Below are 115,343 nucleotides of genomic sequence, written 5' to 3'. Positions count from 1 at the left end.
TTACGCGTGATGATACCTTCTAACGTGAAATGTAAGCGCTCACAAACCTTACGGCTGCTTTGGTTACCGGTTGCGGCTGATATCTCTACCTTTTCCATATCTAACTCATTGAAAGCAATATCAACCAGCTTTTGGACAACGCGCGTAACAATCCCCTTTCCTTGGTATGTCTCAGATAACCAATAACCTATCGTCACCTTTTGCTTATCATGGTCAATGGTATTGAAACTACAGTTACCGACGACCTTGTCTTGATACACGATCGCACAAGTCATGCTTTTCCCTTCCGCATAATCGTGTAGCGAGCGTTGGATGAAGATCCTAAAGTCTTGCTCGGTTTTACAATGTGGCGGCCACACGAGCCATTGGCTTAGGTACTCATTCTGACTTTGTGAGATTTCCGCGTAGTGAGAAGCGAAGCTCTCTTCAACCAATGCGATGGAGAGTTCGTTGTCGATAACCGTTTTAAACATGTCTTTCCTTTTCTTATGGCTGCTTATTTAAGCGAATCTTAGTCGGCAGGCTATAATGTCGCATGATTTTTAATATGCAACCATTTGTAGCACGGATTTTTCGTGATACGTTAGTTCTATCACGAAACTCATTAAACCTTACAATAGTTGTGTATATAATCATTAGCTATGCATTAGTATTAGCGCCCTAAATATATAAAAACTATAAAAATGCTAGGCTTAAATAATGAATCAACATTGCCAGGACGTGACCGTGGACCTAAGAAAGGCTCTATTCGGTATTGCTAAGGCGCTTGATAACGTCGGTTTCGAAAGTAAAAATCATGGACAGAGAGTGGGCTACATCGCGTATCGATGTGCTCTGAGTGTGGGGTGGGAAGAAGAGCAAGCGCAACTCGCGTTTTCGTTAGGCTTGATTCACGACTGTGGTGTCTCGCAAATTGATGAACAGCTCAGCTTAACGTCTGGGTTTGTACCCGACTCAAGCTATCACCATTGTCAAAAGGGCTACCAAATATTAAAAGAGTGCCCAGTTCTTTCTATATTCGCTAAGCCGGTTCTTTATCATCATACTCCGTGGTCTGAGCTAAAGGCTATTCATATCAGTGAGTTAGAAAAAGAGCTAGCTGCCATCGTGATGCTTGCCGATAGGGTCGATTATCTATACGGCATAACCTCTTCTGATCGTTATGGAAACCTAACACCCGATGGCAAAGCGAGCATCATTGAACGTTTGACTGAACAAGCGGATGAGATGTTCGAAACTAACCTTGTGCAACACATGTGTGAGTTGGTCGATCTGGATGATTTTTGGTTTTCTATGGAGATCCCTTACATCGAAAACATGAGGGATAATTTTGAGCCTGTACCATTCTTCTCTCAGCAGATGTCGTTGGATGAGACGGTGGCCTTTGCCGAATTTATTGCCAACGTTGTTGATACCAAAAGTTCGTTTACCTTTAAGCACTCTTTGAAGGTTGGGCAGCTTTCAGAATACCTCGCCAAACAGCTGGGTTATTCCTACACCACTCAGCGTAAACTCTATCTGGCTGGGTTGGTTCATGATATCGGTAAACTGCAAACTCCTAATGACATTCTGCATAAGCCGGATTTACTTACTGAAGAAGAGTATTGCTGTATTAAACGCCATGCAACGGACACTCGATTCGCACTGCAGGAGTTGTTCAGTTCACCTCAGGTTTGTCAGTGGGCATCTAATCATCATGAGAGATTGGATGGTTCGGGTTACCCAATGGGCAAAACGGCGGAAGAGCTGGATCAACCCAGTCGAATTGTTGCTGTGGTGGATGTGTTTCAGGCGCTAACTCAGTCTCGCCCTTATCGTGCAGGTATGACGTTAGAAGAAACACTCGCTATTTTGACGGACCACGTTGATAACTTTAAGTTGGATCGAGAAGTGTTTGAGTGCCTTAATAAACACGCGCAATATTGCTTTGAATTATCGACAGATAAACGAATGTACGCGTTTTAGTGCAAGTGAGTCCTTTTGAGGTGTGATGCCTTCACTCATATTCGATGAGATATGACCAAGCACCAGAAACAGAAAAGCGATAGCCGAGGCTATCGCTTTTTTAATGGGGGCTTATCAGGATCTTTATATCGAGATTAGTATCGTTTTAAGATCTCGATAATCGCTTGCTCAGTTTCCGCTGCGATGATGGCATCAATGTCATCATCATTTTGGAACAACTCTGATAGCGCCATAATCGTATGGATGTGGCTATCTGAGTCCATCGCCGCCAGAGTAATCGAAAGGTAAACGTCACCGTTGTCTTCTGACTCTAAATCAACACCCTTCTTGAATACCGTTACTTGCAGTGATGCTTCGTTAACACCATCTTCAGGGCGAGCATGAGGCATCGCAATCTTTGGTGCTAGAACATAGTACGCGCCAATGTCCTTATGCTTTTGCTTGATAGCTTCAACATAGCTTGCTTCGATTTTGTTGTTCGCTAGCAGTGTTGAACAAGTCACATCAATCGCCGCATCAACCGTTAGGTTTTCGTCAGAGTTGATGATAACGCCTTGGTTACCAATTAAATCAAATAAGCTCATGAAACAATCCACCCTAGGATAAGACCAACAACACCGAAGTCGAAGTCAGCAAACGTTGTCGCTTCAAGACCAAGGCCACCCAGTACTGGAAGCAGTAGCATTGGTAGGAAAGAGATACACAGACCTTGCGTGAACGAACCAAGAATTGCACCGCGTAGACCGCCTGTCGCATTACCGTAAACGCCTGCTGCACCACCTACGAAGAAGTGTGGAACGACGCCAGCTACAATGATTGTCCAGCCAAGCGCGCCTTGAACTGCCATTGCTAGTAGGCCAGCAGCGAAAGAACAAAGGAAACCGATAAGTACCGCGTTTGGTGCTACAGGGAATACCATAGGGCAGTCTAGAGCAGGTTTTGCACCCGGTACGAGTTTGTCAGAGATACCTTTGAATGCAGGAACGATTTCAGCAATCAGCATCTTCACACCTTGCAGTACGATGTAAACACCACCGGCAAACACAAGAGACTGCATGAAGGTGAATACTACCCAGTTCTGACCGTTTGATACTGTTTCAACAAAGTCACCGCCAGCAACTATTGAAGCAAACATAAAGAAGATAGCCATTGTTGTTGCTACAGCAACGGGTGTATCACGCAGGAACATTAAGCTCTTAGGTACGTTGATGTCTTCTGTTGATTTGGAAGTGTCACCAAACTTGCTACCAATGTAACCCGATACTAAGTATGAGAACGTTGAGAAGTGACCCATCGCCAGTTGATCTGTACCCATCACTTTCTCTGTGTATTTTTGAGCAAGTGCAGGCATGATAACCATCAGTGAACCCACAATGATCGAGCCGATTGCAACTAGAGCAGTGCCTTCGATGTTAGCTGTAGACAGGATTACCGCTACCAGCATAGACATGAACATTGTGTGGTGACCCGTTAAGAAAATATATTTTAAAGGAGTAATACGAGCCAATAAAATATTCACAACGAATGCGAAGAACATAATTAGAGCCATTTCATAACCGAATGCTTCTTGTGCTAGTGCAACAATTGCTTCGTTATTTGGAATAACACCACTTACGCCGAATGCTTCAGTAAATACAACTGAGAAGTTATTTAGTGCGCCAACAAGAGCGCCAGCACCAAAACCTAAAATTAGGAAACCCATTACGGTTTTAATTGTGCCTTTTAGAATGGTAGAAACATCTGCTTTTTGTGCAACCAGGCCAATAAAAGCAATTAAACCTACCATGATCGCCGGCTCTTTTAATAAGCCGAGCATGAACTCGAAAAAGTTTTGCATAATTTTGACCTTACATGAAAGTTTTTAGTTGTTCTTCAATAGATGCTTTGTCAAAAATATTTTTAAGGCTGATGATGTTCTCTTTACCAGCGTCTTTTAGTTGGTTTGCAACGTCTGTTGCTGCAACCCAAATATCCGCATTGCTTGATGCTGCAGATGATAGATCTTCGTGATCAACTTCTGCTTCGAAACCGATTTTTTTAGCGACTTCTTTTACTGCCATTTCCATCATTAGAGAAGTACCAAGGCCGTTACCGCAAACTACAAGAATCTTTTTCATAATATTTGTCTCAATTGGATTTTAGGGGTTGAGAAACTTCGTTCTCTTATTGTGTGAGAGCATAGTAATGGAAATATTCAGATTTCAATAAGATCTCCATCACAAAGCTAAAATGATATTGTGATGGAGATCTCGTTAATTTGTAGTAAAGATCCAGAGTGAGACTTTGATCAAATTTAACTTTTCACTCGAATATGCAACGTATTTTATTGAGAAAGGCGGGCTTAATTAATTTTTATATCAGAATATAAATCTATAGAGGCTTTATTGTAGAAAACAGAGAATTAATCGTATCGACCGTAGTCAGTAAGCATTTTCTTAAGCATGCTATTAACGTCTTTGGTCTTTTTATTTCTTTTAGTCAGTTGGCTAAGAGAGGTTGGTTTTGGCGAGGCAACATTTTCACTGTCGACTTCTTCAGTTTTATCTTTCATTTTCTGTACGGCAGGCAATAACATTCTAATTTCTTCGTTATTGGCATTGGTCAGTACCACAATATTTTCAGATTCAACTTGGGTTATGGTTAATATCCCGTGTTTAACCGATTCAACCTTTTCACCAATCATAATTGATTCAGGCGCAACAGAACGATCGGTGAGTTGACCTGTACGTAATTTCGCCGCACTAATAGCGCGGATATTTCCGGTATTTTCAAACGCGACAATAACAGTATAGGTATTATAATATTCAACTACTGTCACATAGCCGTGTCTATTTGTTTTGAATCTAGCTCCATTGTTCATGTCGTGCGGAGCTTCCATTTTCTTCACGTGTTTCCTCTCTTAGTCTCGATGGCTGTTATATCTAATCAGCTCTATTGGTATTTTATAGATAATTATTTGGTGAGATCACATAAAGTATATACGCATCTAAACTTAAGATGAATCTTGAAGTCTCGGGAAATGAGGCAGAGCACAGAAAAGCAGTAAGAATCACACAGAATTAACCGAGTGATTACGCTCACACACTTAAAGACTTAACATTACAAATTCAACTCCCTACAGATTGTTTACAGTTTTGAAGCACGAAAACGACGATAAACAATACGTTTTGGCTAATCCTTGACCGCGCGATCGTTTGCGTCAAAAAATGTGATGAAAGTCTCATTTAACTGTTTATACTTCTCTTCCGGTTTTAAGCCGGTGCTTAGCCAATACAAGCCGTCACATGGATATGTGAATGACCCCACGGACCGGACCAGCTACGTTCCACTGCTTGTATAAGGTGATTTTTTACATGAACAACTCGTTGTTACATTCGCTAACCCTGTTAGCTCCTTCATCGCGTAGCGTTTTGCTTGCGGTTCTTTGTCCTGTTCCTTTGATGTCATTTGCTTGGCTCATGTTCACTCTTTAAGGATTACTAGGACACATTATGAATATTCTATTTGGTTTTGTCGGTGTTCTTGCACTGATTGCTTGCGCGTACCTGTTATCTGAAAGTCGTTCTTCAATTAACTGGAAAACGGTCTCTCGTGCACTATTACTTCAAATCGGTTTTGCAGCCTTAGTCTTGTATTTCCCATGGGGACAATTGGCGCTAACTAGCCTAAGTAATGGTGTTTCTAGCCTGCTTGGTTTTGCAGACGTTGGTATCGCATTCCTTTTCGGTGACCTTGCTACTGAAGGCTTCATTTTCGCGGTTCGCGTGCTTCCAATCATTATCTTCTTCAGTGCTTTGATTTCTGCGCTTTATTACTTAGGCGTCATGCAAAAAGTGATTCAAATCTTGGGCGGAGCGGTGCAAAAACTGCTAGGTACAAGTAAAGCTGAATCTCTGGTTGCTACAGGTAATATCTTCCTTTCTCAGGGTGAGTCTCCTCTTCTTATTCGTCCCTTTTTAAAGTCTATGACTCGTTCGGAACTGTTTGCTGTAATGGCAGGTGGTATGGCGTCGGTAGCGGGTAGTGTACTTGGTGGTTATGCTGGCCTTGGTGTTGAGCTTAAATACCTTATCGCTGCAAGCTTTATGGCGGCTCCGGGCAGCCTGTTAATGGCGAAGATCATCGTTCCTGAGCGCAGCACACCAAGTGATTACGACCACATTGAGCTCGATAAAGCTGACCAAAGCAACGTGATTGATGCATTGGCAAGCGGTGCGATGAACGGTATGAAGGTTGCGGTAGCGGTTGGTACTATGTTGGTTGCCTTCGTGAGTGTGATTGCGATGGTCAACACTGGCCTAGAAAGCCTAGGTGAAACGTTTGGTTTTGCGGGCATTACGTTGCAAGCTATCTTCGGTTACCTGTTCTCGCCACTTGCATGGCTGATCGGTATCCCGAGTGATGAAGTATTGATGGCAGGCTCTTACATAGGTCAGAAGATCGTTATGAACGAGTTTGTTGCTTTCATCGACTTCGTTGAGAACAAAGCGCTACTTTCTGAACACAGCCAAGTAATAGTGACTTTTGCTCTATGTGGCTTTGCTAACATTGGTTCTATCGCGATTCAGTTAGGTTCAATCGGTGTTATGGCACCAGAGCGCCGTGCTGAAGTTGCAAACTTAGGTTTGAAAGCGGTAGCTGCTGGTACGCTAGCAAACCTAATGAGTGCATGTTTAGCGGGTATTTTTATCCTGCTTTAAGCTAGATTCAGTTAAAGCGGACACTTTGCTTACGGAGTTAACGTAAGGAGGGTGTCCGCTTTTTTGTGCCTGTTAATCAGGCGAAATCAGGTTTTGGCCGTCTACTGTGATTTGTCTATAGTGAGTAAAAGCTCACTCGGAAGAGTAATAGAGCCAGTTCCTTTTATCCGATATACTTGAATATCATCAGGTTGCGATTAATAACATTCGGCTTCGATTGAGAATATTCGGTTTCGACTAAGCATATCCGCTTTCGACTAAGAACAATGGCAACCAAGCTAAATTAATCAAGGGTCTCTCCATGAACATTCGCGTTCTCATCGGTCTTATTGTTACCTTCATTGGCTTGTTTGCGATGGTTTACCTAATTGCTGGCGGCGCTCAGTTTCCTATCTACCAGTGGCCAAAAGAGGCTTATCTCGGTTTGGTGTTCAGCGTCGTGTGGGGGGCTGGTGTCGCAGCGTCTGTAGCGTATTTATTCTCGGCATTGGTGTTTGTCACTGTCGCCGTAGTTTGCTATGCGATCGGTTATAAAATCGGCGGGCTCTTTTCTTCAAGTTCTAAAGTTTAATCTTATCAAGGTGTGCTGATGTTCATTGAAGTAGGGCTGATTTGAATGCACTGGCTCGATCGTTGGAAGGTGTATCGCTATCATCGAAAACAGACTAATCGCTCGAATGGCGACAAGGCTAAAGCTTTAGGTTGGACTAGCGAAGAGAGCCAATTGCGTCGCTTTGAAGTGATCGCTCGTGCGGCGGGCTTCGAAAAGAAGAGTGTTTTAGATTTGGGTTGTGGCTATGGCGAGCTGTTTGAACTGCTCGACAGCATCTATCGTATTCGCTCTTACACTGGCGTTGACCAACACGCAGGCTTTCTAAAGAAGGCGAGGCAAAACTACACAGAAGATCGTTGTCGGTTTTCGTCGGGTGATATGAGCAAAATGAACCTTGAGGCGCACGACATTGTCATCGCGAGTGGTTCACTGAACTATGTCTCTCGTGATTCTGATTATCTGACAAACATGATTACTCGCATGTATGAATTGGCGAATCAGACGGTGATTTTTAATCTTCTCAACTCAAGCCAGTATCCTTCACGTAATACCTTGATGAGTTATCACCCTCAGGGCGTGTATCGCTTTTGTAAGACGCTTTGTGAGGATGTTTCTTTAATAGAAGGTTACGCAGAAGGGGATTTTACGATAGTGATGAACAAAGCCTGCCCCTAAACTCAAACCCAAGCCAGAGCGAAATGATGGTGTAGTTAGAACTAAAAAAGCCGCAGGCCTCGAAAGGTGTGCGGCTTTTTGGGTTCTTAGACCAACCTAAGTATCTAAGACCAGCCTAGGTATGTTGCTAGTTCTTCTGCGGCTGGTTTTTAATGAGTCCGTAAGGGATGTTAGTAAACACCTTAGGGTTGCCTTCATAAGTCGGCGCTTCATTCACTTGCTGCCAATCGAGTAGCATGATTGCTAGCACGTTGCGGTGTTCACCGTACTCAAGGTCAAAATCACCGGTGATCGAAGGGATCATGCCTTGTTTCTCATCGATTGAAGCTTGAATCGCGAGTCGAGTTTTCTCTACAACTGGGTCATCTTCTAAACCTGCTAATAAGAAGGTTAATCCAACCTCCGCAATCACATCTTCTTTCGCACGCAGCAGAATCGTATCGATGTTTTCTCTGAAGTAATCGTAGATCCATTGATGATCTTGTTCGCTTACTTGATGTTGGTAATATTCTGAATCACCAAAGATTACATGCGTCATACCATAGATCTTATTGCCGTATTGCTGGCTTGAAAGCTTTCTGTCTTTATCGTTTGGGTATGCTTTTTTGAAGGTATCTACGAACTCATCAACGACATCCTGCTCACCCAGTTGGCGCAACCAGTAAACCTGATTCGCTAACTGAGCAGCCCACGCTTTCACCATGTCTTCATTGGTCACGTATCGAGAGAAGTCATAGCGACGAATGATTTCGCGCAGCTTGGCATCGTTCTTGTGTTCTAAACCGTATTCATTAGCACGAGCCATAGAGCCTAGAAGGTCAACACCAAGATAAAGGTACTCAGGCATGTGCTTGGTGATGTTATAGCGTCGAACACTGCGCTCATCGTTATCACCAATATAAGATGCAACTCGCTTCTCTGAGTAGAGTACGATTTGTTCCATGGTTTGAACGTCATTCGACAGGGTGCTGAGCTTGCTTGCTACTCGAGCCATGTCGCTCCACACCGCCGCTGAATACTTGTCGTCTAATGTTTGACGATACATGCGCAGCCCGTAGTGACCTTCTTTGAATGCAGGCAGAGTGTAAAGCTGGCTTTCATAGGTGGTGCGAATGAGGTCAGCAGATTGCTTGAAAGATTGTTCTTGAGAATTGAGCGAATCTGCTTGGGATTGAACGTTCACTGCGGTTGGCGCTTGAACGTTTTCTTGTGCATGAACGGCAACGGCAACCGAGGCTGATAGCAATGTACACAGTGTGATAGTTTTTAACTTCATGTCGTGAGGTACCAAGCTGATTATTAGTCTATGTAAAATAACATTGATGAATCCTTTAATGTAAGCGTTGAGTCAATACAATGTAAGCTTTATAAGGTTCACTAACCCTTTTTGATTAAACCATTCGTTTAGTAAAGAAGTTTGAAGTGATGGATCACTCAATATTTGATAGATAGTCGACGTTAGTATGGATTTTTAATGACTTAGCGGCATACTGGGGCAATAAGCCAGAAATGAGCCGTTATAAGGCAGTATATAGAACAATAGTGTTAGAGGTTCGTAAATGCCAAGTGGTTCTAGCAAGCAGTGGTCTGCCAGAGTAGTATCTTTTCTTTTTTTTCTTGCGATGGTAAGCGCAATTGAGTTCTTTCATGCCAAGCAATTAACTTTTCTTAAAAACGAATCGTATTCAGAGGCAAAAAAGCAACTATCCATTATTCGTTCTCGGATTGAAGCCGCGATCGTGTCAGATATGTATATCCTCAATAATTTCTCGACCTTAGTGACCATCAACCCCGATGGTGAGGTGAAAAATTGGGATAAGATTGCTGAGAATATCATTCAAGATGGCTTCCATATTCGACTTATCGGACTCGCCAAAGACGACATTCTAAACTTTGTTTACCCGCTGGAAGGTAATGAGCAGGTTCTCGGTATTAATTATCGTGATCACCCAAATCAATGGGAGTCGGTTGAGATAGCTCGTAATCTTGGCAACACCTTTATTGCTGGTCCCTTTGAGTTGTTTCAAGGTGGGCAAGCCCTCATTACGCGTACTCCGATCTTCCGAGATCCGCCTTTTAATCAAGATTATTGGGGTGTCTCCAGTGCTGTTATCGGTTTAGATGAGCTGTTTGAAGATGTTGGTATCGGCAAGATCGAGAACAAGTATGAACTCGCTATTCGTGGTGCAAACAGTTCAGGTAAAGATGGCGCAGTCTTTTATGGTACTCAGGATGTGTTCGATAATGCGTTTGCCACTGAACAGGTGAGCTTCCCATACGGTGGTTGGTTCCTTGCTCTCTCCGGTAACGAACATGTATTGATGGATGAGCCTTGGTATCGCATCCAAGCGGTTAGGCTGGTGGGCTACTCCATTATATTAGTGTTGGCGTTTGCCTTCTTTACTATTTATCGCCTGTACCGGATTGCAGATAGCCGCTCTATGCATGATGAGTTAACGATGTTACCGAATCGTCGATACTTCATGTATAGCCTCAAGCAGGCTTTTAAAACCACTCAAAAGCAGAGAGCGAGAACCTTTGCTGTTGTAAATATCGATCTCGATGGGTTTAAAGCAATCAACGACACTTATGGTCACGCGGCAGGCGATCAGGTATTGATCGAGTGTGCTAACCGCATAAGAAGTGAGCTGCGTGTTTCAGATATCGTCGCAAGGATAGGCGGTGATGAGTTCTTGGTCTTGTTGCCACGCATCATCGATGATCAACATGTATCGTCGATCGTGACTAAACTACGAAAGGCGATATGCTCGGCGCCAGTTGTGTACGAGGCGCACTCTATTTATCTCAGAATCAGTGTGGGTTGGGTTATTCACAATAACAACTACAATGATGTCGATGCGCTCTTGAAAGCTGCTGATGAAAAAATGTACGAACAAAAGCGACAAGTTATCTAGGTTGAATTTGAGCTGCGATTAGAATTTAGTTGCTGAATGTGGGGAAAAGCCTCAGAATACCGCGCTTTGCTCCGTATCAATGTATTTGATGAGCGAAAGCTGAAGCAACGCATTTTTTAACGTGTTGCTCATACTAAATGTTATTCAACTGAGAAAATAATCTATGAGTTTTACCTCCCTTGGCCTTTCTGAACCGATCCTTAAAGCTATTGAAGCACAAGGTTACGATAAGCCATCACCAATACAAGAGAAAGCCGTACCAGCTGTCCTAACGGGCAAAGATGTTATGGCCGCTGCTCAAACAGGTACAGGTAAAACTGCAGGCTTCACGCTACCTATTCTTGAAATGTTATCGAAAGGCACTCGCGTACGTCAGAACCAAGTTCGTGCGCTCGTGTTAACGCCAACTCGTGAGCTTGCAGCGCAAGTGAATGGCAGCGTAGTGAAGTACGGTATTAACTTACCGCTGACTTCTACGGTCGTGTTTGGTGGTGTGAAGATTAACCCTCAGATGCAAAAATTGCGTAAAGGCAGTGACGTGTTGGTGGCAACACCTGGTCGTCTACTTGACCTATACAACCAAAATGCAGTGCGTTTTGACCAACTAGAAATCCTAGTGTTAGATGAAGCGGACCGCATGCTAGATATGGGTTTCATCCGCGATATCCGTAAGATCTTAGCTTTCTTGCCTAAGAAGCGTCAGAACCTACTGTTCTCAGCGACGTTCTCTGATGATATCCGCAGCTTAGCGAAAGGCTTGGTGAACAATCCTGTTGAGATTTCAGTAAGCCCTGCAAACTCAACGGCAAAAACGGTTGAGCAAAGCATCTACCCTGTAGACAAAAAGAAAAAGAGCGCAATGCTAGCGAAGCTAATCAAAGATAACGATTGGCGACAAGTGTTGGTGTTCAGCAAGACGAAACACGGTGCTAATAAGCTTGCTCGCTTCCTTGAAGAGCAAGACATCACTGCTGCACCTATTCATGGTAACAAGAGCCAAGGTGCACGTACTAAAGCCTTAGAAAACTTCAAAACAGGTAAGGTACGAGTACTTGTTGCAACTGATATCGCTGCTCGTGGTATCGATATCCCGCAACTGCCTCAAGTAGTTAACTTCGATCTTCCACATGTATCAGAAGACTATGTACACCGTATCGGTCGTACTGGCCGTGCTGGTGAAGTAGGTAAAGCGATTTCATTGGTTTGTGCGGATGAAGTGGGTGAGCTGTTCGGTATTGAACGCCTGATTCAACAAGTGCTAGAGCGTCGTGAACTGGAAGGTTTCTCTCCAGTAAACAAGTTACCTGAGTCTCGCTTGGATTCACGTCCAATCAAGCCTAAGAAACCGAAGAAAGCAAAACAACCACGGGAACATGCCGATGGTCAACGCTCTGGTGATAACGCTCGCGGGCACAAGCCAGCAGGTAAGAACAAGCGTCATGTAGCTGGTAATGGTTCGGCGCCAAAGCGTAAGCCAACATCAGGAAAGAAACCGGCTGAAAACAACTCAGCTGCGACAGCTGAAGATAAATCAGTAAGAAACAACGGTAGCAACTTTAAGCGCGGTAGTGCGGGTAATAAACCTGCTGCAAATAACGCGGGTTCTCAGAATACTCTGAGCAAACCAAGCGCTGCGGGTAAATCTAACGGTACTGGTAAGCCAAACAACGCGGGTAAACCTGCAGGCAAGCCTAAGAAGTCTGGTTACGGCGGTAGTTACGGCCCAAGCAAGTCGTCAAATAAGCCGACAGGCAACAAACCTTCACCGTCGAGAAGCCGCTCTAAGCCAGCTCCTCAGAAGTAATCTTTTCTGAGATATTGAAAGAGCAACGAACAGGAGTCGCTTTATAAAAAGGCGTCTCGTGGGTTAAGTTCTTTCTGTCATAGAAATCGAATAAGCGCGAATATTGAATCTCAATGTTCGCGTTTTTTTATGGGCGCTGTTTGGGGTGTTGATGTTGATGTTGATGTTGAGTAACCCTAGGGAGAGGTTTATTGCTGTTTAAAGTGATTGAATCTAAGGGAAATATGGCATTTTTGGGAAGGGTAATGAATCTTTAATGATTCATTAATAACAACATAATCACTAGCGTTTTTGTTGAATTTTGCAATTTGCAATTCCAGTTTGCAAAACAAACAAGGATATACGACCAATACGTGTCCAGATGCGTAGTAAATACGTGTTTTTAAAGTTGGCACGTATGCTGCATTAGTAATGGTGACCCTTCTTAAGCCGAGGGTCACCTAGCCAACTGACGTTGTTAGTGAACCTTTTTTGTTCACACAAAATATATGACCAATCACCCTTATTGTGATTGGTTTTTTTTTGCCTGAATTTTAGGTTCTATTTTTTGTTATTACTTTTTTACTCACCACACTTAGAGTAACAGCTTGGTTGGCGTGGGCATTCTCCACCTCTGGAGCAGATAAGCCTCGCTTCTGTCTCAATCCCACGTTCAATCCAATTTATATTTAGAATCTTGGCTATTGTCGTGAGATCTTTCTTGATGTTACGCGGAATTGCCACAGAGCCACCATTGTTAACGCATGACGCTTTAAGCTGCTCTGCTATGTCTCTTGAATTACCGCCTTGAGCATCAATCGCAGGGTTGAGATCTATACCAGCACACAACACACGATTGTTACCCGCAGGATCCGTCATATTGATGGATTCACAGCAGTAGATCCTTGGCTCATCACCCACATTCAAAATGGAGATTTGAGCCGAGCTTCCCGCTCGAGGTTCTGATAATCGACGGAACACAGCCCAATGTTGACATGGGTCAGCGACCGTTCTCATATTTCCCCAAGGCAGCGGAATCCCGTTCCCGCGATATACCGCCTTGAGTTTCCCCGGTCCATAAGCATCAAAGTAGTGCCAGTGAGGGTAGGGCGATACTACAGTCATTCGACGCATCGCAACAGAGGGGGAAACCCCTGCTCTTTTGTGAACGTCGATTTCGTAACCAGTACGGTCGAGTAGCTGTCTAAACGGGACTTTCGGGCACAGCAGTGCGCCAGCAAAGAAGCTGGATTCAAAGTCTCGCCATGCTTGAAGAATGTCTTGGGAGTTGAGCTGTGAAGAGCCTGAAATCTGGTTGTCATCCCATGTGTTGTTGTTACCGACCGACAACACACTCTTTAGGCCTTCTTTGCTGTGCAGAATGCAATGGCCGATATAAACCGAAAGGTCGTATTTCAGGCGAGTCGGATACTCTTTGAGAATCTCGTTTAAGAAGATAGTACCCGGAGGCTCAAAGAAGGAGGTCACTAGCTGCTTGGCGTTAATTCCGAGCTCATCGACTACGTCTTGCGGCGTGCGCGTCACCCAGCGGATGTTGATTCCTAGGCTTCTAGCGATGTCTATGAGGTCTTCGACGCTGAGGTTAAGACGTTTTAAGCCTACCTCTTCCGCAGCGCGCTCAAGGTCAGGGAAGTGGTTCTGATTGCTCTCTTGGTGTGCTCGAATCAAGAGGTGCGCAAACTGGCGGCCTGAAATGCCCGTTTGTGACAGCATCTCAGGAATCGCAATTTGCAGGATGTCGTTTGAGAATAGGAAGCTCGGCTCGAGCGCCATGCCACTTATCCCACCACGATTCCCCTTATCAGGAGCAATGGCTTGTTGTTCAGATTCGTCGTCGAGGAACCACGTTGGATTCTTCTGAAAGACCTGTGCAATCACTTCCAGCATATCGATGCTTGGAACCCGCTTTCCCCGTTCAATCATTGAAAGGTAAGAAACGGAAGGTGCATATTCTGGGTTGATCCTAATACAACGCGCAGACAGATCTTCCATCGTTAAATGGTTACGTTTTCTTAGGTTACGTATTTTCGTCCCTAGGAAATGTGACTGACGAACTAAACTTTTTGACAAGGCCATATTTGTAAAATTCACATTGTAAAATTTTTGTTGTGAAATTGTATGTAAAAAAGCGCTAATCTACAAACTAAGCAATTCACAAAATGACAAATAAATTAAACGTTAGTTTGGAATAATTGCTCTAGGACACATTTTTGCTGTAGAAATCGGTGGTTATCACCGGACTGGTCAAGAGGGAAAGACTATGAATATGCTTACATTCGATAAAACAGAAATCCAAAAACAATCAAAGCCATTTATCGCTGAAGCTGTCTTTGCCGTGGAGACAATCAGTGCCAATCAGCAAACTGAAAAGCAAGTGAAAGCAAAGCACCTGCTTGATCGACTATTCCCACTAGAGAATGGCTCGCATCAAGACGTAACCAGCTACGTAGTCGATTACCGTCATATTATGGCTTACTTTAAAGATGGTCAGCACAGCGGTTTGAAGCACCCTAAGCAGTTTGTAGCTTATATGGGTGAGAAGAACGACCCAGACTCTATATTGTTCCGAGATGGCAGTGGCAGTCACCTAGAGGTGATGTTTGGTTGCCATAAAGGGACAGGTTGTATTGAGCTAGTAGAAATTGATGATATTCAGTTGGAATCATGCACCACGTTTGGCCAATCACCAATGGAAGCAACAACCACAATGCGTGAAGAGACCATTGCAGCGATGCGCCACTGGATCAGTTTGATTCAAGGTGACGCAAAGGGTAAACCAAAGGCATGCAGTGAAGATAAAGAGTTCCGATCAAAGAGTGGTGAAGACTACTGTCTGAATTACTGCTTCCAGATCTAACGGTGAACCCTAGGTAGCTAAATCAATTTACACAGCTAAAGAAAAAGCCCCGAAGATAATGTCTTTGGGGCTTTCTAGTTTAAATACGAGCCGACTAATATGTCGATAAGAGCATTGTTGGTGTGTGTGTGTCTTACAAAGGCATGACTCGGTTACGGCCAAGTGATTTCGCTTCGTAAAGTAGCTTATCAGCACGCTCGATCAGCGATTGAGCTGATTCGCCGGGTTCAAGTTCAGCGACACCAAACGATGCAGTGATACTGCCGACTTGTTCACCACTGCGGCGATCTTTAATCGACAGCTTTTCTAAAGAGCGACGATTGGTATCAGCGAGTTGACGAGCAATACGCAAAGATTTGTTTGGCACAATCAGTGCGAACTCTTCACCACCAAATCGATAAGCAGAAATACCTTCACGGCAACTTAACTTCAGCTTACGAGCGATCCCTTTAAGAACCATATCACCAAACAAGTGGCCATAGGTGTCGTTGAAATTTTTAAAGTGGTCGATATCGAGAAGAATCAGACACAAAGATTGTTGTGCTTCACACAAGGTTTCAATGTCACGGTCGAAAGAGCGACGGTTATAGAGTGTGGTTGTACTATCGAAGAGCGCATCTTTCTGCACTTCTACCAATTGAGTTTTGAGCTTGGTGATCTCTGAGGTTGCAGAGTTCAACTGAGAGTTTAAAAACTGAGTAGAGTGACGAATATGACGAGATTCAGACACCAGCTGTCGAACCAAGGACATGACTTCATCAATAGATAAACTTTCATTATCAACTCGAGCCAAGTCCTCGAAGCTTTTATCGATCATGTCAGAAAAAGCGGAGGTGTCGGTCAGGGTGTCATTCATTGAATTGGAAACTTCAGAAACTAACAGTTCCAAATTAGCGCGAAGGTCATTGATATTGGTTTCGGATTTGCTGGCAACATAATTGTTGTATAGCTGCTCACCCACGGCAGGAGGACAAATACCGTAGTGTTCTAAAACACCATCCATGTCTTGAGTCAGCTGGGGAATAGCGTTATCAACATAGGTGTACCAAAGTGCGTAATTTGCAGGTGTCGTTGACACCCTGTTCTTCATCATAAGAGGCACCGCTTTTTTTAGATTTGCGGTGGATTTCTGAAATTCGTCTTTGTTCATTATTTTTACTGCAGATACCAAAACAACTAAGCCACTTGCGAACAAGGTTAGCGGATTTCGAACGTCTTTGCTTTAAAAATTATATGATTAGTGGATGAGGATTGGATAAATAACTCATTTTTATTATGAATATCGATTGCGTATTCATAAGTGTAATCTAATGGATTGTTCTTTAACCATATTTGGGCATATCAAACTTTCGACATAGAGTGAGTTCGTATCAAAACATTGGCGAGAAATGAGTGTTGTTGTCTAGGGAAGTGCACACAAAAAGTGAAGTAGATTGATCGTCGAGCTTTAACTGCGAGAGGTTAGATTGAGGGGGGCTTTGCAGGTGATTTTCAGTTGTTCAGAGTTAACGGGGGAAGCTTGTATCGAGAGGGGAAATGTTTATGAGCAGGCATAAAAAAGCGCCGATAAAAATCAGCGCTTTAAAATTCTTTTTAGCTAAGAGCTAATTATTGAGCAACAACGTTTGCTGCTTGTAGGCCTTTTTGACCGTTTTCAACTTCGAAAGAAACCTTTTGGCCTTCTTTCAGAGTTTTGAAGCCTTCAGAAACGATTGCACGGAAGTGTACGAATACGTCAGCGCCGCCGTTGTCTTGAGAAATGAAACCGAAACCTTTCTCTTCGTTAAACCATTTTACAGTGCCAGTATTTGTGTTAGACATAATTTGTCCCTTATTCATAAATTTTCTAAGTTGTTGATTGCATTTAATGCAATGCGCTGATAATTGAATTATTTAATATTGCTAAGAAATAAGGAAAAACTACTTACAAAAACGGGTAACGATTTTACATGTCAATTTTTTACTATTCATCTAACTTAAATAACTCCGGCTAACAGAGCGAGAGCATGTTAACACAGTCTTTTGAGATGTACACGCATTGCTTAAGAAATTTGTGCTTTTTTTGTCATACCGTGCGAATGTACAAGATTTACACTGATTTAGTGATAGTTTTGTCGCTTCGTCCAACACAACAAAAGGAAGCATCTCAGCTTCCTTTTGATCATTAGTATAGACGATATTAACGCTTGAAGTTGATATCTTCAGTTTGATCTAAATTTATTTTTGTTTTCGCTGGTTGAGTCTCTGCAATCACCTTACCGTGGCGTATTGAGTACTGCACTGGTACTTGGCGGCGCACTGCATCAAAGCCATTGTCAGCAGGAAGAATCAGCAAGCTACCTGGCTTACCTTCTTCGATGCCGAAGTTGTCTTGTATGTTCAATGTGCGAGCAGAGCTCTTGCTGATCAAATCAAGTGAGTTGTTGATTTGGTCGTAGCCCATAACCTGTGTCACATGCAGTCCCATGTGCAGAACTTGAAGCATGTTCGCTGTGCCCAGTGGGTACCATGGGTCAAACACATCATCGTGGCCAAAACAAACGTTAATGTTTGCTGCTAGCATCTCTTTAACGCGCGTTACACCGCGGCGTTTCGGGTAATCGTCGAAACGGCCCTGCAAGTGAATGTTGACTAACGGGTTTGCCACGAAGTTGATACCTGACATCTTCAATAGACGGAACAGGCGAGACGCGTAAGCACCGTTGTAAGAGCCCATCGCAGTCGTGTGGCTAGCGGTTACTTTCTCGCCCATTTCAAACTTATGAGCAAGAGCTGCTAATGTTTCCACAAAGCGAGACTGTTCGTCGTCGATTTCATCACAGTGAACGTCGATCAGACAGTCGTACTTGCGCGCAAGCTCGAACACGTAATGCAGAGATTCAACACCGTATTCACGAGTGAATTCGAAGTGAGGGATAGCACCGATAACGTCAGCACCGATCTTCACTGCTTCTTCAAGCAACTCTTTGCCGTTAGGGTATGAAAGAATGCCTTCTTGAGGGAATGCAACGATCTGGATGTCGACCCACTCTTTCATCTCTTCACGAACTTCAACCATCGCTCTTAACGCAACGAGTGTTGGGTCTGACACATCAACGTGTGTACGAACGTGTTGAACACCATTAGCTATCTGCCATTTCAGTGTTTGCTTGGCACGAGACTTTACGTCTTCGATTGATAGCAGTTCTTTACGCTCAGCCCAACGCTCAATACCTTCAAACAAAGTGCCAGAGATGTTCCAGTTAGGCTCACCAGCAGTTTGAGTAGTATCTAGGTGGATGTGCGGTTCACAGAAAGGAGTAACTGCAATGCCACCTTCAGCATCAAGGATGTCACCTTGATGATTGATTTGCGCGTCATTATCGAGAATGCGAGAAAATTGACCATTTTCAATCAGAATCTGTTTCAAGCCCTCTTGGTCTTGAAGTTTCGCGTTCTTGATTAATAAGGTTGTCATAGTGTGTCCTTAAGCGGCCTGAGATTTCAGAGCTTTTTTGTTCAATAGAGGATTAAGCACGAGGTAACTGATTGCACCACCTAACACTGCGTTCAAAGGAACAACGCCAGGTAGGAAGTGACCAGCGGCTACGCCTGTTGCTACCGCGATAATGCCAGCCCAGTTAACGGTTTGGAACTCTGCATTTGCAAAATCTTTGTAACGTTTACGGTTCGCGAAGAAGTCGGCGATGATTACGCCACCAATTGGTGGAATCGCCAGCGAAAGGAAGGTTAACCAACCAACGAAGTTGTTGTATAACCAAAGCGCGAAAATCGTACCGATAATGCCGTTAATGATAGACATTGTAGTACTTGAGCGACCTGTAATGTTAGATAAACCCAGACCCGATGCATAAAGTGCATTTTCATTGGTTGTCCAGATATTCAAGCCAAGCACGATGATGGCTGGAAGCAGTAGACCTTGCGCGATCATCACATCTGAAATATCAGCCTGCCCGGTTGCTGCTGCGCCTGCTGCGCCGAAGATAAACATCAGCGAGTTACCGATGAAGAACGCAACCATGGTAATCAATACTGCGCTTGCTGGCTTTTTACCAAAGCGAACGAAATCGGCAGTCAACGTACCCGCACTTACAAACGAACCAACAACCATTGCAAGCGCCATTGAGAAGTCCATTGGCGTCTCCGGTTTAATAAGTTGCAGTTGCTCTAGTCCACCAACACTGTCTACCGCAGTCAGTACTGAGTAACCACCCAGAATCGCAATCGCAGGTACTGCAATCGCTGAAAGCACCATTAGCGCTTTAATGCCGAAGTACACTGTACCCGTCATCAACAAGCCAGATACGATAATCAAGGTGTTGGTATCAATGCCCGTTGCTTTTTGTACTGGAATAGCAAACATCGCAACACCCACACCAAACCAACCGACTTGTGTACCACCAAGTAGCGCAGAAGGAAGCCATGAGCCTTTAGTACCGAAAGAGAAACGAGCAAGAAGGTGAGTAGAGAGGCCAGTAGATGAGCCGATGTAGCCAAGAAAAGAAGTGTAAATACCGAGGATTAGGTTACCGATGAGAACGGCGAGGAAGAAATCGTTGAATGAAAGGCCTGTCCCGAGTGAACCACCTGTCCACATACTTGCAGAGAAGAAAGTGAGTCCAAGCATTACCATGGTGAGTGAAGCGACTCCTTTCCTAGCCGATGTAGGAACCGGCCCTAGACTGTAGTTATTATCAGCAGCCATTTTTTACCTCCGCAAATGATCAAAATTAAAATTAACGGTCGCCGTATTGCAGGCAAACGTGCGCATTATGGTGATATAAATCACATAGTCAATGCTAATTTTGTCAATAAGGGCGAGTTAAAATCAGTTATTACAGTAATTATCTTGTAAAACATAAGGTTATTTTCTGAGTTTATTTCAAAAAAATAAATAGAAAACGTTTTCTATAACGCGTTGGTTATCTGCTGTTCTTGGTTGGCTATGAATGTTGATTATTATACGTTTGAATGGGTGTCTGTATCGAAGAGGAGCGTGGTCGGCCAAACTGCAGGCAAAAAAATAGCCAATCGCAATAATCGCAATTGGCTTATATATTTTGTGAACAAGAATAGGTTCACTAACAACGTCAGTTGGCTAGGTGACCCTCGGCTTAAGAAGGGTCAATATATACATAGCAGTTAGTGTGCCAACTTTTAAAACCACGTAAAACGGCAGTTTTATAGCAATCTGGTGCGTATTTGAGCGTTTAATTTTCGTTTTTGTAATGTTCAATTGCAAAATGCAATTGCGATTTGCAACTTTAAAGTGTTGATTGGTTTTTCGAGTTTGTGTTTTTTCTGGCGACAAATAGTGAAATAAACAAAAAGCCCGTGCGATCTAAGAGCGCACGGGCTTGGGTATTGCTTCACCAATAGGAAGTATTAGATGGAGTAGAAGAAGTACAGTTGAGACTTCATTCTAATGATGATCCCGCGTATTACGTCTAGGAACGCCATAAAGCTGATAGGCTTCTCACCGCTTACCCACGCTAATCCGACAGAGCCAACAGGAATATCGTAACCCTCTGCCTCATCAATTTTTAAACGAACAAAGTGGTGCTTGTTCTGAAGGTTTTTGCCTGTGGTAACACGAACCTGCTCATCGATACCCAGCAAACTTGCTTGCGCTTCACCAGTGGCTTCTACAATGCCTTCTACAGTTGCAGAGAACACTTTCCCTGGGTATACCGCTGTCGCAAATTCCGCAGGTTGACCGACCTTAATATTACGAATCGCTTGGTGGTTCACTCGCATCAGTACGTACTTCTCTTCGGTATACATCTGGATACGAGGCATCATTGAAACGCGCTGACCTTCACGAAGAATAAAGTTCGTTACAAAGCCGTCAGTCGGTGCCGTGACTTTGGTGCTGTTCAAGTCCCATTGTGCTTGTGCCAGTGTTGCCTTTGCTGAATCGACCTCTGTCTGTTTCTTGCTCACATTGGTTTCAGCTTTGTGGATGTTTAATTTCGCATTCTCGGCATCGACTTCTTTCTTGCTAAGTTGAGATTCCAACGTCGTAACGTTATACGTCGCTAAGTCTACCTTTGCTGTTTGTTGGTCGATGTCAGTTTCAGTGATCGTATGTTCTACCACTTTGTTTTGCTTCTGGTAACGATCAAGTGTCTTTGATTGCAGCACCAAGTCTGTTTTAGCCGAGTCTATTTGTGCGACTGAAGCTTTGATGTCTTCAAGCGCCGATTGATAGCTGACTTTTGCAATGCTCACTTCTTGACGAGCTGTGTCTAAAGCGACCTCTGCAGACTCAAGTTGAACGCTGGCTTTGTCTTTTGCGATGACATATTTGGTGTCATCAATCTCGTAAATTAGCTGTCCTTCAGTCACATCCTGGTTCGGGTGGATGTGAACTTTGGAAGTTTTTCCCGACACATTAGTTGAATCTGGGCGTAACTGAATATGTGGAGACTGAACCACTGAGCCTCCCGATAGATCCATCGGAGTAAAGTTGAGTAGGCCAACCCATACAAACAGTAACCAAGATGTACCCCCTAGGTATGCAAACGCCTTGGTGCCTTTGTTCCAAGGCATACCAACAAGTCTGAGTAAGTAAATGAACAGTGCCCAAATTGCCAAGCCTTCTAACATGTTTGGCTCTCCTCATCTTGCTTGTCGGAAGTTGTTTGCTCCTTGGTTGTGGTCGGTGACTTCCATGTATCTCTTAGATTGATGATGGCTTTTTCCATATCAACGAAGGCCAAAATTACTGCTAGTACCCATACCCAGTGCCATACAAAACCAATCCATGTTAATGCGGTGATCAAACCGAGTTGTTGATGCTCTTTACTGTGAGCCTTGTTGATTGGTAATTCATGTACACGCCAGAAGCCGTAACATGCAGCAGCGATGGTTGCGACCAACACTATGCCTGCAACTACGTGTAGTGCGGTATCTGCGCCGGTTCCGACAAATGGGACACTAACTAAACTCATTGATATACCCTAGGTTAAATTGAGCGCCGAGTGTGATTGATATCAGATTTAGAAGTTGAAATTTTACCAATTACTTTAATAATGATGTCATTATGATTTGATCTGTAATAGTGACTTCTAAGTATGGTGGCTAATGAACAATTGTAACTTCTTAAGAGCATTAGGTATTTTGGGTATTTACCAATACGCAACGACCAATAAGGCCGTGAATACTGAGCAATTAGGTATTCCTAAATCGGTGTTTAATAACCCGATGAACCTTATTCCCGTAAGTGAAGTGGACAAATGGTATGGCTTGCTTGAACAACAAGCCGGTGATCCTGATATTATCTTGAAGTTGGCTGATAGGGTGGATATTGAAAGGCTAGGTCCTCTTTCGAATTGGTTTTTCTCGGGGCACGATCTGGCGTCGTCTATACGCCGAGTTAACATCGGGTTGCACTGTTTGCAGTCTGGCGCTTTCCTGTATGGCGCTCAAGTCGGTAACTTCATCAAGTGGTGTTACGATAATCCAGCTTACACCGAAGCGGGCAAGGTTCATGACTCGATCCGAGTCGCCATCTTTATGATGAAGATATTAAGACGTTACTTGGGAGACGACTTTACCCCCGCAGCCGTCTCTATCGCAGGTTATCGCGAAAACACTCAACTCTATCAAGAGTATTTTGGGTGCAATATTCAGTGGGGCCAGCCACGAACTGAGATCTGGATACCAAGCCAGTTGAGGTTATCGAGCAATCAAGCCCCTTCGATCGGCAAGATGAGCTTGGCAATGAATTTTCATGACTTAGATAATTACCTCAACATGCCGGATGCCGCGGATGAGCATAAGGTGACCTATGAGATGATCAATTACAGTCGTCATTTCGGCCTGCCAACGCTGCATAAAGTGTCGAGTTTGCTTGGGTTATCTGAACAGCAATTTCAACGTCGATTGCATAACTTAGGCATCAACTTTTCTACCATTATGGGCTATGCGTTAAGTAACGTGGCGGTGGAGTTGTTGATGTATTCAGTGCCAATAGGTGAAGTCGCGACGAGGCTCGGCTATACCAATGTCGCGAGCTTTAATCGGATGTTTAAGAAACATCGAGGCTTGACGCCCAAGCAATATGTGGAGCGCTTAAAAACTGGCCTGTAGCTATGCAGAGCTAACTTATGGTTCGTTTATGGATCAGGCTAGACAAGTAAACCACAGCCCAAGTACTCAAAATGAAAGGGGCGGTGAGTGGCAGTAGTGACAGTTCATGAAAACCAAGTGTGATGAGACAGCTTAACAGCATGCCTAATAGGATTAACGGCCAAGAGATCCGCGGATAGAGCACAAGTGCTAAAGTGGCAAGAATGGCGTTGTACCCGTAAAGTCCTTGCGCTACCAGTTCGTTAGAAGCGCCAATCAACCCGCTAAATACGGTGCTAATGATTACTGCGAGCATAACCCAAATGGCATGCTTGATATTGTTGAGTCCGATGGCAACCAAGATAACGAGCCCCGACAACGTATTTTCGATGAAGCTGACTTGGCTTATCCCTTTTAATAACGGGATCACCACTGTCGGCAGGTTGAACCATGAGCTAGCCTCAATACTGATGAGTGGCATCAGTGCTGAGTCAGGTGCAGAAAACGCTGACAGCTCAAACGCTGATTGGATAGCATAAATCAGCCAAGTGGTGAGGATAAAGGCGCTAGTGTAACCGCGATATTTCTCAAAACTGAATACGATGTGGGCAATCGGCACCGTGAGTAATGCACCTAACGCAGTCACTAAAGCCAATAAGGACGTCACACCAAAAAAGTTACCGATAAATAAGCCAATTAAAGCGCCATTTAGCGCATACATTCCACTATCAATATCTTCAGCTAACTTGTTGGTATTGGTGCTGGCGTAGATATAGGAATAGAAGGCTAATGCAAAGCTGCAACTGGCGCCAAGCAAAGTAAGAAAAGCCAGTGCAAGTGACTCAATAGAAATGGCAAGCAACAGCAAAGTCGACGTCATGACAGACGGTGTGAAATAGACTTGCCCAATGCCATTGAGCAAGCCTTGAAATGGCAGAATACCCTTGTTCGTTTTCATCGTCTGATTACATTATTGAGTCATGTTAAATTTTTGTAAGTAAGATTGTATACAATTTTATCAAGTTCACCATCTTCGCGTGTTAATTCTGATACCAGCGTTCACCATAAGCTTGTTGGTAATCTGGTGTTTCAATGATGCCTTCTTGTTCTGGAACGGTTTCTAATGGCCCAACGACGGTTCGATACGGTAATACGCCAGCCCATACTGGGATATCCATATCAGCTTTATCATCATTCACTCCATGTTTACCAATCTTCACAGAGGCTTCCGTTAAAGGGATCGCTAATAACTCGGTTGCGGTGAGTTCTTTTTCATTACTGAGCCTGACCTCATCGGTTCTGCCCGGTGCTATTTGCTCAATAAAGATATTCAACAAGCGATCCTTTTCTTGGTTGTCATCGATGACTGAAAATGACCCCAACACCACAGCAGAACGATAATGCGCGCTGTGATGAAATGCCGAACGAGCCAGCACCCAACCATCGAACAAGGTGAACGTTAAACAGGTTGGTTCTCCCTTTTTTAGCCCTTTTAGTAGACGACTGTTTTTAGCCCCATGAATGTAGACCATATCATCCACTCGCCACGCGAGCATCGGGATAACCATTGGGCCTTGTTCGCCCAGCAATGCAATGTGTGCGATTAAGCTCTCATCAATAATTTGGTGCAGTTTCTCTTGTTCAAATACGGCTTTGTGAGCCCCTTTTTTAATCGTGGTTCTTTTCGTGTTAGATAACATAATCGCTCCTTAATCATTGCCTTTTGATTAATGTAGCGATTAACTGGTCTATTAAATAGAGCCACTTTTAAACACTATTTGGATCCAGTTATGCAGCCTATCGATGTCGGTGATCTACAGTTAGACGAACAACACGACACGCGTCAAACCGCCTTGTTCCACGCGATAAGAGAGAAAATCGTTCAAGATTTATGGAGCAAGGGCAGTAAGTTACCTTCAACACGTAAGTTGGCCGTCGAGTTATCGGTGAGTCGAAATACGGTGATTTATGCGTACGAACAACTGGTCACTGAAGGCTATATCGAGAGTAAGCAAGGCTCAGGGTTTTATGTCTCGGTTGAACAACCAGAACACTTTCTAAGTTTGTCTCAACCGAAGTGTGTTCAGGATGCGAAGGTTAAACAAACGGTCAGTCAACCGACTGCAAACATAGCGACACCTAACGACATTAACCGCAGCTTTGCCCCCGGAGTCCCTGACTTAGATGCGTTCCCTTTTGCGAAATGGCAGAGGTTGCTGCAACGCCACTCTACACGTCAGAACATTGCGGGCAATCAAGAGGTTCAGGGAAGCTTAGCCTTGAGAGAAGCATTGAGCGGGTATCTTGCAAGCAGTCGTTCGGTTCATTGCAGTGCCGACAGAATCATCATCACCGCAGGTGCGCAGCAAGCCATCTCAATCGGATTAATGGCAACGTTAGCGATGGGCGACAAAATCCTTGTAGAGGAACCCGGTTATCGACAAGTACATAAAATTATCGATCTGTTGAGACTAGAGTTAGACGGTGTAAGTGTGCGTGAAAAGGTGGGGCTAGATATTGAAAAAGTATTGTCCAGTAATGCTAAGGCTTTGTATGTCACGCCGAGTAACCAATACCCAATGGGCACGACCCTCAATACTGAGCAACGCCTTAAACTGATCGACTGGGCCAATCAACATCAGTCTTGGATCATTGAAGATGACTACGACAGTGAGTTCCAGTTTGCTCATCGCCCTTATACCAGCATGCAAGGGTTGGCGGGTAAGTTGGGATTCGATGATCGCATCATCTATGTTGGCTCTCTGAGTAAGGTGATGTTCAATGGCCTTCGATTAGGGTACTTAGTGGTGCCAGAAAGTCTGGTGGTGAAGTGTCTTGAGATCAAAGACGCGCTAACGGGAGACACGGCGTCCCACACACAGGAAGCTTTGGCGGATTTTGTTCGAGAAGGCGACTTGCTGCGTCATATTAGAAAGATGCGCCGGTCATACAAACTCAAGTATGAAGCCATGATAGAAGCGATTGAATGCGAGTTTTACGGTGATCTTGAAGTGATCAGCCAAGCGGCGGGGTTACATGTGACCGTGAAGTGGTACAACGGAATATCTGAAAGGGAATGGAACCGACGAGCTGAGCTTGAAAATATTATCATTCGTCCGTTTGATTTTTATGAATACGGTTCGAGTGATGCTCGTGATTGGAGTGGGGCGGTGCTGGGGTTTGGAAATATACGGTTGGCTGAGCTAAAGCCGAAGATCAAACAGATCGCTCGGCTTTTTTATCAGTGATATTGGTAGGTATGGTTTACATCTTGTCGACAGAAACAGTGGGTTTACCCAGCCACTTTCGCCAAGGGAGTGACAATGTCACAAAAATAGTCACAGCATAGAGCATCGACCAACTTAAGCAGATAAACACCAAGGTACAGATGACCAATGAAAGCATGGCTGTGTATCTAGATGCGCCTGTCAGTAATCGGCAAGCGGCTAACATCGCGAGCAGATAAACCAAAACAAAAATACCGTTGGCGAGCTTGAGAAAGAACTCAAGGTCCAAGTTAGACAGTTCACCAATCACACACGAGATAAGCACGACAAAGCCAATTGCTAACGTTGGGTAAAGCGGTACGCCGTGGCTGTTCAGTTGAGCCATTCTACTTGAAGGACTGTGTTGGCGAGCTTGAGCCCAGATCATTCGTGATAGGCTTTGTGTATAAAGGTTTAGGCTGGCAAAGCAAGCAAAGAAACCCAGTACGCTGATGACAGTTTTGAAGCCATTGCCAAACAGTTGTTCTGTTACCCACGGGATGGATGCGGCGTCGAATTCAGGTGAACCGTAAGCACCCAGTTTAAGAATCACCACTGAACAAGCCCAGTACACTAACCCCGCAACAAAACAACCTGCAATGATGGCGATTGGAAAGTCTCGTTGTGGATTTTTGAACTCCTCTCCCATGTGGGCAAAAGCTTCTATTCCGACAAAGCACCAAAACATCACCGCTAAGGCAGCGCCGATAGACCACATCGAATCGGACGAGATGGCAGGAAGAGTAACATCGGCTACCGTGATTTCGGCTTTCCAGACAAAAACGCTAACCAAGGCAAAAATCGACAACGCAATCACGGTTTGCAGTCGGCCAGAAGACTTACTGCCCAGCAAATTGACGGCAATAAGCAGGGCTACAGTAAAGGATTGAGCCCCCAGTGGTGTATCGAGAGGTGCGGGTAACAATTGTTGAGCAAAACCACCTGCAAGTGCAATGGCCGCTGGAATACCGACAGGAATAACACTCACAAACAACCACGCCACGCTTGTTTCTAATCGCTCGCTAAACGCCTGACGCACAAAATAAGCAGTACCACCCGCATTCGGGTAGCGTTTTCCTAATGCTGCGAAGGTTAGTGCAATCGGGCAAATAGCGATAAAAAGGATTGACCAAGCGAGTAGAGACAGCTGACCTGCAATGCCTGCTGCGATCGCAGGGATCATAAATAATCCCGTGCCTAGCAAGGTCGTTGAGAGTTGTCCGATTCCTGAAATAAGCGTGATTTCTTGTTTGAGTTGTGTCATTCGCTCTCCTAGCTATTTGATTCTGGTCACGGTTTTCCAGTAACTTTCTTCTGGTGTGTGTGAAGTTATGATTGAGAGCATACATTGTCGACATCAATAATACAGCTAGCGAAACGTCGTAAGACACCGTCATTTTAACGGTATTAATCCGATTAAGCGTGAAAGTGTCGCTGTCAGAATGGCTGTTATAAGTCGGAAAGTTGTGTCAAATTAGGCGTTATAAATAGAACAATAAATGGAAAGAATCAGAAGCATGGATAAATTTGATCGCCAGATTTTGGATATTCTCAAAACCAATGCACGATGCTCAGTGAGCGATATCGCCCGAGATGTCAGCCTCTCGCGCTCGGCAGTGAACGCCAGAATCAAGAAACTGGAAAGCGACAAAGTGATTACGGGCTACTGTGCTCAAGTGGCAGAACCCAACCAAACGAAGAATGTGTGCGCTTATATCTTGTTGAAGTTCGACATGTCGAGTAGTGATCATAGTTGTGAGTCTTACGCGAAACAAATCCAGAGTATCGAAGAGGTGCAATGGTGTCACTCGATTAGCGGTGAGACCGATATGATGCTTTATGTTGAAGTGGAAAGTATGGAGAGCTTGAACCGAGTTCGTGATCAGCTGCAAAGCTACCCAGATCTGCGTCACTTAATGACTCATACGGTTTTGACCGAGTTTTTCAACAAACAGAATGCGACGGTGCATTCATGTTAGGCAATATCAACTTAAACCTATTGCGTTCACTGCATGTACTTCTTGAAGAGTGTCACGTAAGCCGCGCTGCTCAACGCCTGCATATCACACAATCCGCAGTGAGCCGCCAGCTCAGTCAGTTACGAGATTTATGTGGCGACCCTTTACTAGTCCGTGACGGCAATAAACTGGTGCCGACCAACCGTGCATTGCTACTCAAAGGCAAACTCGACGACTTGCTTGGCGAGTTTGACCACCTGTTAGATGATAAACCCTTCGAACCGCAAGACTGGCAGGGTGAATTGGTGTTGTCTTCGAGTGATTATGTGGCTCAGTATATTCTTCCTGTGATTGTTGCAGAGGTGTCCGCTGAAGCGCCGAACATCAATTTGGCTTATCGATTGTGGCAGCCCAACTACCTTGAAGCACTGAACGAGTCGGGGATTCATTTGGCTTCCAGTATGTTTCCCACAAAGCCTGAACATGTCTCAAGCATCAAACTTGGCGAAGATAAGTCGGTGTGTTTGATGCGCAAGTCGCACCCATTGGCTCAACAAGCGGTTTTGAGTGCAGAAGATATTGTTCACTACTCTCACATCAAAGTGACGGGTGGTGGAGATAAAGACAGCTACGCGGACATAGCATTGAAGAAGCAAGGGCTCAAGCGAAGAGTGGCTTTACAGGTTCCGTTCTTTTCATCCGCTGGCACTGTGCTAATGCAAGACGACTACTTGATGATCGTGCCAGAACATATCGCTTACAACCTAGGTCGACACCTCGATACTACCTACTTTTCGTTGCCATTTGATACGGAAATGCATACCTATTGGTTAATGTGGCACCCTAAATATGACAACGATTCTGCCCACAAATGGGCGCGAGAAAAAGCATTCCAAGCCATGCAAAAGTCGAGTTACAATATCAGTATGACTTGAAATCATAGCTGTGATGATAATCTTTGATTTCAAATAATACCTCCTGCGAATTATGGTAAGTGCCAAGTATTGAGTATTAAGCGTAGAGCTGGAACGCTTTATTTTATTAGGAAAGGAATGATGACAGTAACAATTTGGTTTTCTTTATTAGCGATTTGCCTGTTGGGTGCAATGTCTCCGGGCCCAAGCTTGGCGATGATCGCTAAGCACAGTTTGGCTGGTGGCCGTATGAACGGGCTTATTGCTGCTTGGTCACACGCTGCTGGCATCGGTATTTATGCGTTCGCAACCATTGTTGGTTTAGCCGTTGTGCTTGAGCAATCCCCAATGTTGTTCAAAGGTATTAGCTTAGCGGGTGCTGCTTATCTGCTTTATCTCGGCGTTAATGCATTGCGTTCGAAAGGTGGTGTTGCCGCGAAATTAGAAGCGGGTGAAAAGATGAGTTACATGCAGTCTGCTCGCGAGGCTTTCTTGATCTCTATCTTGAGCCCAAAGATCGCGTTGTTCTTCATCGCTCTGTTTAGTCAATTTGTAGCGTTAGGAAATGAACTGACCAATCAAGTGATTATTGTCTCAACGCCGCTGATTGTCGACGGCCTTTGGTACACCTTTATCACCTTGGTACTGTCTAGTCCGTTGATTGTTGAACGCATTCGCTCGAAAGCTCAGTTGATTGATCGACTATCTGGCGTGGTGTTGATCTTGCTGGCTGTTCGCGTGGTGTGGACGATATAGCAGTGCACGATAAGAATAAGTAACAAGGGTCTGTTAACTTTTAGTGGTTAAATTTTGTTCGAGATAGAATCGTTTTAGGCGCGGCAAGGAGTATGTAGCCTAGTCATTCTAAGTTAATACTTCTTAACAAAGCATAAAACGATTCTAGCCGAACCCTTCGGGCAGCCTTTGTGGTTCATTTCTACTGCGTTATCGGCTTCTCATGTAGGCTAGCTACACTTCAAATCCTCTGCCTTGTAGAAATTTCCCACAAAGTGCTGCAAAAATCAGCTCTAAAGGTCAACAGACCCTAGACGTTCACCAGAAACGACACTCATTAAAAAAGGCTCACTAGACGTTATCTAGTGAGCCTTTTTGATTTCTATGGATTGGCTTTGAAAGACTTTAACTTGTTAACCTTCAGAGTTCAGCACGGTATCTAACTTCGCCATCGAGTCTGAGAAGTAGGGGTTGTAGGTCAAACGCGCATGGTTCTTCCCTTCTTCACGATAGCCCCAAGCTGAGTACCAAACTTCACTGGTTGTATTACATTGTTCTTCAAAGCCTTCAGCCTGACCATTGGAGCAAATCTTTTCGCTACCATTGATTCCGTAGTAAGGGTTGTTTGGTGAGAACAGTAAGCCCATGTGAGAGCCGTTCGAGATGCGTTGCTCTGGAATTTTCATGCTGTACTGAACAGCGCGAGGATCCTCGAGAGTAGTCTCTCCTTGCCAAACCAACACATTATTTGGATTCGGCATAGATTCAGTAAAGGCTTGCTGAACGTAGTTGGTGTCAATCACGCTATCGCCTTCACTCATCATAATAAACACCGGCTTATCGAAGTGTTTATCTTGCAAGTCATCACGTACGACTTCGGATGTCTCGTAGTAAACCGAGGCTCCGTTCATTGGCAATGAGTTATAACGTAAAACATTGTCTTCAGGATCTTGATCAGCCCAAGTGACAAAGTAGCTTGCTAGCCCTGCGTATTGAACGGCAGACGAACTTGGTTGAAACGCAGGAGAAAACAACAGTAATCCAGAGATCTTAGGATCGTTCATCGCCTGTGAAGTCACGAGGTTCGCACCGGTTGAATAGCCGCCTAGCCAAACCGAATCATATTCTTGCTCAAGTAACTTCGTATGATGAGCCACCACACCTTGCCAATCTTCTAGGCTCGGCTGCATTAAGTCACCCACGCGACTGCCGTGACCCGGAAGTAATACGGTTCTCACTAAGTAACCTTGCTCTGCCAAATGGGTAGCGATGTCTTTAAATGAGTAAGGTGAGTCGCCTAATCCATGAACCAATAATACCGCCTTGCCGTTTGGCGAGGTTGGTTGATACTCGGTTGGTGAATTGAGTTGGATCTCGAGTTGCTTGTCTTCTGTCATGAACACGCGGTTTTTCAATAACCAATCTTGGGTGTCATTGACGTAGGCATCAAAGCTGTCTTGCTGATAGCTAGGCAAGTCTGGAGATGTTTCGTAAGCGGGTATAGTTGTCTCGTTGGAACAACCAACGAGACTTAAAGTCGTTAAGGCCAGCAGTGCTAGGAGGGGCTTTCTTTGCATTATGTAATCTTGTCTCTGTTGTGCTTTCACTATGTCTGAAACTAAAGTTTAGGTTACTTTTTGCTTGAAAGGTCTTCGTATTCACCTTCAATAACACCGGCATCATTGGTTGATGACTGACGAGTGTTCATATGAGCTGCAAAACCTTGTTTCTTCATTTGATTCTGAATGCGCTTGCCAGTAATTAAAGCTGCAATAGCTAAAGGAATAGCAAGGATCAAGCTTGTGAATAACGCCAAAAGGCCAGTAAACAATGCAACAATCGTAACTAATATATTTTTCATATTCATTCCTCTTTTTCTATGTTGTTACTTTATCGCTTCTATTCTGAACGAAACATGAACGCCGTTAATAAAACTCTGAGAGTCACTATGACACGGATGTGTGCTGTTAGGGAGTTTATATGTAGTCATAATCACGCACTAAAAATATGGAATAAAACTAAATTTAATAAAATCAACAGGTTAAAAGTTGGCACGCTTGATGCTCTATAGGGTTTGGAATAAGTCACTGTAAGCAAAGTACTTACAGTTAATAAAAATTACTGGAGCCCTTATATGTTCTGTATTCAATGTGAACAAACAATTCAAACCCCAACCGTAAAAGGCTGTTCTTTCGCACAAGGTATGTGTGGTAAAACTTCGGAAGTATCCGACCTTCAAGACGTGTTGGTGCATTCTCTTCAAGGTGTTTCTTTTTGGGCCAATTTAGGCCGTGCTTGTGATGTTATTGATACCGAAATCGACGAGTGGGCGCCAAAAGCGTTTTTCGCAACATTAACCAACGTTAACTTCGATCCAGCTCGTATCATTGAATTTGCACAGCAATCTCATGAGTTTAAGCAGCGCTTAGAACAACAGGTTCGCGCGGCAGCGACATTGATTGGTTTTGAGATCCCTGCGCTTTCTGCTGCTGCTCAATTCGACCTTCCAACGGACTCTTCAGAGTTATTGGCACTAGCCCCTCAAGCGGCGGTAAACCGTGGTCACGATTCTCAACACGAAGATGTGATTGGTCTTCGCCTTCTTTGCCTATACGGTCTAAAAGGTGCGGCAGCTTACATGGAGCACGCACGTGTTCTTGGTCAAACTGACAATGCTATCTTTGCTGAATACCATGAAATCATGGCTTTCTTGGGTACGGATCCATCAGACCTAAAACAACTGTTAGATACGTCTATGCAGATTGGCTTGATGAACTACAAAGTCATGGAAATGCTGGATAAAGGCGAGACAGATACATTTGGTCACCCTCAACCAACAACCGTGAATGTGAAGACGAAGAAAGGTCACTGTATCCTTGTTTCTGGTCACGACCTGCATGATCTAGAAAAGATCCTTCAACAAACGGAAGGCAAGGGCATTAACGTTTACACCAACGGTGAGATGCTACCCGCGCACGGCTACCCTGAACTGAACAAGTACCCACACCTTGCGGGTAACTACGGCAGCGCTTGGCAGAACCAGCAAAAAGAATTTGCGAACTTCCCAGGTGCGATCGTAATGACATCTAACTGTCTGCTTAACCCTGATGTGGGCTCGTACGCTGACCGCCTATTTACGCGTAGCATCGTAGGTTGGCCGGGTGTTGCTCACCTTGAAGGTGATGATTTCAGTGCAGTGATCGATTGTGCTCTTGCGCAAGAAGGCTTTAAGCATGACGAGATCGAACAAATGATCACTGTCGGTTTTGGTCGTAACGCCTTGATGGAAGCCGCGCCTGCGGTTGTTGAACAAGTGAAAGAAGGCAACATCAAGCACTTCTTCCTTGTGGGTGGTTGTGACGGCGACAAATCTGAGCGTAGCTACTACACAGATTTCACAGCGCAAGCGCCAGAAGATTCAGTAATCCTGACATTGGCATGTGGTAAATTCCGTTTCAACAAAAACCAATTTGGCGATATTAACGGTATTCCGCGTCTGCTCGATGTTGGTCAATGTAACGATGCATACTCTGCGATTCAGCTTGCTCTTGCGCTGTCGCAAGAGTTTGATTGTGGCATCAACGAACTACCGCTAACACTGGTTCTTTCTTGGTTCGAGCAAAAAGCGATCGTTATCCTGCTTACTCTGTTTGCTCTTGGTGTGAAAGGCATCTACACCGGCCCAACAGCACCCGCTTTCCTAACAGAGAACCTACTAAAGATTATTCAAGACGAGTTCGACATGCGTTCTATCTCAACGCCAGAGCAAGATCTTAAAACAATCTTAGCGGCTTAATCTAAGCCCACTCCCAAGCCCCGTTGTTGCTGTTCTCTAGGAACGTGCAGCGGCGGGGCTTTCTAGATTTAATTCTTTAGTATCAGTAAGGTGTGTGAACTATGTATGCATGGTCGGATAGCGATTCAATCAATCTAGTGTGTTTAAAGAAATGGCACGAGACGCCAGATACGGTCAGCTTTGAGCTTGGCAGTATTCCACAAGACTTACATTTCAATTTTAAGCCCGGTCAGTTCATCACCTTGGGTTTAGATATGCCGACGAAAACGGATTACCGTGCTTATTCAGTGGCTTCTTGCCCCGAAGATAACCGCCTGAAGTTGACGGTCAAGCGTGTGGAAGGTGGCTTGGTTTCGAACTTTATTGTTGATGAGCTTGATGAAGGTGACGAGGTTTCTGTGTTGAAGCCGGCAGGCGCGTTTAACTGTGTTGATTGCATGCCAACGGCGACAAAGAAAGTAACGCTAGTGAGTGCAGGCTGTGGCATTACACCAGTCATGGCGATGGTAAAATATTGGCTGTCTCAAGACAGTGACATCGAGATTGATTTCGTCCACATGGCACGCAACAAGCTTGAGACTATCTACTTTCAAGAACTTCATCAGCTCGATGAATTACATGCGAATTTCAACTTAAAACTGCTGTTAAAAGACAATGAAGGAACAATGGCTCCTCAAGGCCGTTTAGATAAAAACTGGTTGGTGAAACTGAGCCCAGATATCTTAGACAGAACGGTTTACCTATGTGGGCCTGTCGGCTTCATGCGAGATATTGAGAGTTATCTGAAAGAACTTGAGTTCAACATGGATAACTTCTATCAAGAAAGCTTTACTCCTTCTACTCAGAATGCTCAATCAGAAGTGTTAAAAGCCGAAGTTGCTGACGATACTAATTGTGCAGTTAAGGTATTTGTGCCTGCGTTCGGCGCTGAAGTTGAAGCGGAAATTGGTACACCATTGGCGGATTCATTAGAAAAAGCAGGCGTTCCAATTATTATCGCTTGTCGTAGTGGGATTTGTGGTTCGTGTAAATGCAAAGTGACCAAAGGGTCTGTGGAATCAAGTAGCCAAGAGACATTGACGCCAGAACAGATTGAACAGGGCTACGTGCTCGCATGTTCAAGTTCGATTCAGTCAGATGTTGAGGTTGAGTTATAACAGACGTGAAGCTGTGCGAGAGTGATGAAGACAAGGTCTTGTCATCGAGATAAAAGTTAGAGTGCTAGATGTAAAAAGGCCACCTAGATCAGTTAGAGAGAGCAGATCTAAGTGGCAACCCTCTTGTTTATACGGGGGAGTAAAACAAAAGGGGGTGCGAAGTCCATACGGACTTCGCAGATATAGTTATTATGTTGTGGAGCTTGTTGCGATGGACGTATCTACAAGAGCGAAGTTGATTAAACTTCTGGGTATGTCTTGTAGCGTACACCCATCATCTGTTCCATACAGTGAACAACTTGGCAGCTGTAGCCAAACTCGTTATCGTACCAAATGTACAGCACGGCACGGTTGTCTTGTGCGATAGTCGCTACACCGTCAACCACACCTGGGTGACGAGAGCCAACCAAGTCGGTAGATACAATCTCCGTCGAGTCTGTGTAATCAATTTGTGCGGACAAAGCAGAAGACAGCGCCATTTCACGCAGGTACTCGTTCAACTCTTCTTTGCTTGTGCCTTTCTCAAGGTTTAGGTTCGCTACTGCCATTGAAACGTTTGGCGTAGGTACGCGAATCGCATTACCTGTTAGCTTACCTTCCATTTCCGGCATCGCTTTTGATACTGCTTTAGCAGCGCCAGTCGATGTCAAAACCATGTTCAGTGACGCAGCACGACCACGACGATCACCCGAGTGGAAGTTATCGATGAGGTTTTGATCATTGGTAAATGAGTGCACCGTTTCGATGTGACCAGACAGCACGCCAAACTTGTCGTGAACCGCTTTCAATACTGGAGTGATTGCGTTAGTAGTACAGCTTGCTGCAGAGATGATAGTGTCTTCTGGCTGAATAACATTTTCATTCACACCAAATACCACGTTCTTGATGTCGCCTTTACCTGGCGCAGTCAGTAGCACTTTCTTCGCACCGTTACACGCAACGTGTTGGCTCAGGCCTTCCGCGTCACGCCATACGCCTGTGTTATCAACCACAAGTGCGTTTTCAATACCGTAAGCCGTGTAATCCACTTCTTCTGGTTTGTTTGCGTAGATAACTTGGATGAAGTTACCGTTAACGATGATCGCTTTGCGTTCTTGGTCTACAACAATGCTGCCGTTGAATTGGCCGTGTACAGAGTCACGACGAAGCAGGCTTGCACGTTTTTCTAGGTCGCCATCTTTGCCGCCACGTACAACGATTGCACGTAAACGCAGTGGGTAACCCGGGCCACTTTTCTCGATCAACAGACGAGTGAGCAGTCGGCCAATACGACCAAAACCGTACAATACAACGTCACGAGGCTCTGTCATCGCATCGCCTTCAAGCGATTCGATAAGCGCAGTTTGTAGGAAATCATCCAACCCATGTGTGTCTTCGCGATCTTGCCAGAATGAATGCGCAAGGCGACCAACGTCAATACGACATGGAGACAAGTCCATAGAGAGAAGGTGTTGAATGATAGGTTGAGTCTGTTCTGCTGTAAGAGGAGAACCAGTGTAACGTTTTGCGATGCGGTGAGCTTTGATGATGTCGATAGTTGTCGCGTTAACTAGGGTCTTACCAAAGAGGATAACTTCTACGCCTTTTTGACGGTATAACTGACCTAAAGTTGGAGCGATGGATTCAGCAATGGTTTGACTAGTTTGCCAATCTAGGAGGTGCTTTTCGGGACTCATCTTTACTCGGGACCTTTCACGTTAAGTTTCTGCATTCATGGCGGTTGTAGGGAAGCCAATCAGCATAGGGGATTTGAGGCATCAGGCTGTGGTCTTTATTGCCACTTAAATGTGCTGATATACCTTGTGTGTAACTTGTAATTTTTATGTGGCAGGATTGTAAGGTACGACGGGTTATTCTGCTAGGAAAAATAAATGCAGACAAAATATCTGTAAATTGGCGTTATATTAGCCATAAATCAAGATTTGAACGTCGATAAAGACTATTGACTTTAACAATCTGTAGCACTTATTTTTCGTCAAAAAATACTCAATTCAAAAGATAATATGTAATGCATGTCATAATGAACATTGAAGGTGTGATCGCTAGCTCAAGTTACACGTAAACAGTAAACGACAAATAAGGGAATTAACAAGTATTGTTGTTCGACCTTTGAATAAGCCTAGCTTGAGTGTGAAAAGTGCATCACGCAAACGATTGGATGTCACAATTTTAACCTAACTATCCACTTTGTTAGCGCGCAGAGTCATTATTCACAGTCTAGTTGAGCCGCGAAATGTGGCCATTCACTTGTTATGCGGGTGATAATAACTGGAGAAAACGTCTTTTGTTTACATTTTGCTCACTGAAACCTCGCTTGTTTAAACCAGTCTCAATAAAAGCACGCCTTTCCGCTTTAAAGCTCTTTTCTGGATACCAGTTGGCTCTAATTTTTCATTCTGGGCTCAGAGTATCGTTTGTTCATATCCAATTTGATCAATAACCCCCTGTTAATGTCCTATTCTTAATTTGGGCTAGGTAAATTACTTTCGGGAAGGGAGTAGTTATAAAAATGATAAACATGTCAATTAGATGGCGTCTTATTTTTCTTTCCACGGTTTCTGTGCTCATTATGTTTGGGTTTACAGTGAATGAAGTGCTTAAGAACGATGAGAAGATGAATCACCTTGAAACAACGCGTATTAAGGTCGAAGCGCTTCAATCTTTTAATACGGTTTCAAGTGATGCTTATCGATGGTTGGTGCTGTCTAATGATTCCCCTGAGAAAGGTCAGTTGCTTTTAACACTGCAGTCAGAGCTGGATAGACTGAATCAGTATGGAATGCGACTTCAACAGTTCGACAGAAATTGGAGTATTGATCCTCAGTTAGCTGAATTGAAAAAGCTGTTGATGAGCCTAGCTAGTACACCTGAAACGACAGACAGCAGACAATTGACAGAGCGCGCTTTCGACTTGTTAAAAGACGTGCTAATAGAGCTGTCTGAATATCGTATGGCCTTAGTCGATGAAAATATCGGTCAAGCGGATGCGATGTTTATCAATCTTACGCATTACGTGTTTTGGACTCAGAGAGAAGCGTGGTTAAGCTTCAGCTTGTATCGCTCCCCAGAGTTGAAAAACCAATACTTGCTGAGCTATGTTGGTGCTCTAGAGAGGCAGCAACAGCTATTAGATACCTTTTTCCGTTCGGATACGCGTTCTCCAAACATTAGACAGTTGCTAAACGCTGTCGCCAAAGATGAATTCCAAGACAAGTTCACATCTCGAATCCTCAAAGGGGACTTTTCATCACCCGAAATATATCAACACTTGAAAAGCTTAGAGGTTAAAAAACGCGCTATTTCAAACGCGATTGGCGCTTACACTAATCAAATACAGTTTGAACTGACTAAGAATATCGCGTTGCAGAAAAGGCAAACCTTGGTCATGACGTTGCTTATACTCATCGCTTCTGGGGTTCTGATGTGGTTTGGGGTTGCAACGTCTCTGCGTTTAAACAAAAACCTGTCGATTATCTTGAAAGGCGTTTCGGAATGCGCTGATAGCTACGGTCAGCCTAAGGTGATTCATATTCAAGGGAACGATGAGCTTGCCGAGTTCACTGAAACCCTAAATCGAGTGATGGAGCGCAACTATCTGCACAACAAAGAGTTGATAACAGCAAAAGAAGACGCGATTTCGGCTAATAAAGCCAAAAGTGCATTCTTAGCCAATATGTCACATGAAATACGCACGCCACTCAACGGGATCATTGGCATGGCTGAGATCTTATCTCAAAGCCAACTGAGCCCAAATCAACAAGAAGTACTGGGGGATATCGAATCGTCTTCTCACTCTTTGTTAGTTCTGCTGAATGACATCCTCGATTTGTCTAAAATCGAGTCGGGTAACTTGATGTTGTCACCACACAATGCTGATTTGCGAGAAGCGGTCTATGACTCCGTGAGTGTGATTCAGTCGAAAGCGATAAGTAAGGATATCGAGCTCGATATCAATATCGATTATCAAACGCCACCACAACTGTTTTTCGATGAGTACCGCGTGCGACAGGTGCTGACCAATCTGCTTTCTAATGCCATCAAGTTTACATCCAAGGGCACAATTACCACGGACATTGCTTATACGCCTATGTCTATGGGCAGGGGCAAGCTTGAATGCAGCGTGTCTGATACCGGGATTGGGATTGAGCCCGAGAAGTTAGAGTCCATATTTGAACCTTTCACCCAAGAAGATGGCAGCATTACCCGCCAATTTGGTGGTACGGGGCTAGGGCTTGCGATTTGTCGACAACTTGTTGATTTGATGGGTGGTTACATTACCGCGCGTTCAGTGAAAGGAGAGGGCTCTACATTCACGTTTTGTTTGTATGTCGATGTTGTAGAAGCGCCTGTTCAAACTTTTGATAACCTGAGTCGAGCGACCATCATCTCGAACTCTTTCAATTTCCTCGATCAGCTTGTTAAAGAGTGTGAGCGTTTGAATGTTCGAGCCAATGTGGTGTCATCCATTGCTGCTCTGAGTGAAAGTGTCAAAGAAAGCGACTTCATACTTTATTGTCATACCTTGCATCACTCGATGGAGAAAGATCTTGCGACGTTGAAGGCGATATATCCTCTTGCTCGCGTCATCGTGTGTCAGCATCACCTATTTAAAACCAACCTAATCACAGAGACGGTCCACTCTACTCATACCTTGCCATTCTTGGGCCGACGTTTCTTAACTAGCTTACAATCTCTCGATGTCGGCGAAGAGCAAACTCCTCAAGTGGAAGCAAAAGATGAAGAGGTTCGCTCTTTGAATCGACGCATTTTGATTGTTGAAGATAATCTGATGAATCAAAAAATAGCGAGCTTCTTCCTTGAGCAAGCGGGTTATGAATATTTGATTGCCAGTAATGGCCAAGAAGCGGTGGATGTCATCACCCAGGGTGCTCAGTTTGATGCTGTCTTAATGGACTGCATGATGCCTGTTATGGACGGTATAACGGCGACTCGTACGATTCGTCAGTGGGAAGCCGATCAACAAGTCACACCATTACCCATCATTGCTTTAACCGCCAGTGTTCTGGAAGAAGACATCAAAGACTGTTTTGAAGCTGGTATGAACGCCTACTTACCGAAACCCTATAAATCTCATCAGCTGTACGATCTTTTCAGTAGCCTTGATATTGTCTAAGGGCACTCGTATCAAGGCTAGCGTGGCGCTACTTAACGAACTTCTAATCCAAGGTTGTATTGTGCAAGGCAACGACCGACATAGCTGATTTTCAGCAAGGCTGCGACTAAGATGGTGCTGATATGGGCGACGATTTGAATTGGCAGTGAGAAGTGATCGGCCATTGGATAAGCAACGATAATACTGAGAAGCATAAGCAAGGTTGTGATAGCTAGACTGAAGTTTGAAACAGAAAGCAGAGTTTGAAAGCGTTGAGTCATCGTCTTCATATTGAATTCCTAATTGCTATTAATAATTATGATACTTGTTATTAATAGCAATTAGCGTTCCAGTTTTAATTTACATTTAAAATCATTATCTTATGTGGTTTAATTTACTTTTAGAGTCTAAATGACACGGGTGAGTTGTAAGTCTTTATGACTCGATCGTGTTTCTTTACCATTGTCTAAACCCACACGTATCGATGTGGAATCGAACACCAGAATATAAACCCAACCCAACGTTATTTTTTTGCCCGAACTCCGAATGAATCTTTTTAAGCTTCACGTGTAGATCTTCACGAGTAATGTCATTCGCAGGAACCAGGTCTAAGGCACAGAACTCTAAGTGCTTGCTTCGCAGTGCACCGCCAGCTTGTTGGTTGTAGAGCTTAGAACGTTCACCAGATACGGGAATCACGACGCCGATTTCAGGTTCAATGTATTGTTGTATGTACTTCAACGTCTTGATCATGTTGGGTACGTTTTTCTTATCAGGCAGGGTAAACAAGGTGGTGTTGCTCATTGCCCAGTCTGTCCCTTGCAGCAGAACGAGATGCAAAGGCATACTCTGCGTAATGCCGGCGTCTTTGAGCTGCTGACCGATCTCTCTCACTTGGTCTTCTGCGTGATTTAGAAGCATCCAACCTCTAAACGCAGAACGAGTCGGGACTTTATAGCCATGAACATCGACAACGAGATCGTCATAAGTAATTTCCGTCTCTTCGGTATACAGTCGTTCAAATTCTTCAGGATAGGGTTGTGCGGTTGATAGGGCTAAGGTAATCAGAATACTTGCGTACATAAGGTCTCTCCATCGCTGATGTTCACCTAGTTATTTTTCTTCCTACGGTTGCTCAGTTTTCTCTAATGGTTCAGTGTTCTATAGTTGTTCAGTTTCATGCGGTTACTTAGGTACGCTTAAGTATAGACGCTAGAATTTAGGTACAAAAAAACCCACTACAAAGAGTGGGTTACTAACATTATTGCAAGTAAATTAGCTAGGTTAGATTACTTCTTACCTTGGATTTGCTTGTCTTCTTCTGTCAGTTCACGAATGCGACGGCTGATGTCACGGCGAGCTTTAGAAATCTCAGCGCTCTTGATGATGTGGTCATCAACACGGTCTTCGTAGTCAGCTTTCATATTTTTGATAATGCCTAGGATCTCGTCGTGAGTCATCTCTGGCTTGATGTAATCAAGTAGGTTATCAAGAAGGTCGACACGCTTGCGGTTGTCACGAACTTTCTTTTCGTTGTCTAAAAGTTCACGCTTAAGTTTGTTCTTACGTCGTGCTTGGTTAACAATTTCAAATACGCTGCTCATAGATTCCTTTTCCTATTCGTCAAATACGTTGTCTGGTTCTGATTAAAGCACATCAATTGATGATGTAACAGTCTTTAGATCAAAGCAAAAGTAAGGTTGTTTAATTATTCGTCACTCTCGCTGATGTGTGATTGTTTTTATCTTACCGTTCAAGTTAGTATCCCATGTAGATACTGCATTGATACGAAATGTGAAATGAATCAACAACAATTGGAAAACGAAGAATTGGACGACAATGTCACTGAATCTTCAGCAGAACAAAACAAGCTTCGTGATGCGTATGTACAAGAGCGTACTTATTTGGAAGTCGTGGAAATAGAGCTAAACCGTTCTAAGATCATAATGATTGATGAACAGGGCAGAAAGAAACGAGTACCAATTTTGTCTGAACACTAGTTACTGCATTGTTAGGTGTTGAGATGGAATTATCAAAATAATAAAAAGGAAAAACGATGAACACAGTACTTTCCCCAATTGAAGCGAGAATTATCGGTTGTTTGATCGAGAAAGAAGTCACTACTCCCGATCATTACCCACTGACACTGAACAGTTTAACCACGGCATGTAATCAAAAAAGTAACCGTGAACCTGTTCTCTCTCTTTCTGAGTCAGATGTTTTAGATGCGGTTGATGGCTTAATCGGACGTCGCATGGTGAGCGATGAGAGCAGCTTCAATAGCCGCGTTAATAAGTATCAGCATCGTTTCTGCAACACTGAGTTCGGTGATCTGCAATTTACAGAGCAAGAGCGTGCAATCATCTGTTGTATGTTACTGCGCGGCGCGCAAACACCCGGTGAACTTCGTACTCGAACGGGTCGCCTTGCAAACTTTAGTGATGTGAAAGAAGTAGAAGCAACATTAGATAAGCTAGCTGCAAGAGAAGCAGGTGCCTTAGTGGTTAAGCTACCACGCGAAGCGGGTAAACGTGAATCACGCTACCAGCACTTGTTGAGCGGTGAAGTGGATGTTGAAGCGTTTGCGACGGCATCAGTAAGCGCGGCTGCCCCCTCTGCAACGAGTGAAAAATTTGAAGAACTTGAGTCTGAAGTAGCAAGCCTACGAGCAGAAGTGGCAGAGCTTAAGGCTCTGGTTGAATCACTGCTTTAAATGTCAGACGCTGATAAAAATGCGGATTGGGTCGTGTACTTGATCCGTAATCGTCACAATGCCCTTTATTGTGGCGTGACGAACAATCTAGAACGTCGATTTGAACAACATCAAACCGGTAAAGGCGCCAAAGCTTTAAAGGGTAAAGGCCCGCTTAAGCTGGTTTGGAGTTTTGATGTTGGCTCAAAAAGTGAAGCATTGAAAACCGAATACGCGATCAAGCAATTGCCCAAATCCCGCAAAGAAAAACTGGTATCACTCAAACTGATTATTGAGTGGCAAAAGGACAAAATTCAATATATCGAAGTCTCATAATTCATAGCCAAAATGTTTGTTATTGATTAAATCTTAATAATGTAAGGGTCTATAATATATTAAGCTAAGCTTATGAATTTAAATGGTAATTACTCTTAATGTGAATGGGCTGAAATCATGATTGAACTCGTTGTTGTTAATCTCCATTCCAAATTAACATATTGCTCATTTAGAATGTCGTTCTAATTAGTGTTAGACGCTATCATTTATCATCGTTGTCCTACATAATATCCATTAGCCATACAAAGAGATGGTGTCATGCTAGGTTAAAAAATGAGCCAAAGTAGCTCATATAAAACGAGAAAAATATGAAACGTTTACTGATGTTGTTTGGACTTGCCGTATTTTCTGCGTCCGCTCTCTCCCATGGTACTCATGTCCTCAATGGGTACTGGGAATACCAAGATTATCTTTCCACTTTTCCAGAACAAAGAGCATTGACCGATAAAATGGTCGAGGCTGTACAAAATCACCCTGTGCCATTGAGAAGAATCCAAGACGAGCCGATCACGATTTCCGTGGTGTATCCGGGACAACAGATCTCGGATTACTGGGTTCGTAATATTCAAGCTTTTGAGAAGCGTCTCGATAGGCTGAAGATCCGCTACCAAATAAATCAAGTATTTACCCGTATTAATGCCGATCTCGCGCAGCAGAGCATTTCATTGCAAGAAGCGATTGAAAACAAAACGGACTACTTGATTTTCACGCTAGATACCACGCGCCACCGCAAGTTTATTGAGCACGTGTTGACCTCTACGGACACCAAACTGATTCTTCAAAATATCACGACGCCAGTACGAGCTTGGGCAGATAGACAGCCATTTATGTATGTGGGTTTTGACCATGCGACAGGCAGCTTAAAACTGGCGGACTATTTTAAACAAGTAAGTCCACCAGACAGTAAGTATTCTGTTTTGTATTACTCACAAGGCTATATCAGTGATGCGCGTGGAGATACTTTTATCCATGAAGTGAATACTGATACCAACTTTACCCTTAAGTCTTCGTTTTACACAAAATCAAACAAAGACAGTGGCTACCAAGCGGCTAAAATCAGCATAGAGAACGATAAGGATCTAGACTTTATCTATGCATGCTCAACGGATGTCGCTCTAGGTGCAATGGAAGCGATTCGTGAATCGGGTCAAGACATCTTAGTGAATGGTTGGGGAGGCGGCTCTGCTGAACTTGAAGCCATTGCAAGGGGCGACCTAGATGTTACCGTCATGCGTATGAACGACGATACGGGCATTGCGATGGCAGAGGCGATCAAGTGGGATCTAGCCGGTTTGGAAGTGCCTACCGTTTACTCTGGTGAATTTGAAATTGTGACCAAGGAAGATTCGCCAGAACGTATTTCAGAACTTAAACAGCGAGCATTTAGGTACTCAGGTCAATAATGAAGAAAAGCTACGCCAGTACACCTAGAAACACTTTAGCTAGACTCATTACGCGTATCGTTATTTTGGTGATAGGCGTGATGGCACTTGGCGTGCTTATTCATAATTATGAAACCAGCAGTAACATCGTACAGCAAGAGACAAATCGAACGGTTCAGCAAACCTCTAGCCTGATCCAAAACATGTTTGATTATCGTTTGTCGGTGCTGCAAATCCATCAAGACAGTAGCTCACATAGTGAAACTCTCAGAGAGTATTTTGATACGGGTAATAACGAGATTCTAAGCTACTTTTTCTTTGGTGTTGACCAACGTGAACCTGATCATGCGCCAGATTTACGCTTTGTCTCTACTCACGATGGTTTGGCTTGGGAAGACGGCAACAGTCAATTTTATGGTTTGGATGAGTCCAACTTAAAGCATATTTCTGATGAGGTTTCATTCAGCAGTAATTGGCATTTTATTAAACTGAGGACAGATATAGGTAAGCGTCACTTGTTGGCTCGCCGTACTCCTATCGTTGATAACGCGACCGGGGAAGTGCTTGGTCAGCTCTATATCGCCATTGTGCTTGATAATAACTTCTCTTTGGCTGAGTCAATCCAACAAGGCAGTAACTGCGAAAATATCGTTATTGAAGCGCACGGTACACCGGTGACATCGACATTCAGTGGTGATGAAAGCTACACCATTACTGACATCCTCAATTACCAAATGTACGAACAGTTGCCGCGTCATTTCGTTACCATTGCAACCATTAAAATCAACGCGGTTGAAACCCCTTTAATCATTCGAGCCGTTCAAAAGAACAATAACTTCATTGCGTTAGAAGAGAATTATCAGCGCGCGATCATCGTGGTGATTGTGGTGATTATATTGATGTCTTTCTTTGCGCGAACTTGGATTCAAAGAAGGGTTGCTGCTGAGCTAGATAAGCTAATGGATTTCACTCGCTCTGCAAGTGACGGTGAAGAGTACAACAAGTTTGATGGCTCTAACATTTTCGAATTCCACCATATTGGTTGTACCCTCGAAGACACCTTCGAGCGCTTATCGGAACAGAATCAAAAGTTCCAAGATCTCTTTAACTTTGCCCATTCGCCTATATTGGTTTGGTCTGAGAAAGGCGACTTAATCCAGATGAACCCCGCAGCTCGTATGGCGCTGTTCGATGCTGATGACAATTATGGCCCTATCGCTCAAGAGTTTGAGCATCGTATGCTGCCTAATATTCAAATGGTGGTTCAAGGCTCTAAACTCACGGGTATCAACGTTCCCATTGGTGAAAAGGTGTTTCGTTGGAACATGTCTGCTATTCGCGTGGAACACGGCATCACAGGTGTTGTAGTACAAGGGCAAGATATTACTAAGCTTATCGAGGCGGAAAGACAGGCTGATCGAGCAAGAGAAGAAGCTGAGCACCTTGCTAATGTGCGAGCAGACTTCCTAGCTAAGATGAGTCACGAGATTCGCACGCCGCTCAACGGTATTCTCGGTGTGTCTCAGCTGCTCAAGCGCTCTATGCGCAATGAAGATAACCGCGAGCAGGTGGATGTACTGTGTAATAGTGCGGAACATTTACTGGCGGTACTTAACGATATCTTGGACTTCTCAAAAATTGAGCAAGGACAGTTTAATATTCAAAAGAAAGACTTTCGCTTGGGGGAGTTAGTTAATACCTTAGACAGCATCTATCGCCCGCTGTGTGAAGATAAATCCGTCGAATTTACTATTGTGAACCACTTGGTTGATGACATCGAAATCAACACCGACCAAGTGCGCCTCAACCAGATCATGTTTAATCTGTTGAGCAACGCCCTTAAATTCACTCATCAAGGCGGTATCTCCGTTAGCTTTGAGCTCGAAAGTATCTTTAACTCTGATCACGCTAGCTTAATCGTTCGAGTGAAAGATTCCGGTATTGGTATTGATGAAAGCAAAATTGATGCGGTTTTTGAACCCTTTGTTCAAGCCGAAGAGACCACCACTCGTGAATATGGTGGCACTGGTTTAGGACTTACAATTGTAAAAAATCTGGTCGATATGCTGGAAGGGGACATTCAAGTCCGCAGCGTGATAGGTCAAGGCTCAGAGTTCACGATAGAAATTCCAGTGGTCGTACGCGCCAAGCCGCTATTAGTCGATGCTAAGCAACAAGCTGAGGTTGAGCCAGAGGCGTTGTTTAGTCGACCTTTGAATGTGTTGCTGGTGGAAGACAATCACACCAACGCCTTTATTGCGCAGGCTTTCTGTAAAAAATATGGCATGGTCGTCACCTGGGCAAAAGATGGCTTAGAAGCGATTGAGATGGCCAAGACTATAACCTATGACTTGATCTTGATGGATAACCAGCTTCCTAATCTCGGTGGTGTTGAAACCACTCAGCAACTAAGAGGTGATATTGGTGTGTCAGCCCCAATTTATGCGTGTACCGCTGATGCTCAAGAGTCAACAAGAGATAGTTTTATGGCCGCAGGGGCGAATTACGTGATTGTAAAACCGATTAAAGAAGAGTCGCTCCACCAAGCGTTTGTTCATTTTAAAAACTCATACTGGAATGACACAGAGCACTAGGATTTAACTTAGTGCTCTTAAACGGACTCTATTGAAGAGAAGTGACTAATTTGCTGCCTTTATATAGAGCCAGCGACAAAGGCTTGTTCCAACAGTAGCGTTTTTAACTCATCACTCATATCTAGGTGTTCAGGGAATTGGATACCTAACAGCCAGCCTTGTCTTTGCCTTTTCTTACTCACCACTTTGTAGACAAGATCGTCACCTAAGTACTCATTTAAGTCAGAATTAACTTTTATCTTCCAGCCGACATCGATATCTGATTGCTGGGTAAGATAGATACCGCAGCCTGACGCTGAAAAATCGACCAGAGTGGCATCCAACGACAAGGTATCGAAAGTGACTTCACAGCTGAGACGTACCTTATACCTTTCGTGTTCACGAATAGGCTTGGTCGCAAAGTTTGAGGGGGGGCGAAGGAAGATTAGATGTGCTGGTGAGGTGATATGAGCCAGTACATTGGTTTTGAACGCGACAATGTGCCCAAGTTCGGTGTCGGTAATCGCACGAACAATAATATCCACGTTGATGAGTTTTCTCAGCGTCAGTGCTTCTGTCGCTTTTTGCGTAAGCTCTAGGATAAGGTACTGATCTTCTTTGTGTCCGATATAAAGCGTACTGATCTGGATTGAGTCGTCAGGGCCAAATTCTAATACGCCTGCTGTTTTTGTACCTGGCTTTAGGTATCTGAACAGTTCTAAGTTTTTATCTTTATGCATATTCGTTACTGAACAATGTTAATCGTTTGATAAAATAATATAACGTCCTGATAAAACTATGTCATTAGTTTCATTGAAGTAATTAGCAGCGTACAACAAAAAAATGAATCGCTGTCTCAAGTAAACAACGGCTTACTCTTGTCGTAAAACAAGATACACTGCTGACAGATATATATTTGATGGAGAAATAGTAAATGGAACTGGAAACCTTATTAAATACTCTGGCTGAAACCCCAGAAGCCGTGCAATTTGAAGATACAATGCAAGTGATCGAAGCTCACTATGACTTTTCTGAGAGCGAGTTTCGCAATGGTGAGGTAGTGAACGCTGCAGGGCAGAATAATGGTTCGTGTAAGATTTTTGCTTTTGGTTTAGAGCAAGGCCTATCAGCAGAGCAGACTCTTGCTTGTTTTGGTCAATTTTATCGTAACGACGTGCTAGGTTTTCCTGAGAACAGCGACCATCAAAATATTCGTAACTTTATGGTTCATGGCTGGAACGGTATCCAGTTTTCTCAGCCTGCGCTGGTTGCAAAAGCGAAGTAGACACTAACCAGGTAGCGATCAGGTCGAAACTTAATCTCAGTATTTTGAAGCGAGAAAATAACCTCTCGCTTTTTTTGTCTATGTTGAACTGGCCAGTAACTTGCTATCCAGTAACTTACTAAATGGGCTTTAAACTACTGAACAGGCAAAGCAGACAAGCACTTACGACACATACAAACTCCAGCTTTTGGAATATCGCTAGTATCTCGTTTTTCTAGCTCAAAACACCAACACGTATCTTTACCCGCACTGATATCGCATTGAGCTGGCTCATTACACTGTGGACATTGGTGAGTCGAACTCGCACCTGTAAGGTTGTCCATGACAGATACTCGCTCATCTTCAGATAAGCCTTTCCAGCCTATAATCTCATCCATTGTTCGAAAGCAGCCACTACACATTCCGCCATTATTTTTACAAGCCGCTCGGCAAGGTGTTTTCATTTATCTAACCTGTGATTCATTTGGGCTGAAATGTAGCATATTTGTTTACTCTTGAAGAGCCGTTAGGCTAAGAAATTACTCAGTTAAATTTAGAAATGACCTCGTAATTTTTAGGCTTTTCATGTAACATCTCGCCCCTTTTGTTGAGTGGGGGATATTATGTTTATTGGATTTGATTATGGAACAGCGAACTGTTCTGTCGCGGCGATGGTTAATGGAGAGCCAAGCCTGTTACCGCTCGAAGGTAGCAACCACTATATTCCCTCAACCGTGTTTGCGCCTACTCGTGAGAGTGTTTCTGAACATCTATTCCGTCACTTGAATATCAAGCCGAGTGATGCGATCGGTGAGCAAGTATTACGACGTGCGATCGCTCTGAACAGAGAAGAGAGTATCGACCTAGTGCCAGAAGACATGGCATTTGGTCAGGCTGCGTTGGACTTATATTTAGAAGATCCTCGTGATGTTTATTATGTTAAGTCCCCTAAGTCTTTCCTTGGCGCGAGTGGACTGCATGATGTGCAGGTGAGTTTTTTCGAAGATTTAGTGTGTGCCATGATGGCAAATATCAAGCATCAAGCCGAACTCACGACTCAAGAACAGATCAAGCAAGCTGTTATCGGCCGACCAATCAATTTCCATGGTCGAGGTGGTGAAGAGGCGAACAGACAAGCTGAAGACATCCTCACTCGCGCAGCTAAGCGAGCAGGTTTCCTTGATATCGCTTTTCAATTTGAGCCCGTAGCCGCAGGTCTTGATTACGAAAGCACCTTAACTGAAAATCAAACGGTATTGGTTGTCGATATTGGCGGTGGTACCACCGATTGCTCATTATTAGAAATGGGACCAAGTTGGTCTGGTAAAGCGGATCGTACCCAGAGCTTGTTGGCACACAGTGGACAAAGAGTAGGGGGTAATGACCTCGATATCTATCTTGCGTTCAAACAATTGATGTCACCTTTTGGTATGGGTAGCAAAGGCATTTCGGGTATCGATATGCCACTGACTCAATTCTGGAATCCAATTGCGATTAATAATGTTGAAGCTCAAAAGAATTTCTATTCAAGAGAAAACTTAGCAGCATTGAAATTACTTCGTAAAGAAGCGTCAGAGCCTCAAAAGCTAGAACGTTTGATGAAGGTCTATCACGACACTTTGGGCTACGGTATTGTGCGTAGAGCGGAAGAAGCCAAGATTGCGCTGGCAGAATCCTCTCAATATCGTGCTGCGATTAATGTTGCCTCTGAACTGGTCGAGGTAGATATCTCAGTCGAACAGATGGTTGAAGCGATTGAAACACCAAAGTCTAAGATGGTTGAGTTGGTTAAAGAGGCGATTCAACAAGGCCAGAAAAAGCCAGACGTAATCTACATGACGGGTGGTTCAGCTCGTTCACCGGTACTTCGTGAAGCCGTACAACAAGCTGTGCCGAATGTACCGATTGTGAGTGGTAATTACTTCGGTTCAGTAACTGCAGGTTTAGCTCGTTGGGCTGAGGTTTGCTTCAAATAAGAGTTCAATGATGAGTTAAGAAGGGCAACCAGTCGCTGATTGGTTGCCCTTTTTTTGTCTTTTCTCCAGTGAACTTTCTATTGAGCCACTCTTCCTAGCTTAAATCGAGAATTGTTTCACAAAGCTAAATATTTCAGTCGAGTTCTGAATGTTACAAAATGTTTCAATGGGAGAGGTGTGTACCTCAATGGTCTGATGAGTGAACCGTCGGTTCGATTTTTAATGCTTTATTAGTGATTAAAAAATCAAAAACAATCAAAGTATTTGTCTAAAAAGATGAAAGGGTTTGTCAGTGGATCCTTATCTATCACTTTGTTTTAAAGGTATTTTTATTTTTGATAGGTCGATTTTTTTTATTTTATATATTTTAATGCAACTTTCCTGCCATTCGTATATTACGGTTGGGCTGCTTGTTAAATGCAGGTAACAACTTCTCCGTAAGCACGAGGTTGTTAGTGAATAACTCACCCAGTTACATAATGGATATGACAATGAATAAGAAACTTTTAGCGCTAGCAATTTCTGGTGCAGTATTTGGTACACAGGCAGTTGCAGTAGAACTTTACAACGAAGACGGCACAACATTCTCAGTTGGCGGCCACGTTTCAGTAAACCTAAATGGCTCTGAGAGCGGCGATACAGATGTAGGTGCTAACTCACCACGTATCAACTTTAACGCTACTCAAGAACTGGGTAACGGCTTTACTGCTGACGCTAAAGGCGAGTGGGCACTTAACTACCTTGAAGGTGGTGAAGAGACGTTTACAACTCGTCTAGGTTACGTTGGTGTTACTCACGATGACTTTGGCCGCGCAGTAGTGGGCACTCAGTGGGCTCCTTACTACGATGTAGCTGGCGTTGCTGATATGCCAATCGCATTCGCGAACGACTTCATCTACGACAACCACGGTTCTCTTGGTACAGGTCGTGCAGACAAAATGGTTTCTTACCGCAACGGTTTCGATCTAGGCGAAGCAGGTAAAGTAACTATCGGTCTAGGCTGGCAAGGTACTCAAACTGTGTCTGATATCTATTCAGTAACAGAAACGGACTTAGATTATGTTGACTTTGATGATGCGTCATACACATACGGTATCAACACTGAAGTTAAAGATCGTACTCAAGTAACTCTAGGTTACGAGATCATGGGTGCTAAGCTTGGTTACGGTTACAACACTGGCGATATCAAAACGATGGGTGAGACTGAGACTGCATCATCTCACGTATTTTCTGCAGCGTACGGTTCGTACGGTAAAGGTCTTTACCTAGCAGGTGTTTACGCTTCTAATGAATACATGAACTCAACTTCTGGTTCAGTAACTGCTGGTGACATCAAAACAACTGCTACAGGTCTTCTTGCTGAAAGTGATGCATACGAGCTATTGGCTGCATACGCACTAGACAACAGCCTAAACTTCATCATCAACTACGAGATGGTTGAAGGTCGTGTAGCTACAGGCGAGTCAAAAGACACAGCTCGTGAAGAGCTAGCTCTTCAAACTGAGTACAATTTCACTCCTAAGTTTGTTGGTTACGCTGGTTACCAGTTCGACCTAAACGACGACAACGGTCGTAATACTGATGATAAGTGGACTATCGGTGGTCGTTACTACCTATAAGTCGAAGACTTATTTAGCATAGTGTTTACTCCTTGAGTTTACCTTTAGGATACTGTCCTAGACACCATGCTAAGCCCTCTCAAGCCTTTTGGTTTGAGAGGGCTTCTTTCGTTCTATACGCACCTGTTTTAGCTTTTCCTTCATGTTCCCTTGCTATTCATTTCGTCTACGTAGCTATGACTCTTGTCATCAGTTCTCATATGTTGCGATCTTCGGATAAAAGTATTTAAATCATTTAATTGAGCTAAAGATCAGAATTTAGATATTGGTAACCATCTTGTCGAAGACTCTCATTTTATGATGCGTTAAACTCTGCACTCCAAAAAAATAGTTCAGGGATAAACTATGAGCAGTGTTGTCGATCAGGAACAGCTGATGAATTCGAAACGAGCAGCAACTCCAACCAAGGTGCTGTGTGTTGGGCGTAACTATGTCGATCACATCGAAGAACTCAATAACGCAATTCCAGACTCTATGGTGGTTTTCAATAAACCGAGCACCAGTGTTACGTCATCTCTGTCTTCTTTTCATCAAGAAGCGCTGCACTACGAAGCAGAAATCTGTTTTATCGTTGAAAATGGCCATTACTCAGCTGTGGGTTTAGGGCTAGATCTCACCAAACGTGAATTACAAAGTAGCTTAAAAGCGAAAGGCCTACCTTGGGAGCGCGCCAAGGCGTTTGATGGTTCCGCTGTCTTGAGCCGTTTTGTACCCATTGATAACTTAGATCTCTCTGACTTAAATCTAGAGCTATTTATTAACTGTGTTCGCGTTCAAAAAGGGCATGTAGAGCAGATGCTTTACTCTCCACAGACTATTCTCGAAGAGTTATCTTCTTACACGACTTTGCTCGATGGTGATGTTGTAATGACAGGCACACCTAAAGGTGTTGGTGAGGTCCATCGAGGTGATATCTTCCTTGGCCGTCTAAAGTGTGGTGAAACGACATTGATTGAGATTGAGTGGGTAGCGAGTTAATTAATACTCCATGTTTAGTTAATAAATTGGTTTGAATGGTTAAAGTTAGTTTTTAATTCGTACAATTAACCCTCTTACAACTAATTGCATCTGGAAGGGTTTTGGTAATTGATATAAAATCCGTCTCCGTTTTTATCAATACTGAAACCCATGATCGACTTAGCCATCTTACCTGTTTACCTGACAGCCGTTGTTGCACTTCTTCTTTTACCTGGCCCTGATATGTTACTCATCGCAAGCTCAAGTATGAGCTATGGCCGCAAGGTTGGTGTGTTCGCAAGTTTAGGTAATGCGACTTCCGGAATCATCCTGACAGTATTGGCAGCAATGGGTGTTTCAGCGTTGATCGCAATGAGCCCAATAGCGCTTAAAGCTCTACATTTGTTAGGCGGCGCGTACTTGTTGAAGATGGGATGGGACTGCCTGAGAACAGAGCAGGGTGACGCGCCTGAGTTAAGCGATAACTTTGCAGCAAAAGCCTACTATCAAAGAGCGCTAATCAGTAACCTGCTTAATCCTAAAGCGTTGGTTTTCTTTGTGATGTTTCTGCCTCAGTTCGTGTCGACGAATATTGAAGCGACTTCTGGTGAGCAGATGCTCGTTCTGGGTTTATTACTGAATGTTCTCGGCTTAACGTTTAACTTTTTGCTGGTGGCGTTAGTGGGTACGATTGGTAAATCTCTCGTAGAAAACGCGAAGTTTCGTACCTATCAACAGAAAGTCATGGGCGGAGTTTTCATCGTGTTAGCTATCTGGATGTTGTCTTCTTTCTTTACTTCGTAGATGAATCAAATCAGACATCTTCTCGTGGTTAGCCACTGAGACAAAAATGGACGCTTCGAGCGTCCATTTTTTATATTTAACCGTTACATGTTGAACGCGCTAAATCGCTATGAATTCAACTCTTTTTGGTGTTGTTCAATCAGTTCCTCCATGTACTTTTCACCGCGCAGGCGAGTGTCTTCATAGGTTTCTGTCCCTTCAAACTTTGTCACTGTTTCATAATAGACTTTCACTTTTGGCTCTGTGCCTGAAGGTCTTACGATAATGCGTGAACCATCCTCGAGGTGATAGATGAGTACGTCACTTGCAGGTAGGTTAATCGCTTCAGTATTGCCTCCAATAACGAAGCGTAAAGAAGACTGCAGATCTTCAATTACAGAGATAGCGACACCGTTGATTGCTTTAGGCTGTGCTGAGCGGAGCTTAGAACCAATTGATGGTGAGTCTGGGTCAAGGGCAATACTTCGCTGCGCGTTGGTGTGAACCCCATGTTCAAATGAAATTTGAGCGAGAAGATCCCAAATCGTTCGACCTTGCGATTTTAACTCTTCAACCAATTGAGCAAACACGACGATAGCAGACAGCCCATCTTTGTCTCGTACTTGAGTACCAATTGTGTAGCCTAATGCTTCTTCATAGGCGAACAAGAAGTCGTTCTGATCATCTTCCAATTGCATGCCAATATTCGCTAACCATTTAAAACCTGTCAGCGTTTGGAAATAAGTCGCCCCGTGGGATTGAGCCACCTTTTCAAGCAAGGATGAAGATACTATGCTGTTTCCAACTAATTGGTTTTTGGTGTGAGGCTTTGATAACAAGTAATGCGCGAATAGCACACCAACTTGGTCACCTGTTAGCATTTTGTATGAGCCATCATCTGTTCTCACTGCAACGGCAAATCGGTCTGCATCTGGGTCATTGGCACAAGCAATGTCGGCATCGACACTTTTTGCTAAGTTAACCACCAGATCCATCGCGCCTTTTTCTTCCGGATTCGGGAAGTTGACGGTCGGGAAGTTACCATCGGGCTCTCTTTGTTCTGCAACGCTGAATACCTTATGGAAACCAGAATCATGAAGTAGATCCTCAGCCATTTGTGCGCCCACACCATGCATTGCGGTATAGGTGATGGTGGTGTTCGCCGATTCGATCTCGTTACTCACGTATGGGCTCTGATTGATCGCAGCGCGGTACGTTTGATAATAGCCTTCAGTCAACCACACCAACTTACCTTGTGTTTCAGCATCGCTTAGGCTCATTAAAGGGAGCGGCTTAGTTGACGCGATCTCGATTTCAGCGGCAATGCCTGCATCGTGAGGAGGAATGATTTGAGCGCCATTCTCCCAATACACTTTGAAACCATTGTATTCCGGTGGGTTGTGGCTGGCCGTCACCACAACGGCAGCTGCGGCGTTGAAGTGCTCAATACCAAAGGCAACGATAGGGGTCGCTGCGACATTCGAGGTTAGATAAACCTTAATGCCTAAAGCCGTGAGCACGGAAGCGGTATCAATCGCGAACTGCTTGGAATCTAAACGGCCGTCATAACCGACGACCACACCGCGAATGGTCGCATTAGCGACATGTTCGATTAAGTAGTGGCCGAGCCCGGTTGCTGTTTCCTGTATAACTAAACGGTTCATTCGATTTGGGCCGCATCCAACTTTTCCTCTAAGTCCTGCCGTTCCGAATTCTAATCGTTGGGTAAAGCGGTCTTCAAGTTCGTCGTGCATTCCCTCATCGATGAGGTGTTGAAGTTCTTCACGAGTTCTTGGGTCTGGGTCTCTCGCTAACCAATTCATTGCATCTTGCATAATCACTAAACCTATTAATGTCTGTATGACTTACTGTTGATTTAATTTAAGTGATATTGATTATCATTTCCATGAAAGCAATCGTAAAACTCGATATAAAATAAATTCCAACGGCAAGAGGGCACGTAGATTAAGCCACTTCAAATAATTGACTGTTTAGTAAGTAAACTTACCTTGAACAATTGGATATCACTAACTAGCCTTTTACATAAATATAACAAAATTTAACAAATTCGCCGTTTTTGAATCTTTCATGGAAACCTCCAACGCTTTTGAACCGTATTAGTTCTTGGGTTATATGAGGTCAGTAGCCTGCTCACAGGCTAGTTCCATGTGAGTTGTAGATTGAGATTCAGCCTTTTCATGTGTAGCCGGAATAACAATGAATGTTGTCCAGCTCGCAACGACATTTAGGTCGCAAGTATCCAATTAGGAAGGACAAGGAGAGATCTTTTGAAAAGATTACTGGTTAGGCTAGCGTGGCTTTTGAAGAGTTTTGTTGTGCTTTTAGTATCGCCTTTAGTGCACGCAAGCAGTGATTACAATATGACTCAAGGCGTCACTGAGATCAGTGGTAAGGTGTATGAACTTCATATGCTGATCTTCTACATCTGTTGTGCGATTGCCTTTGTGGTTTTTGGTGTGATGTTTTATTCGATTTTGAGGCACAGGAAATCGAAGGGCGCCGTTGCTGCCCATTTTCACGAAAGCACGACAGTCGAAATTCTTTGGACCATCATCCCTATCATCATCCTCATCGCTATGGCGATACCCGCGACCAAAACCTTGATCGCGATGGAAGATACCTCCCAATCAGATCTGACCGTTAAAATCACTGGTTCACAATGGAAATGGCATTACAGCTATTTTGGTGAAGACGTCGAATTTTTCAGCCTTCTAGCGACTAGTGACAAAGAAATTGAAGGCCTCGAAGTGAAAGGCGCGCATTACTTGCTAGAAGTTGATAAGCCGCTTGTACTGCCTGTTGACCGTAAAGTCCGTTTCTTGATGACTTCCGACGATGTGATTCACTCATGGTGGGTGCCAGCATTCGCCGTTAAGAAAGATACCATTCCAGGTTTTATCAATGAGGCTTGGACTAAGATAGATGAGCCTGGTGTTTACCGAGGGCAGTGTGCAGAGTTGTGTGGTCGTGCCCATGGTTTCATGCCGATCGTGGTGCATGCGATGGAAGAAGATGAGTTTGACGCATGGCTAGCAGAACAGAAAGAGTTGGCGATAGCCGAACAACAAGCCGCGAAAGATGCATTAGACGCGTCACTTTCTTTGGCGGAGTTGAATACCATCGGTGAAGAGGTTTACAAAACTCGATGTGCGGTTTGTCACCAAGCAAACGGTGAAGGTATTCCCGGAGCATTCCCTGCCATCAAAGGAAGTCCTATTGCCCTTGGCGATGTGGATGTTCACATCGACACCATTGTTTATGGTCGTGGCGGAACGGCGATGCAAGCATTCGATAATCAGTTAACTGAGAAAGAAATCGCAGCGGTAGTGACTTATCAACGAAACGCTTGGGGTAATGACACCGGCGATATTGTTCAGGCTTCAGATATCAACGCTTATAAGGCCAAGCAAGAAGGCAGTTCTGAAAGCTCAACGGATGATGCACAAAATGATGCTAAGGATCAGTTATGAGTTCACCAATCAATAAGCCGGTGAAATCGGCTCCAGCAGAAGATCAAGTACTGAGCCATTCAGCGGAAGGCACCTTGGGCAATAATGATTTGCCTGTTGATGATCACGACTCACATGCGGCACCTAAAGGCTGGGCTCGTTGGCTGTATTCAACCAATCATAAAGACATTGGTACACTTTATTTGTGGTTCAGCTTTGCAATGTTCTTAACGGGTGGCGCCATGGCGATGGTTATCCGTGCGGAGCTGTTCCAACCGGGTTTACAACTTGTTGAGCCAGATTTCTTCAATCAGATGACGACTGTTCATGGTTTAATCATGGTATTCGGTGCCGTGATGCCTGCATTTACGGGTTTGGCTAACTGGATGATCCCTATGATGATCGGTGCTCCAGATATGGCGTTGCCGAGAATGAACAACCTCAGTTTCTGGATCTTGCCTTTTGCGTTTCTAATCTTAATCGGATCTTTGTTTACAGAAGGGGGCGGCCCGAGTTTTGGGTGGACCTTCTACGCGCCACTCTCGACAACTTATGGCCCAGACAGTACCGCGCTATTCGTATTCTCAGTTCATATTATGGGGATCAGTTCGATCATGGGGGCGATTAACGTGATCGTGACCATAGTGAACATGAGAGCGCCGGGCATGACTTGGTTCAAGCTACCGATGTTCGTATGGACTTGGTTAATTACCGCTTTCTTGTTGATAGCCGTGATGCCCGTGCTCGCGGGGGCTGTGACTATGGTACTGACTGACAAATATTTTGGGACAAGCTTCTTTGATGCCGCTGGTGGTGGGGACCCGGTGATGTTCCAGCACATATTCTGGTTCTTTGGGCACCCCGAAGTGTACATCATGATCTTGCCGTCTTTTGGTATTGTCTCTGCAATCATCCCTGCATTCAGTGGTAAGCGCCTGTTTGGTTATCATTCGATGGTTTATGCGACCTGTAGTATTGCACTGTTGTCATTCTTGGTTTGGGCACACCACATGTTCACCACGGGTATGCCAGTATTTGCCGAACTTTTCTTCATGTATTGCACCATGTTGATAGCGGTGCCGACCGGTGTGAAAGTCTTCAACTGGGTGGCGACCATGTGGCGGGGGGCTTTGACCTTTGAAACCCCAATGCTGTTTGCGATTGCCTTTATTGTTCTGTTTACGATTGGTGGGTTATCTGGATTGATGCTCGCTATCGTGCCAGCTGATTTCCAATATCACGATACCTATTTTGTTGTGGCTCACTTCCACTATGTTCTGGTAACAGGTGCCGTGTTCTCGATTATGGCTGCTGCCTATTATTGGCTGCCTAAGTGGACCGGACATATGTACGATCACAAGCTCAGCCTGTGGCATTTCTGGACGTCGGTGATTTCAGTCAATGTACTGTTCTTCCCGATGCACTTTTTAGGGTTGGCGGGCATGCCGCGTCGTATTCCAGATTACGCCATTCAATTTGCTGACGTTAACCAAGTCGTGTCGATTGGTGGTTTTGCCTTTGGGTTGTCTCAGCTGATTTTCTTATGGCTAGCGATTAAGTGCGTAAGAGGGGGAGAGCCTGCACCAAGCAAACCTTGGGATAGAGCTGAAGGTCTTGAATGGACAGTACCAAGCCCTGCGCCTCACCACACCTTTACTCATCCACCGAAAGTGGATTAGAGGGCAGAACCATGAGTGATAAGCAAAGCGATCCCAATCAAGATAAAAAACAACCAAAGCGCCTGTCTAATAAGCGATCGACCAAAAAGCTAACGGGCTACTTGGTGTTAAGCGTGGTTGCGATGTTTGGCTTCGGTTTCGCTTTGGTTCCGCTCTACGATGTGATGTGCGAGGCTTTAGGGATCAATGGCAAAACTAATACTGTTTCAGCGGTTCAACCTCAGGGAATGCAGCCAGACTACTCTCGTACGGTCCGCGTTGAATTCATGTCCCACATCAAGCCAGATATGCCATGGCAGTTTTCGCCTGAGGTTAGAGTGTTAGAGGTTCATCCTGGTGAGGTGGTTCAGACTAACTACATTGCCAAAAACCTTTCTGGATCCTCATTGGTTGGCCAAGCCGTACCATCGGTTTCTCCAGGCATGGGGGCAACCTACTTCAATAAGATGGAGTGCTTTTGTTTCAATCAGCAACCATTGGACGGGCATAAGAGCGCAGAAATGGGTTTGATATTTTACATTGAGCCTGACATTCCTGAATCAATACATACGCTTACGCTCTCTTACACGTTATTTAATATCACGAATGAGGTGGGTGCAGCGGCCAATAAATCTGAGCCTAACGTACTCGCAAGTAACTAGGGATTTACAGAACCAGTATCAACAAAAGGAGTTGAGCGATGAGTTCTAAAAAGGAAGTTTATTTCGTTCCACATCAAAGTCACTGGCCATTAGTGGGTGCTGTAGCGCTGTTTTTGGTCGCGGTTGGCGCTGGCTTGACGGTGCAAAACATGGGCACCGACGCCGCAGGTGGAGTATTTGGCAAAGCGGTGTTGTTAGTCGGGTTTGCAGTGCTGCTTTACATGCTCGCAGGTTGGTTTAGCAACGTGATCACAGAATCATTGAGTGGTCTCTATTCTGAGCAGATTTCTCGTTCTTTTAGACAAGGAATGAGTTGGTTTATTTTCTCTGAAATCATGTTCTTCGGCGCTTTCTTTGGAGCGCTTTTCTATGCTCGAATGATTTCTGTGCCTTGGATTGGTGGCGCGGGTAATAATGAAATGACCCATGAAGTATTGTGGCCGATGTTCCAATCGATATGGCCATTAACGACTACCCCTGATGGCGTCACGACACAAGCCATGCCTTGGCAAGGTATCCCGCTTAAGAACACCATTATTCTGCTGCTTTCCTCTGTGACGCTGCACATGGCACATATCAGTCTTGAACAAAATAAGCGTATGGCTTTGATCGTCTGGTTGGAGATAACCATTGTTCTGGCTGGCTTCTTCTTGTTCTTCCAAGTTGAAGAGTATCTTCACGCTTATCAAGAGATGGGGCTGACACTTCAGTCTGGCATCTACGGTAATACCTTCTTTTTACTGACTGGGTTCCATGGTTTACATGTTTGTTTAGGAACCATCTTTTTGATTGTGTTGCTGGCAAGGGTTGCGAAAGATCACTTCACTCCGAAAGACCACTTTGCGTTCCAAGCGGGCAGTTGGTATTGGCACTTTGTTGATGTGGTTTGGTTAGGCCTGTTTGTGTTTGTTTATGTGCTTTAACGGTTGAGCCTATAGGGGATTAATAGGGGCGAGGGTTGGGAGTTATCACTCCTGATCCCAAAGCAAGTAATAAAAGTAGCACGACAACGGCTGACCACATGACACGACGACCCAAGAAGTGACTGAGTCTTTTTCCATTGTATTTGCCCGAGGCGATTTGGATTAGACCTTTCATCAAATTGAAAGCGATAAAAAACAGCAAAGCGACCAATACGACTTTAAATAACAGTACAAAGGTAGATGACGCCATAGTGATAACTCCAAACCGATTGATTGATGATGAACACAAGTTCCGCAGTAAAGGTTTTTGGATAGCGGTTGTTTTAACTGTGGTTTCAGTCGGCGCTTTAATCAAGTTAGGTTTGTGGCAACTCGATCGTGGTAACGAGAAATTACGTTATGAACAGCAATTAGCTGAGAGAGCACAGCTATCGTCACAACCTTTAGGTGTCGTTATTTCTGAGATGCGAGAGCTGGGTTTATCTGGCCAAGAGTCATTAAATCCTCAAACTCTAAATGGGTTAAAGGCGGATGTTGAATTAGTCAATACGAGTGGTTTGATGCTCTTGTTAGACAACCAGATAAACCAAGGAACGGTAGGGTATGTGATTTACATGTTGGGTAAGGTTCGTCTTGAAGATGAAAACCAGTCCTTAGTAGCTGAAACCCAGTCCTTAGTGGCTGAAAAACAGTTGTTGATCGATCTTGGGTTTGTTCCGGCAAGTAATGACAGAAGAGAACTGCCGCAATTAGGAAGCATCACTGTACCAACCAAAATGTCAGGGCGCTTGTATACACGCTCGGTGAATCCTTTAAGTCATGAGTTGGGTTTAGAAAATACGACACCGAATAGAATCCAAAACCTAAACATAGCAGCGTTATCACAGTACACAGGGCAAGAAGTGCTGCCCTTTGTCTTCCAACCTCTGAGCTTAGATTCCTGGCCATATGAGTTGTTATGGCGCCCGACGGCGATGAAATCTGAGAAGCACTTTGGTTACTCGTTTCAATGGTTTGTAATGGCTGCTGTACTTCTGTTTTTGATGTTGTTGATTGGTTTCCGATATTTTAAGAAAAATAGCTAGATGAATTAGAAGTAGGCACTTGAAGTTTAAATAGCGACTTAAAAGCAGCGCCTACAACAAGGAAGAAAGATGGATAAATCTCAAGCACAAATGAACAGGGAAAGTACCGATGCAAACATGGCCGAGCTTAAAAGCCGCCGAACTAAGGGACGTCTGGTATTAATCGGATTAGTTTTGATTTTTGCTTTGCCTGCGATTATTGCCAAAACCGTGTTGGACCAGAATTGGTACACCTCAGGTGTCACTAACTCGGGCGAATTGGTTGAACCAAGAACCACACTAGCGGATTTCGGCGTAACGGTACCCATGGCAGGAGATGGGTGGTTAGTGGGTTATATCGCGCCGATGGAGTGCGAAAGCTTGTGTGAACAACAGCTTCATTATTTGAATCAAAGTTATTTAGCGTTAGGGAAAAACAAAGAGCGAGTGACCGCCGTTGTTTTTGTATCGGAAGGCAACTCGTTATCGGGTTCGCTTGATAAGCCGGATCTGTCTTTGTTAGCTGGTGGCGATCAGTTAAGTACCGAGTTTGCGCCGGCTTCCATTGTCATTATTGACCCACTAGGACAGTTGGTTATGGAGTACAAAAGCGTGTCGGAACCGTCGCAGCTAGTCGGGCAATCCAAAGGCATGATTCATGATTTAAGAAAGCTACTTAAGCTATCACGAGTTGGGTAGTTGAGGGCGCGAGTGCTTGAGCTTAAGCAGCGAAAAGGGAATAAGTATAGGGAGATAAGTGATGCAGAATAAAGCCCCTGATTTACTGATGCTCGTGATGAGATTAACTATCTTGTTAACCCTTACCGTGATTGTTCTCGGCGCTTATACACGTTTGTCTGATGCTGGCCTTGGCTGTCCTGACTGGCCAGGGTGTTATGGGAAGATCACCGTTCCTTCTGATGCTCAAGCAGTGAATCAAGCCAATCTGCAATTCCCTGAGCGAGCTCTTGAAGCAGATAAAGCCTGGATAGAGATGATACATCGCTACTTTGCAGGAACATTAGGACTGCTCATCTTTGTCGTTGTAGCTTGGTGTATTAAAAAGAACATCACATCAGTTGGTCTTCCATTACTTATCTCAGCCACTGTGATCTTTCAGGCCTTGCTTGGAATGTGGACGGTGACTCTCAAGTTGATGCCCGTTGTGGTTATGGCGCATTTGATGGGCGGCTTCACGTTGCTGTCACTGTTGTGTCTGCTTTATTGTCGTTTGTCTCAATTCCAAAGCCGTTTTGGTGAGGCTTCTTATTCTCCAACACTTAAAGTTTGGGCGCTCTTTGGGTTACTTATTGTGGTTGGGCAGATACTGCTCGGTGGTTGGACATCGTCAAACTATGCCGCTTTGGTGTGTACCCAATTGCCTATTTGTGAAGGTAACTGGATGAGCTACCTCGATTTCAAAAATGCGTTCGATTTTGCTCAACATGGACACGACAACTATGAGTTTGGCGTGTTGGAATATCCCGCGAGACTTACCGTTCATGTCATGCACAGGTTCGGGGCTATTGTGGCGACATTAACGGTGCTGATGGTCGTGTACCAGTTATGGAAGTTTGGCCAAGCACCTTACCAAAAGCTGAGCGTCATTGTCGCAATAGTGTTGTTTACTCAAATCAGCCTTGGGATCAGTAATGTATGGTTTCACCTGCCAATCTCAGTCGCGGTTTTGCATAACCTAGTCGCAGCGATGTTGCTCATCAGCATGGTTGTAACCAATTTTGTGGTGTGGCAACGCAAACCGAGTGAGAGCTTGGTGAAGAACAGTGTATTACAAGGAGGTAATCATGGTCAGTAGAACGTCAACACAGTATGAGGTGGTGGCTCAAGACGCAGCCTTAAATCATAAGATAACAGCCAACAATGACATAGCGTTAAGTAACGAAATGGCTGCAAAAAACAAAGCCACTTGGAAAGTTTATTTAACGCTGACCAAGCCTAAAGTGGTGGCTTTGATGTTGCTGACGGCATTGGTTGGGATGTGTTTGGCCGTGCCGAGTGGATTGCCTTTGCAACAAACTCTGTTCGGAATGATTGGGATAGGGTTAATGGCAGGTTCAGCGGCTGCGTTTAACCATTTGATCGATAAAAAGATCGACGGCCAGATGACTCGAACAAATCGACGTCCTTTACCATCCGGTGAACTGAGTAGCGTGCGTGTGTTCAGCTTTGCAGCAGGTATCGGCTTGCTTGGGTTTACTACGTTAGTGATATGGGTCAATCAACTCACGGCTTGGTTAACCTTTGCAAGCTTATTGGGCTATGCGGTGATTTATACCATGTACCTGAAGCGAGCGACGCCACAGAACATCGTAATTGCAGGGATTGCAGGCGCGATGCCTCCACTATTGGGTTGGACGGCAGTCACCAACGAGCTGCATTCAAACGCTTGGTTGTTGGTGATGATCATCTTTATTTGGACACCTCCTCATTTCTGGGCGTTGGCAATTCATCGTCGTGACGAGTATGCCAAAGTGAACATCCCCATGTTGCCTGTGACCCATGGCATCGAATACACCAAGACTTCTATTTTGCTGTATACCTTGTTGCTCAGCATTGTGTGTATATTGCCTGTATTGGTTGGCATGAGCAGCTGGATATATCTGAGCGCTTCATTGGTGCTTAACGGCGGGTTTGTTTATTACGCTTGGATACTTAAATATCGTGATGATCCTAATATGGCGATGAAGACTTTTAAGTTCTCCATCTATCATCTCATGATCTTGTTTGTGGCTCTGTTGGCAGACCACTATCTACTTTGATAACCATATTTCTGCTGTTGCTGAATAAGAAAACGGATGCTCTGGGCATCCGTTTTTGTTTGGCTAATTACACAAGCTCACATACTTGAAAGTAAGTAACTCGCTAACAATTAGTCCACTTTGTTCCAAGCATCTTGCCAGTGTGAACCTACACCTGGCTCGTACTGAGTTGCTGTTGGAGCCCATTGAACACAGTAACCAGAGTAAGGGAACTCTTTACACTGATAAACACCACCATCGCTGCTTAGAACCTTTGTTCCTGCAGTGTAAGATTCAATGCTTTCTGGGAACACAAAGTCGTAATCGCCCGCTGGTGGCGGTGTTTGCTCGTCCATCAGATGGAAATCAAGCGTGTTCTGATCCACTAAGTTACCTTGGTCATCTTTGGTCACAACCACAAGCATGTGGTGGCCAGCTTCAGACTTAGAAAGAGTCAGTTGAACATCTTCAACTTGTCCGTCTGTTAGATCTGATTTCTGAGATGCAAGCGCTTCACGGTGATGGTTGTACACGGTAAGCTCAGCTTGGATATCGCCTGTTGCCGCTAACGTAAGGTCAAGCTGAGTAGGTTGGCTCTCATCGATAATGTACTCTGATTCTAAGCCCGTTACTTCTAACTCATGCTCGGGTTCTGGAGTATCAATCTTGTAGCCGATCTCTACACTGTTAAAGCCAGAGCCTGCTTTTAGATAAACAGGGTTAGTGCCGTAAACGGGTGCGAAATCGCCTTGGTCGTTCAATTGGCCTGCTTTGATTTGCGTCTGCTCTTGATTGATCTTAGAGGCAAGAGCGTAAGACCAGTTATTGGCTTTGCCTTGCTCAGAACTTTCAATCACAAGCTCTGTGCTGTATGAAGCGTTCTCACCAGATTGGTCAAATACACGCGTATAAACAGCGTCACCAACATTCAGGTCTTGTGTCGGGTTGATTTGACCACCTTGATCCCAATCAGGAATGATAGGGCCGTCGCCATCAAACTTCACATCGATAACGTTGTAGAAAGCCGCTGCAGTGTCACCTACATCCCATACCGCAAGGATCACTTGATAACCTTCGCGTTCTGGCACATTACACAAGTGACTGACTTGCATCGGTGGCTGTTCCATATTGCCTTCAACAACACAGAATGGCGTTAAGTCAAAAGAGCTGCGTGCCAAAGGCTGGTTTGGATTCCAGTCTGGTTGAGTAATGTAATATTTCCAATCGCGAGTCTTGTGATTAGCTGTGAATGTCCACTCGAAGTATTGAGAACCAGACTTGATAGGGCGTTTAACCCAGCGGTCTGCCTTTTGTTCGTCTAGCGCTGCAGCTAAAGAAGATTGCGCACTGGCGATTTTCCCATCAGCAGGGCCAACTTCTGGGAAGCCTTCAGGGCCTTCTACACTTTGTGGTTCGTATTGGATACCACCACAGTTGGTGTTTTTCTCTTGCGTATCACTCGCAGGGAACTTACATAGGGCAACACGGCTCTCAGCAACGCCATTGTTGTATGCAGAGACATAACCGTGACCGAAGCTTGCACCGCTTGCGCTAAGAAGCGATAGCGCGATGAGTGATTTTTTTGGGAGTTGTTTCATTATTTGTCCTTACTGTATTTGGCCGACAAAAAAGAGAACACTCCGGCATGCATTTACACTTAAATCCTATTAAGTGGCGGCCCCGCTATCATAGACAGAATATTTGTCGACAGACCGGTGGCTTTGCGTCCTATTCTTTCAAATAGTTTGCCAGAAGTGTGTTTGAGCAACCGAAATGTAGCCAACCAGTTTTATAAATGCGAATCAATCGATTGAAATGTGGAATGCCAATCTCGAACTTTTAATTCTTAATACAAATTAACTTGCTATATGTTTAGTTCGTTAACGTATAAATTATTGATATAAATAAAGAAAGCTTTTGCTCTAATCGTTTTAGTGAATGAATTTGGGTTGTTTCGCTTTGCTCTATACAACAATTGTGCGCATATCAAAACCAAACCTTTGGTTTCCACTAACCGAACCCTGACACGCCATGTATGAAAAGCCGGACAATTGATTGGTATGAATTATATAAAGGAGTCGGTATGGAATTCACAGAACTAGACAGAGACGCGTTGTATCAAACGTGGATGTCACAAAAATCGAGAATGCGAATTACGCAGATGGAGTTTTCAAAAAAACTAGGCATGAACCAGCTTGATTTCTCTAGAGTGCTAAGAGGGGAGACGCCATTAACCATGTCTTTCATTAGTCACTTTTGTCGTTTACTTCATTTGGAACCAAGGAATGTATTCCCCTCGCTAAAAGAGAGCAATGAGTCTGGGCCTAAAGTGGTCTACCTGAAAAGTAGAATGAGTGTTGATGGTGAGATCCAAAATGCTTATATTGAAGGAAATCAGGTAATTGTAGAGTACGCACACACTGTTCAACATGATTAATTTTAGAGTTAGCTCTAATTTTTAACCCCCTTTTTCTACAACCTTTTCACATAGGGTATGGCATACTTAGTTAGATTCCTTAATTTTAGCTAAGTGCGTTATGAACTCTTTAAAATTCCTTTTGCTTGTTGCAACCAGCATTTTCTTGTTTGGTTGTGCAGGCGGCCCAATTAGAACAGCTACTAAATTTACCAGCTACGAAGATTTTCAGGCTGGGCCTGTCGGAGGCGTCGACTTGGTTTGGGCAAGGGTTGGGCTGCGTGACACACAGCGTTTGAAGTCCAAGTTAGATGATTACGACTCTGTAGTGATCGACCAAATTTTTGTTTTAGCAGAAGAAGGTTCGTTGGATCAGGAAGAGATTCAGGAACTCACTGAGCATATGGTTGAACGCTTGGAAGAAAAAATATCGCCTCATAAAACGATTGTCGATGAACCTACAGGAAAAACGCTGCGCTTGAGTATCGCTCTGAGTAACGTTGAAACGCCAAATCCGATCTTAGCTGTAACGAGCAGCGTTCTGCCGTTTGGTCTTGCGGTGTCAACCATATCTAAGGTCACGACTGGTGAGCACACCAATGTTGGGAGTGCGAGTGTAGAGTTATTGGTCAGTGATGCTCAAGAGGGTACACCATTGTTTGCAGCCATCGATCGTGAAGCGGGTAATAAAGACTTTTCAACCATAATTGATTCGCTGGATGATGCCAAAGACGCGATCAACTATTGGGTCGAGCGTTTAGGTGATACTCTACACAACATAGATGACGCATAGAAAGAGCGGATAATGCTAGAGAAAGAAAACCTGATTAAGTTGGCTCGAATGCAGATGCCATTTGGAAAGTACGCGGGTCGTACACTGATTGACTTACCTGAAGAATATTTGCTGTGGTTCGCTAACAAAAAACAGTTTCCCTCTGGCGAGTTGGGTGATTTAATGCAGCTCTGTTTAGCTCTCAAGATTGAGGGCTTAGATTCTGTAGTGAAGCCCCTGAAGTATGAAAACCCTGCCAAAAATCTATAATTACGCTCGTGTTAGTACCACCAAACAGTTGAATGGTGTTGGTTTAGAAACTCAGCAACAAAGAAGTGTCCTTGAACAGTTGTCAGAGGAACATAACCTTCCAATTAATGATGAAAACTTCGTCGATCATGGATTGAGTGCATACCACGGTAAGCATAAGGAAGGAGCACTTGGGCTTGTTCTGTCTCGTATCGAGAATGGTGAAATATCTTCAGGCAGTATTTTGGTTGTTTTCTCTCTTGATCGTCTTTCAAGAGAAACTGTCAATGTAGCTATGGAGCAGTTACTTAGCATTATCAATCGTGGTGTTCGTGTGTACACGCACATTGATGACAAAATGTTTGATGCTAAGAGTCAAAACCTGACAGCAGATCTTATAGTCTCGTTGATAACAATGCAGAGAGCAAATGAAGAATCTGAAACTAAATCGAAGCGAATTATTGCTGCCTCTAAGCTTGCGTTAAAGCGTTGGTACGAAACGCAAGAACCGCAAGGTGCTCTAGGGCGTGTCCCGTTTTGGATAGATCAAAGTACCAATTCGTTCAACATTAATGCCGAGGGCGTAAGAAAAGCTGTCGAAATGCGGATTGCAGGCTTTGGAGATTTAAAAATTAAGCAATACCTAGATGCTAACTTTGAGTACAAGAAAATCAGACGGAAAGGTGGGGTAAAGAAAACTAATACGTGGGATTACATTGCTATCAGCCAGTTGTGGGGTAAACGGTCTTTGATAGGTGAAAAAACTTTCACTATCGAAGGCATAGAACATGTCTTGGAAAACTATTATCCAGCGCTAATAGATGAAAATACATTTCGTAAGCTTCAAATTCAAAAAGCAAAAAAGCAAGGACGAGATACGTCAAGTGGGAAGATCTCTTTGCTAAGAAGTCTCTCTCGTTGCGGTGTTTGTGGTGGCGCAATGGTCTTCATGGACAAAGGTGGCGACCGTGTTAGTTATGTCTGTAATTTGGCGTTGAAGGGCGAACATGAACGTGAACTATACAATGCCAACATGCTTGATTTGTTAACCCTAGAGGTTTGTAAGGATACTTATCTTTCAGAAACTGATAAAAGTAATAATGTTCTGGCAGAGCAGCAGAAACTAAAGCTTGAATCCGAGCTATCCGAACAGCAGGAAAGTCGAGATAACCTGCGTGATTCCTACAAATCTAGTCCGAGTAAAACACTTCTTGAACTCATTATTGATAGCGAAGACAAAATCTTGGATCTTGAAGCAAAGTTAGATGTATTGAACACCAATACTGTTGAGTTAAGTGCGGATGAACTATCCAAATTACCTGAAATTTACACTGACAGCATTCGAACGGACTATCTAAATCCCAAGAGGTGCGGAATACGGAAAAATCTAAGTCGTTTTATCTCTTCAATTACACTCAGCCGTTCGGAAGAGCCTTGTCGTGATGCCAAAACCAAGGTTGCCAACTGCGTCGATATTACATGGCACTTTAAGAACGGGCAAAAACGAAGACTTTCGATGTTGCCATATCAGTTCATTAAATCTGATAGGGGAGATAAAACGCTCTATCTACCATTCGTCTATCTGTATGGCACTAAAAGTAAGATCAAGGTTGAAGACGGTGACGAATTTCTGTCAGGAATTTTAGAGAAACTCCATGCATTAGACTTAACAAAGACTCTATATCCAAGCAAAGGTCGTTATCAATGGAGTAAATTGAGCCTAGAGTGCGGCAAAACCTACTGGGCACCTCTTGATAATGCAGAGTTTGGTGAGCAGGGAGTACCTTTTACAGAGTTTAGCCTGAGTGTAGAGGACGACTTCCTTCAAGAGCATGCGCAACGAACAGATTACTTGTCTCTTATGTTTAACTATCCGTCGTCAGGGGATGAGCGTTATGACTATCCTGAAACTACGTTTTTAGAGTTGGCTAACAAGTTTAACTTCGAGGAGGAACGTGACTTCTCATCGACTCTACAGGATAACTCTTTCAACCACGAACTATATTCATCGCTAGACTTCCTCAAGTCCTAGTTGTTTAGAGAACTGTAGTGTATCAGTAGGGGGGAGCTGTACAGCTTCTCCTTATTGTACATATCAACGAGATGTAGGAGTCGGAAGAGACGGTCATTAGTGATGAAGATCCCCCTCGCATCCAATCAGTGTTGCCTCAGCTGACCTGTATACATAACATTAAAGAAAACTCCATCGAGCTATTGAAATGCCACTCAGCGCCATCCTCAACAACAAGCCTATATATGGTTTCAATTTCAGTCTAAAAGAGTGGAGTGAGCTTAAAGAAATGTACAGGGGGCAAGAGCTTATCATGTCTTGCTGTGGTAACAAGGCTCGTCCTAAAACAAGCAAATTAGGTACTCAGTTTTTTAGCCATGTCCGAAGAGGTGGATGTGACAGTGTTGCTGAGTCTGAGGACCATTTAACGCTAAAGAACATGGTTGCTAAGGTAGCTTTAGAGACGGGGTGGGATGTTACATCTGAATATCGGGGAGAAACGCCAGATGGTGAAAAATGGGTAGCAGATGTCCATTGCAAAAAAGATACGAAAGAGATGGTCTTCGAGATTCAATGGTCGCCACAAAGCTATGAGGAATATGAAAGGCGTACTCACAAGTATCTCTCTTCTGGAATCCAGCGTTGTGCATGGTTATGTCGAGACTACAAATATAAAGAGAACGCTTTTCCGGAAACGTTTGAAACACCTTGTTTTGGCCTGAGTGGAAAATCTGGCAAGTACTCGGTTTCAAAGTTTGATGTTGACGTAGAGACTTTTTTACAAGGTATGTTCAACAGAAAACTCAAATGGTTACCAGTCAAAGGTCAAAAGCTGGTTTGCTATGCGTTTTACAACACTAGCTTGTGTACACGTTGCGGAGGGCAAAACAACTACTTCTGTAGCTTGCATGTATATTCCCCTGAGGGGCATCGTTTAGCCGAAGAGCTTTACTTTAGCTATGGTACTTCGACGCAAGAACTGATTGAAGCAAATGTTACGACAGAGCAGTTAATGCAACACCAAATTGGTTCTCTTCATCACATCTATGACAAACGAGCAGGGTACGCCTTCATGGCTCACGGTTGTCTCCACTGCAATGGGATAAAATGCAATCACACTTATCGTTACGACTATCATAGTGACAAGTCACGGGCGGTTCGCTTTGAAGCAATTTATGACCCAGAGTTGCTGTCAATAAGGCCTTCATGGTTTTTCTCAAAGTCTTGAACAAGTTTATGGTTCAAGACTTTTTCCACAGTAAAAGCTAATGACGACATGATAAATTGAAACAGTAACGTTACCACGCTGAAGTTCTTCTTTTCCCATCCAAAAGGTATCTGAATCTTCACCATTTACAGTTTCAAGATCATAACCATTTGCCTTGGTAAAACCTTTGTGCTGACGTTGTTTTATGTGGTTCTTATACTTACCCAATAGGGTGACAAAATCTCTATCGAATGCATATACGACAACAAATATTGTATTAAAGCCTTCTTGATCATACCCTGCCAACTTATCCATATGCTCATTGATATCGGTAGTCCCCCATTTAAGAAGGCGAAACGCTTCAAATAACGCAATACGTCTACTTTTATTGTTATCTACTATGACACCATCCACCTCACCATAGCTTTTACCTGAAGATGAACTGCCTATCTGACTTTGATCCGAAATATGAAGCGGAGAGTTTTTTTCTCTCATATTAAAAAGACTACAAAACCATTGATTAATTCGGTCTTCGTTTGCTGGCTTACTAGAATATCCAGATGAGAATTCCTCATCTTTGACAGGTATGTAAATGTTTTTACTGCGGCTAAGTAATTCTTTAGAGACTGAAGAAACTGTTTCAACTAAATACTCTTCAACAGAACTGTCATTTGTTATCTTCACATATGTTTCGATATCACTACCGTTAATCAGTTTAAAGCTATTTGCTAGTTGCTCAGGGCTTCTTTGATTTTTTTCAGCAAAACGATCGATATACTCTGTAGCACTTGAATCCTTTGCAAAAGCGTCCATTATAGCGTCGTTTATTTTATCTAATTCGTCTGGTAGGGTTTCGTTTTGACCTAAGAACCTTGTATAAGATGAAAAAGCGATATCTGCTTCTTTCACCAAGTTATGCTTAAGCAATAACTCACAATAAGGTGTAAGTAACTGAGGGAGGACTTTCTGAGTTGAACTCAATAGTTCCCATGCTTCCTTCATTGAATTGATGTCATCAACAGTCAGGTAAGCATGAAGTATTCCAGATATCCACGGCAATGGATAACTTGGGATAATAGACCATTGTGCTTCTGCCGACTGTTCTACTTTTGCTAAAACACTTCGAATCAAAGTTATATTTGAAGTTTCATGATGGTTAGCAAGATAGGCATGTAACAACATTAAGATATGTTCTGGGTTCTTAGTATCTTCGACTAATTGTTTTAGAATAAGAATGCTCTTTGGAGCATCACGTTCAATCAGGTAATATGCTAGATAGTAGCGTCTAAAGTGCTCACATTCGTCGTAAAGCTTTCTCTCTGATGATACAAATGGAATAGGAATATTGTTAATATGTGATTGAAAATCAGGGTCATATTCGCTTTGGTTAACAGCTTTTAATGTGACATCTAACTTGTATTGATAACACTTTATCAATTGACGTTTATCAGTAAATAGATGGTGCTTTTCTTCTTTGAATCTACCTTCATTCAACTCATGACTAGCTTGTTTAAGAACGGTTAATGCAAGGTCAAACTCAGAAGCTCGGTATGCTGATACAAATGTTCTTTCTAAGTCATCTAAAGAGCTATTAGCAATGTTGTCTATTGAGAGCTTTGTGATTGCTGATTTGAGAAGCTCTTTTCGTACAGGGTGAATACAAGCTTCCATTAATTGGAAAAGTTGTGAGTTAGATAAGATATCTTCATTTGAATCAAGGAAGTCTTCGAAGTCTGAATAATCGATTTTGTTTATGTAAACACAGAAATCAGGCCATAGATCGTAAGTATTTATTCCAATAGTACGAAATAATCCATCTCTATCATTAGTACCGAAGCCTAAATTGTCAACGATAGATATATTTCTTTTATGCAGTTTACTTAAATGTTGGCAAGAGTCATGACTTGCAACCGCCATCAGTATTTGAAAGTAACAATTTATAGCTCCTTTCGCTTTATACTGAGATTCGTTTTTCCATAGCAAAGCAGATGACCAATCATTTTTATGTTTTTTAGAAATTAACAATAGTCGATCTACATTATTTTCAATAACTAACTTATGCCAAGGGAACTGTTTAATTAAGGTTGAAGCATCTAAGTTTGATTTTTTACCATCAAGATTTAATATCATATCTTGCTCTAGCTCATTAGTAATAAGATTAACTAATTTACTTATATGCTCTTGAACAGTATCAAGTGAATTTCTATCGATAAAATCATATAGCCACCATAATAAGAAATACGTGTTATTACGCAGCTTAAAAACCGTTGGGGTCGGATAAGAACGTTCGCTTAAATCAGCTCTATCAATAATATCAATCATTGATAGTGTTTTATTAGGATCTTGATGTTTTATAAAGTTGTCTAACAGGGTGAGATAGCTTGAATCTTTAAAGTTATCTCTATATAGACCTAACTTATCAGTCAAAACAAGAACTATATCAAGAAACTCTTCACTACACTTAATATTGTTAGAGTTCGTTTTGGCGTATCTTTTAGAGATAGAAACTTCTAATGCTTCCACAACATCTCGATTCTCAATCTGATGTGAAATTTCATCATAGAAATGGGTGAACCAAAACATTGCGAAATTGCATGTGTCTATTCGAGATAGGAGAACGCAGAAATATTTAGGAAATAATCGAAATTGAAGTAAGTCACCGAAAAGTAGATGCTTAAGTAAAGGGTGTTCTAACGCAAACTCTATCAGCTCTATCAGTGCATGAGGGTAAAACAGCGAATGGTTATCGACACAAATACTTTCCTCTAAAAGTTCCGAAATCAGCGAACTATAAAAGTGACCAATTCCTTCCCAATAAGTTCTGCTTTTAAAATTATCCTGTGTTTCAGCAAACTCGTTTTTACTAACATTACGTAATGAATGAGAGTTTAGGGAAGGCAAAGAGTCCTTTTTAACCACGTTTTGTCGAGGTTGCTTCACACATTCATCTGCGTTATTTGGTTCCCCCTCAGCTTGTGAACCTCCAATCGATATGGTTAGTTTTAGCGTTTGAGTGTAATTGAGAACAACGTCAGAAAAATGGTTACTGTTTGATATTGAACGGGCTAAATCTTTAGGGACAGGGAGCTTTAATAAGTGTTGTTGTAGTTCTGCTGTATAAGCACTGTACTCTGCATCTGACGTCGCATATTTAAGAACAGGGAGAGCGGCACTGCATGTATAACGCATGAGACGTAGCCACTGTTCGAAGGCTTCCTTAGAGCTAGTCGAGTTCGAAAGTAATTTCTGCCATAAAAAGGTACCGACTAGTAGGTTAAGATTATGGTTTCTTCCGTTGAAAATATACGAGTTATCTTCTTTTTCAACATAGGAGAGTAACAGGGAAGTATTAGTGAATTCTCTGTTCCATATTTCTTCTGAAACAAAGAGATTGGGCTTTTTGTAGCCTTCCTGACCACGTTGAATATGTTGTAAAGTTCTGAGTGTTTCTATTACAGGAATTAGAGAGTCATCGACGTGCTGCTCAAGGTGATTTTCTAAGTTACAGGTAAGTAAAAGGTAATCAGCCTCAAACATTACAAGGCAGCACTCTTCTAAATATTCAATTTCTATTCCTTTGCTAATCGATACAAGTTTGCCATTTCGATCCCATAACTTAGTTCCATTGAGAAGAGCTGATACACAGTGTCTATCTAGAGGTTCTGTCGTAAGTGATGAGTGCATTAGAAACCTTGCAAAATCTTCAGCTTCTTTCTGCTGCTCTAAACTGTAGAAGTTCTGCGAATCAGTTGAGGCTCGTGTGGATAGCTCCAAAAGAGATTTAATCTTCGACCAGTCCCTTGAATGCTCAACATGATTTACAGCCATAGTATCTTCTCTTGATTCAAATGAATAAATAAAACTATATTATACACTTAAGAATCAATAGGATACCCATTGATTTTGATAAAACAATGCAAAAGAACAAGATACTTTACCCATGACTCTTCATACAAAGCTAAGACACGACGCAACTATTAGGAAAACTAGGTCAAAATGTCTATAGGTATATGTTAAGAACCCCATGGTTAAATGACTTTTGGGCGGAACCGATGTAGGTCAACTTGTCAGGTACTAGTCACATCGAATAAACGAGATATTGCTAAGCTAACGAACGTTAGGCTAACGTTCATTAGCCTAACGTTCGTTAGCTTAGCAATATCTCACTCTCATTTAGGTGAACTTTTGCTTGGTTCTGGGGAGAGCTTTGGAGTTCGAGATTTCATTTGACCGCTGATGTTATTGAATACACCTATTACATCTTTATCTAAACACAGGCTATGAATTGCCTCTGCATCAGATCTAACCGTCTCCAAAATCACCTGTTTTGCCTCGGGCGTAGTCTCATAGTGGTGATAGAGGCAGTCGTTAGCATTTTCAATCGCTTTTGCTTGGTCATTAGCAACAATGCCTTCGATGAGCTTTTTATAGGGGGCGAGGAACAAGGTTAGAATTTTTCGTACGCTACTAATACATTGCTCTAAAGCATTTAGCTCTATTTCTTTAGACTCGATACCAAGACGAACTTTATTTAAGTGACTTTCCTCATCCATAACCTTTTTTTCTAACTCAAGTAGTGCTTCTTTGCCTGATTCATTCTTCTTAATCAGGGCTTTACGCTTGTTAGTTAAACGTTGGTTTTCTAATTCAAGCAGCTGGTTTAGGTTGTAAAGTCGATCTGCCTTTGGTTTCTTCGCATTCTCGTATTGTCGATGAAAAGATACCACTTTACGCTGTCTGGATTGCGTCCATTTTACGTCAAGCTCCTGAAACCTCATTCGAACATGAGTCATAAACATATCTTGCAAGATCATCCCTTGTATTTTAGATGCGGTAAGTCCAGCAACTAAAGGGCTATTGAGGCTAGAAATAGTATGTTTATCATGTCGACAAGTATCAGGGTTCCATAAAGAAACTTCTGTTGGTTTTGCCTTTAGGTAGTTGTTAACTGCTTCTCGTAGAGCGGAGCAAAGGTCTCTCTTGCCAGTCTTTCTGTTTTTGGTACTGAGAAATATGTGAGGATGTGTACCAGTTTCCATATCAATACTGCGCTCATCATCGTGAACGACCAGCAAGCGTATCTGATAGTTGGGGAGATACTTCTCGTAAAAACTTCTTATGCATTCGGCCATGCGCTTAGGCTCTACAACTGCTCCGTGGCGATGAGGGAATTTGAAAAAAGCCTCGTGTATTTTAGCTGTGCGGCCATCCTCGCTTCCTTCTACCTTTTCGGATAAGTCCATGAAAGTATCTAGTAGGGTTAAGAGCTGATTGCGGCGCTTCACTCCCTCAATGGACTCGATTATCTCTCTATAATTCTGAGGTTTTTGGTCTCTAATCAAGGTTAATTGGAGTGCTAGATGTTCATCTCCAGCTTCCATTACAGACTGGATTTTTTTGTTGAGCTTGTACTCGTACTTTTTGTAGTTACTTTTGATAGAAGTCGATACTGGTTTAGGGGCAAACTCTTCAGAAATGAGCTTGGTGATAAAGGCTGAACGGCTCTCTTCAGATTGGTTATTTAGCTTAAATCCTTGCGGGCTACCTTCAGTGAAAAACCAGTTCTTTCCAGCTAGTTGTTCAACCCACTCATTAGACTTAAATTTGTTTGATTTGATACGTAGTGAATGCATCAAACTCTTTTTTAAAGCGGCACGTTTTCGATAGTTAACATGACGATAAATCATTGTAGTTTTAATCAAAAAATCAATTTGTTTTTTGGACTTAGGGTCGAGGGCGAAGCCTCGCCAGCAGCACTTTGCTCATCTTTTACGTAGTAAAAGTGTGAAAGTGCGTAGCTGGTTACTTAAAGGTTAAAAGCCCCTTTAATCAAAAGCAAATGATGCTCCTCAATTAGTCAGTAACAGATTTAGAATGCTAGCAAAGGGACTCAATCTGTAGGTCTGCACCAGTTAGATATCCAACATCTTGAATGCGTCGAAATTATCTATGGTTTCGTAGCCATGATAACCCCGTTGATTAGTGACAAACTTAATGCATTTTTCTTTGAACTCTCGGCAGTCATGGTTGTGGCCGTATATCCACGCTGTGATATTTAGACTAAATAGGAGAGAGCAATCTGAAGCAAAAGCCGGGTTTAGGGCGTTGCCTTGATATTGTTGGTGTATGGCTCTTGGGGTCGGTAAATGGTGGGATACGATAACATTCTTTGAGTAGGAGGATGAACGGATTGCTTTATCAAGCCAACCAATGGATTTTTTGTGCAAAGCAGCGGCTATCGCCGGAGTAAAAGTTTGTACGTTATCAAAGTTAATGCGTCTGTAGTCACTCATGGATCTCTCTGCGTAATAGAAAGCCACATCAGCGTTTCCGTAAAGCTCGAAGTCAGTCCATAGAGTACACCCATAAAAAGCCACACCATTGACGACTATACATTCATCATCAAGTAAATGTACGTTTGCGTACTTGCGGGCGTAGTTTTTCAGTTCTTGAGGTAGTTCTGCAATTGTCCCACCAGTGTAAAACTCATGGTTTCCCAGAACATAGATTACATCTTGTGGAAACTCTGACGCCCAGTCTATTGCCTTTCTACCATTTGAATGAATATCTCCGGCAAGGATAACGACATCCGCATCACTTACAGGAATAGTCATAGGGGCAACTTCTAGGTGTAGATCAGACAAGTATTGAATCTTCATACGGTACAACCTTGAACAAGAATATCAACCTAAATTTAGTTCTGATAGGTCAGGAAGTCAATGTGGTGTTTTGTGGTAATATAATGATTTTTAAGTATATTTTGACAAAGTTGCTGTTTTGGCTCTATGCTGATAACTAGGGGTTTGGGAATACATATTATGAGTAAAATAGATGCATCAGTGCATAGAAAAGGGCTAGAAGCCTCGTTCAAAATATTGGAGAGGTGGGAAGCTAGCAACGTTCAAATTTTGTCCATTTTAGGGATCTCCAATCCTATTGATCAAACATTATCATCTGGTCAATTTTCGACAGAGCAAATCACTAGGATAAGTTACATCCTAAACATTCATGCTGCGCTGAGAACACTGTTTACTAATGATAAGAATGTATACGGCTTCATGACTATGGAAAACAAGAGCAAATTCTTTAGCGGTGAGCGTCCTTTGAGTCTTATTGAATCGGGAGATTTGAAAGCTATTGAACGGGTAGCTAACCATTTAATCTCGTTAAGCCAAGGCAACTAGTCTTCGATCAAGAGATAATGATATGAGAATGGTTCTGGAGATGCGCTATCGCAGAGAAGGTAAGTTCTTCTACAACAGAGAAGAAATCTTTGCGATATATCAGTCCGATGACTTGGATTACATCTTACTGAGAAGTCCTTACTTAACGAACATAGATAATGAACTATTTGTCTACAGTAATTTCAACATGACAACCACTCACTTTGAACGTTTGGTATTGGCACTAAGAGAGCCATACCGTTGTTATATTTCGTTCGAGGATGCGTTATCTCGGTGGGGGGTGATATCTCAGATTCCCATGATGATGATTCTTGCAACAACAGGACCTTCAGGCTTCTATTCAACACCATACGGTAGATTTGAGTTTGTGCACGTCAAACACCCAATTGATCAACTCGAAGAACATACTCTTGATATAGGGCGTCCAATACGTATCGCCCAGAAAGACTTGGCTTATCGAGATCTCAAATTATTGAGTCGCAACATGCACTTGATAGATTACGTAGCGCTATTTACAGCAGACGAGTAAACACAGTTTTCATAGTCTAGGCCGTAAAAAAGCCTGAATCACTCAGGCTTTTTGAGCTTCGTCTGCACCAGTCTTTGTTACCTAGTTACGATAAAGTTTTTGGGCTGAGGAAGAACCCAGTGATGTTTAGTCCATGCTAAGTGGGTTAAATAAGGCGCTTTCTAACACAGTGCCATATTTTCTAGTACATAGCCGAACGAACTGTTCGTCGTTACGTGGGGTCTTTCGCCACGTAGGAAGATCTCGTTTAACTCTTTCTGGATTAACTAACTCGAGCTTCTTGTAGTGATGCGTAGAATGTGCAAAGCCTATTAGTTCATTGGTCAAGTGAATACCAGCTTTCAGGAGTTCTTCAAGGCAGCGAACTGGCTCAAGCAAATACTTACCTTGATCTCCGTATGCGCTGTTTTTGTACTCACTATTGACCTCAATTTTCTCGTATTCTATTTTCAAACCAGAGCTACGAAGGTCTAGAGTCAGAGGTTTTACTGTTGATTCTAGATTTTGTATTTCTAGCCTCAACTCCTCTTTTTGTCGTTCACAAAAAGGAGAAGAGTTTAAACGCTTATTACGAGACTTAATCTCTCGTTCTATTGAAGCAAGTGTGCTTATAAATACTTCCGATAATACGCTGTCTAGGTAATCTGCTTTCCATTGCTGTACACCGCTATTGAAAGCCAGAAGTGACTGCCGTATGAACTCATTGGATATGCGGTTAGTAAAATCAGTAATCACACTGTTCTTGCTATAGCGATGTCTCGCAGAATTATCACATTGAGCTGAGTGTACTATGTACTCGACTGTAGCATTTTTAGGCGATATGGATAGTAATAATGTTACCCATAGAGGAACGTCCAACTCATTGAATTTTAGATTTATTCGGCCGATTCGGTAACTGAAAGTTAGTTTTTCTCCTCGCTTAGACACTAATGATAAGTTTCGAAAACGTTGTGCTTTTTTGAGCGATAGTAAAAATCGCTCACTATTTGTCATTTGGTATTGGTCTGACGCTAAATGCTTAAAGGTTTTGAAGTCTTTAACATCAAAGAGATCCGCAAATAGTTGGTCTGCTTTGCTTGGTCTTGGAGCACGGCCACCGAATGTTCGAATTGCAGCGTGTCCTGCAAACTCAGGTAACAAGCTTAGTTCTTCTGGTGATAGCTCTTTACAGAGAGCAGATCTCGCTTTGTATACAGCTTGAGTTATGGCGGTTGGTTCAGATGTAGTGTATTTCATTGTTTATTATCCGTTATAAGGACACTGAACATTGAAAGACTAATTGTCGCAGTAGGTTTCAGTCTTATCGTCCAGTGTCACACTGAATGAATAAAAAGTATACACATTGGGAGATGTATCACGTTTGCCTGCGACGGGGCAGAGAAGCTATCTCTTGTGAACGCTAGACGAACGCATCATGTAGAACTCAAGCCTACATTAACTCTCTACTGAGTGTTAAGTCAATATGGTGGTTTTTGATTTTGACCAGATGGTGAGAAAAGTACCACCAAGCAACCAAACGCTTGCTTGGTGTTTGTCAAATGCATTTCAGCGCATGTACGCACGACCAATCGAATCTTCACTTTGCTGAAGTTTTTGTTCGGGTGTTAGGTGAACGTCTGCCTCTAAAGAAGCTTTAAGCAAGTCTTCCCGTGTTTGACGTTTTTTGTAGGCTTCCTGCAGCTTAGGTGAAATTTTGGGCTTATCACTTTCGATGAAACTGAATTGGACTTCTACTGGCGCTCTTTTTTTTCTTTTAGTGACTTTGCATTTAATCTTGCCAGAGAAGAAAGAATTTGAGCTATTGATAGTATTTAGAGCCTTTGTCAGTACGTGCCTATCCAGATCGCCATACTTTTCATACTTGTCACCAATACCTAATCCTTCCCGAAGATCTTCAACTTTAAAATCAATATATTTACGATGCTTTCCAACTCGCTTGTACTCTTTTGAAAGCAGAAGATACAGTCTTGTCGTATTTTCCATCTGTGTGCCCCTGAGATCTTTAAGTGGCACTTTATTATAACCAGACGCTTGCAGTTGCTTGTTATAGAAAATTATGTAAGGCAGAAACTCAGGTGAAATGTGAAGAGTCAATACTCCATCTTCAAGGTGAGCCTCACTGAATACAGCGATTGTTGTCACTCCATTTCCTTCATTGAGCGAGTAGGTAATGGTAGCAAACTCTTTTGTGATTTCTTTATACAAAGAGGTGTAGTTTTTAGCAGTTACTGATTTTTTTTCGAGCCAAAACTCCAGATACTCAGATAGGTCAAAAGTAATTTGACGAGCCTTGGGGTTGTTACAAAAGTAGTTTGAAACTAGCTGTCTTGAATCCTCGATAGTCCAACCCTCTTGGTCATTAGAATGTGACTTCATGCCTCTAAGCTCTTTTTCTTTCGCTTCTAGGTTCTCTAGTACGTGGAGTAAGGCTTTGTTATAGGGGTCGAATGCTCCTACTGCTGATAAAACTAACCTTTGGCGAGATAAGTCTTGGTTGGTTGTGGGAGCTATCAGTGAATTACTCAGTAGTGCAGTGGTTTTTTCAGTTAGTTTCATAGTTTATTTCATCAATGCTTTTGAGATGAATATCCATGTTTGTTTTGGACGTTTCAAGGTTTTTGTTTCATAAAAATCAATAGTTTATGGTTGCGTTGTTGTAAGTGTGTGTATTTCCTTGAGTCCCGGTGCAAAAAATCATTTGATAGTTAGAGACAGCGTAAGATTTTCCAAGATAGCGTAGAGTTTTCGATTTAAGGGGTATTACTTTCGTAGCTTGGCGTAAAAAGTTCGTCGGGAGTTGTAAGGATTTCGATTTTAAGCGTAAATTCTTCGACAATAATCTCCCTGAAGCCTTTTTTACGCAGGGCTTTGGTCGCAAACAAACTGTTAAATGCTCTAAAAGAAGAAAAAGGGATAAAGTAAAGCAAGGTAGGTTTAAGTGAGTCTGGCATAGAAACCCAATAGCATAGACATTAGTTTGTTTTTGGGGGAGAGACTTCGTCTCTAGTGATTAGGGGTATTAGTCTATCTCTAACCTTCGTTGAACAGAAGGTTTAAGCTCATACCTATCTTCCAGTTGCTTCACTTCAAACATTTATAGCTCACCGATACCATTCTCAGGCTCTGTCTTCTTCACTTCTATTTTCCCAGAGGGAGGTCAAGGTGACATTGGTGCTGTCAGGCTTACTTCAACAACTTGAATCAACATCGGCAAGTCAAATGAGGTACCCGTGATGATACAAGAGTCTATTAATCGATTTACCACTAAGTACAGGGCTTAACTAGCTGTAATCTTCATGTGTATATTGTTGCACTATGGTGTGGGGTGATTTGGTGTGTAATTCATCGCTTAGGTGAATTTAGGGGCTTGATTTGTGAGCTTGAATGCATAATTGCAGAGCTGTGTAACAGTTCTATACCGTGACTAGTTATAGCATTACTTCTAATCATAAAGTTACATAGCATAAGGGTGTACATGAAGTTATTAAGTTGTGCGATCAGAAACTTTCGTCGTTTGGAGTGCGTCTCGATAGATTTTGAAGAAGGTGAGACCATACTTGTCGGACCTAATAATGCAGGAAAAACGTCAATGGCCTCTGCATTTCGGTGTTTCTATGGAAGTAGGGTTTTTTCTATAAACGATCTTTCAGTATCTAAGGTTTCGGACATTGACGAGTATGGTCGTGGTAATGATGAGCAAGAACTACCGGCCCTAGAATTAGATTTATGGTTCTCGATTGACCCGGAAAAGATATCGTTTGGCAGAGCATTTACACTATTGCCGGAATTGTCAGAACAACTAAATAAGGTTGGTATTCGTTTGAAGTATCAACCTCGAGAGCCAAAGGCAATGAGAGAGGAGTTTAAAAAAGCTTACCCTGCACCTGATGGAGAAGAGCAAAAAACTACCTTATCGCAGTTCCTGAATATAGATTCCAATTTTAGTCGCTTTTATGAGCTGACTTATTATTCTTTGGATAGTCGTCAAGAAGAAATTATTGAAAATCATATAGATAGCGTGGAGGGTAAGGCTCTATTTAGGAATTTGCTTCGTGTGGATTTTCTTGATGCTCAACGAAGTGTAAATGATGATGAATCTAGTCGTAGTAGCCGTTTATCTACTGCATTTTCTGCTTTTTACAAGAGTAACTTGGAACAAGCTAAAGCATCAGAAAGTGCTTATCAAGTAATTGATGAGAACAACCAAAAACTTACAGAACACTACGAAGAGCACTTTAGTGGTTTAATGAAAGTTATTAAGGGTTTGGGTATCCCGTCTGTTAATGATAGAGATTTAAAGGTTATCTCCTCTTTAAGCCCCTTGGAAGCTCTTCAGGGCAATACAGATTTAGTGTACATAGATAGTCAACGCCAGCATAAATTACCTGAAGCCTATAATGGGTTAGGCTTTAAAAACCTCATTTACATGGCTATCCAGATTAGTCATTTTCATATTCAGTGGAGAGATACAGAACAGAACAGACCACTGTGCCAATTAATTTTTATAGAAGAGCCTGAAGTTCACTTGCATGCTCAAGTTCAACAAGCATTTATCAGTAATATCTGGCACATGTTGTCTAACGCTTCTGAAGGTGAGCCAGTTCCTCAGTTGGTAGTGTCGACACATTCCTCTCATATATTGGATAGAGTCGACTTTGAGAAAGTCCGTTATTTTGAACGATGTGAGTTGGAAGGTGAGGATCGTAGAGCAGTAGACACCTTTAATGCATCAAAGGTACATAGCTTAAGAGACTTTGTCCCTACACATAACCCTGAAGTTGAAGAACCGTTTGATTCTGACAAAGCAAAGGCGTTTCTTTTGCGTTATCTGAGGTTGACGCATTGCGATTTATTCTTCGCTGATGCTGCAATTCTTATTGAAGGGTCTGTAGAAAAACTATTGATTCCTGAAATGATAGAAAAAACTGCTCCCAAACTTCGAACAAAGTATTTATCGGTCTTAGAGGTCGGTGGAGCATATGCTCATCGTTTTACTGGGTTGTTGAAGTTTCTAAACATCCCATATCTTGTAATTACTGACCTCGATTCTGTTAGTCCTGAGGGGCGTCATCCGGCAGTAAAAGGTGATTTTGAGGGAGCATTGACATCTAACAATTGCTTAAAAAGCTTATTGGGTGTAACGAAGGTAGAAGATTTATTGGCTCTTGATAAAGAAGCAAAAGTGAGTGCAGATAATGACCGTATGGTTGCGTTTCAGGTCGGAATAAGAGTAGATGAAGTTGGTAAAGATAGTTTGGTAATGGTTCCTCGTACTCTCGAAGAAGCGTTCGCCTACGAAAACTTTAGTTTGTTCCGAACTCAAGACTTAAGCCTAGGAATTGAGATCCCTGTGAATTTGGACGAGGCTTATGAAGAAATATATAAGAGGGTGAAATCCTCAGGCTTCAAGAAGACTGACTTTGCTCTTGAAGTTTTATTTTCTGAGAGCGATTGGAAAACTCCAAACTATATCAAAGAGGGACTTGAGTGGTTGGAGGAACGGCTAAAGACTAATGAGTCACTAGAACTGCAGGAGGAGTCTTAAATGGCAGTTCGTATTCAAACAGAAGCTGATACAAGGGTTGCGGCTTGTTTAGCGGAGAATAGAAGTTTTTCGATGATAGCCGGAGCTGGTGCGGGAAAAACATCGTCATTGATCGAAGCGTTAGAGCTTATTAAATCTAAGTATGGTTCTGTATTAAAGAAAAATGGACAAAAAGTAGCCTGCATTACGTACACTAAAAGGGCGGTGCAAGTAATTTCTTCTCGTTTAGGTGATAGTGATCTATTTGTCGTTTCAACATTACATAGTTTTTTGTGGGGTGAAATAAAGACATTTACAGACGATATTCGTCGAGCATTAATTGAGTCAAGGATCCCCGCACTGATAGATAGGGAGAGAACGAAAGATAATGGTGGGCAAAGTCAGAGGGCATTGAAGGCTAGAGAGAAAGTAGAGAGCCTTACTAATGAACTTGACGTGTTACCTGAAGTACTTTCCTTTAAATATGATGATGCTGCATTTAGTGATTACGCTAAAGGTAAGCTTAGTCATGATGATATCATCGAAATAGCTGGATATTTATTGATTAACCGCCCGATTTTTCAAAAAGCTTTTGGCTACAGGTATCCCTATGTATTCGTTGACGAAGCACAAGATACTTTCCCGATAATTGTTGAATCATTTCAGAGGGTAGCTGAGGGTGAAGGTTTGCCTATAGTTGGCTTTTTTGGAGACCCTTGGCAACAGATTTATGACAAAAGAGCTGGCAGCTTTTGCCCGCCAGCAAGCGGGGAAGAAATCAATAAAACAGAGAACTTTCGCTGCTCTACAAGCGTTATTTCTTTCCTTAATCGGTTTAGAAATGATCTTGAGCAGTATCCGGCAGGAACTAACAGTGAAAAGGAAGGCAGTGTAAAGATTACATTGATTGAAGCTGAGCGTCCGTCCGAACCAAGGAACAGGTACTCCGAAGCTCAAGTTGAACGCTCACTTGGAAGGATGGACCAAGCCCTAGAAGAGTGGGGATGGGAGGTGCGTACTGATGTTGTCAGGCTGTTTTTAGTAAGGCAGATGATAGCAAGAAGACTTGGATTTACTGAGCTTCATAACTTGTTTACTGGAGATTATGCTTCATCGGTTGCACAAGAGGGTTATGAATCTGGAAATCACTACTTACTTAAACCCATAATTCGCTCAATTTGGCCTCTAATTGAAGCTAGTCGCTCGGGAAACATTCGAAGCCTAGTTGAGCTTCTAACGAGCATTGGTCCTGCATTTAAAATTGATGGCAAGAATCAGAGTCGTCCACTAAAAGAAATGGTTGAGCAAGCTAGAGAAATCGTAAGTGTTCTAGATGAAAAGTGGGCCAACGACAAAGTAAGAGATGTATTGGAATACTGTAGTGAAGTAGAGCTGATTGATTTCTCTGACCGTGTTTTGGACGAGCTGATACGGGAGCCAAGGCAAGAAGTATATGATAGAGCAGAGTTTGGACAAGAAAAAGGAGATTGGTTGTGCGACAGTTTTTTAGAAATGCAAACAAGAGAGCTTGAAAAATATTGTGATTTTATTCGTGACAATACGAATTACAGTACGCAGCATGGGGTGAAAGGAGAGGAGTACCCTGATGTTCTCGTTGTTGTAGATGATATAGAAGCAGCATGGAACAACTATAACTTTTGTAAACTACTGACACCAGAGACCTTTGGTACACCTACTGAAGGACAGCAGGATAGAGGAGAAAAGTTAGCATACGTTAGCTTCTCTCGAGCAGAAGACAATCTACGGATATTGTTTTACACAAGTAGGCTTCAGGAAACTAAAGAAGAATTGCTACGAAAAGGCTTATTTGAAGAAGAACAAATTTCAGTTATTCCATTGGATTAACTGCCAATATCGCTACTAGAAAGTCTAAAAGGCAAGATAATCGTCTTGCCTTTTTTATGTTGAAGCTAATCCGATTTGTTAAAATTGACAAAACTCTGTTCATTTTAAGGCACGCCTATGTCCGCTCAATAGTGTGATGGTTGTTCAGTTTCCAGAAGAAATTTGATAGATTTATGGTTTGATAAAAAAGGATTCCCGTCTGGTGAACTCGGCGACTTATTAAAACTGTGTCTTGCTCTGAAGATTGAAGGGCTTGATAGTGTCGTCAAGCCATTGAAAAGAATGTAATTAAATAAAAGCTCACGCTGATCACGTGAGCTTTTTTTGTTTTTAAGTTCGACACAATTTCACATGCATGATGTATTTTGAAGAACGGCTCTTCTTACCTTCCTATAAAATACGCAATCGATAGTGTGTAAATAATGGTATACAGGGTGTTTTAAATATAAAACACAAAAAAAATTGCGTTTATTTTTAATTAGTGATTGAAACTAGAGTTTTTACTAGTTAAGTTACAGGGAACAAGAAGATTAGTGCTGATAGAAAGTGACGTGAGACAACGTACATTCAGCTCAAGGATAGAAAAAAGGAAGAAGTAAGCAATGTTCCAGACTGATGATGTAAGAATTAACAAAGTAAAAGAGTTATTACCCCCTGTTGCTGTTTTAGAAAAGTTTCCAGCGACCGAAGTTGCTTCTTCTACAACCTTTGAAAGCCGCAAAGCGATCCACAATATTTTAGAAGAGAGCGATGACCGCTTGCTTGTTATTGTAGGTCCATGTTCTATTCATGACACAGAAGCTGCCCTTGAGTACGGTAAGCGTTTGAAAGTGTTGCGCGACGAACTTGGTGATAACCTTGAAATCGTAATGCGTGTTTACTTTGAAAAGCCACGTACAACCGTTGGTTGGAAAGGTTTAATTAATGACCCGTACATGAACGATACGTTCAAGCTAAATGATGGACTTCGTCTAGGTCGTAAGCTACTGCTTGACCTAACTGACATGGGCATGCCAACGGCAAGCGAATTCCTAGATATGATCACGCCTCAATACGTTGCTGATCTAATCAGTTGGGGTGCAATCGGCGCACGTACTACAGAATCTCAAGTTCACCGCGAACTGGCTTCTGGCCTGTCTTGCCCAGTTGGATTTAAGAATGGTACTGATGGCAACATCAAGATCGCAACAGATGCTATTCGCTCTGCTAGCGCTTCTCACCACTTCTTATCGGTAACTAAGTACGGCCACTCAGCTATCGTTGAAACAGCAGGTAACCCTGATTGTCATATCATCCTACGTGGTGGTAAAGAGCCAAACTACAGCGCAGAACACGTTGGTAAGATTAAAGAAGAGCTAGCAGCTTCTGGTCTTCCACAAAAAGTGATGATCGATTTCAGCCACGCAAACAGCTCTAAGCAGTTTAAGCGTCAACTCAACGTATCTGACGACGTAAGCGCACAAATTTCTGATGGCGACAAAGCTATCTTTGGTGTGATGATTGAATCTCACCTTGTTGAAGGTCGCCAAGACTTGGTTGACGGCAAAGCTGCAACTTACGGTCAATCTGTGACTGATGCATGTATTGGTTGGGAAGATACTGAAACAGTACTTCGCCAACTGGCAGACGCTGTTGAAGCTCGCCGTAACAAGTAATCTAATTATTACAGCCAGTCACTAATCGGCTGCAAATTCAAAGCCCTTATTAGCAATCGCTAGTAAGGGCTTTTTATATATTTTTATTTTAGGGTTTATCATCCCACAAAAGAATTTACTTATCATATGGTTAACGGTTAAATGGTGTGGCGCTCCATAAAGTGAAGGTTCGTATCAATGAAGGCAGTTCTGGTGAGTGCAGTATTAATTGAGATAAACACGTTTTCTATATCAAATGTACAAGCCGCATCGGGCTTCAACGCAGAGCAGCCGTGCAAAGCAGGCCTTGATTTAGCGATCGACAAGCAACCTCGTGGCATTAAAGTGACGTCAGGAAAAAGCAACCAGCGTATTCTGCTTAGTTTGAAAGATGGCAACAACGATTGGGATTACCGTTGTGATGTGAACCGTTGTAACAAAATAATTAAGTTGGAAGCTAGAGAGCTCAAACGTAACAGCAAGTTTTCAGGTCAAGTTATCCGTTATGATGTTGCCGATGTTAAGCGTTCAGTTAAAGTGACAATGAAAAATCGGAAAGGCTCTGGAATCGCAAGCGAAAGCTATACGGCTCGACAGCTAAAATAATACAGTTTGCTTACATGAGAAAGCCGCAATCACTTGCGGCTTTTTGTTTAATTAAAGCTGAAAAGCACATGATTTTACCGGGAAAACATGAGTTTATTGTTTGATTACACTTTGTTGTATTTCTTCACCAAAGCCCTGAGGATCGATTTTGAGTGTTTGTGTTGGGAAGGCGATATCTGCATTGTGCTTATGAATAATCGCTAATACTTGCAAAAGGACATCTTGTTTAACTTCGTGGTATCTCACCCAGTTGACCGTTTTTGTAAAGGTATAGATAAAGAAGTTCAGCGTTGATGGTCCAAACTTATCAAAGTTAACGATCAGCGTCTGTTTGGAATCAATGTCAGGGTGAGTTTCAAGCATGGCTTTTACGTCATCCACAATCAGAGCCAGTTTGTTCGCATCTTGGTAACGCAGACCAAAAGTCTCATTGATCCTGCGGTTCAACATTCTTGATGGGTTCTCGACCACAATGTTACTGAACACAGAATTCGGCACGTACAAAGGACGCTTATCAAAGGTGCGAATGATGGTCATACGCCAGCCTATGCGTTCGACGGTACCTTCGATTTGACGATCGGGAGAGCGTATCCAGTCGCCGACTTTAAAAGGGCGATCGAAGTAAATCATCATGCCACCGAAGAAATTCGACAGTAAATCCTTAGCCGCTAAACCGACGATCAAGCCACCAACACCACCAAAGGTAAGTAAACCGGAAAGGCTGAGCCCAAACGCCTGCATGATGGTTAGGCCGCCCATCACCATAAAGAACAAGCGAGCGACTTTCGCTATAGCTTGCACTGTGGTTTCGTCTCTGGTTTTTTGCTCTAAGACATACGCTTCAGTGTTAGTGATCATTCGTAAGGTAAACCAAACGAAGGTACAGATAATCAATATGTGCTTAAGAGTTTTTAACCAGTTGATTTCATTACCAAACTGGTCTTGAAGGATTAGCCCGACAGATACTGTAGCAGGCCAACACCAAAGTAATGTGCTGACTGGGGTTTTCAGTGCTTCTAGTAGCAAATCATCCCAGTGGAAAGGGGTTTTCTGAACCAGAATTTCTAAGCGATTATGGATAATTCGCCAAGCTACCCAAGCGAGAAAACTCGCAATAGTGATGAATAGGACGCTGTTTGCCCAATCACTATGGCTCTGGTTGATGTAGGCTTGTACTTGGGTTATGAATTCATTCATTGTGTGTGCTGCCGCAGAAATTATGAATTGGAAATTAGCAGAAACTCGAGTTGTTCTCTACCTTTATAAATCAAGCGATTATGACAATAGTATAACCTTATTCTTGCAGAACTAACTTTTTTTGAGATAGAAACTAATGTAGGTTTGGCTATCCCGTGTAATTAAAATTTCTAAACAGGATTTCAAATGAGCGACAAACAATATGCAGTTATCGGTTTAGGGCGATTTGGTTTATCTGTTTGCAAAGAGCTACAAAGTTCAGGCGCACAGGTACTCGCCGTCGATATTGATGAAGAGCGAGTGAAAGAAGCGGCGGCTTTTGTTTCACAAGCGATTGTTGCGAACTGTACAAGCGAGGAGACCGTCAAAGAGTTAAGACTCGACGATTACGACATGGTGATGGTGTCGATTGGCTCTGATGTTAACTCCAGTATTCTTACTACGCTGGTGGTAAAAGAGTCAGGCGCAAAAGCTGTTTGGGTTAAGGCGAACGATAAGTTTCACGGCAAGATTCTCTCTAAGATTGGTGCTGACCATATCATCATGCCTGAACGAGATATGGGTATTCGTGTTGCGCGTAAAATGTTGGATAGACGCGTTCTTGAGTTTATCGATCTTGGCAGCGGTTTAGCGATGACGGAGATTGTTATCGGTTCTAATTTGTTGGGTAAGAAACTTGGCGACCTTAAGCTGTGTAAAGAAAATGGTGTTGAGGTGCTTGGCTTTAAGCGAGGACCGAACCTCATTAAAGCACCAGAACTGGATGTGAGTTTAGAAATTGGGGATGTGGTGATCATCGCTGGGCCGAAAGAGACCTTATCTAGAAAGCTACGCAATTGGTAATTGGTAATTGGTAATAAGGTAACAGTATGAATTCGTTAAAACGAAAAGGTACTTTCTACACGCTTAAGAGTGATAAAAAGCCACGTAAAGGCTCTGAACCTAAGATTATCCTTACGAGTTTCTTAGGCGTACTTATCCCCTCTGCAATATTGTTGACGATGCCTGTATTCTCCGTGACAGGCCTAAGCTTTACGGATGCACTGTTTACAGCAACCTCGGCGATCAGTGTGACAGGCTTGGGTGTTGTCGATACCGGTGAGCATTTCACCTTGGCGGGTAAAATCTTACTGATGTTCTTGATGCAAGTCGGCGGGTTAGGGCAGATGACTCTATCTGCGGTACTGCTATACATGTTCGGTGTTAGGCTAAGCCTTAAACAACAAGCACTAGCGAAAGAAGCGCTTGGCCAAGATCGTAAGATTAACCTTCGCAAATTAGTTAAGAAGATCATCATCTTTGCATTAGTGGCTGAATTTATCGGTTTTGTATTGCTCTGCTTCCGCTGGGTGCCTGAAATGGGATGGTCAACGGGTAGCTTTTATGCACTTTTTCATGCGATATCAGCATTCAATAACGCAGGTTTTGCACTGTTTTCAGACAGCATGATGAGTTTTGTTGATGACCCATTGGTGATCTTTACCTTAGCTGGCTTGTTTATTTTCGGTGGCTTAGGCTTCACCGTCGTCGGCGACTTATCGAGTAACTGGCGTAAAGGTTTTCGACATCTTCATTTACACACCAAGATTATGCTAACCGCCACTCCGACTCTATTGTTGGTAGGTACGGTATTGTTCTGGCTGTTGGAAAGAAATAACTCAGCAACCATGGAAGGGTTATCGACTCAAGGACAGTGGCTAGCCGCATTTTTCCAGTCGGCAAGTGCTCGTACTGCTGGCTTTAATAGTGTGGATTTGTCTCAATACACTCAGCCGGCATTGCTGGTAATGATTGTACTGATGTTGATTGGTGCCGGTTCTACCTCAACGGGTGGTGGTATTAAGGTTTCGACCTTTGCCGTCGCCTTTGTCGCAACTTGGGCCTTCCTACGTCAGAAAAAGCATGTAGTGATGTTTAAGCGAACCGTAACTTGGCAAGCGGTAACAAAGTCATTGGCCATTATTGTGGTAAGTGGGGCGTTATTAACCACCGCGATGTTTTTGTTAATGCTTACTGAAAAGGCAGCGTTTGATCGAGTCATGTTTGAGGTGATTTCAGCCTTTGCAACGGTTGGCTTAACAGCCGGTTTAACCGCAAACCTGACTGAGCCAGGTAAATACATCATGATTGTTGTTATGGTGATTGGACGTATCGGTCCTTTGACCTTGGCTTATATGTTAGCTCGCCCAGAACCTTCCTTGTTGAAATACCCAGAAGACACGGTGTTAACGGGTTAATAAGATTAACAGGCTAATAAATAAAGCTCTGTAAATAATAACAAAGCCAGCGATATGCTGGCTTTGTTGTCATAGGCTGATCGTTAATTGCTGAATGCTTAGCCCTCAAACATCTCAACGTATTCCTCATAGCCTTCTTCTGCTAATTTTTCCGCTGGGATAAAGCGCATTGCGGCTGAGTTCATGCAGTAACGTAACCCCGTTGGTTTTGGACCATCTTTAAATACATGTCCTAGGTGAGAATCGCCAAACTTACTGCGAACCTCTGTTCTTGGGTAAAGCAGTTTGTAGTCAGTAGTTGTGACGACATAAGCCTCGCTGATTGGCTGTGTAAAGCTCGGCCAGCCTGTACCTGATTTGTATTTGTCTTTTGAAGAGAACAATGGCTCCCCAGTTACGATATCAACGTAAATACCTTCTTGCTTGTTATCCCAGTATTTGTTGTCAAACGGGCGCTCTGTTGCATCGTCTTGTGTTACATCGTACTGCAGTGAGGTTAGCTTCGCTTTGATCTCTGCATCAGACGGCTTGACGTAGGTCTTAGCATTAGCTGTCGCATTTTTGCTGTCGATGATCTGACGGAGTGTTTGTGGATTCTCTTTTCTATCGTCACCGAAGATCTTATCTAGGTACTGATCGCGGCCAGAAGCATAGCGGTAGTAGTTATAACGAACTTTACTCTTCTTGTAATAGTCTTGGTGATAGTCTTCCGCTGGCCAGAATTTTTCAAATTCAATCAGTTCTGTTTTTAGTGGTTCACCAAAGATATTAGCTTTGTCGATCTCCATCATGAAGTTTTGAGCAACATCTTTTTGTGCTTGGTTATGATAGAAAATAGCTGGTCGATAATGACGGCCTCGGTCTACAAAAGAGCCTTTGTCATCGGTTGGGTCGATGTGTCTGAAGAATTGGTCAAGAACCTGTTCATAGCTAACAACATCAGGGTTGTAAGTCACGTTGATCACTTCGATGTGACCAGACTTGCCTGAGGATACTTGTTTGTAGGTTGGGTTTTCTAGTTCACCACCAGAGTACCCAGAGATAACGTCGGTGACGCCTGTCAGCTTTTCTAGGTCGGATTCTGTACACCAAAAACAACCACCAGCCAGTGTCGCGATTTCACTTTTACCTGAATTAGCTGTTTTATCCATTGTATTGGCAGTGCCAGTCTGGCTTACAAACAGCGAAATCAGTGGTAGCGCAACCACGAGTGATACCAATATTTTAGATAATTTATTCATAGATACCTCATCTTGACGTTTTTCTCATTCGATTTTGAATGTACGAATAGAGACAGGTTTTAGATGGAAAAAATTGCATCATTCATGAAAAAAATATGTCATTGAGAAAATCTTGCTCATAAATGCCGCCAGTAGTAGGGTGTAGGCATTGATGTAAAATAATAGATAATGATGACGTTTTCGTACATCTAAGGATCAACATGCAAGCAGAAGTTAAATGGGTCGAAGGCTTTAAATTCTTCGGTCAATCTCAATCAGGCCACTCTGTCGTGATGGATGGAAGTGGTGGTGCTACTGCGCCAAGCCCTATGGAAATGGTGTTAATGGCTGCTGGTGGTTGTAGCTCTGTTGATGTGGTTGATGGTTTGAAATCTGCAGGCCAGAACATCACAGGCTGTAATGCAAAACTTGAAACGACACGCCGTGAAACCGCGCCAAAAATCTTTACCGTGATTAATATTCATTTTGAAGTATCGGGTGACAACCTTGATCCTGAGCTTGTTGCTAAAGTCTGTGCGGATTCATTAGAGAAATACTGTTCAGTATGTCTGATGCTAGGTGCTGGCGTAGAGATGACCCACAGCTGGGAAATCGTTTAGCCTTCTGATTGTATACCTTGGCGATAGGCTAATGTTTTACGGCTTACGACGTATGAGTAGAGCCAGACAAAGAAAAGGGCGGAGCACTTTACAGTGTTCCGCCCTTAATTATTCTCACTAGAGTAGAGTGCTATTATTCAGCCGTTTCTACAATAACTTCTTCCATTTGCGCTTCTTCTTGGTATTCGAAGCTTGGGATTGTTGCGTCAACACGACGGTTTTGCGCACGACCTTCAGCAGTATCGTTTGTTGCTACTGGGTTTTCTTCCCCTTCACCTGTAGCCGTAATACGGTCTGCTTCAATACCTTGCTCTTCGATGTACGCGGCTACAGCGGCAGCACGTTTCTTAGAGATCATCATGTTGTACTCAGCTGCACCTGTTGAATCGGTGTGACCAACGACATTGACTGACGATTGAGGGTAAGTTTGCAGCACTTCTACTAGTGGCATTAGAGCAGTTTCACCCTCAGTAGACAGTTCAGTGCTGTTTGTCTCAAACATGCCTTGAGAGAAGCTTTCAGTTTGCGCTTTAATTACAACAGTCTCTTCTTCAACCACAACGGCTTCAGGTTCTGCAATTGGTTCAGCTGGAGCCTGTGTTACCGCTGCCGCAGTAGCTACTGTTGCGGCTGAAGCTGTCGTGTTACCTGTACCGAAATTGTAACTTAGACCAATGGTAACAAGGTTAGAGTTTAGGTCTTGGATAATCTTATCATCAAAATCATCGAAGTATTGGTATTCCACTCTCACTGCCCAGTCGTCGGCAAACTGTTTCTCAGCACCGATACCTAGAGCCAGTACAACATCGTCTTCATCATCATGCATGATGTAAGCCGGACCAGCTTTGAAGAAAACATCAAACTCTTGTTTTATCGCCAATCGATACATTGGGCTTAACGATATTGCAATAATGGAATCACTGAATCGAGAGATGTCATTGTCATAATTAAAGCTAGTGTCATAGTCACCTAAATAGTCTGCGTTTAATTCCAGAGCAATGTTATCGGTAAAGTTATAACCACCGTAAAGACCACCCGCAACAGAATCATCTTCACACTTTTCACCGCTTACACAAGCGCTATCTAGCCAACCCATGCCAACTTTTGCGCCTACGTATGTCGTTGCGGCAATTGATGGAGCAGCAGCGAAACCTGAAGCAGCTATTACTGCACACATGATTTTTGACAGTCTTTTCATAATCTTATCCTTGGATTAACTCTTATTGTTATCTGAATGAGCCTTTAAAGCGACGACTTACTGATTGGGACACTGCAGCAGTAAGTGGTTCAGGCGTAGATTCAGGTCGAACCTATCTTGGAACTGTTTTTACATTGTTAGTGTAGTTGCTTATTGGGGTCAATGAAGTTGTTAAAATTTATATATTTAAGGTGCTATTTACAGAGGTTTTTGTCAATTAATTGTTGTCTCAAATGTTGGAAACGAAGAAATCTCGTATCATTTTTAGGTGATACGAGGTTTCTTTTTATGTGTGCGGATTATTGGGCTATAGGCCCTGATTTGCGGAAGTTACAGGAGTTATGGGCGCTCTCCGGCTAACAAACGTTTTTCAATGTCTGCAATGACACCTGGTAGGTCTGCAATGGTATCGATTAGGTAGTGTGGGTTTGATTTGTTTAGCTTAACGCTTGCTTTTTCACGTGCAGCCGCAAGTGTTGTCTCGTCTGCATCTAAATATTCTTGATACGTTAACCCTGCTTCGTTCCCCGATAATACAAGTCCAACTGTCCACATGCCTGCGTTGTGACCTTCATCGATCCCCGGTGCTGCGTCGTCTACTTTTACACACGCAGCAACGCTAGTTACACCTAGGTCGATTACGTTTTTCAGTGCCATAAATGGAGCAGGGCGACCACCTTGAGGTAAGTCATCGGTCGCTACCACGTTATCTGGTCGGTAACCGTAATCTGCAGCAGCAGGAATTAAAACATCCATCACTTCACGTGGGTAACCTGAACAAGACCCGATCTTCACGTTCTTCTCTTTTAGGTTATTGACCACTTCTATCGCATTCAAAATAGGTGCTGCGTGATCGGCTACTTTCGCTTTTTGAAGAGGCATGAATGCCGCGTAGATCGCATCAACGTCTTCACTTGTCATCGAGCGTCCGAACTGAGCCTTCCAACGAGAGTCAACAGCAGGAATTCGACCAACTGCTTGGATGTGGTCCCATTTGCCGATCCCCATAGGTTCACGCGCTTCTGCTAAGTCGATATCAAAGTCGAAACCTTGTCTGAATGCTTCAACGAAAATACTGGTTGGAGCAAATGATCCAAAATCAACGATAGTGCCAGCCCAGTCAAAGATAACCGCTTGGATAGGTGATGTTATGTTCATAGTCGTGTCCTATTTCTGTTCTCTCCCAGCTCAAGTTGTTCTGGGAGATGAATGATTGTTTAAGTTATTGGTTAGATGATGGTTTAAAGGTATTCAAAGTCTTTGCAGACTTTTGCTATCGCTTTTTCGAATACAGATAGAGCGACTTCTAGTTCGCTGCGGCTGATGATCAATGGTGGGCTCAACTGAATCACATTACCTTGTGACACCTTGAAACTCAGGCCATCGTTTAGACATTGGTAAAGCACTGCTTCTGCTTCATCGAAAGCTCGGGTTTTGGATATGTGGTCAGTGACCAACTCCACCCCCCAGAGCAGGCCGATGCCGCGAACGTCACCAATGACTGAGTACTTCTCTTTCATTTGAAGCAGTTGTTCACGCACGAATGCGCTGTCCGCTTGTACTTTTTCAAGTAGGTTTTCTTGCTCAATCACTTCCATGGTGGCGAGTGCTGCAGCGCAACCAATTGGGCTTTTTTCGTGGGTGTAGTGACCAAGAGAAACTTGCGCTGCCGTGTTGTATTTGTCTTTGGTGATCATGGCTGCGATTGGCACTAAGCCGCCGCCAAAACCTTTACCGATACAAAGAATGTCAGGTTCGATATCAAAAGCTTGGTGAGTGAACCATTTGCCACTGCGACCCATACCGTTTGGAATATCGTCGATGATCAACATGACGTTATGCTTATCGCAGATCTCACGGATGCGCTTCCAGTAAGCTTTGCTTGGTACTTGAACGTCTGTGTTACGCACTGCTTCGGCAATGAAGGCACCAATGCCACCTTCTTTTTCAATCACATACTCAAGGTAATCGGCGTAGTGCACATCACATGCAGCCTCACTTTCACCGCCTGCGCTTTGCCCGCGAAGCGGAAAAGCACCACGATAGGAAACCGCTGGTGGAATGCGTTCTACGCCAGCCATTAATGGCCCCATGCCTTCGCGGAAACAAGCTTCGCCACCCACTGAAATGGCATCGAGTGACGCGCCATGGAATGAGTCCCACAATGACACTACTTTGAAATTGTTGGTGACATGGCGAGCTAGTTTGAGCGCCATGCCGATCACTGATGTGCCACCGGGAGCAAACAACACGCGATTCAAATCACCACCGCAGATCTGTGTGAGTTTCTCAGCACACTGAACCGCAGTTTCATTGGTGAAGCGACGTGGTGAAAATGGCAACGACGCCATTTGCTGAGTCACTTTATTGATGATGTGGGGATGACTATAGCCTAGTTGATGAACATTATTCCCGTGAAAGTCCATGTACTTTTTGCCCGTCGCATCTTGAATGTAGATGCCTTCGGCTGCTTCAAGTGTGTCTAGGCAAGGCGTTGACATGGCTTGATGAAGAAACACGTCAGAGTCACGTTTTAACATCGCTTGAGTCGCATCATCGTTTAGCGATTCGTTCCATTTTTCGCGTGCTGGCGTGGTGTTCACATCGCCTTCGCTTCGAAAGTGTGTGGCCTTTAGAATCGGCTCTTGATTGGTCGTCGTCATTATTTGATGTCCCAGTACATAGCGTTTTTCACTGCGCCAATTAGAGCTTCAATGTCTGACGGGTACACTTCACCGATGTTACCGATTCGGAAGCAGTCTGCGTTTGAAACCTTGCCCGGGTAAATCACAAAACCTTGTTCTTTCAAGCGGTCATAGAATTCCTTGAATTGGTAATCGCTATGAGTTGGAGAATAGAAAGAAGTAATGATAGGTGAATGAAGATCATCATTAAGCAGTGGCTCAAAGCCAAGAGAGCGCATACCTGCAACCAAGGTAGTTTGGTTGGTTTGGTAGCGATTATGACGAGCTTCGATGCCACCTTCTTGCTCCAATTCAAGTAGAGCTTGGTAGAAAGCTCGCACTGTATGAGTTGGAGAGGTGAAGCGCCATTTACCATGGTTGCTTTCCATGCAGTGCCATTGGTCAAACAGGTCAAGGCTTAATGAACGAGCTTGGCCTTTGCATTTTTCCAGTTCCGATTGCTTCGCAATAACAAAGCCAAATCCAGGTACACCTTGAATACACTTGTTTGCCGAGCTGATCATGTAATCGATACCTAAGTCAGCTATATCCATAGGGATGCCACCAAAACTCGACATCGCATCTAGAATGACGGTTTTGTTGTGCTGCTTTGCCAATTTGGCGATGTCTTCGATTGGATTCAACATACCCGTAGTGGTCTCACAGTGCACAATCGCAACGTGAGTAATGTCTGAATCCATAGCCAATGCCGTCTCCATTTCGTTCAAGTCAGGCTGTGATGTTTCACCTGGGGAAACGACATGGCATGGAATGTTTAAGTATTCTGAGATTTGAGCAATACGAGCACCATACGCACCGTTGTCAACAACAAGAAGCTTGCCGCTTTTTGAGATAACGCTACCGATTGTTGCTTCAACTGAAGCGGTGCCGCTACCTTGCATTAGTACGCTCGTATAACCCGTTTGCTTAGTCGCCAAAGTTACTAGCTTGCTACGAATCACTTCAACAACGTCTTTGTTGTATTCATCATCCCAAGTACACCAATCTTTTAGCATCGCTTGGCGAACGGTTTCAGAAGTAGATAGAGGACCCGGTGTCAGTAGTAGGTATTCGTTTCTCATGTTCAATTCTCGTGATTTGTATTTTGGACTATACCAATATTTGCGGTTACTTTAACAACCAATTTAAACGGTCGTAAATAGCCCAAACGTTATTTTCACAAAAGCTTCATATTCAAATTTGTCACTTGTGTTGAGAAATTTTCCGATCTTTAAATTGCCATTTTTTGTTCATTTAACCGTCATAAAAGTCGATTAGGTTAATACTCGTCATCTGGTACATACCAATGTAAAGGCGTGTACTAACAACCTAAATGAATTTATGGATATAGGCGCCTCTTGATGAGGCTTCTAATTTAAGAAACGTTAAACCTTGGTTGCTTCTAAACCTAGGCAGCTTTAAACCTCGATAACTTTTAATTTTGGCAACTTCTCACTTTAGAGTTGAGCCTGACTGGAGAAAATGATGAAAAACCGTTTTATGAAAGGATCACTTGCAGCTTTAGTAACTCTACTAGCTGGTAACGCTTATGCAGCACAGGAAGTGACGGTTTACACTGCTTTTGAAACTGACATTTTAGCTAAATACAAAAATGCTTTCGAAAGTGAAAACCCAGACATCAACATCAAGTGGGTGCGTGATTCAACAGGGATCATGACGGCAAAATTATTGGCTGAGAAAAACAACCCTCGCGCAGAGGTAGTTTGGGGTCTTGCGGGTTCTTCAATGGCATTGCTTAAAGAAGAGGGCATCCTGAAACCTTATACGCCTCAAGGTGTAGAATCATTACGCGCTAACCTTAACGACCCACAGTCTACTCAAGCTTGGTATGGCAATGACGCATTCTTCAATGCAGTTTGCTTTAACGAAGTGGTGGCTAAGCAATTGAACCTACCGGCACCTAAGTCTTGGGATGACCTAACCAAGCCTATCTACAAGGGCCACATCGCTATGCCAAACCCGGCTTCTTCTGGTACAGGCTACATGCAGGTTTCGGCTTGGCTACAAAACATGGGTGAAGACCAAGGTTGGAACTACATGCAGAAGCTAGATCAAAACATTGCTCACTACACGCACTCAGGCTCTAAGCCATGTGTTCAAGCGGGCATGGGCGAAGTCGCTATCGGTATTTCTATGGCGAGCCGTGGTGCTAAGCTGAAAACTCAAGGCGCTCCACTTTCAGTGATTACGCCTGAAGGCATCGGCTGGGAATCTGAAGCGGTAGGCCTTGTTAAGCCTTCTGATGCAGCACAACGTGTTATCGATTGGTCTATTTCTAAAGCGGCAAATGAGCTTTACATCGAAATGTACCCAGTTGTTGGTCACAAAGATGTGACAGGCAAAGCAGAGAACTTCCCTAATGTAGAAAAGAACATGGCAAAAATGGATTTCGCTCGCATGGGCAGCGAACGTGCCGACGTTCTTAAAACATGGTCTGACAAGTTTGACGCTAAATCAGAGCCAAAATCTTAATCTGACGACCTATTCAGTTACTTAACTATTTAGCTATTTAACTATTTAGTTCATTAGAAGTTAGAAATCAGTAAAGGAAGGCTTCGGTCTTCCTTTTTTAGTTTTACGCCTTTAGGTTTTAAGTAAGGTACAACAAATGACAAAGCACTACTCATATTGGTTCAAGCAAGCGTTGGAACAAGAGTTTGGCAATATCAATGCGGGGCTAGATTCGGCTAAGCCGCTCCAAAAAGACGTCAACTGTGACATCGCCATTGTTGGCGGTGGCTATACGGGGTTATGGACGGCGATTTTAATCAAACAACAGCAACCCGAAAAGCATGTTGTCGTGATTGAAAAAGGCCTATGTGGTAGCGGTGCTTCTGGGGCGAACGGCGGTTGCATGCTGACGTGGTCAACTAAGTATCCGACGTTGAAAAAGCTCTACGGAAAAGAACAAGCGAAATGGTTGGTTAAGGAATCGGAAAAGGTTATATACGAGATCGAAGCCTTCTGTAACGAACACAACATTGACGCGCATCTATATCGCAGCGGAACTTACTACACGGCGACCAATGAAGCTCAAAAGGGTGGAATGGAGCCTGTTGTTAATGAGCTGGTTAAGCAGGGTATCAATAGCTGGAAGAAGTGCGACAATTCTTTGGTTGATAAAGCGGGATCTGATCGCCACATTGAAGGTTACTACTCAGAAGCTGCGGGTAGTGTGCAGCCAGCGTTATTGGCTAGAGGTTTGCGCCGAGTCGCGCTTGAACTGGGTGTCGAAATTCACGAAAACACAGAAATGACATCACTCGACTATGGATCTCCCGCTCGAATTCAAACCAAAGGCGGTTCCGTATTTGCGGATAAAGTGATTTTGGCACTCAATGCGTGGATGCTCGATCATTTTAAAGAGTTCAAACGCAGCATTGTGGTTGTCTCTTCAGATATGGTAGTGACCAAGCCTATTCCTGAAAAGCTCAAGCAATTTGGCCCAGAGAAAGGGGCGGCGGTGGTGGATTCGCGTATCTTTGTCCACTACTACCGAGATACCCAGGACGGACGACTCATGTTGGGCAAAGGCGGCAATAAATTCTCGTTTGCCAATCAAGTTGAAAGCATGTTTAACCAAACCACTAACTACCTTCCGATTCTCAATCAATCGTTCCAAAAATTGTTCCCTAAATTGGAACAAAGTGAATTCGATTACAACTGGTCTGGCGGCTCAGATCGTTCGGTCACCGGATTGCCATTTTTCGGTAATCTAAAAGGCCAAAGCAACATCTATTATGGGCTTGGTTACTCTGGAAATGGCGTTGCTCAAACCCGTATGGGCGGGAAAATTTTGTCAGCAATGGTACTCGATATCGACAATGCTTGGACACGAAGCGGTTTAACTAAAGGCCCATTAGGACACTTCCCGCCAGAGCCATTCCGTTGGGTAGGTGCGATGATGGTGCGTGATGCGGTACGAAGAAAAGAGAACGCGGAAGATTCGGGTGACACGCCATTGTGGCTAGATAAACAGTTATCCAAACTCGCAGGTGCGGCGGGCAAAGCCGACAAGGTTGAATCATAGATTAATCTAGCGTTTAAACTAGAAGTTTACATTTAGGCTCTCAGTGATTTATGGGCAAGTCACTGAGGGCTTACAACGTTGAACGAACTGTTAATGCTGAACAAATAGCAATCTTTAATGCTTATTATATCTGCAATATAACTGTCATTTAGCTTCTATAAATTTGTCACTCAACTGCAATATTCTCAGTATAAATTTGGTATATACCATATAGAGAGTGCTGTAGTATGAGCAACCAAACTTATTTAAATATTGAAAACGTTGTAAAGCAATTTGGCCAATTTACAGCGTTAAAAGACATCTCCCTATCGATAGATAAAGGCGAGTTCGTCTGTTTCCTTGGCCCATCTGGCTGTGGAAAAACCACCTTATTACGTGCGATTGCAGGTCTAGACTTACCAACTTCAGGTTCTATTGAGCAGAACGGTAATGATACGACCTTCTTGCCGCCAGAAAAGCGCGACTTTGGCATCGTGTTCCAATCTTACGCTTTGTTTCCAAACCTCACTGTAGAAGAAAACATTGCGATTGGTCTGAAAAACCAAGGCATGTCGACCAAAGAAGCCCTTGAGACGGTTGAGTCTTGGTTAGAAACCATCGGCTTACCAACTTCTGGTCAGAAATATCCAAATCAGCTATCTGGTGGACAGCAGCAGCGTGTTGCTCTGGCTCGCGCATTGGCGTTGTCTCCAGGCTTGTTGCTACTCGATGAACCACTTTCTGCGTTGGACGCGAAGGTAAGAACACACCTACGTGATGAGATCTGCCAACTGCAACGTAAGCTGGGTATCACCACTATTATGGTGACGCACGACCAAGATGAAGCCCTAACGATGGCTGACCGTATTGTCGTGATGAATCATGGTGTTATCGAGCAGGTCGGTGCTCCACAAGAGATCTACCAAAAACCCGTCAGTCGTTTTGTTGCTGAGTTTGTTGGCAGTATGAACTTTATCCAAGCTTCTGTTGCAGCTCAAGGCAAGATGCGCATTGCTGAGTCAATGCTGCCGTTACCTGGCTTAGATAATCTGACGCCAAATTTGGGTGATGTTTTCGATATTGCCGTTCGTCCAGAGCAAATCCAGTTTGTTGATCGTTTTAGTGAATCCTTGCCAGTGAGAATCGTATCAAGCGAATTCTTAGGGGCGTTTTATCGTGTTGAGTGTCAATTGCAACATGACTCAACGGCGAAAGAGATCATCGTTGATGTACCCGTCAAAGAGTTCAACCGATTGAAGCTGCGTCGCAGTGATATTCGTTACGTGGCGTTTGATCAAGAAGGCCTTAGAGCTTACCCATCGAAAAGCCTGCAAGTGATGAAAGGCGAGGCGGCGTAAACAATCATGGAATCGACTCAAATGATGCAATCTAAGCTGCTAATTCAACGACGAGTACAGCCTTTTCTGGCTCGGTTAAGCAAAGACAACGTAATTCTATTTGGGCTGTTGGCCTTTTTGTCTGTGGTCATGACGTTGTTTATCCTGATGCCACTGTGGGCAATGTTGAAAAAGAGTGTTCAGAACGCAGATGGCGAATTTGTAGGTTTACAGAATTTCGCAACGTATTTTGCGTCTCAAAGCCTATGGCAGTCGGTAGGCAATACCTTCACGCTTGGATTGCTAGTGACCGTTGTCGTGGGTGTCTTGGCGTTTGGTTATGCCTATGCGCTAACTCGTTCATGCATGCCTTTTAAAGGACTTTTTCAAGTTCTGGGTTCTGCGCCTATTCTTGCTCCGTCATTGCTTCCTGCAATCAGTCTTATCTTCCTATTTGGTAACCAAGGTATCGCTAAAGAAGTCTTGGGTGGCAACTCGGTTTATGGCTTGATTGGTATCTCACTGGGCTTGATATTCTGGACGTTTCCACACGCCTTGATGATTCTGACCACCTCATTAAGAACCTCTGACGCTCGCCTTTATGAAGCAGCACGTGCACTCAATACTTCATCGTTAAAAACCTTTTTCATGGTGACGTTACCTGCGGCAAAATACGGCTTGATCAGCACATTGATCGTTGTGTTTACGCTAGTGGTTTGTGACTTTGGTGTGCCCAAAGTGATAGGTGGTAGCTACAACGTGTTATCGACTGACATCTTTAAGCAGGTGGTTGGTCAACAGAACTTCTCTATGGGTGCGGTAACCAGTATCTTGCTGCTATTGCCTGCGTTGCTTGCGTTTACTGTTGACCGCTGGGTTCAAAAGAAACAAAAGAGCTTGTTTGATACTCGTTCTGTCGCGTACCAACCTGAACCTAGCTCTCTGCGTGATGGCTTATGTTTCCTTTATTGCACCATTATCTCTGCTGCTGTGGTTATCGTGTTGGGCATGGCGATATATGGTTCTATAGTCACCTTCTGGCCTTGGAACAAAGCGCTAACGCTAAACAACTACAACTTCGCAGAAATGAGTACTTATGGTTGGGCGCCATTCTTCAACTCGTTAACGCTTGGTGCTTGGACTGCGATTATTGGTACTGTTCTGATTTTCCTAGGCGCATACTGCATTGAGAAAGGCCGCGCATTCGGTCCTGTTCGTCAAGCGATGCAAATGCTCAGTGTTGTTCCGATGGCCGTTCCGGGTATGGTGCTGGGCTTGGGGTATATCTTTTACTTCAATGATTTGAGTAATCCACTCAACTTCTTGTATGGCACGATGGCGTTCTTGGTGATTAATACCGTGGTTCACTACTATACGGTAGGGCACATGACGGCGTTAACGGCATTGAAACAGCTGCCTTCTGAAATTGAAGCAACAGCGGCTTCGGTAAACTTACCGCAATACAAGTTGTTCTTTAAGGTGACGGTACCTGTTTGTCTGCCAGCGATTTTAGATATTGCGACATACCTGTTTATTAATGCACTTACCACGACATCTGCGGTAGTATTCTTGTATTCTACCAATACGATTCCAGCGTCAGTTTCAGTACTGAATATGGACGATGCGGGTCAAACGGGTGCAGCAGCAGCTATGGCAGTGATGATCATGATATCAGCAGCGAGTGCGAAGTTGATTCATATGCTAATCAACAAGTTACTCGAGAAGCGCACCCAAGCTTGGCGTAAACGCTAGCGAACCACTTATATTGCAGTTGGCCAAGGAGTGGCTGACGACAAGAACAAGAATGAAAGGAAATGAAGTGCAGTACGTAAAAATCAAAGATGTCATCGTAGAGCAGATAGAGTCGGGGATGTTAACACCACGACAGAAGCTGCCTGCGGAACGTAAGTTGGCTGAATCGTTTGATACGACTCGAGTTACCTTACGTGAAGCCTTATCTTCACTTGAAGCGGAAGGGCGCATTTATCGAGAAGACCGACGTGGTTGGTTTATCTCTCCCGAGCCGCTTCGTTACGATCCAACACAAACGCTGAACTTCACCAATATGGCTCTGTCGCAGAACCGTAAGCCGAAAACAGAGTTGGTGGCGGCAAAAGGCATGTTAGCAACCAAGGAGGCTACTCGGCTTCTTGAGTTACAACCTTTTTCGGACGTTTATCGAGTAGACAGAGTTCGTTATCTTGAAGATAGGCCCGTTGTGTATGTAACCAACTACATTCGACCAGAGTTGTTCCCTAACTTGCTTGATTATGACTTGTCTAAATCGTTGACGGACATCTACCGCGAACACTTTGGTGTGGTGTATCAGAAGATCCGTTACCGAGTGAGCACAACGTCTTTACTTGGCGAGACAGCGCAAGCCCTGCGTGCGACTTCTGGCTCTCCTGCAATGGTCGTAGAGCGTGTGAACTACAACCAAAACGGCGACCTGATTGACTGTGATATTGAGTATTGGCGTCATGATGCGATCAGTATTGAGTCAATCGCGCAGCTAGAGCGCTAGTCATACGTTAGAACGCGTACATATCTGTAACTCTTTGGGCTTGCCCAATTGAATTGATCAAAGGTCTCTTACCAAGAGGCCTTTTTTATCACCCGTTTTCAGCGACGGCTTTTATAAGTCAGTTAATAAGTTAGGAATGAAATGGAATTTTCTGCCATCGTCATCGTGATAATTTCGGCTCTGCTTCATGCGGGTTGGAATGTTCTAGGTAAATCTAATCAAGGTTCGGGGTCGTCTTTTTTCCTTGCTTCTGGCTTTGCCGCTGCCGCGATCTTGACTCCCTATTTGATTTGGTACGTCTACAGTGTCGGCTTTGCAAACATCACGCTCCTATTCTGGCAGCTACTTCTTTTAAGTGGTATTTGCCAAATCATCTATTTAATCGGCTTAGGTATAGCCTACAAGCAGGCCGATATTGGGGTGATTTACCCAATGGCACGAGCACTGCCCGTGTTGATGGTTGGCTTGGGTACGGTGTTAATAGGGTATGAGCTATCGATCAATCAATGGCTTGGTTTTGCATTGATCACACTGGGTTGTCTGTTTGTCCCGCTTAAACAGTTTTCTGAATTAAGGCTCAAGGCCTACTTGAACCTTGGCGTACTGTGGGCGTTAATCGCGGCCATCGGTACCACGGGTTACTCCATTATTGATAAAGAGGCGCTTCTATTATTAGAGCCTTTAAGCACGCCTAGCATTACCAATAAACACACGGCGATTTTCTACTTGGGTATCCAGTTTTGGGCAATTGTGCTTCCACTGAGCCTGTGGTTGCTCGTGTCGAATCAAAGAATAGAATTTCATAATGCTTGGTTACTACGTAAAAGAGCAACACTTGCTGGCATTATGATGGCTTCGACCTATGGCTTAGTGTTGTTTGCGATGACTATGACAGAGAATGTCAGCTTGGTTGTTGCACTTAGGCAAGTGAGTATCATTTTCGGCGTAGTGATGGGGATCTACTTTTTAAAGGAAAAGTGGCACGCGACTCGCGGTGTAGGCGTATCTCTAATTATTGCTGGTTTGGTTATCTCATTGACTTAAAAGATCGCCTGAGTGATTGGGGATTTGTGAATAGGCATCTATATTAAGCTAAATCAAAAAACGCCCTTAGCGAAACAAACTTCGTTAAGGGCGTTTTCTATTTTTCTAGCAAGAAGATGTATGGCGTAACAGGTTTAACCTGCTAAAGCTTGAGCATCTTGTTGTTTCAATACTTTGTGACCATCTTCAGTGACGCCACGTTTCCAGTAGCTGCTGATGTAGATGTTCTCTTTTGCAACTTCTTTTTCGTTGCGGAAGTATTGTCTCAGCTCGCGCATGCTTTCGAATTCACACGCAGTCCATACTGACACTTGGCCTTCTAACCACTCTGTGTTGCGCACGGTTTGTGCAAGTGACTCTGAAGTTTCATCTTCAATCAACCAGGTTACTTTGATGCCTTGAGGGGTTTCAAGTGCTTGCTTATCTGCTGCTGAGTTGATCTGAATGACAGCGTGACCTGTCGCTGTTTCTGGAAGCGTTTTTACTTTTGCAGAAAGCGCAGGTAGGGACGTCATGTCTGCAACTAAGAAGAACCAGTCTGACTCTAGGTTAAGCCCCTGAATTAAACCAGGGCCAGCCACTGAAACCGTGTCACCCACTTTTGCGTTCATTGCCCATCGAGCCGCAAAACCACATTGCAAATCTGTAGTGATGTGGCGAACAAAATCAACTTCAATCCACTGCTCTACAGGGTTGTACTGACGAATGGTGTAAGTGCGCATGGTTGGGCGTTCACCTTCGTTTAATTGGCTTAAATCAGTCGTGCCGAGTGGTGAGAATAAAAGCTTGATGTAGCCGCCGGCACACTCTGTTGGGTATTTACTTAATCCCTCACCGCTAAGCGTTATACGCTGCATGTTTGGAGTAATTGTTGAGGTTTGAGTAACGGTTAATGTGATAGGGCTAGGCTTGCTCATATAAGGCTCTCTTAGATTTTGATTTCCACATCATAATCCTGAACTAAAAAACACTCAATACTAATAGTTATCATTTACTTTGATTTACACATGCACAACCTAACTGATGTGACAGATTCTATTAAGAAACAGAACCGACAAAAAAAGAGCCCTTTAGAAAACTAAAGGGCTCTTAAGATAGGTGTTATTAAGTGAACAGAATTAGCTGTTTGCTTGCTCTAGTTCAATCGTTTCGTCAGCAGCTTTTGCAGCTTCTAGCATCTTACGAATAATGAACGATGCTGCCATTGCGATACCTACCATCACGACTGCAAGAACAGTCAGCATTTGGAAGTAATCACCGTAAACCGTTTGCACGATCTCTTGTGTGATCTCTTGACCTTTCTCTAGTGCAATAGACGTTGAGAATACCGCACCAACAATACCTGACAGTGCGATAGCAACAGAGAATAAACTTACTGAGAAGTTCTCAATGTGCTTAGGTGCAACAGATAGGATGAAGGCTACAACCATTGAGCCTACAATCACTTCACCGAATGCTAGGAAGAAGTGAATCGCTAGGAAGACTTCTGGGCGGATCAGAACATCGTCACCCACTGTCGTTACTGCCATCGTAAGGATACCGAAAGCGATAGCCGTAAGGATGAAAGAGAAACCGACTTTGGTTGCAGTTGAGAAGTTAATGTTTTTCTTTTCTAGGTTAGAGAAGATACCCGCGATGATAGGGCCAGCAACCATACACCATAGTGGGTTCATTGCCATTGAAGCTTCAGGTGCGACAGGGATGAAACCAAATAGATCGCCACGCATTGTGTTGATCGCTACCATTGTCATCGAAGTCATCATCTGACCGTAGTACACGAAGAAACATGTCGTCAGGAATGTGATGATTAAGATAGTGCCCATTTTCAGCATGTCTGACTTCTTCGATTTCATCATCAAAGAGACAAAGTAGATAATCGCTGCACCACCAATTGCGTATACGATGTTTTGGCCAATATCCATGTTAGAGAACATGAAGAATACCAAGCCGATCATTGCTGCAGAAAGACCAAGGAACGCTGCCCAGTTTTTAGTGCTTACAGGTTTTTGGTCGATTTCAGCACTTGCTTCAACAAGGCCTTTGCGAACAAAGATCATCATCAGAAGCGCAGCACCGGCTAGAACCGCTGAAAGAAGGAAACCACCGTGGAAACCAACAACAAGCACTAGCATTGGGAACAGGTATTGACCTAGCAGAGCACCAATATTGTTTACTGAGTAGTTGATTGGGTAGCAGTTCTCAAAATCTTCTTGAGTTTTGAACGTGCGTTTGTAAAGACTTGGGTAAGAAGGGGACATCAAACCACGTGCATAACTTGCTAACGCAATACCACATAATGCCATCGGAACATTGGTTGCTGCTGCACCAAGTACCAGTAGAACGTAACCACTTGCGAACCCTAGGAAGGCAATGGTTAAAGATCGGTAAGCGCCTAAAAACTTGTCGGCGATAAAGCCACCTGCAATAGCAAATAGCGGTCCGATTGCAGAGAAAGCACCAACAACCATCATGGTGTCGGCTTCATTGTAGTTCAGATCTTCTAGGAAGAAACGAGTCAAGATCACCATGACGCCATAGAACGAAAGTCCGAACATCATTTGGCAGAACATCATTGATTTGTTTAATCTATTCCACATTATTTTATTCTCACGTTTGTATTAATATGTAGTGTAATTACCCGATTATAATATCATTAGCAGTAATACATAAACTGAAACATCTGTCCCAAACAGAACTTTACTCGATATATCTTTTCTTATGAGTACATTCATATTTCTCATGAATGAAATTTGCAACGTTAGATTTTGCTAGTGGATGCATAGCGGTGTGAAATTTAGCCATCATCATTTGTGGCTAAGTAATGAACTAATAAAGGGAAAGTTAGCGATGATCATTCTGTAAATAATTTTGAGTGAGTATCACTTTTAATTGGCTGTTGGGCTTTGGCCAATAAAAAAGCCAGCGTGGTGGCTGGCTTTGTTGAGATATTGAAAACTAAGTTTACAAGAATGCCGTCTCTATAGAGGCTTTCTCCACTCGTGTTCTTGTCTGTTATTCACACGGTGGTGCCATGTGGATCACGGCTAGGCCGCCTAGAGAAGTTTCACGGTACTTCTTGTTCATGTCTTTACCTGTTTGATACATGGTTTCGATAACCTTGTCTAACGAGATAAGACACTTGCTGGTACGCTTCAACGCCATGCGCGATGCGTTAATTGCTTTCATTGCACCCATAGCATTACGTTCAATACATGGTACTTGTACAAGGCCACCGATAGGGTCACATGTCATGCCCAGTGAGTGTTCCATCGCGATCTCAGCCGCAATACAGATTTGTTCGTTGCTACCACCACGTAGGGCAGTTAGGCCAGCAGCAGCCATTGATGAAGAAACGCCGACTTCACCCTGACAACCTACCTCTGCGCCAGAAATCGAAGCGTTGGTTTTGTATAAGATGCCAATAGCGCCAGACACTGCCAAGAAGTCTTTAAGCTGCTTAGTATCTAGCTCTTTGATGAAACGATGGTAGTACATCAATACCGCAGGAATAACCCCGGCAGCACCGTTGGTCGGTGATGTGACAACCTGACCGCCCGCTGCGTTTTCTTCACTTACGGCAAAGGCAAATAGGTTAATCCAATCCATGATCTCCATTGGATCGTTTTCAATCGAGGCATTTGCTTCCAGCTTTTTAAGCAGAGCAGGTGCTCGACGAGTGACTTCTAGGCCGCCATCAAGAATGCCTTCGGTGTCAAAGCCACGCTGCATACACAGAGACATCACCTTCCAAATTTGGTCGGCTTTCTGGTCAATCACATCCATACCCTGGAAAGACACTTCGTTACGCAGAATTAAGCCACCAAGGCTCAGTCCTTGTTGTTCGGATAGTTCAAGCAACTGATCAGCAGAAGAGAAAGGGAACTCAACTTGTGTTTCTGCTTCCTGTTTGCCGTTTTGTAGCTCATCAGCGGTTGCGATAAAGCCACCACCAATCGAGTAGTAGGTTTCCATATCCAGAAGATTACCGCTTGCGTCAAAGGCAGAGATAGTCATGCCATTTTCATGCAGCGGAAGGTTGGTTTTGTGGAAGAGCAGGTCGCTTTCTACATCGAAATGAATTTCATGGTTACCGCTAACCAACAGAGATTTATCTTCAATCGCCTTGCGCATTGCTTGGTTAGCGCTGGTGATTTTAATGGTGTCGGGGCGGTTACCTAGCAAACCTAACAAGGTCGCTCTGTCTGTGTGGTGACCAATACCCGTTAATGATAACGAGCCGTATAAGTCGATTTGAATACGCTTCACTTGCTTAAGCTGAGCATCAATTTTTTGGGTAAAGTTAAACCCAGCGATCATTGGTCCATTTGTGTGGGAGCTGGATGGCCCAACCCCAATTTTGTAGATATCAAAAATAGACAGCATAGTAACTTCCTGTGAAGACGGTTCGATGGACGAACTCTGTGTAAAATTTGTATTTAGTTAGTTTCACTTCTTTGAGTGAACCTGTTCTTTGGATGAAACAGTTATGTGACTGAGCGTATTCATTGATAGAAAGCGCTCTTTTATCGACTAGTGCTAACAAGCATAGAGCGATGAAATACAAGAGCGTGCTATGTTTGCTGTAAAGCGACACGTCTATTCTTGTATTACCTAAGATGTCGCTATCAATAGTGAGCATTATTGCGAGCAACATATAAGAATTTCAAAATACTTTTGTTAACAAGTATTGTATACATAATTCACTCCATCTAATCCCCAAAACGAGACTTGAACATAAAATGAGCATTAATCACCTCCTTATTGTGCTGGGTAAGCGACTTAATGAGAATAAATTGACTGATGAAGGAACCAGTCGAGTTGATGCTTTGGTTGAGTATCTGGCGGAGCCTTTGGTAGAAGAGTCGAACCAGCAAACTGCGGTAGCATTTTGTGGTGGGGTAACAAAAGGGCAAACACTGTCTGAAGCCGATGCGATGCACCAATATTTTAGGGAGCTTGAAAATCAGCGAAAACATCCCTTTTCCTTAGGGGCGATTTTGCTCGAGCAGCATTCGACCAATACTGTCGAGAACATACAGAACTTGGCCTCAGAGATGATTGCAAGCGGGCTGTTTACTCGCGGGCAGAGTGTGCAGGTGACATTCGTTTCTAATGACTACCACTTACAACGTATATTCGAGATTCAATCGCTCATGGACGAGCAAGGTTTGCTTAAAGTTCTCGTCGAGAAGTGTTCCGCACTTGGGGTAGAGCTGCAAATAGATCGCAAGTTGGATGGTCATGTTGCGGTACCATACCCACATCAAACTGCTCAAGGGCAATTGTTTCTGTTGATGGACGTACTGACGACCTACCGAGTTTATCTTGAAGGTGTCTGTGCGGGCGCATTCAAGCGAGATTTAGAGTTGGTTAGACGAGAGCCAGAAAGACTGTCTTTGGAAGCTCTGAGAGCCGTAAAGGATCTCGTTGGACGTTCGTCTGACTTTGACATTGTGGAGAATTTACTCCCAGCATTGGAGCGCTGTATCCAGCAGACTTCAGTGGGTACCGATATAAAAAAAGTCAGGGAATACCTAGCTCTACTAGATACTAACCTGACTTTATTGAATCGTTATTTAGATCCGGAATCGGATCACACACATCGCTGGTGGCGATAGGTGATTATTTCTTTCTCGTGATGCCAATAACGGTCTTTAAGCTCGCAAAGGCAATCAGACAGTAAGCTAGAAGCTCAGTGCCTTCTTCAGCGATGTTTTTAACCGCTCGAACGTAATCATCGCCCATAACATTGTGCCAGAAGCTGCCCATGCCAAATAGGCGAGAGAACACTAACAGAAGCATTACGCCTGTTACCAGCAAGTTCATGTGTGGGGATGCAAGAATAAGCGCAAGCTGATCAATGGTTCGTTTACCATTTTTAATCGCATAGAAAATTGCGCTACCAGCAACCAATAGGGCTGGGACAACCCAAGCGCCATGTACAATCTTGTCGAACCAAAAGTCCATTTCACGAATAAACATCACACCGAAAAATGCACTGATGAGCATAGCTGCATGCTTAACTTCACGCTTCTCTCTTGCTAGATAAGCAAAAGACCCAGACGCGATAATAAGCAGTAATTGTTGCAGCATCTCAGTCACCGAGACCTCACCAACATTGCCATTCAACAATACAAAATCAATTCGAAGCGCAAGATTTGCGACAATACCAATCGCTAAAACAACGAGAGCGGTTTGGCAGCGTTTGTAGATCACTTGAGATGTCGACTGAGAAAGGGTGAACTCAGGCAGTTCAAATGACATTTGAGTTTGTTGTTTCGTTTTTGATTGGCTTTTCATAATAATTCTATGTGTAAAATTTTGTAACAGGCGGGCATTCTATCGGCCTAGGTTAGGCTAATGTCAGAGCTATGTCAGGAATAAAACAGTGTTCAATTGGTATGTGTGTACGGTAAACCGCTGCCTTATGGCAGACAGTTTACGTAACATAATTGAATTTTTAGGGGGAGGGTTTTAAAGCTTTGAGATTGGAAACTTGTAATAGAAGTGATTACTTTTCAGTTTCTTGCTCATGGTTATTGCGGTAGTACTCCCACTGTTCAATGCGCTCGCCGTCATCGAATACACAGTAAGTTGTACGCTGATTGTTTTCAGTAACTGTGTCTAATTCACCGTCCTGTTGAACACAATAAACCGCTGCTGGGTTAGCGACTGAAACACGTTGGCCTTCGCTATATTCTGCATAGTCGTTTGCACAACCGCCTAATACAACGGCACATACAGCCATCAAACCAATTTTCTTCATGTCTATCTCCTACGTGATAACTCTATAATCGAATGCGTTAAGTTCTACAGAACCAAATGAGAAGCTCTATGAAATTAGTATATTTTAGATTTCAGAAAAGGTTGTCCTAATTTGGTCAAGATATTGAAATAGGTTGATATTTCTTCATGTTTAACGACTTTTTGAGTGTTAGATCAAGCTAAGTGGATTCAAGTTACCGTTGGAATATCCCCGTCCGATCAGTCCTGGTTGGCGGTTGTGAACCTCGAATCTATTGATGATTATGATATGATGCCGCCAAATTCAGTAGAGCAGTCAGAATCATGAGACACCTAAAAACAACCATCCACCCTGATATCGACCATCTAGACAATAAAACGGTCTATCAGCGCAACGCTGCCCGTGCCATTGTGTTAGATGGTGAAGACATTCTGATGCTGTATACAGAGCGTTATCACGACTACACCATTCCTGGTGGTGGTTTGGATGAAGGGGAAGATGTGATCGCAGGTATGGTTCGTGAACTCGAAGAAGAGACTGGCGCGAATAATATCCATAGCATCAAGCCGTTCGGTATTTTTGAAGAGTTTCGTCCTTGGTACAAAGACGATGCAGACATGATGCACATGATTTCTTACTGCTACTCATGCAAGATTGATCGTGAGCTTGGTGAAACGGCTTACGAAGATTATGAAGTGAAAAACGGGATGAAACCGGTCTGGATGAATATCCATGAAGCGATCGCTCACAACGAAAAGACGATGGCAGAGAGCCCTAAGAAAGGCATGAGTATTGAACGTGAAACCTTTTTGCTGCATTTGATTGCCAAAGAGATGCTTTAGCCGTTATCAACAGCCCCAGGCCTGCTAAGCTATTTATTTGCCGCCAATTTTGGCGGCAAAGTTGTTTCTAGCAATGCCAAAATTTAATACCCGAAACTAATTATTGAATATGGTTGATATTGTCAACTAAGTGTTTTTGATGTATCTTTACCTCAGCGATGAACCTATCTAGCTTAACTGCTCGGTTATATCGCTAAATCTCGCTGTGAGCCTGCCCTAAACAAAGAATACTATGAATAAAAGACAGTTTATTGCCCATTATCTGCGCATGAATCGCACCTCGTACTTATTGGCGATTGTGTTCATCTTTCTCGTCAACTGGTTACAAGTAGAGATCCCTCGCTATATCCAATTGGCGATAGATTTAATTGATGATGCTTCTTCAACTGGCCATCAGCAGCTGCAAAGCTATGTTTGGATTGTAGTCGGCATGTCTGTTGCCATGGTGGTGGTGAGAATTTTATCTCGTATTTATGCGCTTAACCCGGGGCGAATTACAGAGGCTGCACTCAAAAGTACCCTTTTACAAAAGCTGAATCGTTTACCAAGCAGCTTTCACGAGCGTTTTGCTTCGGGTCGACTGATCTCGATTATCAACAATGACCTTAGTGGTATTCGATTGCTGTTTGGTGTCGGCTTCTTGCAGTTCTTTAATGCGTTGCTTGCGTTGTCGTTGACGCCTCTTTACATGTGGCGCATATCGCCAGAACTCACACTGTATTCGATTATTCCTATCTCAATCGCTTTTGTGATTTTCCGTGTGGGCTTCAAGCGTATGAAAACGCTGCATTTAGAACACATGAAGCGTCTACAAAACCTGTCTGCTCAACTAATGAGTTACCTGTCTGGGATTGATTTGATTAAGAGCCAGCAGATGTCACCTTGGGTGAAAGCCGAAACTGAAAAGCTGAACCAGTTATTGCTTGAATGCCGTCTCAAAATTACACGTATTCAAGTCTTCTTTATGCCAGTACTCGACTACGCCAATGACCTGATGAAAATCATCATTCTTGGGCTTGGCGGCTACATGTTAATGAGACAGGAACTCACACTTGGTGAGATTACCGC

100 protein-coding genes, 1 pseudogene and 1 riboswitch (2 of these 102 only partly in view) are annotated in these 115,343 nt (G+C 43.3%); of the genes and pseudogenes, 57 read left to right on the top strand and 44 right to left on the bottom strand.

The window, feature by feature from the left end:
• Positions 1–473: the 5' portion of a GNAT family protein gene (locus MSG34_RS16645; protein ID WP_193842124.1), read on the bottom strand. It extends 64 nt beyond the left edge of the window; the window shows 473 of its 537 coding nt (coding positions 1–473); the start codon lies at positions 471–473; its stop codon lies off the left edge, out of view.
• Positions 474–699: 226 nt separating this feature from the next.
• Here MSG34_RS16645 and MSG34_RS16640 point away from each other — a divergent pair, with 226 nt between their 5' ends.
• Positions 700–1,965 carry an HD-GYP domain-containing protein gene (locus tag MSG34_RS16640; RefSeq protein WP_048608967.1) on the top strand — a complete coding sequence of 422 codons (1,266 nt, stop codon included), beginning with the start codon at positions 700–702 and terminating at the stop codon, positions 1,963–1,965.
• 134 nt (positions 1,966–2,099) lie between these two features.
• Here the strand turns inward: MSG34_RS16640 and MSG34_RS16635 are convergent, their stop codons facing one another.
• From MSG34_RS16635 to MSG34_RS16620, 4 genes are all read right to left on the bottom strand, one after another.
• Positions 2,100–2,549 (bottom strand): PTS sugar transporter subunit IIA, encoded by a 450-nt coding sequence (locus MSG34_RS16635; protein ID WP_193842123.1) that lies wholly within the window; start codon positions 2,547–2,549, stop codon positions 2,100–2,102.
• Positions 2,546–3,802, bottom strand: coding sequence for a PTS ascorbate transporter subunit IIC (locus MSG34_RS16630; protein WP_048608964.1), 1,257 nt, complete (start codon positions 3,800–3,802; stop codon positions 2,546–2,548). Before MSG34_RS16630 ends, MSG34_RS16635 begins: the two co-directional genes overlap by 4 nt.
• A gap of 10 nt (positions 3,803–3,812) precedes the next feature.
• The gene (locus MSG34_RS16625; RefSeq protein WP_017064872.1) at positions 3,813–4,082 is read right to left on the bottom strand and encodes a PTS sugar transporter subunit IIB; all 270 of its coding nucleotides are present in this window, start codon (positions 4,080–4,082) and stop codon (positions 3,813–3,815) included.
• A gap of 284 nt (positions 4,083–4,366) precedes the next feature.
• Complete coding sequence (locus MSG34_RS16620) at positions 4,367–4,843, bottom strand: hypothetical protein (RefSeq protein ID WP_048609093.1); 477 nt, start codon at positions 4,841–4,843, stop codon at positions 4,367–4,369.
• Positions 4,844–5,456: 613 nt separating this feature from the next.
• On the opposite strand from MSG34_RS16620, the gene MSG34_RS16615 reads away from it, so the two are divergent.
• The 3 genes from MSG34_RS16615 to MSG34_RS16605 all read left to right on the top strand — a co-directional run bounded on the left by MSG34_RS16615 (position 5,457) and on the right by MSG34_RS16605 (position 7,893).
• Positions 5,457–6,665 (top strand): NupC/NupG family nucleoside CNT transporter, encoded by a 1,209-nt coding sequence (locus tag MSG34_RS16615; RefSeq protein WP_017060598.1) that lies wholly within the window; start codon positions 5,457–5,459, stop codon positions 6,663–6,665.
• Positions 6,666–6,966: 301 nt separating this feature from the next.
• On the top strand, positions 6,967–7,236 hold the full coding sequence (locus MSG34_RS16610) for a hypothetical protein (RefSeq protein ID WP_248338622.1): 270 nt from the start codon (positions 6,967–6,969) through the stop codon (positions 7,234–7,236).
• Positions 7,237–7,281: 45 nt separating this feature from the next.
• On the top strand, positions 7,282–7,893 hold the full coding sequence (locus tag MSG34_RS16605; RefSeq protein ID WP_248338620.1) for a class I SAM-dependent methyltransferase: 612 nt from the start codon (positions 7,282–7,284) through the stop codon (positions 7,891–7,893).
• A 127-nt stretch (positions 7,894–8,020) separates the two neighbouring features.
• Here the strand turns inward: MSG34_RS16605 and MSG34_RS16600 are convergent, their stop codons facing one another.
• Positions 8,021–9,169, bottom strand: a complete 1,149-nt coding sequence (locus tag MSG34_RS16600; protein ID WP_248338618.1) for a DUF3541 domain-containing protein — start codon at positions 9,167–9,169, stop codon at positions 8,021–8,023.
• Between the two features lie 283 nt (positions 9,170–9,452).
• On the opposite strand from MSG34_RS16600, the gene MSG34_RS16595 reads away from it, so the two are divergent.
• Positions 9,453–10,808, top strand: coding sequence for a diguanylate cyclase (locus MSG34_RS16595; protein ID WP_248338616.1), 1,356 nt, complete (start codon positions 9,453–9,455; stop codon positions 10,806–10,808).
• A 163-nt stretch (positions 10,809–10,971) separates the two neighbouring features.
• Positions 10,972–12,612 (top strand): DEAD/DEAH box helicase, encoded by a 1,641-nt coding sequence (locus MSG34_RS16590; RefSeq protein WP_248338614.1) that lies wholly within the window; start codon positions 10,972–10,974, stop codon positions 12,610–12,612.
• Between the two features lie 561 nt (positions 12,613–13,173).
• Here MSG34_RS16590 and MSG34_RS16585 read toward each other — a convergent pair.
• Positions 13,174–14,703 carry a DUF3612 domain-containing protein gene (locus MSG34_RS16585; protein ID WP_082152238.1) on the bottom strand — a complete coding sequence of 510 codons (1,530 nt, stop codon included), beginning with the start codon at positions 14,701–14,703 and terminating at the stop codon, positions 13,174–13,176.
• A 169-nt stretch (positions 14,704–14,872) separates the two neighbouring features.
• Here MSG34_RS16585 and MSG34_RS16580 point away from each other — a divergent pair, with 169 nt between their 5' ends.
• On the top strand, positions 14,873–15,469 hold the full coding sequence (locus tag MSG34_RS16580) for a hypothetical protein (RefSeq protein ID WP_248338612.1): 597 nt from the start codon (positions 14,873–14,875) through the stop codon (positions 15,467–15,469).
• A 133-nt stretch (positions 15,470–15,602) separates the two neighbouring features.
• On the opposite strand, the gene MSG34_RS16575 is transcribed toward MSG34_RS16580, so the two are convergent.
• From MSG34_RS16575 to MSG34_RS16550, 6 genes are all read right to left on the bottom strand, one after another.
• Positions 15,603–16,619 (bottom strand): GGDEF domain-containing protein, encoded by a 1,017-nt coding sequence (locus MSG34_RS16575; RefSeq protein ID WP_048612880.1) that lies wholly within the window; start codon positions 16,617–16,619, stop codon positions 15,603–15,605.
• 458 nt (positions 16,620–17,077) lie between these two features.
• Entirely contained in the window at positions 17,078–17,290 is a 213-nt protein-coding gene (locus tag MSG34_RS16570) for a cold-shock protein (RefSeq protein WP_004740083.1), read from the bottom strand.
• A 358-nt stretch (positions 17,291–17,648) separates the two neighbouring features.
• Positions 17,649–18,926, bottom strand: coding sequence for a cytosine deaminase (locus MSG34_RS16565; RefSeq protein WP_248338610.1), 1,278 nt, complete (start codon positions 18,924–18,926; stop codon positions 17,649–17,651).
• A 9-nt stretch (positions 18,927–18,935) separates the two neighbouring features.
• Positions 18,936–20,174 carry a cytosine permease gene (gene codB / locus MSG34_RS16560; protein WP_032546874.1) on the bottom strand — a complete coding sequence of 413 codons (1,239 nt, stop codon included), beginning with the start codon at positions 20,172–20,174 and terminating at the stop codon, positions 18,936–18,938.
• Between the two features lie 680 nt (positions 20,175–20,854).
• Positions 20,855–22,078, bottom strand: coding sequence for a biotin/lipoyl-binding protein (locus tag MSG34_RS16555; RefSeq protein WP_248338608.1), 1,224 nt, complete (start codon positions 22,076–22,078; stop codon positions 20,855–20,857).
• Positions 22,072–22,422, bottom strand: coding sequence for an MFS transporter (locus tag MSG34_RS16550; protein ID WP_050649160.1), 351 nt, complete (start codon positions 22,420–22,422; stop codon positions 22,072–22,074). Before MSG34_RS16550 ends, MSG34_RS16555 begins: the two co-directional genes overlap by 7 nt.
• Positions 22,423–22,555: 133 nt before the next feature.
• On the opposite strand from MSG34_RS16550, the gene MSG34_RS16545 reads away from it, so the two are divergent.
• Positions 22,556–23,563, top strand: coding sequence for an AraC family transcriptional regulator (locus MSG34_RS16545; RefSeq protein ID WP_248338606.1), 1,008 nt, complete (start codon positions 22,556–22,558; stop codon positions 23,561–23,563).
• 10 nt (positions 23,564–23,573) lie between these two features.
• Here MSG34_RS16545 and MSG34_RS16540 read toward each other — a convergent pair whose 3' ends face one another.
• The gene (locus MSG34_RS16540) at positions 23,574–24,500 is read right to left on the bottom strand and encodes an urea transporter (RefSeq protein WP_248338604.1); all 927 of its coding nucleotides are present in this window, start codon (positions 24,498–24,500) and stop codon (positions 23,574–23,576) included.
• A gap of 82 nt (positions 24,501–24,582) precedes the next feature.
• Positions 24,583–25,242: a pyridoxamine 5'-phosphate oxidase family protein gene (locus MSG34_RS16535; RefSeq protein WP_048617014.1), complete on the bottom strand. Its 660-nt coding sequence runs from the start codon at positions 25,240–25,242 to the stop codon at positions 24,583–24,585.
• A 90-nt stretch (positions 25,243–25,332) separates the two neighbouring features.
• Here MSG34_RS16535 and MSG34_RS16530 point away from each other — a divergent pair, with 90 nt between their 5' ends.
• Positions 25,333–26,790 (top strand): PLP-dependent aminotransferase family protein, encoded by a 1,458-nt coding sequence (locus tag MSG34_RS16530; RefSeq protein ID WP_248338602.1) that lies wholly within the window; start codon positions 25,333–25,335, stop codon positions 26,788–26,790.
• A gap of 16 nt (positions 26,791–26,806) precedes the next feature.
• On the opposite strand, the gene yjeH is transcribed toward MSG34_RS16530, so the two are convergent.
• A complete protein-coding gene (gene yjeH / locus MSG34_RS16525) occupies positions 26,807–28,072 on the bottom strand; it encodes an L-methionine/branched-chain amino acid transporter (RefSeq protein ID WP_248338600.1) in 1,266 nt (421 codons plus the stop codon).
• Positions 28,073–28,325: 253 nt separating this feature from the next.
• Between yjeH and MSG34_RS16520 the strand changes: the two genes are divergently transcribed.
• The 3 genes from MSG34_RS16520 to MSG34_RS16510 all read left to right on the top strand — a co-directional run bounded on the left by MSG34_RS16520 (position 28,326) and on the right by MSG34_RS16510 (position 30,436).
• Complete coding sequence (locus MSG34_RS16520; RefSeq protein ID WP_048608920.1) at positions 28,326–28,787, top strand: Lrp/AsnC family transcriptional regulator; 462 nt, start codon at positions 28,326–28,328, stop codon at positions 28,785–28,787.
• Positions 28,781–29,701 carry a LysR family transcriptional regulator gene (locus MSG34_RS16515; protein WP_017070979.1) on the top strand — a complete coding sequence of 307 codons (921 nt, stop codon included), beginning with the start codon at positions 28,781–28,783 and terminating at the stop codon, positions 29,699–29,701. The genes MSG34_RS16520 and MSG34_RS16515 overlap by 7 nt, the downstream gene beginning before the upstream one ends.
• Before the next feature lie 120 nt (positions 29,702–29,821).
• Positions 29,822–30,436 (top strand): LysE family translocator, encoded by a 615-nt coding sequence (locus MSG34_RS16510; protein ID WP_017061779.1) that lies wholly within the window; start codon positions 29,822–29,824, stop codon positions 30,434–30,436.
• Between the two features lie 392 nt (positions 30,437–30,828).
• Here the strand turns inward: MSG34_RS16510 and MSG34_RS16505 are convergent, their stop codons facing one another.
• Both MSG34_RS16505 and MSG34_RS16500 read right to left on the bottom strand, forming a co-directional pair.
• A complete protein-coding gene (locus MSG34_RS16505; RefSeq protein WP_248338598.1) occupies positions 30,829–31,992 on the bottom strand; it encodes an alpha/beta fold hydrolase in 1,164 nt (387 codons plus the stop codon).
• Between the two features lie 53 nt (positions 31,993–32,045).
• Positions 32,046–32,276 carry a hypothetical protein gene (locus MSG34_RS16500; protein ID WP_017061777.1) on the bottom strand — a complete coding sequence of 77 codons (231 nt, stop codon included), beginning with the start codon at positions 32,274–32,276 and terminating at the stop codon, positions 32,046–32,048.
• 273 nt (positions 32,277–32,549) lie between these two features.
• Here MSG34_RS16500 and hcp point away from each other — a divergent pair, with 273 nt between their 5' ends.
• Together hcp and MSG34_RS16490 are read left to right on the top strand one after the other, a co-directional pair.
• On the top strand, positions 32,550–34,211 hold the full coding sequence (gene hcp / locus MSG34_RS16495) for a hydroxylamine reductase (RefSeq protein WP_248338596.1): 1,662 nt from the start codon (positions 32,550–32,552) through the stop codon (positions 34,209–34,211).
• Positions 34,212–34,312: 101 nt separating this feature from the next.
• Positions 34,313–35,368, top strand: coding sequence for a hybrid-cluster NAD(P)-dependent oxidoreductase (locus MSG34_RS16490; protein ID WP_248338594.1), 1,056 nt, complete (start codon positions 34,313–34,315; stop codon positions 35,366–35,368).
• 239 nt (positions 35,369–35,607) lie between these two features.
• Here the strand turns inward: MSG34_RS16490 and MSG34_RS16485 are convergent, their stop codons facing one another.
• Complete coding sequence (locus MSG34_RS16485; protein WP_248338591.1) at positions 35,608–37,044, bottom strand: glyceraldehyde-3-phosphate dehydrogenase; 1,437 nt, start codon at positions 37,042–37,044, stop codon at positions 35,608–35,610.
• An 893-nt stretch (positions 37,045–37,937) separates the two neighbouring features.
• Here MSG34_RS16485 and MSG34_RS16480 point away from each other — a divergent pair.
• Complete coding sequence (locus MSG34_RS16480; protein WP_248338589.1) at positions 37,938–40,502, top strand: ATP-binding protein; 2,565 nt, start codon at positions 37,938–37,940, stop codon at positions 40,500–40,502.
• A gap of 32 nt (positions 40,503–40,534) precedes the next feature.
• Here MSG34_RS16480 and MSG34_RS16475 read toward each other — a convergent pair whose 3' ends face one another.
• From MSG34_RS16475 to MSG34_RS16465, 3 genes are all read right to left on the bottom strand, one after another.
• Positions 40,535–40,771, bottom strand: coding sequence for a hypothetical protein (locus MSG34_RS16475; RefSeq protein ID WP_048608901.1), 237 nt, complete (start codon positions 40,769–40,771; stop codon positions 40,535–40,537).
• A gap of 166 nt (positions 40,772–40,937) precedes the next feature.
• Entirely contained in the window at positions 40,938–41,564 is a 627-nt protein-coding gene (locus tag MSG34_RS16470) for a D-Ala-D-Ala carboxypeptidase family metallohydrolase (protein ID WP_048617000.1), read from the bottom strand.
• Positions 41,565–41,770: 206 nt separating this feature from the next.
• Positions 41,771–42,085 carry a DUF496 family protein gene (locus MSG34_RS16465; RefSeq protein WP_004742367.1) on the bottom strand — a complete coding sequence of 105 codons (315 nt, stop codon included), beginning with the start codon at positions 42,083–42,085 and terminating at the stop codon, positions 41,771–41,773.
• A 195-nt stretch (positions 42,086–42,280) separates the two neighbouring features.
• Here MSG34_RS16465 and MSG34_RS16460 point away from each other — a divergent pair, with 195 nt between their 5' ends.
• The 5 genes from MSG34_RS16460 (at position 42,281) to luxQ (ending at position 47,485) form a co-directional block, all read left to right on the top strand.
• Positions 42,281–42,481, top strand: coding sequence for a hypothetical protein (locus MSG34_RS16460; protein WP_017068647.1), 201 nt, complete (start codon positions 42,281–42,283; stop codon positions 42,479–42,481).
• Between the two features lie 56 nt (positions 42,482–42,537).
• Complete coding sequence (locus MSG34_RS16455; protein ID WP_019823422.1) at positions 42,538–43,194, top strand: YceH family protein; 657 nt, start codon at positions 42,538–42,540, stop codon at positions 43,192–43,194.
• Positions 43,195–43,509 carry a GIY-YIG nuclease family protein gene (locus tag MSG34_RS16450; RefSeq protein WP_019823424.1) on the top strand — a complete coding sequence of 105 codons (315 nt, stop codon included), beginning with the start codon at positions 43,195–43,197 and terminating at the stop codon, positions 43,507–43,509.
• Positions 43,510–43,817: 308 nt separating this feature from the next.
• Complete coding sequence (locus MSG34_RS16445) at positions 43,818–44,912, top strand: autoinducer 2-binding periplasmic protein LuxP (RefSeq protein ID WP_048608893.1); 1,095 nt, start codon at positions 43,818–43,820, stop codon at positions 44,910–44,912.
• On the top strand, positions 44,912–47,485 hold the full coding sequence (gene luxQ / locus MSG34_RS16440) for a quorum-sensing autoinducer 2 sensor kinase/phosphatase LuxQ (RefSeq protein ID WP_248338587.1): 2,574 nt from the start codon (positions 44,912–44,914) through the stop codon (positions 47,483–47,485). The genes MSG34_RS16445 and luxQ overlap by 1 nt, the downstream gene beginning before the upstream one ends.
• A 59-nt stretch (positions 47,486–47,544) precedes the next feature.
• On the opposite strand, the gene MSG34_RS16435 is transcribed toward luxQ, so the two are convergent.
• The gene (locus MSG34_RS16435) at positions 47,545–48,204 is read right to left on the bottom strand and encodes a PilZ domain-containing protein (protein ID WP_248338585.1); all 660 of its coding nucleotides are present in this window, start codon (positions 48,202–48,204) and stop codon (positions 47,545–47,547) included.
• 194 nt (positions 48,205–48,398) lie between these two features.
• Here MSG34_RS16435 and MSG34_RS16430 point away from each other — a divergent pair, with 194 nt between their 5' ends.
• Positions 48,399–48,749 (top strand): HopJ type III effector protein, encoded by a 351-nt coding sequence (locus MSG34_RS16430; RefSeq protein WP_048659072.1) that lies wholly within the window; start codon positions 48,399–48,401, stop codon positions 48,747–48,749.
• Between the two features lie 134 nt (positions 48,750–48,883).
• On the opposite strand, the gene MSG34_RS16425 is transcribed toward MSG34_RS16430, so the two are convergent.
• Positions 48,884–49,192, bottom strand: a complete 309-nt coding sequence (locus MSG34_RS16425; protein ID WP_082243058.1) for a DUF1289 domain-containing protein — start codon at positions 49,190–49,192, stop codon at positions 48,884–48,886.
• Positions 49,193–49,351: 159 nt separating this feature from the next.
• Here MSG34_RS16425 and yegD point away from each other — a divergent pair, with 159 nt between their 5' ends.
• The 4 genes from yegD (at position 49,352) to MSG34_RS16405 (ending at position 54,084) form a co-directional block, all read left to right on the top strand.
• Positions 49,352–50,704, top strand: a complete 1,353-nt coding sequence (yegD, locus tag MSG34_RS16420) for a molecular chaperone (RefSeq protein WP_248338582.1) — start codon at positions 49,352–49,354, stop codon at positions 50,702–50,704.
• Between the two features lie 491 nt (positions 50,705–51,195).
• A complete protein-coding gene (locus tag MSG34_RS16415) occupies positions 51,196–52,323 on the top strand; it encodes a porin (RefSeq protein WP_248338580.1) in 1,128 nt (375 codons plus the stop codon).
• Between the two features lie 345 nt (positions 52,324–52,668).
• Positions 52,669–53,301 carry a fumarylacetoacetate hydrolase family protein gene (locus MSG34_RS16410; protein ID WP_050621719.1) on the top strand — a complete coding sequence of 211 codons (633 nt, stop codon included), beginning with the start codon at positions 52,669–52,671 and terminating at the stop codon, positions 53,299–53,301.
• Between the two features lie 150 nt (positions 53,302–53,451).
• On the top strand, positions 53,452–54,084 hold the full coding sequence (locus MSG34_RS16405) for a LysE family translocator (protein ID WP_248338578.1): 633 nt from the start codon (positions 53,452–53,454) through the stop codon (positions 54,082–54,084).
• A gap of 107 nt (positions 54,085–54,191) precedes the next feature.
• Here MSG34_RS16405 and MSG34_RS16400 read toward each other — a convergent pair whose 3' ends face one another.
• Positions 54,192–55,898 (bottom strand): phospho-sugar mutase, encoded by a 1,707-nt coding sequence (locus tag MSG34_RS16400; RefSeq protein WP_248338576.1) that lies wholly within the window; start codon positions 55,896–55,898, stop codon positions 54,192–54,194.
• 453 nt (positions 55,899–56,351) lie between these two features.
• On the opposite strand from MSG34_RS16400, the gene coxB reads away from it, so the two are divergent.
• From coxB to MSG34_RS16380, 4 genes are read left to right on the top strand one after another with little or no spacing between them, the layout of a single operon-like run.
• A complete protein-coding gene (coxB, locus tag MSG34_RS16395; protein ID WP_248338573.1) occupies positions 56,352–57,554 on the top strand; it encodes a cytochrome c oxidase subunit II in 1,203 nt (400 codons plus the stop codon).
• Positions 57,551–59,212: a cytochrome c oxidase subunit I gene (gene ctaD, locus MSG34_RS16390; protein WP_017061756.1), complete on the top strand. Its 1,662-nt coding sequence runs from the start codon at positions 57,551–57,553 to the stop codon at positions 59,210–59,212. Before coxB ends, ctaD begins: the two co-directional genes overlap by 4 nt.
• 11 nt (positions 59,213–59,223) lie before the next feature.
• Positions 59,224–59,853, top strand: coding sequence for a cytochrome c oxidase assembly protein (locus MSG34_RS16385; protein WP_048612911.1), 630 nt, complete (start codon positions 59,224–59,226; stop codon positions 59,851–59,853).
• A gap of 38 nt (positions 59,854–59,891) precedes the next feature.
• A complete protein-coding gene (locus MSG34_RS16380) occupies positions 59,892–60,776 on the top strand; it encodes a cytochrome c oxidase subunit 3 (protein ID WP_009845661.1) in 885 nt (294 codons plus the stop codon).
• 19 nt (positions 60,777–60,795) lie between these two features.
• Here MSG34_RS16380 and MSG34_RS16375 read toward each other — a convergent pair whose 3' ends face one another.
• On the bottom strand, positions 60,796–61,026 hold the full coding sequence (locus MSG34_RS16375; RefSeq protein ID WP_248338571.1) for a DUF2909 family protein: 231 nt from the start codon (positions 61,024–61,026) through the stop codon (positions 60,796–60,798).
• Here MSG34_RS16375 and MSG34_RS16370 point away from each other — a divergent pair.
• From MSG34_RS16370 to cyoE, 4 genes are all read left to right on the top strand, one after another.
• On the top strand, positions 60,914–61,861 hold the full coding sequence (locus tag MSG34_RS16370; RefSeq protein WP_248338569.1) for an SURF1 family protein: 948 nt from the start codon (positions 60,914–60,916) through the stop codon (positions 61,859–61,861). The two genes, MSG34_RS16375 and MSG34_RS16370, sit on opposite strands and share 113 nt — an antisense overlap.
• A 69-nt stretch (positions 61,862–61,930) precedes the next feature.
• Positions 61,931–62,539: a hypothetical protein gene (locus tag MSG34_RS16365; protein ID WP_248338567.1), complete on the top strand. Its 609-nt coding sequence runs from the start codon at positions 61,931–61,933 to the stop codon at positions 62,537–62,539.
• 61 nt (positions 62,540–62,600) lie between these two features.
• The gene (locus MSG34_RS16360) at positions 62,601–63,656 is read left to right on the top strand and encodes a COX15/CtaA family protein (protein ID WP_248338565.1); all 1,056 of its coding nucleotides are present in this window, start codon (positions 62,601–62,603) and stop codon (positions 63,654–63,656) included.
• On the top strand, positions 63,646–64,620 hold the full coding sequence (gene cyoE, locus MSG34_RS16355) for a heme o synthase (RefSeq protein WP_248338563.1): 975 nt from the start codon (positions 63,646–63,648) through the stop codon (positions 64,618–64,620). Before MSG34_RS16360 ends, cyoE begins: the two co-directional genes overlap by 11 nt.
• Positions 64,621–64,730: 110 nt before the next feature.
• Here cyoE and gbpA read toward each other — a convergent pair whose 3' ends face one another.
• Complete coding sequence (gene gbpA, locus MSG34_RS16350; protein WP_248338561.1) at positions 64,731–66,197, bottom strand: N-acetylglucosamine-binding protein GbpA; 1,467 nt, start codon at positions 66,195–66,197, stop codon at positions 64,731–64,733.
• Between the two features lie 72 nt (positions 66,198–66,269).
• Positions 66,270–66,359, bottom strand: a riboswitch (cyclic di-GMP riboswitch).
• A 323-nt stretch (positions 66,360–66,682) separates the two neighbouring features.
• On the opposite strand from gbpA, the gene MSG34_RS16345 reads away from it, so the two are divergent.
• The 5 genes from MSG34_RS16345 to MSG34_RS16325 all read left to right on the top strand — a co-directional run bounded on the left by MSG34_RS16345 (position 66,683) and on the right by MSG34_RS16325 (position 71,275).
• Positions 66,683–67,036 carry a hypothetical protein gene (locus tag MSG34_RS16345; RefSeq protein WP_050649189.1) on the top strand — a complete coding sequence of 118 codons (354 nt, stop codon included), beginning with the start codon at positions 66,683–66,685 and terminating at the stop codon, positions 67,034–67,036.
• A 100-nt stretch (positions 67,037–67,136) separates the two neighbouring features.
• Complete coding sequence (locus tag MSG34_RS16340) at positions 67,137–67,808, top strand: DUF3313 domain-containing protein (protein ID WP_248338559.1); 672 nt, start codon at positions 67,137–67,139, stop codon at positions 67,806–67,808.
• A 12-nt stretch (positions 67,809–67,820) separates the two neighbouring features.
• Positions 67,821–68,057, top strand: a complete 237-nt coding sequence (locus MSG34_RS16335) for a DUF3820 family protein (RefSeq protein ID WP_248338557.1) — start codon at positions 67,821–67,823, stop codon at positions 68,055–68,057.
• Entirely contained in the window at positions 68,032–70,068 is a 2,037-nt protein-coding gene (locus MSG34_RS16330) for a recombinase family protein (protein WP_248338555.1), read from the top strand. Before MSG34_RS16335 ends, MSG34_RS16330 begins: the two co-directional genes overlap by 26 nt.
• A 187-nt stretch (positions 70,069–70,255) precedes the next feature.
• Positions 70,256–71,275, top strand: coding sequence for a hypothetical protein (locus tag MSG34_RS16325; RefSeq protein WP_248338553.1), 1,020 nt, complete (start codon positions 70,256–70,258; stop codon positions 71,273–71,275).
• Between the two features lie 6 nt (positions 71,276–71,281).
• On the opposite strand, the gene MSG34_RS16320 is transcribed toward MSG34_RS16325, so the two are convergent.
• The 3 genes from MSG34_RS16320 to MSG34_RS16310 form a co-directional block, all read right to left on the bottom strand.
• Positions 71,282–75,082 (bottom strand): hypothetical protein, encoded by a 3,801-nt coding sequence (locus tag MSG34_RS16320; RefSeq protein WP_248338551.1) that lies wholly within the window; start codon positions 75,080–75,082, stop codon positions 71,282–71,284.
• A gap of 341 nt (positions 75,083–75,423) precedes the next feature.
• Positions 75,424–76,887: a hypothetical protein gene (locus tag MSG34_RS16315; protein ID WP_248338549.1), complete on the bottom strand. Its 1,464-nt coding sequence runs from the start codon at positions 76,885–76,887 to the stop codon at positions 75,424–75,426.
• Positions 76,888–77,166: 279 nt separating this feature from the next.
• Positions 77,167–77,913: a metallophosphoesterase gene (locus tag MSG34_RS16310; protein WP_248338547.1), complete on the bottom strand. Its 747-nt coding sequence runs from the start codon at positions 77,911–77,913 to the stop codon at positions 77,167–77,169.
• Between the two features lie 159 nt (positions 77,914–78,072).
• Here MSG34_RS16310 and MSG34_RS16305 point away from each other — a divergent pair, with 159 nt between their 5' ends.
• Together MSG34_RS16305 and MSG34_RS16300 are read left to right on the top strand one after the other, a co-directional pair.
• Positions 78,073–78,438 (top strand): hypothetical protein, encoded by a 366-nt coding sequence (locus tag MSG34_RS16305; protein ID WP_248338545.1) that lies wholly within the window; start codon positions 78,073–78,075, stop codon positions 78,436–78,438.
• 22 nt (positions 78,439–78,460) lie between these two features.
• Complete coding sequence (locus MSG34_RS16300; protein WP_248338544.1) at positions 78,461–78,967, top strand: hypothetical protein; 507 nt, start codon at positions 78,461–78,463, stop codon at positions 78,965–78,967.
• 126 nt (positions 78,968–79,093) lie between these two features.
• Here the strand turns inward: MSG34_RS16300 and MSG34_RS16295 are convergent, their stop codons facing one another.
• The 3 genes from MSG34_RS16295 to MSG34_RS16285 all read right to left on the bottom strand — a co-directional run bounded on the left by MSG34_RS16295 (position 79,094) and on the right by MSG34_RS16285 (position 81,918).
• Complete coding sequence (locus MSG34_RS16295) at positions 79,094–80,203, bottom strand: hypothetical protein (protein ID WP_248338542.1); 1,110 nt, start codon at positions 80,201–80,203, stop codon at positions 79,094–79,096.
• Between the two features lie 309 nt (positions 80,204–80,512).
• Positions 80,513–81,523 (bottom strand): replication initiation protein, encoded by a 1,011-nt coding sequence (locus MSG34_RS16290; protein ID WP_248338539.1) that lies wholly within the window; start codon positions 81,521–81,523, stop codon positions 80,513–80,515.
• A gap of 194 nt (positions 81,524–81,717) precedes the next feature.
• Positions 81,718–81,918, bottom strand: coding sequence for a hypothetical protein (locus tag MSG34_RS16285; RefSeq protein WP_248338535.1), 201 nt, complete (start codon positions 81,916–81,918; stop codon positions 81,718–81,720).
• A 524-nt stretch (positions 81,919–82,442) separates the two neighbouring features.
• On the opposite strand from MSG34_RS16285, the gene MSG34_RS16280 reads away from it, so the two are divergent.
• The 5 genes and pseudogenes from MSG34_RS16280 (at position 82,443) to MSG34_RS16260 (ending at position 88,597) form a co-directional block, all read left to right on the top strand.
• A complete protein-coding gene (locus MSG34_RS16280; RefSeq protein WP_248338533.1) occupies positions 82,443–84,512 on the top strand; it encodes an AAA family ATPase in 2,070 nt (689 codons plus the stop codon).
• Entirely contained in the window at positions 84,513–86,357 is a 1,845-nt protein-coding gene (locus MSG34_RS16275) for a UvrD-helicase domain-containing protein (RefSeq protein WP_248338531.1), read from the top strand. It abuts the gene before it with no gap.
• A gap of 171 nt (positions 86,358–86,528) precedes the next feature.
• Positions 86,529–86,645: pseudogene (locus MSG34_RS16270) on the top strand (DUF3820 family protein); the annotation flags it as partial.
• A gap of 314 nt (positions 86,646–86,959) precedes the next feature.
• Positions 86,960–88,012, top strand: coding sequence for a 3-deoxy-7-phosphoheptulonate synthase AroG (aroG, locus tag MSG34_RS16265; RefSeq protein ID WP_248338529.1), 1,053 nt, complete (start codon positions 86,960–86,962; stop codon positions 88,010–88,012).
• Positions 88,013–88,189: 177 nt separating this feature from the next.
• Entirely contained in the window at positions 88,190–88,597 is a 408-nt protein-coding gene (locus MSG34_RS16260; protein ID WP_248338527.1) for a hypothetical protein, read from the top strand.
• Positions 88,598–88,690: 93 nt separating this feature from the next.
• On the opposite strand, the gene MSG34_RS16255 is transcribed toward MSG34_RS16260, so the two are convergent.
• Positions 88,691–89,794 carry a mechanosensitive ion channel family protein gene (locus MSG34_RS16255; protein WP_248338525.1) on the bottom strand — a complete coding sequence of 368 codons (1,104 nt, stop codon included), beginning with the start codon at positions 89,792–89,794 and terminating at the stop codon, positions 88,691–88,693.
• Positions 89,795–89,980: 186 nt separating this feature from the next.
• On the opposite strand from MSG34_RS16255, the gene MSG34_RS16250 reads away from it, so the two are divergent.
• Both MSG34_RS16250 and MSG34_RS16245 read left to right on the top strand, forming a co-directional pair.
• On the top strand, positions 89,981–90,637 hold the full coding sequence (locus tag MSG34_RS16250) for a TrkA family potassium uptake protein (RefSeq protein WP_052880016.1): 657 nt from the start codon (positions 89,981–89,983) through the stop codon (positions 90,635–90,637).
• A 26-nt stretch (positions 90,638–90,663) separates the two neighbouring features.
• Entirely contained in the window at positions 90,664–92,031 is a 1,368-nt protein-coding gene (locus tag MSG34_RS16245; RefSeq protein ID WP_248338523.1) for a TrkH family potassium uptake protein, read from the top strand.
• 98 nt (positions 92,032–92,129) lie between these two features.
• Here MSG34_RS16245 and msrB read toward each other — a convergent pair whose 3' ends face one another.
• Positions 92,130–93,272, bottom strand: a complete 1,143-nt coding sequence (gene msrB, locus MSG34_RS16240; protein ID WP_248338521.1) for a peptide-methionine (R)-S-oxide reductase MsrB — start codon at positions 93,270–93,272, stop codon at positions 92,130–92,132.
• Between the two features lie 200 nt (positions 93,273–93,472).
• Between msrB and MSG34_RS16235 the strand changes: the two genes are divergently transcribed.
• Positions 93,473–93,871: an OsmC family protein gene (locus MSG34_RS16235; protein WP_248338519.1), complete on the top strand. Its 399-nt coding sequence runs from the start codon at positions 93,473–93,475 to the stop codon at positions 93,869–93,871.
• A 133-nt stretch (positions 93,872–94,004) separates the two neighbouring features.
• Here MSG34_RS16235 and MSG34_RS16230 read toward each other — a convergent pair whose 3' ends face one another.
• From MSG34_RS16230 to phnW, 4 genes are all read right to left on the bottom strand, one after another.
• The gene (locus MSG34_RS16230; protein WP_248338517.1) at positions 94,005–95,069 is read right to left on the bottom strand and encodes an OmpA family protein; all 1,065 of its coding nucleotides are present in this window, start codon (positions 95,067–95,069) and stop codon (positions 94,005–94,007) included.
• 339 nt (positions 95,070–95,408) lie between these two features.
• Positions 95,409–96,227, bottom strand: a complete 819-nt coding sequence (phnX, locus tag MSG34_RS16225; protein ID WP_248338515.1) for a phosphonoacetaldehyde hydrolase — start codon at positions 96,225–96,227, stop codon at positions 95,409–95,411.
• Positions 96,228–96,310: 83 nt separating this feature from the next.
• The gene (locus MSG34_RS16220; protein WP_248338513.1) at positions 96,311–97,732 is read right to left on the bottom strand and encodes an aspartate aminotransferase family protein; all 1,422 of its coding nucleotides are present in this window, start codon (positions 97,730–97,732) and stop codon (positions 96,311–96,313) included.
• Positions 97,732–98,835 carry a 2-aminoethylphosphonate--pyruvate transaminase gene (phnW, locus tag MSG34_RS16215; RefSeq protein ID WP_048608835.1) on the bottom strand — a complete coding sequence of 368 codons (1,104 nt, stop codon included), beginning with the start codon at positions 98,833–98,835 and terminating at the stop codon, positions 97,732–97,734. Before phnW ends, MSG34_RS16220 begins: the two co-directional genes overlap by 1 nt.
• 400 nt (positions 98,836–99,235) lie before the next feature.
• Here phnW and MSG34_RS16210 point away from each other — a divergent pair, with 400 nt between their 5' ends.
• From MSG34_RS16210 to MSG34_RS16185, 6 genes are all read left to right on the top strand, one after another.
• Positions 99,236–100,246, top strand: coding sequence for a putative 2-aminoethylphosphonate ABC transporter substrate-binding protein (locus MSG34_RS16210; protein WP_248338511.1), 1,011 nt, complete (start codon positions 99,236–99,238; stop codon positions 100,244–100,246).
• A gap of 136 nt (positions 100,247–100,382) precedes the next feature.
• Positions 100,383–101,804, top strand: a complete 1,422-nt coding sequence (locus tag MSG34_RS16205; protein ID WP_248338509.1) for an FAD-dependent oxidoreductase — start codon at positions 100,383–100,385, stop codon at positions 101,802–101,804.
• Positions 101,805–102,031: 227 nt separating this feature from the next.
• Complete coding sequence (locus MSG34_RS16200; protein WP_248338507.1) at positions 102,032–103,141, top strand: putative 2-aminoethylphosphonate ABC transporter ATP-binding protein; 1,110 nt, start codon at positions 102,032–102,034, stop codon at positions 103,139–103,141.
• 6 nt (positions 103,142–103,147) lie between these two features.
• Entirely contained in the window at positions 103,148–104,872 is a 1,725-nt protein-coding gene (locus tag MSG34_RS16195; protein ID WP_248338505.1) for a putative 2-aminoethylphosphonate ABC transporter permease subunit, read from the top strand.
• 67 nt (positions 104,873–104,939) lie between these two features.
• Positions 104,940–105,644 (top strand): phosphonate utilization transcriptional regulator PhnR, encoded by a 705-nt coding sequence (gene phnR / locus MSG34_RS16190; RefSeq protein WP_048609092.1) that lies wholly within the window; start codon positions 104,940–104,942, stop codon positions 105,642–105,644.
• Between the two features lie 141 nt (positions 105,645–105,785).
• Positions 105,786–106,688: a multidrug transporter gene (locus MSG34_RS16185; RefSeq protein WP_050644022.1), complete on the top strand. Its 903-nt coding sequence runs from the start codon at positions 105,786–105,788 to the stop codon at positions 106,686–106,688.
• 134 nt (positions 106,689–106,822) lie between these two features.
• Here the strand turns inward: MSG34_RS16185 and MSG34_RS16180 are convergent, their stop codons facing one another.
• The 3 genes from MSG34_RS16180 to MSG34_RS16170 form a co-directional block, all read right to left on the bottom strand.
• A complete protein-coding gene (locus MSG34_RS16180) occupies positions 106,823–107,605 on the bottom strand; it encodes a siderophore-interacting protein (RefSeq protein ID WP_248338503.1) in 783 nt (260 codons plus the stop codon).
• A gap of 201 nt (positions 107,606–107,806) precedes the next feature.
• Positions 107,807–109,285, bottom strand: a complete 1,479-nt coding sequence (locus MSG34_RS16175) for a peptide MFS transporter (protein ID WP_048616933.1) — start codon at positions 109,283–109,285, stop codon at positions 107,807–107,809.
• 415 nt (positions 109,286–109,700) lie between these two features.
• Positions 109,701–111,071 (bottom strand): L-serine ammonia-lyase, encoded by a 1,371-nt coding sequence (locus MSG34_RS16170; RefSeq protein ID WP_048616931.1) that lies wholly within the window; start codon positions 111,069–111,071, stop codon positions 109,701–109,703.
• A 356-nt stretch (positions 111,072–111,427) separates the two neighbouring features.
• On the opposite strand from MSG34_RS16170, the gene MSG34_RS16165 reads away from it, so the two are divergent.
• Positions 111,428–112,306, top strand: a complete 879-nt coding sequence (locus tag MSG34_RS16165) for a YdcF family protein (RefSeq protein ID WP_248338501.1) — start codon at positions 111,428–111,430, stop codon at positions 112,304–112,306.
• A gap of 4 nt (positions 112,307–112,310) precedes the next feature.
• On the opposite strand, the gene MSG34_RS16160 is transcribed toward MSG34_RS16165, so the two are convergent.
• Together MSG34_RS16160 and MSG34_RS16155 are read right to left on the bottom strand one after the other, a co-directional pair.
• Positions 112,311–112,988, bottom strand: a complete 678-nt coding sequence (locus tag MSG34_RS16160) for a hypothetical protein (RefSeq protein ID WP_050649221.1) — start codon at positions 112,986–112,988, stop codon at positions 112,311–112,313.
• 211 nt (positions 112,989–113,199) lie between these two features.
• Entirely contained in the window at positions 113,200–113,454 is a 255-nt protein-coding gene (locus MSG34_RS16155) for a DUF333 domain-containing protein (protein WP_017079683.1), read from the bottom strand.
• Between the two features lie 302 nt (positions 113,455–113,756).
• Here MSG34_RS16155 and MSG34_RS16150 point away from each other — a divergent pair, with 302 nt between their 5' ends.
• Complete coding sequence (locus tag MSG34_RS16150) at positions 113,757–114,275, top strand: NUDIX hydrolase (RefSeq protein ID WP_248338500.1); 519 nt, start codon at positions 113,757–113,759, stop codon at positions 114,273–114,275.
• A 232-nt stretch (positions 114,276–114,507) separates the two neighbouring features.
• Positions 114,508–115,343, top strand: the start of a protein-coding gene (locus MSG34_RS16145; RefSeq protein ID WP_248338498.1) for an ABC transporter ATP-binding protein. 928 nt of this gene lie beyond the right edge of the window; the window shows 836 of its 1,764 coding nt (coding positions 1–836); the start codon lies at positions 114,508–114,510; the stop codon falls past the right edge of the window.

The sequence above is a fragment of the Vibrio sp. 1CM2L genome, from assembly GCF_023161695.1.
GTDB classification, from domain to species: Bacteria; Pseudomonadota; Gammaproteobacteria; order Enterobacterales; family Vibrionaceae; genus Vibrio; species Vibrio coralliirubri.
This window is presented reverse-complemented; position numbering and strand designations above follow the sequence as displayed.

What these genes read in the sequence shown, in the direction of transcription:
- MSG34_RS16640 (WP_048608967.1), top strand. Translation starts at nt 700, where the DNA reads ATGAATCAACATTGCCAGGACGTGACCGTGGACCTAAGAAAGGCTCTA.
- MSG34_RS16635 (WP_193842123.1), bottom strand. Translation starts at nt 2,549, where the DNA reads ATGAGCTTATTTGATTTAATTGGTAACCAAGGCGTTATCATCAACTCT.
- MSG34_RS16630 (WP_048608964.1), bottom strand. Translation starts at nt 3,802, where the DNA reads ATGCAAAACTTTTTCGAGTTCATGCTCGGCTTATTAAAAGAGCCGGCG.
- MSG34_RS16625 (WP_017064872.1), bottom strand. Translation starts at nt 4,082, where the DNA reads ATGAAAAAGATTCTTGTAGTTTGCGGTAACGGCCTTGGTACTTCTCTA.
- MSG34_RS16620 (WP_048609093.1), bottom strand. Translation starts at nt 4,843, where the DNA reads ATGGAAGCTCCGCACGACATGAACAATGGAGCTAGATTCAAAACAAAT.
- MSG34_RS16615 (WP_017060598.1), top strand. Translation starts at nt 5,457, where the DNA reads ATGAATATTCTATTTGGTTTTGTCGGTGTTCTTGCACTGATTGCTTGC.
- MSG34_RS16610 (WP_248338622.1), top strand. Translation starts at nt 6,967, where the DNA reads ATGAACATTCGCGTTCTCATCGGTCTTATTGTTACCTTCATTGGCTTG.
- MSG34_RS16605 (WP_248338620.1), top strand. Translation starts at nt 7,282, where the DNA reads ATGCACTGGCTCGATCGTTGGAAGGTGTATCGCTATCATCGAAAACAG.
- MSG34_RS16600 (WP_248338618.1), bottom strand. Translation starts at nt 9,169, where the DNA reads ATGAAGTTAAAAACTATCACACTGTGTACATTGCTATCAGCCTCGGTT.
- MSG34_RS16595 (WP_248338616.1), top strand. Translation starts at nt 9,453, where the DNA reads ATGCCAAGTGGTTCTAGCAAGCAGTGGTCTGCCAGAGTAGTATCTTTT.
- MSG34_RS16590 (WP_248338614.1), top strand. Translation starts at nt 10,972, where the DNA reads ATGAGTTTTACCTCCCTTGGCCTTTCTGAACCGATCCTTAAAGCTATT.
- MSG34_RS16580 (WP_248338612.1), top strand. Translation starts at nt 14,873, where the DNA reads ATGAATATGCTTACATTCGATAAAACAGAAATCCAAAAACAATCAAAG.
- MSG34_RS16575 (WP_048612880.1), bottom strand. Translation starts at nt 16,619, where the DNA reads ATGAACAAAGACGAATTTCAGAAATCCACCGCAAATCTAAAAAAAGCG.
- MSG34_RS16570 (WP_004740083.1), bottom strand. Translation starts at nt 17,290, where the DNA reads ATGTCTAACACAAATACTGGCACTGTAAAATGGTTTAACGAAGAGAAA.
- MSG34_RS16565 (WP_248338610.1), bottom strand. Translation starts at nt 18,926, where the DNA reads ATGACAACCTTATTAATCAAGAACGCGAAACTTCAAGACCAAGAGGGC.
- codB (WP_032546874.1), bottom strand. Translation starts at nt 20,174, where the DNA reads ATGGCTGCTGATAATAACTACAGTCTAGGGCCGGTTCCTACATCGGCT.
- MSG34_RS16555 (WP_248338608.1), bottom strand. Translation starts at nt 22,078, where the DNA reads ATGTTAGAAGGCTTGGCAATTTGGGCACTGTTCATTTACTTACTCAGA.
- MSG34_RS16550 (WP_050649160.1), bottom strand. Translation starts at nt 22,422, where the DNA reads ATGAGTTTAGTTAGTGTCCCATTTGTCGGAACCGGCGCAGATACCGCA.
- MSG34_RS16545 (WP_248338606.1), top strand. Translation starts at nt 22,556, where the DNA reads ATGAACAATTGTAACTTCTTAAGAGCATTAGGTATTTTGGGTATTTAC.
- MSG34_RS16540 (WP_248338604.1), bottom strand. Translation starts at nt 24,500, where the DNA reads ATGAAAACGAACAAGGGTATTCTGCCATTTCAAGGCTTGCTCAATGGC.
- MSG34_RS16535 (WP_048617014.1), bottom strand. Translation starts at nt 25,242, where the DNA reads ATGTTATCTAACACGAAAAGAACCACGATTAAAAAAGGGGCTCACAAA.
- MSG34_RS16530 (WP_248338602.1), top strand. Translation starts at nt 25,333, where the DNA reads ATGCAGCCTATCGATGTCGGTGATCTACAGTTAGACGAACAACACGAC.
- yjeH (WP_248338600.1), bottom strand. Translation starts at nt 28,072, where the DNA reads ATGACACAACTCAAACAAGAAATCACGCTTATTTCAGGAATCGGACAA.
- MSG34_RS16520 (WP_048608920.1), top strand. Translation starts at nt 28,326, where the DNA reads ATGGATAAATTTGATCGCCAGATTTTGGATATTCTCAAAACCAATGCA.
- MSG34_RS16515 (WP_017070979.1), top strand. Translation starts at nt 28,781, where the DNA reads ATGTTAGGCAATATCAACTTAAACCTATTGCGTTCACTGCATGTACTT.
- MSG34_RS16510 (WP_017061779.1), top strand. Translation starts at nt 29,822, where the DNA reads ATGACAGTAACAATTTGGTTTTCTTTATTAGCGATTTGCCTGTTGGGT.
- MSG34_RS16505 (WP_248338598.1), bottom strand. Translation starts at nt 31,992, where the DNA reads ATGCAAAGAAAGCCCCTCCTAGCACTGCTGGCCTTAACGACTTTAAGT.
- MSG34_RS16500 (WP_017061777.1), bottom strand. Translation starts at nt 32,276, where the DNA reads ATGAAAAATATATTAGTTACGATTGTTGCATTGTTTACTGGCCTTTTG.
- hcp (WP_248338596.1), top strand. Translation starts at nt 32,550, where the DNA reads ATGTTCTGTATTCAATGTGAACAAACAATTCAAACCCCAACCGTAAAA.
- MSG34_RS16490 (WP_248338594.1), top strand. Translation starts at nt 34,313, where the DNA reads ATGTATGCATGGTCGGATAGCGATTCAATCAATCTAGTGTGTTTAAAG.
- MSG34_RS16485 (WP_248338591.1), bottom strand. Translation starts at nt 37,044, where the DNA reads ATGAGTCCCGAAAAGCACCTCCTAGATTGGCAAACTAGTCAAACCATT.
- MSG34_RS16480 (WP_248338589.1), top strand. Translation starts at nt 37,938, where the DNA reads ATGTTTGGGTTTACAGTGAATGAAGTGCTTAAGAACGATGAGAAGATG.
- MSG34_RS16475 (WP_048608901.1), bottom strand. Translation starts at nt 40,771, where the DNA reads ATGAAGACGATGACTCAACGCTTTCAAACTCTGCTTTCTGTTTCAAAC.
- MSG34_RS16470 (WP_048617000.1), bottom strand. Translation starts at nt 41,564, where the DNA reads ATGTACGCAAGTATTCTGATTACCTTAGCCCTATCAACCGCACAACCC.
- MSG34_RS16465 (WP_004742367.1), bottom strand. Translation starts at nt 42,085, where the DNA reads ATGAGCAGCGTATTTGAAATTGTTAACCAAGCACGACGTAAGAACAAA.
- MSG34_RS16460 (WP_017068647.1), top strand. Translation starts at nt 42,281, where the DNA reads ATGAATCAACAACAATTGGAAAACGAAGAATTGGACGACAATGTCACT.
- MSG34_RS16455 (WP_019823422.1), top strand. Translation starts at nt 42,538, where the DNA reads ATGAACACAGTACTTTCCCCAATTGAAGCGAGAATTATCGGTTGTTTG.
- MSG34_RS16450 (WP_019823424.1), top strand. Translation starts at nt 43,195, where the DNA reads ATGTCAGACGCTGATAAAAATGCGGATTGGGTCGTGTACTTGATCCGT.
- MSG34_RS16445 (WP_048608893.1), top strand. Translation starts at nt 43,818, where the DNA reads ATGAAACGTTTACTGATGTTGTTTGGACTTGCCGTATTTTCTGCGTCC.
- luxQ (WP_248338587.1), top strand. Translation starts at nt 44,912, where the DNA reads ATGAAGAAAAGCTACGCCAGTACACCTAGAAACACTTTAGCTAGACTC.
- MSG34_RS16435 (WP_248338585.1), bottom strand. Translation starts at nt 48,204, where the DNA reads ATGCATAAAGATAAAAACTTAGAACTGTTCAGATACCTAAAGCCAGGT.
- MSG34_RS16430 (WP_048659072.1), top strand. Translation starts at nt 48,399, where the DNA reads ATGGAACTGGAAACCTTATTAAATACTCTGGCTGAAACCCCAGAAGCC.
- MSG34_RS16425 (WP_082243058.1), bottom strand. Translation starts at nt 49,192, where the DNA reads ATGAAAACACCTTGCCGAGCGGCTTGTAAAAATAATGGCGGAATGTGT.
- yegD (WP_248338582.1), top strand. Translation starts at nt 49,352, where the DNA reads ATGTTTATTGGATTTGATTATGGAACAGCGAACTGTTCTGTCGCGGCG.
- MSG34_RS16415 (WP_248338580.1), top strand. Translation starts at nt 51,196, where the DNA reads ATGAATAAGAAACTTTTAGCGCTAGCAATTTCTGGTGCAGTATTTGGT.
- MSG34_RS16410 (WP_050621719.1), top strand. Translation starts at nt 52,669, where the DNA reads ATGAGCAGTGTTGTCGATCAGGAACAGCTGATGAATTCGAAACGAGCA.
- MSG34_RS16405 (WP_248338578.1), top strand. Translation starts at nt 53,452, where the DNA reads ATGATCGACTTAGCCATCTTACCTGTTTACCTGACAGCCGTTGTTGCA.
- MSG34_RS16400 (WP_248338576.1), bottom strand. Translation starts at nt 55,898, where the DNA reads ATGCAAGATGCAATGAATTGGTTAGCGAGAGACCCAGACCCAAGAACT.
- ctaD (WP_017061756.1), top strand. Translation starts at nt 57,551, where the DNA reads ATGAGTTCACCAATCAATAAGCCGGTGAAATCGGCTCCAGCAGAAGAT.
- MSG34_RS16385 (WP_048612911.1), top strand. Translation starts at nt 59,224, where the DNA reads ATGAGTGATAAGCAAAGCGATCCCAATCAAGATAAAAAACAACCAAAG.
- MSG34_RS16380 (WP_009845661.1), top strand. Translation starts at nt 59,892, where the DNA reads ATGAGTTCTAAAAAGGAAGTTTATTTCGTTCCACATCAAAGTCACTGG.
- MSG34_RS16375 (WP_248338571.1), bottom strand. Translation starts at nt 61,026, where the DNA reads ATGGCGTCATCTACCTTTGTACTGTTATTTAAAGTCGTATTGGTCGCT.
- MSG34_RS16365 (WP_248338567.1), top strand. Translation starts at nt 61,931, where the DNA reads ATGGATAAATCTCAAGCACAAATGAACAGGGAAAGTACCGATGCAAAC.
- MSG34_RS16360 (WP_248338565.1), top strand. Translation starts at nt 62,601, where the DNA reads ATGCAGAATAAAGCCCCTGATTTACTGATGCTCGTGATGAGATTAACT.
- cyoE (WP_248338563.1), top strand. Translation starts at nt 63,646, where the DNA reads ATGGTCAGTAGAACGTCAACACAGTATGAGGTGGTGGCTCAAGACGCA.
- gbpA (WP_248338561.1), bottom strand. Translation starts at nt 66,197, where the DNA reads ATGAAACAACTCCCAAAAAAATCACTCATCGCGCTATCGCTTCTTAGC.
- MSG34_RS16345 (WP_050649189.1), top strand. Translation starts at nt 66,683, where the DNA reads ATGGAATTCACAGAACTAGACAGAGACGCGTTGTATCAAACGTGGATG.
- MSG34_RS16340 (WP_248338559.1), top strand. Translation starts at nt 67,137, where the DNA reads ATGAACTCTTTAAAATTCCTTTTGCTTGTTGCAACCAGCATTTTCTTG.
- MSG34_RS16335 (WP_248338557.1), top strand. Translation starts at nt 67,821, where the DNA reads ATGCTAGAGAAAGAAAACCTGATTAAGTTGGCTCGAATGCAGATGCCA.
- MSG34_RS16330 (WP_248338555.1), top strand. Translation starts at nt 68,032, where the DNA reads ATGAAAACCCTGCCAAAAATCTATAATTACGCTCGTGTTAGTACCACC.
- MSG34_RS16325 (WP_248338553.1), top strand. Translation starts at nt 70,256, where the DNA reads ATGCCACTCAGCGCCATCCTCAACAACAAGCCTATATATGGTTTCAAT.
- MSG34_RS16320 (WP_248338551.1), bottom strand. Translation starts at nt 75,082, where the DNA reads ATGGCTGTAAATCATGTTGAGCATTCAAGGGACTGGTCGAAGATTAAA.
- MSG34_RS16315 (WP_248338549.1), bottom strand. Translation starts at nt 76,887, where the DNA reads ATGCATTCACTACGTATCAAATCAAACAAATTTAAGTCTAATGAGTGG.
- MSG34_RS16310 (WP_248338547.1), bottom strand. Translation starts at nt 77,913, where the DNA reads ATGAAGATTCAATACTTGTCTGATCTACACCTAGAAGTTGCCCCTATG.
- MSG34_RS16305 (WP_248338545.1), top strand. Translation starts at nt 78,073, where the DNA reads ATGAGTAAAATAGATGCATCAGTGCATAGAAAAGGGCTAGAAGCCTCG.
- MSG34_RS16300 (WP_248338544.1), top strand. Translation starts at nt 78,461, where the DNA reads ATGAGAATGGTTCTGGAGATGCGCTATCGCAGAGAAGGTAAGTTCTTC.
- MSG34_RS16295 (WP_248338542.1), bottom strand. Translation starts at nt 80,203, where the DNA reads ATGAAATACACTACATCTGAACCAACCGCCATAACTCAAGCTGTATAC.
- MSG34_RS16290 (WP_248338539.1), bottom strand. Translation starts at nt 81,523, where the DNA reads ATGAAACTAACTGAAAAAACCACTGCACTACTGAGTAATTCACTGATA.
- MSG34_RS16285 (WP_248338535.1), bottom strand. Translation starts at nt 81,918, where the DNA reads ATGCCAGACTCACTTAAACCTACCTTGCTTTACTTTATCCCTTTTTCT.
- MSG34_RS16280 (WP_248338533.1), top strand. Translation starts at nt 82,443, where the DNA reads ATGAAGTTATTAAGTTGTGCGATCAGAAACTTTCGTCGTTTGGAGTGC.
- MSG34_RS16275 (WP_248338531.1), top strand. Translation starts at nt 84,513, where the DNA reads ATGGCAGTTCGTATTCAAACAGAAGCTGATACAAGGGTTGCGGCTTGT.
- aroG (WP_248338529.1), top strand. Translation starts at nt 86,960, where the DNA reads ATGTTCCAGACTGATGATGTAAGAATTAACAAAGTAAAAGAGTTATTA.
- MSG34_RS16260 (WP_248338527.1), top strand. Translation starts at nt 88,190, where the DNA reads ATGAAGGCAGTTCTGGTGAGTGCAGTATTAATTGAGATAAACACGTTT.
- MSG34_RS16255 (WP_248338525.1), bottom strand. Translation starts at nt 89,794, where the DNA reads ATGAATGAATTCATAACCCAAGTACAAGCCTACATCAACCAGAGCCAT.
- MSG34_RS16250 (WP_052880016.1), top strand. Translation starts at nt 89,981, where the DNA reads ATGAGCGACAAACAATATGCAGTTATCGGTTTAGGGCGATTTGGTTTA.
- MSG34_RS16245 (WP_248338523.1), top strand. Translation starts at nt 90,664, where the DNA reads ATGAATTCGTTAAAACGAAAAGGTACTTTCTACACGCTTAAGAGTGAT.
- msrB (WP_248338521.1), bottom strand. Translation starts at nt 93,272, where the DNA reads ATGAATAAATTATCTAAAATATTGGTATCACTCGTGGTTGCGCTACCA.
- MSG34_RS16235 (WP_248338519.1), top strand. Translation starts at nt 93,473, where the DNA reads ATGCAAGCAGAAGTTAAATGGGTCGAAGGCTTTAAATTCTTCGGTCAA.
- MSG34_RS16230 (WP_248338517.1), bottom strand. Translation starts at nt 95,069, where the DNA reads ATGAAAAGACTGTCAAAAATCATGTGTGCAGTAATAGCTGCTTCAGGT.
- phnX (WP_248338515.1), bottom strand. Translation starts at nt 96,227, where the DNA reads ATGAACATAACATCACCTATCCAAGCGGTTATCTTTGACTGGGCTGGC.
- MSG34_RS16220 (WP_248338513.1), bottom strand. Translation starts at nt 97,732, where the DNA reads ATGACGACGACCAATCAAGAGCCGATTCTAAAGGCCACACACTTTCGA.
- phnW (WP_048608835.1), bottom strand. Translation starts at nt 98,835, where the DNA reads ATGAGAAACGAATACCTACTACTGACACCGGGTCCTCTATCTACTTCT.
- MSG34_RS16210 (WP_248338511.1), top strand. Translation starts at nt 99,236, where the DNA reads ATGATGAAAAACCGTTTTATGAAAGGATCACTTGCAGCTTTAGTAACT.
- MSG34_RS16205 (WP_248338509.1), top strand. Translation starts at nt 100,383, where the DNA reads ATGACAAAGCACTACTCATATTGGTTCAAGCAAGCGTTGGAACAAGAG.
- MSG34_RS16200 (WP_248338507.1), top strand. Translation starts at nt 102,032, where the DNA reads ATGAGCAACCAAACTTATTTAAATATTGAAAACGTTGTAAAGCAATTT.
- MSG34_RS16195 (WP_248338505.1), top strand. Translation starts at nt 103,148, where the DNA reads ATGGAATCGACTCAAATGATGCAATCTAAGCTGCTAATTCAACGACGA.
- MSG34_RS16185 (WP_050644022.1), top strand. Translation starts at nt 105,786, where the DNA reads ATGGAATTTTCTGCCATCGTCATCGTGATAATTTCGGCTCTGCTTCAT.
- MSG34_RS16180 (WP_248338503.1), bottom strand. Translation starts at nt 107,605, where the DNA reads ATGAGCAAGCCTAGCCCTATCACATTAACCGTTACTCAAACCTCAACA.
- MSG34_RS16175 (WP_048616933.1), bottom strand. Translation starts at nt 109,285, where the DNA reads ATGTGGAATAGATTAAACAAATCAATGATGTTCTGCCAAATGATGTTC.
- MSG34_RS16170 (WP_048616931.1), bottom strand. Translation starts at nt 111,071, where the DNA reads ATGCTGTCTATTTTTGATATCTACAAAATTGGGGTTGGGCCATCCAGC.
- MSG34_RS16165 (WP_248338501.1), top strand. Translation starts at nt 111,428, where the DNA reads ATGAGCATTAATCACCTCCTTATTGTGCTGGGTAAGCGACTTAATGAG.
- MSG34_RS16160 (WP_050649221.1), bottom strand. Translation starts at nt 112,988, where the DNA reads ATGAAAAGCCAATCAAAAACGAAACAACAAACTCAAATGTCATTTGAA.
- MSG34_RS16155 (WP_017079683.1), bottom strand. Translation starts at nt 113,454, where the DNA reads ATGAAGAAAATTGGTTTGATGGCTGTATGTGCCGTTGTATTAGGCGGT.
- MSG34_RS16150 (WP_248338500.1), top strand. Translation starts at nt 113,757, where the DNA reads ATGAGACACCTAAAAACAACCATCCACCCTGATATCGACCATCTAGAC.